Source organism: Peribacillus frigoritolerans (assembly GCF_001636405.1).
GTDB classification, from domain to species: Bacteria; Bacillota; Bacilli; order Bacillales; family DSM-1321; genus Peribacillus; species Peribacillus frigoritolerans.
The window spans coordinates 4,118,866-4,234,208 of record NZ_KV440950.1 but is presented as its reverse complement, the minus strand read 5'-3'; the positions used below and the strand labels follow the sequence as shown (position 1 = coordinate 4,234,208).

At 40.8% G+C, this 115,343-nt stretch carries 122 protein-coding genes, 2 pseudogenes and 2 other annotated features (1 of these 126 running past the window's edge); of the genes and pseudogenes, 85 read left to right on the top strand and 39 right to left on the bottom strand.

The genetic code is table 11. The features are described from left to right. Positions 1-31 precede the first annotated feature (31 nt). Positions 32-367, bottom strand: coding sequence for a DUF3905 domain-containing protein (locus A6755_RS19975; RefSeq protein WP_063591740.1), 336 nt, complete (start codon positions 365-367; stop codon positions 32-34). A 122-nt stretch (positions 368-489) separates the two neighbouring features. Here A6755_RS19975 and A6755_RS27230 point away from each other — a divergent pair, with 122 nt between their 5' ends. Both A6755_RS27230 and A6755_RS27225 read left to right on the top strand, forming a co-directional pair. Next, complete coding sequence (locus A6755_RS27230; RefSeq protein WP_057278994.1) at positions 490-654, top strand: hypothetical protein; 165 nt, start codon at positions 490-492, stop codon at positions 652-654. Further along, the gene (locus tag A6755_RS27225; RefSeq protein ID WP_164468810.1) at positions 647-793 is read left to right on the top strand and encodes a hypothetical protein; all 147 of its coding nucleotides are present in this window, start codon (positions 647-649) and stop codon (positions 791-793) included. Before A6755_RS27230 ends, A6755_RS27225 begins: the two co-directional genes overlap by 8 nt. Positions 794-829: 36 nt before the next feature. Here the strand turns inward: A6755_RS27225 and A6755_RS19970 are convergent, their stop codons facing one another. Together A6755_RS19970 and A6755_RS19965 are read right to left on the bottom strand one after the other, a co-directional pair. Further along, positions 830-2,590 carry a B12-binding domain-containing radical SAM protein gene (locus tag A6755_RS19970; RefSeq protein WP_063591739.1) on the bottom strand — a complete coding sequence of 587 codons (1,761 nt, stop codon included), beginning with the start codon at positions 2,588-2,590 and terminating at the stop codon, positions 830-832. 204 nt (positions 2,591-2,794) lie between these two features. After that, entirely contained in the window at positions 2,795-3,820 is a 1,026-nt protein-coding gene (locus tag A6755_RS19965; protein ID WP_063591738.1) for an acyltransferase family protein, read from the bottom strand. Positions 3,821-4,097: 277 nt separating this feature from the next. Between A6755_RS19965 and A6755_RS19960 the strand changes: the two genes are divergently transcribed. Together A6755_RS19960 and A6755_RS19955 are read left to right on the top strand one after the other, a co-directional pair. Beyond that, entirely contained in the window at positions 4,098-6,257 is a 2,160-nt protein-coding gene (locus A6755_RS19960; RefSeq protein WP_174878747.1) for a PAS domain S-box protein, read from the top strand. Positions 6,258-6,723: 466 nt separating this feature from the next. Further along, positions 6,724-6,966: an aspartyl-phosphate phosphatase Spo0E family protein gene (locus tag A6755_RS19955; protein ID WP_034314155.1), complete on the top strand. Its 243-nt coding sequence runs from the start codon at positions 6,724-6,726 to the stop codon at positions 6,964-6,966. Positions 6,967-7,260: 294 nt separating this feature from the next. Here the strand turns inward: A6755_RS19955 and A6755_RS19950 are convergent, their stop codons facing one another. The 3 genes from A6755_RS19950 to A6755_RS19940 all read right to left on the bottom strand — a co-directional run bounded on the left by A6755_RS19950 (position 7,261) and on the right by A6755_RS19940 (position 10,965). Continuing rightward, positions 7,261-7,992, bottom strand: a complete 732-nt coding sequence (locus A6755_RS19950; protein WP_063591736.1) for a ZIP family metal transporter — start codon at positions 7,990-7,992, stop codon at positions 7,261-7,263. A 113-nt stretch (positions 7,993-8,105) separates the two neighbouring features. Continuing rightward, entirely contained in the window at positions 8,106-9,329 is a 1,224-nt protein-coding gene (locus A6755_RS19945; RefSeq protein ID WP_063592622.1) for an MFS transporter, read from the bottom strand. Positions 9,330-9,462: 133 nt separating this feature from the next. Next, positions 9,463-10,965, bottom strand: a complete 1,503-nt coding sequence (locus A6755_RS19940) for a PAS domain-containing sensor histidine kinase (RefSeq protein ID WP_063591735.1) — start codon at positions 10,963-10,965, stop codon at positions 9,463-9,465. A gap of 156 nt (positions 10,966-11,121) precedes the next feature. On the opposite strand from A6755_RS19940, the gene A6755_RS19935 reads away from it, so the two are divergent. From A6755_RS19935 to A6755_RS19925, 3 genes are all read left to right on the top strand, one after another. Beyond that, positions 11,122-11,559 (top strand): MarR family winged helix-turn-helix transcriptional regulator, encoded by a 438-nt coding sequence (locus A6755_RS19935; protein ID WP_034314147.1) that lies wholly within the window; start codon positions 11,122-11,124, stop codon positions 11,557-11,559. A gap of 223 nt (positions 11,560-11,782) precedes the next feature. After that, positions 11,783-13,477 carry a M3 family oligoendopeptidase gene (locus A6755_RS19930; RefSeq protein ID WP_063591734.1) on the top strand — a complete coding sequence of 565 codons (1,695 nt, stop codon included), beginning with the start codon at positions 11,783-11,785 and terminating at the stop codon, positions 13,475-13,477. A 408-nt stretch (positions 13,478-13,885) separates the two neighbouring features. Then, a complete protein-coding gene (locus A6755_RS19925; protein ID WP_063591733.1) occupies positions 13,886-14,926 on the top strand; it encodes a YkvI family membrane protein in 1,041 nt (346 codons plus the stop codon). Between the two features lie 52 nt (positions 14,927-14,978). Here the strand turns inward: A6755_RS19925 and A6755_RS19920 are convergent, their stop codons facing one another. Both A6755_RS19920 and A6755_RS25730 read right to left on the bottom strand, forming a co-directional pair. Continuing rightward, positions 14,979-15,590 carry a hypothetical protein gene (locus tag A6755_RS19920; protein WP_063591732.1) on the bottom strand — a complete coding sequence of 204 codons (612 nt, stop codon included), beginning with the start codon at positions 15,588-15,590 and terminating at the stop codon, positions 14,979-14,981. A gap of 192 nt (positions 15,591-15,782) precedes the next feature. Continuing rightward, positions 15,783-15,959 carry a YkvS family protein gene (locus A6755_RS25730; RefSeq protein ID WP_064505160.1) on the bottom strand — a complete coding sequence of 59 codons (177 nt, stop codon included), beginning with the start codon at positions 15,957-15,959 and terminating at the stop codon, positions 15,783-15,785. Positions 15,960-16,411: 452 nt separating this feature from the next. Here A6755_RS25730 and A6755_RS19915 point away from each other — a divergent pair, with 452 nt between their 5' ends. Then, positions 16,412-16,606 (top strand): hypothetical protein, encoded by a 195-nt coding sequence (locus A6755_RS19915; protein WP_034314139.1) that lies wholly within the window; start codon positions 16,412-16,414, stop codon positions 16,604-16,606. Between the two features lie 47 nt (positions 16,607-16,653). Here the strand turns inward: A6755_RS19915 and A6755_RS19910 are convergent, their stop codons facing one another. Both A6755_RS19910 and A6755_RS19900 read right to left on the bottom strand, forming a co-directional pair. Continuing rightward, positions 16,654-17,148, bottom strand: coding sequence for a sigma-70 family RNA polymerase sigma factor (locus tag A6755_RS19910; RefSeq protein WP_034314136.1), 495 nt, complete (start codon positions 17,146-17,148; stop codon positions 16,654-16,656). 1,186 nt (positions 17,149-18,334) lie between these two features. Continuing rightward, entirely contained in the window at positions 18,335-19,153 is an 819-nt protein-coding gene (locus tag A6755_RS19900) for a thermonuclease family protein (protein ID WP_063591730.1), read from the bottom strand. A gap of 179 nt (positions 19,154-19,332) precedes the next feature. On the opposite strand from A6755_RS19900, the gene A6755_RS19895 reads away from it, so the two are divergent. The 7 genes and pseudogenes from A6755_RS19895 to A6755_RS19865 all read left to right on the top strand — a co-directional run bounded on the left by A6755_RS19895 (position 19,333) and on the right by A6755_RS19865 (position 25,368). Beyond that, the gene (locus A6755_RS19895) at positions 19,333-19,962 is read left to right on the top strand and encodes an ATP-binding cassette domain-containing protein (RefSeq protein WP_063592621.1); all 630 of its coding nucleotides are present in this window, start codon (positions 19,333-19,335) and stop codon (positions 19,960-19,962) included. Continuing rightward, a complete protein-coding gene (locus A6755_RS19890) occupies positions 19,962-20,747 on the top strand; it encodes an ABC transporter permease (protein WP_063591729.1) in 786 nt (261 codons plus the stop codon). Before A6755_RS19895 ends, A6755_RS19890 begins: the two co-directional genes overlap by 1 nt. 202 nt (positions 20,748-20,949) lie before the next feature. Then, a complete protein-coding gene (locus tag A6755_RS19885) occupies positions 20,950-21,216 on the top strand; it encodes a phosphocarrier protein HPr (RefSeq protein ID WP_034314127.1) in 267 nt (88 codons plus the stop codon). Then, positions 21,216-22,934 carry a phosphoenolpyruvate--protein phosphotransferase gene (ptsP, locus tag A6755_RS19880; protein ID WP_048678209.1) on the top strand — a complete coding sequence of 573 codons (1,719 nt, stop codon included), beginning with the start codon at positions 21,216-21,218 and terminating at the stop codon, positions 22,932-22,934. The genes A6755_RS19885 and ptsP overlap by 1 nt, the downstream gene beginning before the upstream one ends. Positions 22,935-23,241: 307 nt before the next feature. After that, positions 23,242-24,027 carry an SDR family oxidoreductase gene (locus A6755_RS19875; protein ID WP_063591728.1) on the top strand — a complete coding sequence of 262 codons (786 nt, stop codon included), beginning with the start codon at positions 23,242-23,244 and terminating at the stop codon, positions 24,025-24,027. Positions 24,028-24,049: 22 nt separating this feature from the next. After that, a pseudogene (locus A6755_RS19870) lies at positions 24,050-24,937 on the top strand (NAD(P)-dependent oxidoreductase); the annotation flags it as partial. A 65-nt stretch (positions 24,938-25,002) separates the two neighbouring features. Continuing rightward, the gene (locus A6755_RS19865) at positions 25,003-25,368 is read left to right on the top strand and encodes a hypothetical protein (protein WP_034314117.1); all 366 of its coding nucleotides are present in this window, start codon (positions 25,003-25,005) and stop codon (positions 25,366-25,368) included. Between the two features lie 100 nt (positions 25,369-25,468). Here A6755_RS19865 and A6755_RS19860 read toward each other — a convergent pair whose 3' ends face one another. Continuing rightward, positions 25,469-26,617: an aminotransferase A gene (locus tag A6755_RS19860; protein WP_063591727.1), complete on the bottom strand. Its 1,149-nt coding sequence runs from the start codon at positions 26,615-26,617 to the stop codon at positions 25,469-25,471. 148 nt (positions 26,618-26,765) lie between these two features. Here A6755_RS19860 and corA point away from each other — a divergent pair, with 148 nt between their 5' ends. Both corA and A6755_RS19850 read left to right on the top strand, forming a co-directional pair. Then, positions 26,766-27,749, top strand: coding sequence for a magnesium/cobalt transporter CorA (gene corA, locus A6755_RS19855; protein ID WP_174878746.1), 984 nt, complete (start codon positions 26,766-26,768; stop codon positions 27,747-27,749). 552 nt (positions 27,750-28,301) lie between these two features. Continuing rightward, positions 28,302-29,207, top strand: coding sequence for a chemotaxis protein (locus A6755_RS19850; protein WP_063591726.1), 906 nt, complete (start codon positions 28,302-28,304; stop codon positions 29,205-29,207). Positions 29,208-29,262: 55 nt separating this feature from the next. On the opposite strand, the gene A6755_RS19845 is transcribed toward A6755_RS19850, so the two are convergent. Both A6755_RS19845 and A6755_RS27390 read right to left on the bottom strand, forming a co-directional pair. Beyond that, positions 29,263-29,769, bottom strand: a complete 507-nt coding sequence (locus tag A6755_RS19845; RefSeq protein ID WP_052137475.1) for a YkyB family protein — start codon at positions 29,767-29,769, stop codon at positions 29,263-29,265. A gap of 291 nt (positions 29,770-30,060) precedes the next feature. Then, positions 30,061-30,372 carry a hypothetical protein gene (locus A6755_RS27390; protein ID WP_370028936.1) on the bottom strand — a complete coding sequence of 104 codons (312 nt, stop codon included), beginning with the start codon at positions 30,370-30,372 and terminating at the stop codon, positions 30,061-30,063. 162 nt (positions 30,373-30,534) lie between these two features. Here A6755_RS27390 and A6755_RS19835 point away from each other — a divergent pair, with 162 nt between their 5' ends. After that, positions 30,535-30,915: a fluoride efflux transporter FluC gene (locus tag A6755_RS19835; RefSeq protein WP_034314107.1), complete on the top strand. Its 381-nt coding sequence runs from the start codon at positions 30,535-30,537 to the stop codon at positions 30,913-30,915. Next, positions 30,912-31,274: a fluoride efflux transporter CrcB gene (crcB, locus tag A6755_RS19830; protein WP_084737991.1), complete on the top strand. Its 363-nt coding sequence runs from the start codon at positions 30,912-30,914 to the stop codon at positions 31,272-31,274. Before A6755_RS19835 ends, crcB begins: the two co-directional genes overlap by 4 nt. Before the next feature lie 171 nt (positions 31,275-31,445). Here crcB and A6755_RS19825 read toward each other — a convergent pair whose 3' ends face one another. Continuing rightward, positions 31,446-32,309: a metallophosphoesterase gene (locus tag A6755_RS19825; RefSeq protein WP_034314103.1), complete on the bottom strand. Its 864-nt coding sequence runs from the start codon at positions 32,307-32,309 to the stop codon at positions 31,446-31,448. A gap of 163 nt (positions 32,310-32,472) precedes the next feature. On the opposite strand from A6755_RS19825, the gene A6755_RS19820 reads away from it, so the two are divergent. Then, the gene (locus tag A6755_RS19820; protein WP_034314101.1) at positions 32,473-34,329 is read left to right on the top strand and encodes an SLC13 family permease; all 1,857 of its coding nucleotides are present in this window, start codon (positions 32,473-32,475) and stop codon (positions 34,327-34,329) included. Here A6755_RS19820 and A6755_RS28350 read toward each other — a convergent pair. Further along, positions 34,330-34,531, bottom strand: a pseudogene (locus A6755_RS28350) (transposase); the annotation flags it as partial. 444 nt (positions 34,532-34,975) lie between these two features. On the opposite strand from A6755_RS28350, the gene A6755_RS19815 reads away from it, so the two are divergent. The 3 genes from A6755_RS19815 to A6755_RS19805 all read left to right on the top strand — a co-directional run bounded on the left by A6755_RS19815 (position 34,976) and on the right by A6755_RS19805 (position 37,146). Then, entirely contained in the window at positions 34,976-36,181 is a 1,206-nt protein-coding gene (locus A6755_RS19815) for an EAL domain-containing protein (protein WP_063591725.1), read from the top strand. Between the two features lie 74 nt (positions 36,182-36,255). Next, positions 36,256-36,483 (top strand): hypothetical protein, encoded by a 228-nt coding sequence (locus A6755_RS19810; RefSeq protein WP_034314096.1) that lies wholly within the window; start codon positions 36,256-36,258, stop codon positions 36,481-36,483. A 183-nt stretch (positions 36,484-36,666) separates the two neighbouring features. Continuing rightward, on the top strand, positions 36,667-37,146 hold the full coding sequence (locus A6755_RS19805) for a DUF3993 domain-containing protein (RefSeq protein WP_063591724.1): 480 nt from the start codon (positions 36,667-36,669) through the stop codon (positions 37,144-37,146). 70 nt (positions 37,147-37,216) lie between these two features. Here A6755_RS19805 and A6755_RS19800 read toward each other — a convergent pair whose 3' ends face one another. Together A6755_RS19800 and A6755_RS19795 are read right to left on the bottom strand one after the other, a co-directional pair. Beyond that, a complete protein-coding gene (locus A6755_RS19800; RefSeq protein ID WP_034314090.1) occupies positions 37,217-37,450 on the bottom strand; it encodes a glutaredoxin family protein in 234 nt (77 codons plus the stop codon). Between the two features lie 89 nt (positions 37,451-37,539). Next, complete coding sequence (locus tag A6755_RS19795) at positions 37,540-38,499, bottom strand: MBL fold metallo-hydrolase (RefSeq protein ID WP_063591723.1); 960 nt, start codon at positions 38,497-38,499, stop codon at positions 37,540-37,542. Positions 38,500-38,682: 183 nt separating this feature from the next. On the opposite strand from A6755_RS19795, the gene A6755_RS19790 reads away from it, so the two are divergent. The 4 genes from A6755_RS19790 (at position 38,683) to A6755_RS19780 (ending at position 41,381) form a co-directional block, all read left to right on the top strand. Next, a complete protein-coding gene (locus A6755_RS19790; protein WP_034314086.1) occupies positions 38,683-38,922 on the top strand; it encodes a YkuJ family protein in 240 nt (79 codons plus the stop codon). A gap of 116 nt (positions 38,923-39,038) precedes the next feature. Beyond that, positions 39,039-39,185: a hypothetical protein gene (locus A6755_RS27220; protein ID WP_094246583.1), complete on the top strand. Its 147-nt coding sequence runs from the start codon at positions 39,039-39,041 to the stop codon at positions 39,183-39,185. Positions 39,186-39,305: 120 nt separating this feature from the next. Next, positions 39,306-39,746, top strand: coding sequence for a cyclic-di-AMP-binding protein CbpB (gene cbpB / locus A6755_RS19785; RefSeq protein WP_034314084.1), 441 nt, complete (start codon positions 39,306-39,308; stop codon positions 39,744-39,746). 120 nt (positions 39,747-39,866) lie between these two features. After that, positions 39,867-41,381 (top strand): MDR family MFS transporter, encoded by a 1,515-nt coding sequence (locus tag A6755_RS19780; protein WP_244889696.1) that lies wholly within the window; start codon positions 39,867-39,869, stop codon positions 41,379-41,381. A gap of 128 nt (positions 41,382-41,509) precedes the next feature. On the opposite strand, the gene A6755_RS19775 is transcribed toward A6755_RS19780, so the two are convergent. After that, a complete protein-coding gene (locus A6755_RS19775; protein WP_063591722.1) occupies positions 41,510-41,977 on the bottom strand; it encodes a TSUP family transporter in 468 nt (155 codons plus the stop codon). Between the two features lie 113 nt (positions 41,978-42,090). Between A6755_RS19775 and ccpC the strand changes: the two genes are divergently transcribed. The 4 genes from ccpC to A6755_RS19755 all read left to right on the top strand — a co-directional run bounded on the left by ccpC (position 42,091) and on the right by A6755_RS19755 (position 45,714). Then, positions 42,091-42,975 (top strand): transcriptional regulator CcpC, encoded by an 885-nt coding sequence (gene ccpC / locus A6755_RS19770; protein WP_034314080.1) that lies wholly within the window; start codon positions 42,091-42,093, stop codon positions 42,973-42,975. A 107-nt stretch (positions 42,976-43,082) separates the two neighbouring features. Beyond that, positions 43,083-43,793, top strand: coding sequence for a 2,3,4,5-tetrahydropyridine-2,6-dicarboxylate N-acetyltransferase (gene dapD, locus A6755_RS19765; RefSeq protein ID WP_034314078.1), 711 nt, complete (start codon positions 43,083-43,085; stop codon positions 43,791-43,793). Between the two features lie 75 nt (positions 43,794-43,868). Continuing rightward, the gene (locus tag A6755_RS19760; RefSeq protein ID WP_082201306.1) at positions 43,869-44,993 is read left to right on the top strand and encodes an N-acetyldiaminopimelate deacetylase; all 1,125 of its coding nucleotides are present in this window, start codon (positions 43,869-43,871) and stop codon (positions 44,991-44,993) included. A 61-nt stretch (positions 44,994-45,054) separates the two neighbouring features. After that, complete coding sequence (locus tag A6755_RS19755; RefSeq protein ID WP_034314073.1) at positions 45,055-45,714, top strand: potassium channel family protein; 660 nt, start codon at positions 45,055-45,057, stop codon at positions 45,712-45,714. 461 nt (positions 45,715-46,175) lie between these two features. Here A6755_RS19755 and rnjA read toward each other — a convergent pair whose 3' ends face one another. Both rnjA and A6755_RS19745 read right to left on the bottom strand, forming a co-directional pair. After that, positions 46,176-47,846: a ribonuclease J1 gene (gene rnjA, locus A6755_RS19750; protein WP_063591721.1), complete on the bottom strand. Its 1,671-nt coding sequence runs from the start codon at positions 47,844-47,846 to the stop codon at positions 46,176-46,178. 3 nt (positions 47,847-47,849) lie between these two features. Beyond that, positions 47,850-48,059: a DNA-dependent RNA polymerase subunit epsilon gene (locus tag A6755_RS19745; RefSeq protein WP_034314070.1), complete on the bottom strand. Its 210-nt coding sequence runs from the start codon at positions 48,057-48,059 to the stop codon at positions 47,850-47,852. 886 nt (positions 48,060-48,945) lie between these two features. Here A6755_RS19745 and A6755_RS19740 point away from each other — a divergent pair. Next, positions 48,946-49,713: a Cof-type HAD-IIB family hydrolase gene (locus tag A6755_RS19740; protein ID WP_134402164.1), complete on the top strand. Its 768-nt coding sequence runs from the start codon at positions 48,946-48,948 to the stop codon at positions 49,711-49,713. Between the two features lie 47 nt (positions 49,714-49,760). On the opposite strand, the gene def is transcribed toward A6755_RS19740, so the two are convergent. After that, positions 49,761-50,315: a peptide deformylase gene (def, locus tag A6755_RS19735; protein WP_034314067.1), complete on the bottom strand. Its 555-nt coding sequence runs from the start codon at positions 50,313-50,315 to the stop codon at positions 49,761-49,763. 238 nt (positions 50,316-50,553) lie between these two features. Then, the gene (locus A6755_RS27860) at positions 50,554-50,709 is read right to left on the bottom strand and encodes a YjcZ family sporulation protein (RefSeq protein WP_063576945.1); all 156 of its coding nucleotides are present in this window, start codon (positions 50,707-50,709) and stop codon (positions 50,554-50,556) included. Positions 50,710-50,919: 210 nt separating this feature from the next. On the opposite strand from A6755_RS27860, the gene A6755_RS19725 reads away from it, so the two are divergent. The 7 genes from A6755_RS19725 (at position 50,920) to A6755_RS19695 (ending at position 58,620) form a co-directional block, all read left to right on the top strand. Beyond that, a complete protein-coding gene (locus A6755_RS19725; protein ID WP_063591719.1) occupies positions 50,920-51,582 on the top strand; it encodes a YkyA family protein in 663 nt (220 codons plus the stop codon). 644 nt (positions 51,583-52,226) lie between these two features. Further along, positions 52,227-53,342, top strand: a complete 1,116-nt coding sequence (pdhA, locus tag A6755_RS19720; protein WP_034314064.1) for a pyruvate dehydrogenase (acetyl-transferring) E1 component subunit alpha — start codon at positions 52,227-52,229, stop codon at positions 53,340-53,342. Between the two features lie 3 nt (positions 53,343-53,345). Continuing rightward, positions 53,346-54,323 (top strand): alpha-ketoacid dehydrogenase subunit beta, encoded by a 978-nt coding sequence (locus A6755_RS19715; RefSeq protein ID WP_034314063.1) that lies wholly within the window; start codon positions 53,346-53,348, stop codon positions 54,321-54,323. 120 nt (positions 54,324-54,443) lie between these two features. Then, the gene (locus A6755_RS19710; protein WP_034314061.1) at positions 54,444-55,802 is read left to right on the top strand and encodes a dihydrolipoamide acetyltransferase family protein; all 1,359 of its coding nucleotides are present in this window, start codon (positions 54,444-54,446) and stop codon (positions 55,800-55,802) included. A gap of 3 nt (positions 55,803-55,805) precedes the next feature. Continuing rightward, a complete protein-coding gene (lpdA, locus tag A6755_RS19705) occupies positions 55,806-57,218 on the top strand; it encodes a dihydrolipoyl dehydrogenase (protein ID WP_053534295.1) in 1,413 nt (470 codons plus the stop codon). A 272-nt stretch (positions 57,219-57,490) separates the two neighbouring features. Further along, on the top strand, positions 57,491-57,748 hold the full coding sequence (locus A6755_RS19700) for a hypothetical protein (RefSeq protein WP_306804763.1): 258 nt from the start codon (positions 57,491-57,493) through the stop codon (positions 57,746-57,748). A gap of 44 nt (positions 57,749-57,792) precedes the next feature. Next, on the top strand, positions 57,793-58,620 hold the full coding sequence (locus A6755_RS19695; RefSeq protein WP_063591718.1) for a polysaccharide deacetylase family protein: 828 nt from the start codon (positions 57,793-57,795) through the stop codon (positions 58,618-58,620). 26 nt (positions 58,621-58,646) lie between these two features. Here the strand turns inward: A6755_RS19695 and A6755_RS19690 are convergent, their stop codons facing one another. Continuing rightward, positions 58,647-59,081, bottom strand: coding sequence for a DUF1885 family protein (locus tag A6755_RS19690; RefSeq protein WP_063591717.1), 435 nt, complete (start codon positions 59,079-59,081; stop codon positions 58,647-58,649). A gap of 589 nt (positions 59,082-59,670) precedes the next feature. Between A6755_RS19690 and A6755_RS26365 the strand changes: the two genes are divergently transcribed. Further along, on the top strand, positions 59,671-59,796 hold the full coding sequence (locus A6755_RS26365) for a GapA-binding peptide SR1P (RefSeq protein WP_081108747.1): 126 nt from the start codon (positions 59,671-59,673) through the stop codon (positions 59,794-59,796). 135 nt (positions 59,797-59,931) lie between these two features. Here the strand turns inward: A6755_RS26365 and A6755_RS19685 are convergent, their stop codons facing one another. Then, positions 59,932-61,389, bottom strand: coding sequence for an aminotransferase class I/II-fold pyridoxal phosphate-dependent enzyme (locus A6755_RS19685; protein ID WP_063591716.1), 1,458 nt, complete (start codon positions 61,387-61,389; stop codon positions 59,932-59,934). Between the two features lie 411 nt (positions 61,390-61,800). Between A6755_RS19685 and A6755_RS19680 the strand changes: the two genes are divergently transcribed. From A6755_RS19680 to trpA, 9 genes are all read left to right on the top strand, one after another. Next, the gene (locus A6755_RS19680; protein ID WP_063591715.1) at positions 61,801-62,760 is read left to right on the top strand and encodes an NAD(P)H-dependent flavin oxidoreductase; all 960 of its coding nucleotides are present in this window, start codon (positions 61,801-61,803) and stop codon (positions 62,758-62,760) included. A gap of 57 nt (positions 62,761-62,817) precedes the next feature. Beyond that, entirely contained in the window at positions 62,818-63,093 is a 276-nt protein-coding gene (locus A6755_RS19675; protein WP_063591714.1) for a UPF0223 family protein, read from the top strand. Between the two features lie 69 nt (positions 63,094-63,162). Next, positions 63,163-63,393: a binding site (T-box leader), on the top strand. Positions 63,394-63,430: 37 nt separating this feature from the next. Further along, positions 63,431-63,666, top strand: a binding site (T-box leader). A 163-nt stretch (positions 63,667-63,829) separates the two neighbouring features. After that, on the top strand, positions 63,830-65,224 hold the full coding sequence (gene trpE / locus A6755_RS19660; protein ID WP_063591711.1) for an anthranilate synthase component I: 1,395 nt from the start codon (positions 63,830-63,832) through the stop codon (positions 65,222-65,224). Continuing rightward, a complete protein-coding gene (locus A6755_RS27215; protein ID WP_063591710.1) occupies positions 65,221-65,826 on the top strand; it encodes an anthranilate synthase component II in 606 nt (201 codons plus the stop codon). Before trpE ends, A6755_RS27215 begins: the two co-directional genes overlap by 4 nt. Before the next feature lie 27 nt (positions 65,827-65,853). After that, positions 65,854-66,876 (top strand): anthranilate phosphoribosyltransferase, encoded by a 1,023-nt coding sequence (gene trpD, locus A6755_RS27210; protein ID WP_063591709.1) that lies wholly within the window; start codon positions 65,854-65,856, stop codon positions 66,874-66,876. Further along, positions 66,876-67,652 carry an indole-3-glycerol phosphate synthase TrpC gene (gene trpC / locus A6755_RS27205; RefSeq protein ID WP_063591708.1) on the top strand — a complete coding sequence of 259 codons (777 nt, stop codon included), beginning with the start codon at positions 66,876-66,878 and terminating at the stop codon, positions 67,650-67,652. Before trpD ends, trpC begins: the two co-directional genes overlap by 1 nt. Positions 67,653-67,662: 10 nt before the next feature. Then, positions 67,663-68,277 carry a phosphoribosylanthranilate isomerase gene (locus tag A6755_RS27200; RefSeq protein ID WP_034314026.1) on the top strand — a complete coding sequence of 205 codons (615 nt, stop codon included), beginning with the start codon at positions 67,663-67,665 and terminating at the stop codon, positions 68,275-68,277. 4 nt (positions 68,278-68,281) lie between these two features. Further along, on the top strand, positions 68,282-69,487 hold the full coding sequence (gene trpB / locus A6755_RS19635) for a tryptophan synthase subunit beta (protein ID WP_063591707.1): 1,206 nt from the start codon (positions 68,282-68,284) through the stop codon (positions 69,485-69,487). Next, positions 69,480-70,259 (top strand): tryptophan synthase subunit alpha, encoded by a 780-nt coding sequence (trpA, locus tag A6755_RS19630; protein WP_063591706.1) that lies wholly within the window; start codon positions 69,480-69,482, stop codon positions 70,257-70,259. Before trpB ends, trpA begins: the two co-directional genes overlap by 8 nt. A 315-nt stretch (positions 70,260-70,574) precedes the next feature. Here the strand turns inward: trpA and A6755_RS19625 are convergent, their stop codons facing one another. Next, positions 70,575-71,195: a YktB family protein gene (locus tag A6755_RS19625; RefSeq protein WP_063591705.1), complete on the bottom strand. Its 621-nt coding sequence runs from the start codon at positions 71,193-71,195 to the stop codon at positions 70,575-70,577. Positions 71,196-71,389: 194 nt separating this feature from the next. Between A6755_RS19625 and A6755_RS19620 the strand changes: the two genes are divergently transcribed. Further along, entirely contained in the window at positions 71,390-71,587 is a 198-nt protein-coding gene (locus A6755_RS19620) for a hypothetical protein (RefSeq protein ID WP_034314018.1), read from the top strand. A gap of 393 nt (positions 71,588-71,980) precedes the next feature. After that, a complete protein-coding gene (locus A6755_RS19615) occupies positions 71,981-72,784 on the top strand; it encodes an inositol monophosphatase family protein (protein WP_063591704.1) in 804 nt (267 codons plus the stop codon). Between the two features lie 89 nt (positions 72,785-72,873). On the opposite strand, the gene A6755_RS19610 is transcribed toward A6755_RS19615, so the two are convergent. Further along, complete coding sequence (locus tag A6755_RS19610) at positions 72,874-73,056, bottom strand: YlaF family protein (RefSeq protein ID WP_034314013.1); 183 nt, start codon at positions 73,054-73,056, stop codon at positions 72,874-72,876. Between the two features lie 124 nt (positions 73,057-73,180). Here A6755_RS19610 and typA point away from each other — a divergent pair, with 124 nt between their 5' ends. Genes typA through A6755_RS19595 form a run of 3 tightly spaced genes read left to right on the top strand, consistent with a single transcriptional unit; the run spans position 73,181 to position 75,648 of the window. Further along, positions 73,181-75,028, top strand: coding sequence for a translational GTPase TypA (typA, locus tag A6755_RS19605; protein WP_034314011.1), 1,848 nt, complete (start codon positions 73,181-73,183; stop codon positions 75,026-75,028). Between the two features lie 22 nt (positions 75,029-75,050). Then, entirely contained in the window at positions 75,051-75,359 is a 309-nt protein-coding gene (locus tag A6755_RS19600; RefSeq protein ID WP_034314008.1) for a YlaH-like family protein, read from the top strand. A gap of 4 nt (positions 75,360-75,363) precedes the next feature. Further along, complete coding sequence (locus A6755_RS19595; RefSeq protein WP_034315418.1) at positions 75,364-75,648, top strand: hypothetical protein; 285 nt, start codon at positions 75,364-75,366, stop codon at positions 75,646-75,648. A gap of 38 nt (positions 75,649-75,686) precedes the next feature. On the opposite strand, the gene A6755_RS19590 is transcribed toward A6755_RS19595, so the two are convergent. From A6755_RS19590 to A6755_RS19585, 3 genes are all read right to left on the bottom strand, one after another. Next, positions 75,687-76,118, bottom strand: a complete 432-nt coding sequence (locus tag A6755_RS19590) for a hypothetical protein (RefSeq protein WP_084737986.1) — start codon at positions 76,116-76,118, stop codon at positions 75,687-75,689. Next, positions 76,102-76,302: a YlaI family protein gene (locus A6755_RS26350; RefSeq protein ID WP_072272690.1), complete on the bottom strand. Its 201-nt coding sequence runs from the start codon at positions 76,300-76,302 to the stop codon at positions 76,102-76,104. The genes A6755_RS19590 and A6755_RS26350 overlap by 17 nt, the downstream gene beginning before the upstream one ends. 145 nt (positions 76,303-76,447) lie before the next feature. Continuing rightward, entirely contained in the window at positions 76,448-77,047 is a 600-nt protein-coding gene (locus A6755_RS19585) for a YhcN/YlaJ family sporulation lipoprotein (RefSeq protein WP_084737983.1), read from the bottom strand. Between the two features lie 261 nt (positions 77,048-77,308). Here A6755_RS19585 and A6755_RS19580 point away from each other — a divergent pair, with 261 nt between their 5' ends. Beyond that, positions 77,309-78,640 carry a PhoH family protein gene (locus A6755_RS19580; RefSeq protein WP_034314003.1) on the top strand — a complete coding sequence of 444 codons (1,332 nt, stop codon included), beginning with the start codon at positions 77,309-77,311 and terminating at the stop codon, positions 78,638-78,640. 62 nt (positions 78,641-78,702) lie between these two features. On the opposite strand, the gene A6755_RS19575 is transcribed toward A6755_RS19580, so the two are convergent. Further along, positions 78,703-79,206 (bottom strand): hypothetical protein, encoded by a 504-nt coding sequence (locus A6755_RS19575; protein ID WP_034313999.1) that lies wholly within the window; start codon positions 79,204-79,206, stop codon positions 78,703-78,705. 221 nt (positions 79,207-79,427) lie between these two features. Here A6755_RS19575 and A6755_RS19570 point away from each other — a divergent pair, with 221 nt between their 5' ends. Both A6755_RS19570 and pyc read left to right on the top strand, forming a co-directional pair. Beyond that, positions 79,428-79,709, top strand: a complete 282-nt coding sequence (locus A6755_RS19570; protein WP_034313996.1) for an Fpa/YlaN family protein — start codon at positions 79,428-79,430, stop codon at positions 79,707-79,709. Positions 79,710-80,313: 604 nt separating this feature from the next. Continuing rightward, complete coding sequence (gene pyc, locus A6755_RS19565; RefSeq protein WP_034313994.1) at positions 80,314-83,751, top strand: pyruvate carboxylase; 3,438 nt, start codon at positions 80,314-80,316, stop codon at positions 83,749-83,751. Between the two features lie 183 nt (positions 83,752-83,934). Here pyc and A6755_RS19560 read toward each other — a convergent pair whose 3' ends face one another. Continuing rightward, a complete protein-coding gene (locus A6755_RS19560; protein WP_063591703.1) occupies positions 83,935-84,921 on the bottom strand; it encodes a COX15/CtaA family protein in 987 nt (328 codons plus the stop codon). Positions 84,922-85,520: 599 nt separating this feature from the next. On the opposite strand from A6755_RS19560, the gene cyoE reads away from it, so the two are divergent. From cyoE to A6755_RS19525, 7 genes are all read left to right on the top strand, one after another. Then, positions 85,521-86,459: a heme o synthase gene (cyoE, locus tag A6755_RS19555; protein WP_034313989.1), complete on the top strand. Its 939-nt coding sequence runs from the start codon at positions 85,521-85,523 to the stop codon at positions 86,457-86,459. 253 nt (positions 86,460-86,712) lie between these two features. Further along, a complete protein-coding gene (coxB, locus tag A6755_RS19550) occupies positions 86,713-87,795 on the top strand; it encodes a cytochrome c oxidase subunit II (protein WP_034313987.1) in 1,083 nt (360 codons plus the stop codon). Between the two features lie 24 nt (positions 87,796-87,819). Next, entirely contained in the window at positions 87,820-89,691 is a 1,872-nt protein-coding gene (gene ctaD, locus A6755_RS19545; RefSeq protein WP_034313984.1) for a cytochrome c oxidase subunit I, read from the top strand. Continuing rightward, entirely contained in the window at positions 89,691-90,320 is a 630-nt protein-coding gene (locus A6755_RS19540; RefSeq protein WP_063591702.1) for a cytochrome (ubi)quinol oxidase subunit III, read from the top strand. Before ctaD ends, A6755_RS19540 begins: the two co-directional genes overlap by 1 nt. Positions 90,321-90,323: 3 nt before the next feature. After that, on the top strand, positions 90,324-90,659 hold the full coding sequence (gene ctaF, locus A6755_RS19535) for a cytochrome c oxidase subunit IVB (protein ID WP_063591701.1): 336 nt from the start codon (positions 90,324-90,326) through the stop codon (positions 90,657-90,659). 142 nt (positions 90,660-90,801) lie between these two features. Then, on the top strand, positions 90,802-91,704 hold the full coding sequence (gene ctaG / locus A6755_RS19530; RefSeq protein ID WP_063591700.1) for a cytochrome c oxidase assembly factor CtaG: 903 nt from the start codon (positions 90,802-90,804) through the stop codon (positions 91,702-91,704). Positions 91,705-91,911: 207 nt separating this feature from the next. Then, complete coding sequence (locus tag A6755_RS19525; RefSeq protein WP_034313975.1) at positions 91,912-92,373, top strand: DUF420 domain-containing protein; 462 nt, start codon at positions 91,912-91,914, stop codon at positions 92,371-92,373. 110 nt (positions 92,374-92,483) lie between these two features. Here A6755_RS19525 and A6755_RS19520 read toward each other — a convergent pair whose 3' ends face one another. Next, on the bottom strand, positions 92,484-92,846 hold the full coding sequence (locus A6755_RS19520; protein WP_034313973.1) for a YugN family protein: 363 nt from the start codon (positions 92,844-92,846) through the stop codon (positions 92,484-92,486). A 345-nt stretch (positions 92,847-93,191) separates the two neighbouring features. On the opposite strand from A6755_RS19520, the gene A6755_RS19515 reads away from it, so the two are divergent. Then, positions 93,192-94,226: a CAP domain-containing protein gene (locus A6755_RS19515; protein ID WP_244889695.1), complete on the top strand. Its 1,035-nt coding sequence runs from the start codon at positions 93,192-93,194 to the stop codon at positions 94,224-94,226. 131 nt (positions 94,227-94,357) lie between these two features. On the opposite strand, the gene A6755_RS28345 is transcribed toward A6755_RS19515, so the two are convergent. After that, a complete protein-coding gene (locus tag A6755_RS28345) occupies positions 94,358-94,807 on the bottom strand; it encodes a transposase (RefSeq protein ID WP_377307418.1) in 450 nt (149 codons plus the stop codon). Between the two features lie 158 nt (positions 94,808-94,965). Further along, positions 94,966-95,082, bottom strand: coding sequence for a hypothetical protein (locus A6755_RS28445; RefSeq protein ID WP_465264161.1), 117 nt, complete (start codon positions 95,080-95,082; stop codon positions 94,966-94,968). A 686-nt stretch (positions 95,083-95,768) separates the two neighbouring features. On the opposite strand from A6755_RS28445, the gene A6755_RS19505 reads away from it, so the two are divergent. The 4 genes from A6755_RS19505 to A6755_RS19490 are packed head-to-tail and all read left to right on the top strand — an operon-like array spanning position 95,769 to position 97,451. Further along, a complete protein-coding gene (locus A6755_RS19505; protein ID WP_034313961.1) occupies positions 95,769-96,200 on the top strand; it encodes a YlbD family protein in 432 nt (143 codons plus the stop codon). A 12-nt stretch (positions 96,201-96,212) separates the two neighbouring features. Then, positions 96,213-96,455 (top strand): YlbE-like family protein, encoded by a 243-nt coding sequence (locus A6755_RS19500; protein WP_034313959.1) that lies wholly within the window; start codon positions 96,213-96,215, stop codon positions 96,453-96,455. A 60-nt stretch (positions 96,456-96,515) separates the two neighbouring features. Further along, complete coding sequence (locus A6755_RS19495) at positions 96,516-96,941, top strand: hypothetical protein (protein WP_052137469.1); 426 nt, start codon at positions 96,516-96,518, stop codon at positions 96,939-96,941. 60 nt (positions 96,942-97,001) lie between these two features. Further along, positions 97,002-97,451: a YlbF/YmcA family competence regulator gene (locus tag A6755_RS19490; protein ID WP_034313957.1), complete on the top strand. Its 450-nt coding sequence runs from the start codon at positions 97,002-97,004 to the stop codon at positions 97,449-97,451. A gap of 175 nt (positions 97,452-97,626) precedes the next feature. Here A6755_RS19490 and A6755_RS19485 read toward each other — a convergent pair whose 3' ends face one another. Continuing rightward, positions 97,627-97,950, bottom strand: coding sequence for a hypothetical protein (locus A6755_RS19485; RefSeq protein ID WP_034313954.1), 324 nt, complete (start codon positions 97,948-97,950; stop codon positions 97,627-97,629). A gap of 137 nt (positions 97,951-98,087) precedes the next feature. Between A6755_RS19485 and A6755_RS19480 the strand changes: the two genes are divergently transcribed. After that, positions 98,088-98,363, top strand: a complete 276-nt coding sequence (locus A6755_RS19480; protein WP_034313951.1) for a YlbG family protein — start codon at positions 98,088-98,090, stop codon at positions 98,361-98,363. A gap of 54 nt (positions 98,364-98,417) precedes the next feature. Here the strand turns inward: A6755_RS19480 and A6755_RS19475 are convergent, their stop codons facing one another. Next, the gene (locus A6755_RS19475; RefSeq protein ID WP_034313948.1) at positions 98,418-98,807 is read right to left on the bottom strand and encodes a DUF7147 family protein; all 390 of its coding nucleotides are present in this window, start codon (positions 98,805-98,807) and stop codon (positions 98,418-98,420) included. Positions 98,808-99,278: 471 nt separating this feature from the next. On the opposite strand from A6755_RS19475, the gene rsmD reads away from it, so the two are divergent. Together rsmD and coaD are read left to right on the top strand one after the other, a co-directional pair. Next, positions 99,279-99,854 carry a 16S rRNA (guanine(966)-N(2))-methyltransferase RsmD gene (rsmD, locus tag A6755_RS19470; RefSeq protein WP_034313946.1) on the top strand — a complete coding sequence of 192 codons (576 nt, stop codon included), beginning with the start codon at positions 99,279-99,281 and terminating at the stop codon, positions 99,852-99,854. Continuing rightward, entirely contained in the window at positions 99,855-100,346 is a 492-nt protein-coding gene (coaD, locus tag A6755_RS19465; protein WP_034313942.1) for a pantetheine-phosphate adenylyltransferase, read from the top strand. A gap of 39 nt (positions 100,347-100,385) precedes the next feature. Here coaD and ylbJ read toward each other — a convergent pair whose 3' ends face one another. Then, positions 100,386-101,603: a sporulation integral membrane protein YlbJ gene (ylbJ, locus tag A6755_RS19460; RefSeq protein WP_063591699.1), complete on the bottom strand. Its 1,218-nt coding sequence runs from the start codon at positions 101,601-101,603 to the stop codon at positions 100,386-100,388. Between the two features lie 269 nt (positions 101,604-101,872). On the opposite strand from ylbJ, the gene A6755_RS19455 reads away from it, so the two are divergent. After that, positions 101,873-102,670: a patatin-like phospholipase family protein gene (locus A6755_RS19455; RefSeq protein ID WP_034313939.1), complete on the top strand. Its 798-nt coding sequence runs from the start codon at positions 101,873-101,875 to the stop codon at positions 102,668-102,670. Further along, positions 102,660-103,685: a SepM family pheromone-processing serine protease gene (locus tag A6755_RS19450; protein WP_063591698.1), complete on the top strand. Its 1,026-nt coding sequence runs from the start codon at positions 102,660-102,662 to the stop codon at positions 103,683-103,685. Before A6755_RS19455 ends, A6755_RS19450 begins: the two co-directional genes overlap by 11 nt. Before the next feature lie 91 nt (positions 103,686-103,776). Here A6755_RS19450 and A6755_RS19445 read toward each other — a convergent pair whose 3' ends face one another. Beyond that, positions 103,777-104,982, bottom strand: coding sequence for a nucleotidyltransferase (locus A6755_RS19445; RefSeq protein ID WP_063591697.1), 1,206 nt, complete (start codon positions 104,980-104,982; stop codon positions 103,777-103,779). Between the two features lie 219 nt (positions 104,983-105,201). Here A6755_RS19445 and A6755_RS19440 point away from each other — a divergent pair, with 219 nt between their 5' ends. The 4 genes from A6755_RS19440 (at position 105,202) to A6755_RS19425 (ending at position 107,575) form a co-directional block, all read left to right on the top strand. After that, positions 105,202-105,723, top strand: coding sequence for a YceD family protein (locus tag A6755_RS19440; protein WP_034313932.1), 522 nt, complete (start codon positions 105,202-105,204; stop codon positions 105,721-105,723). A gap of 65 nt (positions 105,724-105,788) precedes the next feature. Further along, the gene (rpmF, locus tag A6755_RS19435) at positions 105,789-105,962 is read left to right on the top strand and encodes a 50S ribosomal protein L32 (protein ID WP_034313929.1); all 174 of its coding nucleotides are present in this window, start codon (positions 105,789-105,791) and stop codon (positions 105,960-105,962) included. Positions 105,963-106,032: 70 nt separating this feature from the next. After that, on the top strand, positions 106,033-106,875 hold the full coding sequence (locus A6755_RS19430; RefSeq protein ID WP_347876803.1) for an enoyl-CoA hydratase/isomerase family protein: 843 nt from the start codon (positions 106,033-106,035) through the stop codon (positions 106,873-106,875). Positions 106,876-106,954: 79 nt separating this feature from the next. Then, positions 106,955-107,575 carry an RsfA family transcriptional regulator gene (locus A6755_RS19425; protein ID WP_034313926.1) on the top strand — a complete coding sequence of 207 codons (621 nt, stop codon included), beginning with the start codon at positions 106,955-106,957 and terminating at the stop codon, positions 107,573-107,575. A 44-nt stretch (positions 107,576-107,619) separates the two neighbouring features. Here A6755_RS19425 and A6755_RS19420 read toward each other — a convergent pair whose 3' ends face one another. Further along, positions 107,620-108,108 (bottom strand): N-acetyltransferase, encoded by a 489-nt coding sequence (locus A6755_RS19420; protein ID WP_034313924.1) that lies wholly within the window; start codon positions 108,106-108,108, stop codon positions 107,620-107,622. A gap of 471 nt (positions 108,109-108,579) precedes the next feature. Here A6755_RS19420 and A6755_RS19415 point away from each other — a divergent pair, with 471 nt between their 5' ends. From A6755_RS19415 to A6755_RS19385, 7 genes are all read left to right on the top strand, one after another. Next, a complete protein-coding gene (locus A6755_RS19415) occupies positions 108,580-109,464 on the top strand; it encodes a 2-dehydropantoate 2-reductase (protein ID WP_063591696.1) in 885 nt (294 codons plus the stop codon). Between the two features lie 4 nt (positions 109,465-109,468). Then, the gene (locus tag A6755_RS19410) at positions 109,469-109,861 is read left to right on the top strand and encodes a DUF3397 domain-containing protein (RefSeq protein ID WP_063591695.1); all 393 of its coding nucleotides are present in this window, start codon (positions 109,469-109,471) and stop codon (positions 109,859-109,861) included. Positions 109,862-109,970: 109 nt separating this feature from the next. Further along, positions 109,971-111,599, top strand: coding sequence for a bacillithiol biosynthesis cysteine-adding enzyme BshC (gene bshC, locus A6755_RS19405; RefSeq protein ID WP_063591694.1), 1,629 nt, complete (start codon positions 109,971-109,973; stop codon positions 111,597-111,599). Positions 111,600-111,941: 342 nt separating this feature from the next. Beyond that, positions 111,942-112,373 carry a division/cell wall cluster transcriptional repressor MraZ gene (gene mraZ / locus A6755_RS19400; RefSeq protein WP_034313914.1) on the top strand — a complete coding sequence of 144 codons (432 nt, stop codon included), beginning with the start codon at positions 111,942-111,944 and terminating at the stop codon, positions 112,371-112,373. Between the two features lie 52 nt (positions 112,374-112,425). Continuing rightward, positions 112,426-113,358 (top strand): 16S rRNA (cytosine(1402)-N(4))-methyltransferase RsmH, encoded by a 933-nt coding sequence (rsmH, locus tag A6755_RS19395; protein ID WP_063591693.1) that lies wholly within the window; start codon positions 112,426-112,428, stop codon positions 113,356-113,358. A 32-nt stretch (positions 113,359-113,390) separates the two neighbouring features. Further along, positions 113,391-113,747, top strand: coding sequence for a cell division protein FtsL (ftsL, locus tag A6755_RS19390; RefSeq protein WP_034313908.1), 357 nt, complete (start codon positions 113,391-113,393; stop codon positions 113,745-113,747). A 2-nt stretch (positions 113,748-113,749) separates the two neighbouring features. After that, positions 113,750-115,343 carry the 5' portion of a penicillin-binding protein gene (locus tag A6755_RS19385; RefSeq protein WP_063591692.1) on the top strand. 563 nt of this gene lie beyond the right edge of the window, so only the first 1,594 of its 2,157 coding nucleotides appear in the window; it begins with the start codon at positions 113,750-113,752; its stop codon lies off the right edge, out of view.

Below are 115,343 nucleotides of genomic sequence, written 5' to 3'. Positions count from 1 at the left end.
CTTGTTCCTTTGACCCTAAAGAAAGCACGCCTCAATCCGTATCAGTGCCAACATCTTTATCTGGATGCATGAAAGGCGGCTGAGGCGCTATTTTAGACTCTAATAGTTGGCGGTTTTCAGTTGAATTCCAGCCTATATCATTGGTGGGGTGTACCCATTCGTCTCCAGCCATGATTTCCGGGTCTGTATCCTCGTTCCAGTTTTCGAGTGGTGAGTTTTCAGAGGCATATTTACTGTCGCCAATGACGACTCCATAATCATTGACGAATGGAGCCTGAGGTTCTATGCCGGTCCCTTTAAAGCTTGGTGCGTTAATTTGGTGTGGTTGTGTATCGTTGACAATTGGTGAATCCAATTTCTTTTTCATGTAGTGTCTCCCTTTTCGTTTTACGGTTATTTTTCTCGTCTGTCCCTATATTATCCCTGAATAATTTCCGGCATTTTTACCCCATTCTAAAAGGTAAACTATATCAAAAAGGGTGGATGAAAATGAAACGGAAAGCCAATGTGGATGGAGCTGTCAAAGCAAGTAAAACGCCAAAAAGAAATCAAGCTGAAAATGAATTTTCCAATGAGTTCGCAATGGAGGAAAATGCAATGAAAGGTGCCAACCGCAATTCAAAGCAAGGCAGAAAAGGAAGAAGTAATGGATAAAGAAAAACGGAACAGCGGGGAAAAGATGGGTGAACATGTACGAACTGAATTTGGAATCGAATTCAGCGGCGATATGAACGCAACTAAAATTTATGAAATTTTGGCGAAAGAAAATAAAAAACGTGAAAGTGATAAGTAAAAAAGGACGGACCCAGCCTTGGGTCCGTCCTTATTATTAAAGCATGATGCTGCCGGATTTTGAAAGAGGGAAAATCGTTGATCCCTTACCACTCGGATCAAAATAGGCAAGCATGAATGAAGGTTTATCGACGATTGTTCCATCGGCTAAATACGTTTCCAAATCAAAGGGAAGTGCCTCGAGCAACGTGTGTTTGTGTATTTCTTTTTCATTCAGGGCCAAAGCGGTGAAAGAGGAACCAAGCTGTTCAGGCTTATTGAGAATATATTCATATATCTCTTTCCGACCACTTTTATCTAATGAAGCTTCCCACCAAGGTTTACGTGGTTTGTATTTTTGATTCATGAAATAATCCAATTTCATTAGTCCGATAATGTTTTTCAGTTCGGCAGATTCCCGGGAAGCCAAAAACTGCTGTAAACGTCTGAACAAGTCTTCAAGCTGATGGCCGATTCGTGACCACCCTTGTTCATCCCAATAGGTACCGAAATCTTGAAAGAAGTCGAACGGTGATTGAAATACCGTTTTGACAAGATATTCAGTAGTATGATCCATTCTATGATCGTTCCAGTATTTTTCAAGTACATCTTCAACTTGTTTAATACGGACAATGTCATCGAAGGATAAAACATTATTCCCCAATATTTCATAAGGAGCATGTTCGCTGTATATATATTGGTGTTCATCGGCTCGTATCCGTAAGCCGGTTCCACGAAGCATCTTTAAGAAACCAAGCTGCATCTCTTCGGGTCTAAGCTCGAAAACATCATTGAAGGTCTTTCGGAAAGAATGATAATCTTCTTCCGGTAAACCGGCAATAAGGTCTAAATGCTGATCAATTTTCTGACCATCTTTTACCATGGTTACGGTCCTGGTCAGTTTTTCGAAATTCTGTCTTCTCATTACTAGATCATTCGTATGATCATTCGTCGATTGTACCCCTATTTCAAAGCGGAACAGTCCTGCAGGGGCATTGTCGTTCAAGAACTGGATAACTTCCGGACGCATGATGTCCGCCGTGATCTCGAACTGGAAAACCACACCGGGAAGATGCTCATCGATTAAGAATTGAAACATCTCCATGGCATAGCTTCGGCTGATATTAAAGGTTCGGTCAACGAACTTAATCGTCTTTGCACCATTAGCCATAAGGTACCTGATATCTTCTTTGATCTTTTCACGATCAAAATACCTGACACCCACTTCAATCGATGAAAGGCAAAATTGGCAGCTGAACGGGCAACCTCGGCTAGTTTCGATATAGGTGACACGTTTAGATAGGTCGCCGCGGTCTTCCTCCAAACGATATGGAGAAGGGAGAGATTTTAAATCAACCTTGCCGTTCTGAGGCTGGATGATTTTTTTTCCATCCTGTCGGTACGCAATGCCGCCGATCTTCTTATAGTCATTCGAACCTTCAATTTCAGATAAAAGGGCCTTGAAGGTGACTTCACCTTCACCTATTACGATGAAATCTGCCCCGGGAATCTGATCAAGCCATTCCCCAACATCATAGGTGACTTCAGGTCCGCCGAGAATGATGACCAATTCCGGGTTGATTTTTTTTAGCATGGCTACGACTTTCATTGTTTCCTCGATGTTCCAAATATAGCAGCTGAACCCTATGACATCAGGTTTTTTGGAATGAAGGTCACCAACGATGTTCATAATTGGATCTTTTATCGTATATTCTGCCAGCTGGACATCATAATCAGGCTGGGCGTAAGCTTTTAAATATCGGATGGATAGCGATGTATGGATATATTTTGCGTTAAGAGTACTGATTATTATATTCATGTTAAAGGGCGTAAAAGAAACGCCTGGCTCCTTTCGTGTACATGTCTTTTTAAGCCAACAAGCACTAACGAGTAATTTTACCATAGCGTGCTCCATTTGAAAAATGAGTTATGGTATCGAAGGGGAATCTTTTCTGCTTGAAAGTCGGATAAGAAAACGAATTTGAAAAAACGGATAAAGCAGGAAATGCTTCATCCGTTTTATTTAAAAAGCTTGTTTAAAATAGTCTTTCGTTTTAGTCATGAATCGTTTTGTTTTGGTCGCCTTCAATTCGATGATTGGCTGTGCCATGGAAGCGATCATTTCACTTGATAATAACACCGTAATCAACAAAGAGAGTCCGGCGAGCATGATAAAGCTCTCTGTATTGCTGAAGTATTCCTGTATGGTGCTTTCGCGGAAGAAACGAATGAAGAAACCATGCAGCAGATACACATAAAGGGTTTGTTTACCCCAATTCGTAAAGAAATATTGTCTGCGTGGGATGAACGAAAGGAAGCTGAACACTGAAATGATACTCAATCCATAAAATCCCAGGCGTTTAAACATGGATACGATTGTCGCATCTTCAAGTTCGGCATATGGTTTCGAACCGAGCAGCCATTTATAATTAATATCGGTATTTAAATAAAAACCGATAAAAATCACTAACATGACAATAAGTGATGCCAAACGAACTTTGGGAGTGAATAGTTTTTTTAAATGTTCCTTGCTTAAATGGTACCCGATCAAAAACATCGGGAAAAAAACGAATGTCCTGGAGAGACTAAGGTAATTGGAAATATTGTCTATATAACCAATCAATAATGCGATTATTAAAGATAAACCTATGCCTACTGATGGCTTTAGCTTTGAGAAACCAAGCAGCATGATGTTCCAACAGAATAAACTGATCAAGAACCATAGCGACCATTGGGGGTCAAGCAGGTCTACAGTGATGGCAGAACGTTCATATAAGAAATAATAGTAAACAGTATATATCAATTGGAAAATGATGTAGGGTAAAATCAGCTTTTTAGTAATTTTACCTAAATACCCTTTTTGATAAAAACCTTTCGCAAAGAATCCTGAAACAAGGATAAAGGCAGGCATGTGAAAGGAATAAATGGTTTTATATAAAGCATATATCGTTTCACTGTCATGTATATACGTATTCAGCAAATGACCAAAGACGACAAATGCCATGAGAATGAACTTGGCGTTATCGAAGAAAAAATCACGTTGTTTCATTTATTGCCTCCATTTAATAAATTTTAAGGTAGCTAGAAAGCATTGTTATTTCTTATTCCCTAAATACCTTGTACTAAATCATTATTTATTAAATTTATTATAAAAACCTTAAATTAAGCTTAACGCTAAGTTTTACAGCATTCAATATACTATCATTTGATATATAGGTTAATTTTGGATAAAGGTGTTTGCGCTGATTTTCGAAAAATACCGAGGAAAATCAAGATGGATGTCGAATAAAGTTGGATAGGTATGGGTTTTGATGAGGGGGGTTAATATGAATATCGGTTATGAGAATGAAACGGAATATAAACAGGAAATTTTAAAATTGAATAAACAGATCGAAGGGTTTCTGAATATGTTCGATTCAATGTCAGAGCCTTATATCAGGGTTGATGAGGAACTGCTTCTCACTTATGCCAATGATGCCGCTTGTGCCCTGCTGGAAACACCTAAAGATCAACTGGAGTCCATGAGGATAACTGACTTTCTCGATGTCATCCCTTTAAATAACCAGGAAGTGTCGAGCACCCTAAAAACCTCGAATGAAAGTGAAAGGCAAATTATCCAGCTACATACCGGAGCCCTTAAGCAAATAGAGTTTATACGAATGGGATCACTTTCCGAAGGACAGCAGTTCTATCGTTTGGGGGATGTGACATTGGACGTTTCTTCGTCAAGGGAAACAGGGATGTCAAGACAGATGTTTTTGGACATTTTCGATACAGCCATAGAAAGCATCGTTCTATTCGACAGTTCAGGAATAATAATGGAAGTGAACCATGCCTTTATCCATGCCTTGGGCATTCCGAAAAAAGAGATTGTCGGTAAGAATATGAGGGACCTCATCTCCCCAGATTATCGGGGATATTGGGATGAGAGCATACAAAGAGCCTTTGATGAGTCGAACTATAAAGGGGAGGTAGAGATAAAGGTCGGGGATGAACTGCATCATTTTACTTTTTCGATAAGTTCAACGGTAGGAAATGAACTATATATGTCTGTGCTTCGAAGAATTACAGAATCAAATATAATAGAAAAAAAGTTAGAGACGAGCGAACGGATTTTTGCGGAATTATTCGACCAGTCCATGGATGCAATCATATTCTGGAATGATGACGGGATCATTTTTCGGGTCAATCATTCAGCGTGTAAAATATTCGAATCCAGCAGGGAGGATTTGATTGGCAGTTATATCTGGAAATACGTTTACAGTAACAATCACCATTTTAGTAAGATGATGGAAACGTTTGAAAGAGACACCCAGGTGCGGGGTGAGCTAATTTATAAAATGCCTAATAACCAAATTAAATTGCTAGAATTGACTGCAAAAAAACATGAAGGTGACGGATATAACGTAACGATCTTTCGAAATGTCAGTGAGCGCTGGCTGATTGAGAAGGAATTAAGGGATAGTGAGAAGAAGTTCAGGAAGATTTTTGAGGGGACATTAGACGGCCTGATTTTATGGAATCATGAAGGGTTCACGGATATTAATGAAGCGGGTCAGAAAATATTGGAGATTTCGAAGCGCAAACTGCTTTCTTTATCTGTTAAGGGGTTCATCGAAAAAATTCCTGAAAATGCTCCAGTCTTGAACTCTCACATTGAAAATGTTTATAAGCATGAGGTATACTCCTCCATCATTCCGATAACATTCGAAGATGGAAGAGTTAAGCATATTGAATTTTTGACGAGGAAAAATTTATATTCGAACCTGAATTTAAGCATTTTCCGTGATGTGAGTAAAAATCTCGAAATGCAGGAACAAATCCGAAAATCGGATACTTTGAATGTCGTTGGTGAATTGGCGGCAGGTATTGCTCACGAAATCAGGAATCCAATGACAGCTTTAAAAGGTTTTATCCAGTTGCTTGAGGATGGTGTTAAAGGGGAGTTTTCCACATATTTTCATGTGATTACATCCGAAATTAAGCGAATCGAAACCATTATCACGGAATTTTTGGTTCTGGCAAAGCCGCAGGCGCTAAAAGTTTTCAAACAGGACGTTCATACCATATTGAGAGAGACACTGGAATTACTGGCCGCTCAGGCACTGTTGGAAAATATTCAATTCGAGACATACTTTGAAGAAGATGAATGTAAGGTTTTATGTGAAGCAAACCAGTTAAAGCAAGTGTTCATTAATATCATCAAAAATGCATTGGAAGTCATGCCGGATGGCGGGTCTGTTCACATTAAAACAAGCCGATTTTCAGAGAAATACGTTTGCATTTCAATTACGGATAAAGGCATGGGGATTTCAACGGAAATGCTAAAAAAATTGGGTGAACCTTTTTATACGACGAAGGATAGGGGAACAGGGCTGGGGCTCATGGTCAGCTATAAAATCATTGAAGAACACAATGGCTATATAGAAGTGGAAAGCGAAGTGGGAAAAGGGACGAGCTTTCATATTTATTTGCCATTCGAGTAACGTAGAAGGGGATGCTCTATACCTTTCTTAAGTTAACGGAAAGCATGGTTATTTCCTTAGGGATCCTTTATCGGATTCCTTTTTTTGTTCCAGCATCATTATCCTGGGATTACATATGAGGGTTGTAAAAATGATAAATATTTTTGCTTCAATTAAGGGGCTGTCCTGCTTTTAAATCATTGAGAAATTATTTGCTCGAATTGAATAAGCGAAAACTATAATAGCATCCAAATAGGGGAATCCTTCAAAGCGATTTTCGGAGTGCCTTCATATGAAATCTTCCTGATCAATATATGATGCTTATGCTTAGGAATTTCCGTCATATCCTGTCTGCTGATGGACCAAGCCATATCGCAATTTAAGAAGTTTTGTCTTTTTTTGCGAATCTATTTACATATAAGGCATATTTTGTAATACTTCTTTATTATAATGTAACTTTAAAAGGGCAGGAGTAGTGAATGTAGTTATGAATTCTAGGTGTGCAACGGAAATTTGTTCTGAGATTCGAATGAAGCGTTGGGAAATGATGGAGTTGGCGAAAATGTATGGACTTGGCCATGAGTATACCCTTCGCCAAAGTGAGCAGCTTGACAAACTTATAAATGAGTATCTGATCCTTCAACATCATTCATCAGTGGAAGTGAGAAATAAGCGAGATGAAATGGTTGTTATTGTACAGCAGCCCTTTAATGAAGACATTTCCTTTTAGAAGGAACTGAATGCCCATGACTTTTTATATTAGCAGGCAAGAGATAATCAACTTTGTGTGATTTCTGGTGAAATGAATCATATCTGAAAACAAATAAAGAAAGACTTATATAAACAAGAATATATCTTTTGAATTTCCTTTGGATTTGGGGTATATATCGAGGGGAGGTCAACAGAAGGTGTCCTTCGTGCATCGGATTGGTTTAGAAGTCTTGATTTTTCTGAATGGATTACACTGATAAATAAAAAGTAAGAGCTGACTCACTTGATGGAGCCAGCCATGGAAGTACCGCAATTATAAAATTTCCAATAATATGACCATAAACAAAAGACCGATAATGAAGGAATAGGTGGATGTGCGTTCATTACCATCCCCATGGCTTTCGGGAATCAGTTCCTTATAAACGATGAAAAGCATGGCCCCGGCGGCGAAAGCTAGGCCGTATGGAACCAGGAACCCAATGTAAGAGGTTAAATAATAACCCAGTAAGCCTGTAATTATTTCGATGGTGCCGGTTAAGGTTGCAATCAGGAATGCTGTGAGTTTACCGATTTTTTGATTAATTAAAAACAAGGCGACCAGTAAGCCTTCCGGAGCATTTTGCAGGCCGATGGCAAAAGCGATCAAGTTACCTGTATCAGCTGTATCAGAGGCGTAACTGACCCCGACAGAAAGCCCCTCAGGAATATTATGGAGTGTAATGGCAGTGATGATGAGCAAGGCCTTTTCATCGAACTGAATACCACTTTTCGTATGGCTGAGATCGATATGAGGAATGTTTTGTTCCATGATCGTTAATGTCATTACCCCGAGAAAAACCCCAATTACCAGCTGAATATACCCCCCGGTGGCCAGAGACTCCGGGATCAGGCTCAATAACGAAGCAGCCACCATGATTCCAGCCGTAAATGCCAGTAGCGTGTCTCTGAATCGATGTGTGATTGAACCTTGAATGAACAAGATCGGTAACGCACCAAACCCTGTAGACATAGCAGATAGGATGCTTCCTAATAAAACTCCACTCATAAATTTCTCCTTTGTAAGGTACTTATCGTTACATCTTTGCGAATTTTTGGGTGAAACAATAATTCATTGTATTTAGACATAAAGAATATGTTCCTGGAAAAAACCATTTTGCATCAATCTTCTGCATACCATTTTTTCAATATTAGATCAGACGGTAGCAATATGCTGATGATCCCCAGTAATGGCAGGAATCCCACTAGTTTAATCATTGATTCAATTCCAATTATATCTGCAATGGCTCCCAATGAAACGGATCCAATGGCACCCATTCCGAAGGCTAAACCTACGGTCAAGCCTGCCATCGTACCGACTTTTCCCGGGACCAATTCCTGTGCGTATATTACCGTGACGGAAAAACTGCTCATTATAATGAATCCCGCTATCAATAATAAGATAAAAGCGGCTGTAGGAGGTACGAATGGCAAAAGTGCGGTAATTGGCATGCTGGCAGCGAAAGAAAAGAAAATGATGTTTTTACGCCCGAATCTATCAGCAAGCGGGCCTCCGAAAAAAGTACCGACAGCACCAGCTGCCAAAAAGGCAAATAGGAAAAATTGTGCGGCTTTTATCGTGAATGAATACTGTTCGATCAAATAAAAACTATAAAAGTTCGTCATGCACGATACATACCAGGAACGGGCAAAGATTATGAATAAAATCAATACCAGGGCTTTGGCCACTTTATGGGACCGCTCTTTATTGATTATTTTTGCAGCAAGCTTTTTAGGCTGGAAGTGAACTAATTTTTGGGTATACCATTTGGCAATATACAGCAATAGGATAACGGCCATTAAGGCAACCAGGGCAAACCAGAGTGCGCCCTTTTGACCAAATGGAACTAGTACGATGGCTGTGATGAGTGGGGCAAGTGCCTGCCCGCTATTCCCGCCGACCTGATAAATGGATTGTGCCAGGCCTCTCTTTGGTCCGCCTGCCATGTAGGCAACCCTGGAGCCTTCCGGATGGAATATGGCCGACCCTAAGCCCATCAGGATGACTGCACCAAGGATAATGGTATAGTTTGGGGCAATTGCGAGAATGATGACCCCGATTAAAGTACTGGTCAACCCAATGGGCAATGCATATGGAAAGGGTTTTTTATCCGTATAGAACCCAACTGCCGGTTGCAGGAGCGATGAGATGATATTCAGGCAGAATGCAATCATTCCAAGCTGTGTATACGAAAGCGACATTGATTTTTCGAGGATTGGGAACATGGCCGGTACGACGGCCTGAAGAGAATCATTCATTAAATGGCATATGCCTATAATGATCATGATTTTCAGAGTCATATCTTGTTTTTGCGGTTTTGTTTTAATGGCAGCGATACTTCCCATCTGTATATATCCTTCTTCCTGATTAAGATTTTTACCTATTCCATAAATAGATTCAAGAAGCATGCACCGTATGCATGACACCTTTAAATAAATCGGGATCGTTACTAGTCTTCATGAAAAAATCGAAAATTCTTCAAAGTACTAAGTGGTCTTTTATAAGCGGCAAGCTGATTGTAACGGTTGTACCGACCAGAGGTTTACTTGAAAACTCGATGGTGCCGTTAAAAGATTCAATGATTCGTTTACACACAAATAGCCCTAATCCCGTTCCTTCTTTTTTCGATGTATAGAAGGGATCGAACACTTTCCCTATATCTTTTTCATTCAGTCCTTGCCCGTTATCGGTGATCATGATTTTAGCCCAATCATTTTCATGGTGAATTCGAATCCTTAACTTTTTCCCAACTTCCATGGCCTCGAAACCGTTTTTGGCAATGTTGAGAATGACTTGTTTGAATTGGTCCTTTGTACAATGAACCAAGATTGGCTCCTTTATGATATTCCATTCCACTTCAATATTGAAGTGACGTGCTTCTGATTCTATTATTGGTCTCAATTCAGCAATGATACTGCGAATATCATATAAGGATAAAGTTTGTACCATTGGCTTTCCTAAAATCAAAAATTCGCTGACGATGCTATTGATCCGTTCAATTTCCTTCATGATGACAGAGTAATAGAACTGATCTTGCTCCTCAGGGTGTTTTTCTACCAGTAACTGCACTAGCCCTTTTATGCCGGTAAGTGGGTTTTTTATTTCATGTGCAGTACTTGCAGCCAATGTACCGACAAAATCTATTTTTTGGCTTTCGTTTAGTAATTTTTGGTTTTTGTCATGCCTGCGAACGATCACTTCCTCCATGATGATATAAATCATGTGAGTAATAAAGAAGGTGAAAAAGACAAGCATTAAAAAAACATTCATGTTATTTGTGTTAATCTTGTCGGGCATTTTGACGGACAGTGTCCAATCGACTTCGTTCAAAGGAACATCCACCCATGTTGAATGTCCATTGAATCCCTCGGCATTTATATCTAAAATTCGGGTTTTATGCTTTGTTTCCAATATAAAGGAATGACCAGGGCTGAGCATTTTTAATATTTTTTCCATATGATCCAGCCTGATATGTGCCAATAAAAACCCTTGCACTTTTTTATCTTGATCCAGTATGGGAGCAAAAATGGAAAAATAATTAAAATGAGCGTTATAAAGCTCCTTTGTTCCTGCAACAACTGCTTTTTCAGTTTTTACTGCACGTTCCATATCATTTTGTTCGATTAAATGGTAATGATGGAAATTCTTACTCGTACCCGAAATGGAAACACCGTCGCGATTTAGCCAATATACTCCGGCATACCTGGAATCTGTATCTTTGATCCAGTTCATAAGAAGTTCGGTTTTTTTGTCATCCATATAAAGCACGGAACTGCTAAGGCTAAGCAGCTCAAGGTTTTCCTTCGTTTCCCTTATAACTTGATCTATGTATTCTTGATAAACCGTTCCCGCCCATTCAGCTTGTTCCTGTCTTTCTTTTAGAAGGGAACGTTCTAAATGCATCCAATAAATGATAGAGAGAAAAATTAATGGTAAAATAACAATAAGTAGATATGTGGTGAATTTATGCCTCGTTTTCATGTTTGTCACTACTTTAGCTTTTTTTTCAAGTATATCAAAATGATTGATTAAACAATAGTGCATACTAACAGGGCAGATTGACAAAAAAGCCTTTATGTCATATAATAACTTTTAATTCAAGATATTTTAATTAAAAATTTTTAAGGTTGTGAAGTTATGGAGAATAATAACATCCAACAGTCTTTGAAACTGTTCATTGTGATGTCTAGAGCTCATCGATCCATTAATGATGTGGTTAATAAACATATAGCTGAAGAGGGATTGAATCCAACTGAGTTTGCAGTATTGGAATTGCTTTATCATAAAGGGGATCAGCCTCTTCAGCAAATAGGCGGAAAGATCCTGCTAGCCAGCGGCAGCATTACCTATGTCGTGGATAAACTTGAACAGAAGGAATATCTGCAGCGCATAGCATGTAAAGAGGATCGCCGTGTAACCTTTGCAAAGATAACCGATAAAGGAAAGGCCTTTATTGAAGGAGTATTTCCTGAGCATGAAAAAAGAATCGATGATATCATGAGTGTACTTACGCAAGATGAAAAGGCGACCGTGATCGAATTGCTTAAAAAGATTGGGTATTCCGCTCAAAATTAGCTAAAGAACCAGCACCGGATTTAACTTCAGGTGCTGGTTTTTGTGTCTGATAAAACATGAATTTGTTTTAGCGACATAAAAAGGTTTTTAATAACGCTGTGGCGAATTAAATTACATTACGATAACCGTGATAATGGTGAATTTTTCTTGGAAACGAATTCGATTGGATAAAGTCACTCTGTTATACAGAAAAAATGTTTTATATTCGAAAAGGAGCCTACATATGAAATTTAATGAGTATCAATATAAACGTCCTGAAATGGATGAAATTAAAACCCGGTTCATGAAAGCTTTGGAAAAGTTTACGGACGCTGCAAATGCCGATGCACAAATAAAAGCCATGGAAGAAATAAACGGAATTCGAAATTATGTAGGTACGATGTTTAATTTGGTCTATATCCGGCATTCCATAGATACCAATGATGTTTTTTATAAAGCGGAGAATGATTACTTAGATGACTTCTCCCCTGAAATGGAAGAATTGACCTCGAAATTTTACAATGAACTCGTTCGCTCGAAATTCCGTAAGGAACTTGAGGAGAAATGGGGAACTCAACTATTTGACCTGGCAGAGGCCCAACTCAAAACCTTTTCGCCCAAAATCATACCACAGCTGCAAAAAGAAAATAAATTATCAAGTGAGTATTCACAATTAATCGCCTCTGCAAAAATTCGCTTTGATGGGAAAGAATTAACGCTTGCGCAGCTTCAGCCTTTTATGGAATCCTCGGACCGTAAGTTAAGGAAGAATGCAAGTGAGGCATATTACGGTTTCTTTGAAGAAAAGCAGGAGGAATTGGATCGTATATTCGATGAACTTGTCAAGGTAAGGAATGGGATTTCGACAGCGCTGGGTTATGGGAATTTCGTGGAACTTGGGTATTATCGGATGACAAGGACTGATTATGATGCTGATATGGTTGCTGCATTCCGCAAGCAGGTGAAAGAGGAAGTGGTACCGCTTGTCACCCGGCTGAAGGAACGGCAGCGGGAACGTCTTGGATTGGAGAAGCTGAACTATTATGATGAGAATTTTCATTTCAGAACCGGTAATGCCATTCCAAAAGGCGATGCTGAGTGGATCATCGAAAATGGGAAAAGGATGTACCAGGAACTATCCCCTGAAACGAATCAGTTTTTCAACTATATGATTGATAATGACCTGATGGACCTTGTGGCGAAAAAAGGAAAAGAAAGCGGTGGCTACTGTACTTTTATAGAAGACTATAAAGCTCCATTCATCTTTTCCAATTTCAATGGTACTTCAGGGGATATTGATGTTTTGACACATGAGGCAGGTCATGCATTCCAAGTTTATCGCAGCCGTGATCTAGATATTCCTGAGTATTATTGGCCTACATATGAAGCATGTGAAATCCATTCGATGAGTATGGAATTTTTAACTTGGCCATGGATGGAGCTATTTTTCAAGGAAGATACGGAAAAATATAAGTTTTCCCATTTAAGCGGTGCCCTCATATTCCTCCCGTATGGGGTAGCTGTTGATGAATTTCAGCATTTTGTCTATGAAAATCCTAATGCATCCCCCGTTGAAAGAAAGCAGGCTTGGCGTAAGATCGAGATGGAATATTTGCCGCATCGCGATTATGAAGGAAATGAATTCTTGGAGCATGGCGGGTATTGGCAGCGGCAAAGCCACATTTATCAATCACCCTTTTATTATATCGACTATACATTGGCCCAGATTTGTGCTTTCCAATTCTGGAAAAGGTCGACTGAAAAAGATGAAACGGCTTGGGAGGATTATCTGAATCTGTGCCAACTTGGAGGCAGCAAGTCCTTCCTTGATCTCGTTGAATCTGCGAATCTGAAATCCCCGTTTGTTGACGGTACTGTACAGTCCGTTGTGAAGGTGATAGACGAATGGCTCTCCACTGTTGATGATAAGGCATTATGAAATGGTCTAACTCCGAACCATGATTATAAAAGAAGACTTGGTTATCCTTCATGAACCCTTTTTTATATAGAAAGAAACCTTATTGGATTGAAGAAATTTGTAACACTCCTGCCGAGGTGCTTGCAATGATGCGGCATGAAAGACAGTCGGCGGAAAGGGAGCGAATTTCTGGAAGCAACTGGTACGTATATTAATTAGTATACAGTCTGAACGCTTGGAGATTATTCCAAGCGTTTTTTTAAATCTTCATGCATTCGGAATGGTGCTTCAAAGTGAAATGCATAGGGGGTTTCAGACTGCACTAAGAAAGAATGAAACCGAGGAAAAAAACAGCTGGCGAAAGGAATATTGCCCGGCTTGTCTTAAATGTCCCTTCCTTACATATAAATGTAGGGAGGAGGGGAGAGTATGCTGTCAAGGTGGTCAGGGAGTTTTCAGATTGCAGCGGTTTATGTAGGCACAGTCGTCGGTGCAGGATTTGCAACTGGAAAAGAGATTGTCGAGTTTTTTACCCGTTATGGTTTTTATGGCTTTATCGGGATTTTAATAGCAGGTTATATTTTCATTTTCACCGGGACGAAAATCATGCTCATTTCTGCAAGGATCAGAGCATCTTCTTATGAGGAGTTCAATCAATTTCTTTTTGGCAAGAAAATAGCAGGAATCATCAACTTCTTTTTCCTTATCATGCTGTTAGGGGTGACGGCTGTCATGATTTCGGGTTCAGGAGCCGTTTTTGAAGAACAACTTGGCGTGCCTAAAAGTATTGGAAGTTGGTCTACGATCATACTGGCATCCTTGGTCCTGATGATGGGCATGCGCGGTGTTTTCACTGTGAACTCGTTTGTTGTACCAATCATGATCTGCTTTAGCGTGATTCTTTTTTTCTCGACTTTAGGTAATGGGGATTTCTTTAAGACCTTTACAAAAGTTCCGGATGAAGTGATCACCGTGAAAATGATTTTGTCCCCCTTTGCCTACACAGCCTTTAACCTTGCTTTGGCACAGGCTGTGCTGGTTCCGGTTGCGTATGAAGTTCGAGATGAGAAGGTCATTAAGCATGGAGCAATTCTAGGAGGGATATTCCTGACCATCATTTTATTGACGGGGCATTTTTCACTTATGACACTTCCTGACGTGAATCGTTATGAAATTCCTTCAGCAGTTATTATGAGAACTGCGGCCAGTCAGTTGTATTGGATGTTCATTTTGGTGATATACGGCGAGATATTCACTTCGGTCATCGGAAACATATATGGCTTACAGAGGCAAATCAGCAGTTATATTAAATTGCCAAGCATGCTGATCATAGCGGTGATCTTTTTAATAGCTTTAATCATTAGTGAATTCGGATATGGAAGGTTACTAGGATATATTTATCCGGTTTTTGGATACATAAGCCTCCTTTTTTTAGTGCTGGTCTGGAAGAGCAAGGCAGGCAAGGAGTAATGGAGAACGGAGGGCCTGCCCCTAGCCCTCCGGACCATGGGGAAATCAATGGTCACCCTTTCATCAGCGTCTTAGCCATCTCTAGAAAAGCATCCCGGTAATCTTTATCTTTTTTCGTGAACATAGTTAAGCGGAAGGGGGCTTTTTCATCCTTGAGCAAAATGGAAGTGGTGACATCATCCCCACTTTCCACTTCAAATCCTGTGCCGCTCTCGATATCGAGTGAAGGATCCCTAATCGTTTCTGATATGCTTTTCAGCTGGTCTTGAACATTTTCTTCCACCTCATCCCAACTGACATCGGCCTTCAACAATTCGATTCTCATATAAATGGAGTCATCTTCAATCAGGAACACAATATCTTTTCCTGGTTCTTCGGCACTTAACCTGAATTGTTGCATAACATAGAGGCTGAACGGTTGATTATCGCTTTTTTTTAGGAATGCTGTTTTTTCTTTTGCTTCCCCGTTCATTGTATACTGCAGGTTTTGCTCCATCAGTCTTATTTTATTACGATTGCCTCTTTGAGAAGTGTTGCCTTCGTTCTCCTCTTTTATTGAATCTTCCTGTGGCTCATCTGCATTTTCGTCTGTGGCCGTACCGCAGCCAGTCAGCAGAAAAGCGGCGAATGTGACACAGCCAATATAACGTGTCCAACAAGTCATGTGTTTCCCTCCTCTTTCTGATAGAAATTTCAAACTGGATATTCCTGCATCACATACAGGTGCTTTTCCCTTTAATGAATTAGACGGCATGAAGTGGAAATGGTTACAAAAAGCGGGGGAATTGAATGGGACGATTGCTAAAAAGTGAAAAACGGAACGGTCATCTAGAAACCATCCCGTTTGATAAATTGATTATCCTATGATTTTATAATTTTTATGGTTTACGACTGTTTTTTGTTCAAGCTCCAAATCACGATAATTTTCCATATACGTGACGTCCACGATTACTGAGTTCTCGTTCACTTTCTCGACGATTCCTTTTAAGCCTTCTCTAAATTCAATGATATTTCCAACTTCCGCTTTCTTCATGGTAATCATCCTTTCCCATTTTGTTTCCAATGATCAAAAAGTAACAATGGAGTAATTGGATTATTCGAACATCTTGCCGTTTAGATTTTGACGTGGGAAGTGCTAGTAAGAGAATTAGTTATCTCTTATGTCGGTACAGTAAGCTAAACTTTTAAAAGGAGGTACGATTCTTGTAATGGAGCGTTGTAAAGATGTGGCATAATTTGGTATATCTTGCAAACGCAGTTATGCGTACCAGTATGTAATTATATGTACAAAAAATGCCAATCATTTTACATTATGATATTTTAATATACAGTTTGCACTATTTTAAAGCATTCGTAAAGAATAATGTAGTAAGTGGGCAACAAAAAATTCTGATTTATATTAAGTGGCAAGTTTATGTTAAAATGAAATCGGAATTTCTCCTGTCTGAAAATGATGGAACATTCGATAATTAAGGAGGATAATATATGAATTCAGAGGAAGCAAAAGAAGTACTCGATAAATTGGCAAATCGGGAAATGGAAGAGTTCCGGATAACAAAAGAAGAATTTTTAGCTTTTCGTGAGGTTCTTGTTAAAAGGGATGACTTTAAACATTTTCGGGGGAATGCTCAACATAACGGAATGATAATTTATACGTATTTAGAAGAAGCGAGAAGTTGATGGATGTATAATTTGGGGTGGCTCATGATTGAGCCACCCCAAATTATTTATAATGGAAAAATCAATTGTTTCCTTAATTTATTTAAGGCGGACTTTCTCCATGATTTGACGGCTGCAGCAGTAACTTGATATATCTCAGCTATTTCAGTCACGGTTTTATTTTCAAGGTATGTCTGTAAAAGCCAGCGTTGCTGATTCAGTGTCAATCCTTCCGTATAGGTTAATATATTATCGATGGCAAAGGCCTCTTCATGCATTGAAAAAGGATCTTTAATCATCTCTAATAGGAAGGAATCAAAGGGTTCGGTACGGATTTCATATTTATGATGATGCTTTAATTCGTTCAGAATTTTGCCTTTGATTACCGTATAGGCATAGTTGGAGAATTGTCCGTATTCCTCATTGAAATTCCCTAATGACTCCCATAAAGCGATCAAGCCTACTTGAAAATATTCTTCCTTATTTTTATAGATGGAAAGTGAGCGGATAATATGATGGATCATCGGGGTGAATTCTTCCGTTAGCGCTGAGAAATCTTTCATTAAGCAAGTCACCTTTAGAAAGTGCACTTTCCTGTATTCCCGGGTGCTTATACCATAAATAAATCGATCGGATAAAGCCAAATGGCATAACCGAAAAATGGCGGTAATAACAAGTGGGTTTAAAAGGAGCTAAAGAGAACCTTTTTGGTAAGAAAAGGATAATTAAGGAGGTATTGAGTGTGTGGGAAATGAAAAAACACATCCTAAGATTGGGTGTGCCGAGATATCATGTTCCGTTTGTCGACAAGGGTAGTTTGGAATGGCCTCATTTAAAACAAGGATATATTTTATAGTTCAACTTTGATTTCCACTTCATCATCTGTGAGCCTCCTCGGCACGCCTGCGGGGGTCCCCCTTAGACCGCTTTTCCTGCAGGAGTCTCGAACACCCGCTCCAATCAACTTTGTTTTAAAACATAGAAATCCTTTTGACCGCAGATTTTTTGAGGCGGTGTAAAATTTAGATTTCCACTTCAGGCACTCGCTTTCCGCGGGCGGTCAGGGAGCCTCCTCGTCGCGCCTGCGGGGTCTCCCTTAGACGCGCTTTTCCCGCAGGAGTCTCGTCCTTCCGTTCCAATCAACTTTGTTTTAAAACATAGAAATCCTTTTGCCCGCGGTTTTTTTGAGGCGGTGTAAAATTTAGATTTCCACGGCAGGCACTCGCGTTCCGCGGGCGGTCAGGGAGCCTCCTCGTCGCGCCTGCGGGGTCTCCCTTAGACGCGCTTTTCCCGCAGGAGTCTCGTCCTTCCGTTCCAATCAACTTTGTTTTAAAACATAGAAATCCTTTTGTCCGCAGTTTTTTTTGAGGCGGTGTAAAATTTAGATTTCCACTTCAGGCACTCGCTTTCCGCGGGCGTTCTGGGAGCCTCCTCGGCGTGCCTGCGGGGTCTCCCTTAGACGCGCTTTTCCCGCAGGAGTCTCATCCTTCCGTTCCAATCAACTTTGTGTTTTAAAGAAAAAACAGCTGGCTCGTCTTATTCCGAACCCTATATAAGACTAGTATATCCTTCATGCTTTTTTCCCTGTACTAATTAATGGATGGAGAAATTTGCTACACTCCAGCCAAATAACTGGCTGGCCGAGACCCCGCAGGCGCTTATGCCGAGGAGGCTTGGCAGACAGTCGGCGGAAAGGGAGCGGATTTTTGAAATCAACTCGATCTTTTTTTAATAAAACCAATGTATTTGTTAACTTTGCGATTTTCTGAATCCAGCATCCTGTGCGTCTTTTTCAGTACAAAACATTTCTTCTGGTTTAGTTATTTCGTAATATTGGCCCGAAGGAATGTGATAAATTTTATTGCCTTTGGAATTTATATTCCCTTTAATTTGCGGGTTATTGCAAGACCCAATAGGCTTTTCCACGGATGCTTCTTTTGACTTCGAATCATCAAATCCTTTTGAAGTTGCATAGTTTTCGATTGACCAAATACCGATTTCGTTTTGTTGGGCTTGTTTTTGAATATTTTCCAATTCATCAAGGTATTTCGTGTTCGGTGCATAAACATAGGCTACCCTTGCCAGTCCTTTTTCCAGCAGGAGTTTATTCACCATTTTACCATCAACATAAAAATAGGCCAGCAGCCGGCCGTATTTATCTCTTTCACCTATGCCGGTTTCTACTTCCACTATAGAGCCAGAAGGCATGAGTTCCTTGGCGAACTTGCTTGCTTCAGGTCCAAAAGGCTGAACGGGCTTGGATGGGTGCACGGTTTCTGGAGTATCTATCAATAGTAGCCTGACCGTTTCTTGATTTCCATTAGTCATTTTGATTTTGACTGTATCTCCGTCAATAACTTTGATGATCTCGGCTGTGAATGTCTTGCCTTTTTCTTCATTTGAAGAGTCCGCACTGGATTGGGTGTCTTCGTTGGAGAGTGAATCTTCCTGTTTGGATTGATTGATCACGTTATCTGAAGCCGCCTGGCAACCAGACAACGTGATCAGGCAAAGCGCAGTAAGGAGAAAAACATTCAGGTAAGAATGTAAAAAGGAATTTCCGTTCATGATAAGTCCCTCCATTTATTAAGGTGTTTTCCACATCAGTCATGGATATATTCGGCAGGAATAATACTAACCTATAAAAATGCGAAAGAAAATGAAAATCTTTACATGCATCGCTACCCCAGATCAGGATAGTTTCTTATAATGATATGGTGGAGTAAGGGAGGCAGGCGGGTAAAATGATATTCAGGCTAGAAAATATTAAATATAAAGGGATTTTGAATATTGATGATTTGCAAATACCGGCGTATATGGTAACTTGTTTGACTGGGGAGAGCGGTGCAGGAAAAACCTCGCTGCTACGATTATTGAACAGGATGGATGACCCGGATAGCGGTTTAATTTATTATCAGGATCAGTTGCTGGATGAATTCAACCCGATAGAGCTCCGGCGTAAAGTCACAATGCTTTCTCAGGCACCATTCACTTTACCGGGTACGATTGAAGAAAATCTTCAGATTGGCCTGGAACTGACAGAACGGGAAAAAAAGGATAAAGAAGAATTGGTTAAAGCACTTGAAACCGTCCAGTTGCAGAAGTCCTTAGACGAGAGTGCGGAAAATCTTTCTGGCGGGGAGAAACAGCGACTGGCACTGGCGAGGTTACTTTTATTGAACTCCGAGGTGTATTTACTGGATGAGCCGACTTCAGCTCTTGATGAGGAAGCCGAGCTGAAGGTCATGGGCCGTTTTTTAGAAAAAGTGAAGCGGGAAAAAGGAACGGTCATCATGATAACCCATTCAAAACAGCTGGCGGACATGTGTGCTGAAGAGAGGATCGTTCTGAAAAAGGCGAAGGAGAGTGACTATTAATGGAGTCGAATGGGATAATAGATATTGAGTTCTGGCGTCTTTGTGCGGCCTACCTGTTTGTAGTGATTCTGCTCATAATCGTGAAATGGCGAGGGATTACACGGGAAAAGCAAATCATGCTCGCTACGGTGCGGATGACTGTCCAACTCATTCTCGCAGGATATGTTTTGACATATATCTTTGAAAATCCCCACCCGTTACTTTCTTTAGGATTTTTATGTGCGATGGCCCTGTTTTCCATCCATAATATTTTTAAGCAAGTGTCCCATACTCTTAATAAGAAAATCAAGAGGATGGTTATCTTAAGTATGTTGTCAGGTCCCATGGCTGCCTTGTTTTATTTTAATGTGGTCGTGATCCATTTCACGCCATGGTATGAGCCGAGGTACTTCATTCCAATTGCAGGGATGATTGTGGGGAATGCCATGACCGGAGTGACATTGGCGCTTAAAAACCTCCATGATGGGATTAGTGGTAATCGTGAAAAGGTAGAAGCGATGTTGATGCTTGGAGCGACTCCAGCGAAGGCTGTGAAGAAATATGTGGATGCTGCATTCGACTCGGCTGTGCTCCCGACTTTGAACAATATGCTCGGGATGGGGATTATCTTCCTTCCAGGAATGATGACAGGGCAAATCATGTCGGGGATAAGCCCGCTAATTGCTATTGAGTACCAGATTGCGATTCTGATTGGAATTCTCGGAAGTGTTTCAATAACGGTGGTCCTCTTCATTATGCTGAGTTTCAGGGCTTTTTTCACCAAAAATGCGCAGCTGTCCATTTAATCATTGAAGAATCTGAAAAGTAATAGTTGCAGTTCCATCTATATTTTTGTACTATTTTGTAGGTACCAATAGTTTTGGTTTGTTTGTTGGGAATGATAATGCTATCCTGATAAGGAAAAGGGCATTTCTTTTTTCATTTGGATAGAGAAAACCCCTTACATAACCTATTTTTGTTAATTTATCTTAAAGGAGATTGATCTATATGGTAGAAAAAACATTTACAGTAACTGCAGAAACAGGAATTCACGCTCGTCCGGCAACATTGCTTGTACAAGCTGCAGGAAAATTTGATTCAGAAATAAACCTTGCATATAAAGAGAAAAAAGTGAACCTTAAGTCCATTATGGGTGTAATGTCCCTAGGTATCGGCAAAGGGGCGGAAATTACGATTTCTGCTGAAGGAAGCGATGAAAACGATGCACTGAACACACTTGCTGAAACGTTGAACAGAGAAGGATTAGCAGAATAATGTCCACTTTGATTAGTGGAATAGCAGCTTCAAACGGAATAGCCATCGCTAAAGCCTATCGACTGACTGAGCCAGATTTATCGATTGTAAAAAGAAGCATAGAAGATGTCGGGGCTGAAATATCCCGTTTTAAGGAAGCTATTCAAAAGTCAACAAATGAATTGGAAATAATCAGGGATAAAGCCGAAAAGGATCTAGGGGCCGATAAAGCCGCAATCTTTGACGCGCACCTGCTTGTTTTGGCTGATCCGGAACTTATCACTCCAATTCAGGATAAAATACAATCAGAAAACGTCAACGCAGAGTTTTCTTTAAATGAAACCGCAAGCATGTTCATTACGATGTTTGAACAAATGGATAATGAATACATGAAGGAACGAGCAGCGGATATCCGTGACGTCACTAAACGGGTGCTGTCACATCTTTTAGGTGTTCATATTCCTAATCCGAGCATGATTGCTGAAGAAGTGATCATCATTGCGGAGGATTTGACTCCATCCGATACAGCACAGTTGAATCCGGCATATGTTAAAGGATTTACGACCGATATCGGTGGACGTACATCCCATTCAGCCATAATGGCCCGTTCATTGGAAATTCCAGCAGTCGTTGGAGCGAAGTCAGTGACCTCTTCCATTGAAAATGGTGACTTGGTCATAATTGACGGGTTAAAGGGTGAAGTCCACATCAATCCCACTCCTGAACTCGTGAAACGCTACGAAGAGGAGCAGGAAGCCTATGCCAGGCAAAAAGCTGAGTGGGCGAAACTTGTTCATGAAAAAACCGTTACGAATGATGGCCACCATGTGGAATTGGCAGCCAATATTGGCACGCCGAAAGATCTGGAGGGCGTACATCAAAATGGCGGTGAAGGCATCGGGTTATATCGTACGGAATTTCTTTATATGGGCAGAAATGACTTTCCAAGTGAAGAAGAACAGTTCGAGGCATATAAAGCTGTGCTGGAAGGAATGTCAGGGAAGCCTGTAGTCGTCAGAACGCTTGATATAGGCGGAGACAAGGAGTTGCCTTATTTAGAGCTTCCTAAGGAAATGAACCCTTTCCTTGGCTACCGTGCGATTCGCCTTTGCTTAAATGAGCAGGAGATTTTCAGGACCCAGCTCCGTGCCCTGCTTCGTGCAAGCATTTACGGGGATTTGAAGATCATGTTCCCGATGATTGCAACACTGGCTGAATTCCGCGAAGCTAAAGCCGTCTTGGCTGAAGTCAGGCAGGAATTGCTTGATAATGGTATTCAAGTTGCCGAAAAGATTGAAGTCGGAATCATGGTTGAAATCCCTTCAACTGCAGTGATGGCGGATATATTCGCTAAGGAAGTCGATTTCTTCAGCATAGGCACTAATGACTTGATTCAGTATACGATGGCCGCTGACCGAATGAATGAGAGAGTATCTTATTTATATCAACCATACAATCCAGCGATTTTACGCTTGGTTAAAATGGTCATAGATGCAGCTCATAAAGAAGGGAAATGGGCCGGAATGTGCGGGGAAATGGCTGGAGATGAAGTGGCCATCCCGATTTTAATCGGATTGGGCCTTGATGAATTCTCAATGAGTGCCACTTCGATTTTAAAAGCACGTTCTTTAATTAGCCAACTTTCGCTTGAAGAGATGAAAAAACTATCTCAGGAAGTTCTAGGGCTGGACACGAATGATAATGTGAAAGAAGCGGTTGTTAACGCTTTGAAGAAATAATTAAATCAGGAAAACAGCACCCCATCCATTAGAACCTTCGGATGGGGTGCTGTCCTGTAATTCTTGTTTAATTTAAAGAAAAAATGGTTTATTGCACCAAAATGGGGGTAAATAAAAAGCAAGCACAGTTGTTTAGCTCTTTTAGGGCAGCTGACATTCTCATTCCCCCTTTGAAGCCGGTTGGTTATCCAGCCGGCTATTTTTTTGCAAATAAAAAATCATAAGAATGATTATTCAGATTTTTCACTTTACGGTTATAACGATATAATGGAATTATATTTTTAAGAAGATGGAGGTTAGATATAATATGGAATTTCATTTGGAAAAGAAAAATGCCTTGATTTTAGCTTCAAGTCAAGGTTTGGGGATGGCTATGGCAGCCGAATTGGTTAAAGAAGGAGCAAATGTCATGCTAGCCAGCCGTGATGGAGAAAAGCTAGCCGCCGTACAAAGGGAATTATCACAGCTTGGGACGGGTAAAGTTTCTTATAAGGTAACGGATATAACAAAAGCTGAAGATATTAAAAGCCTGGTGGCGCAAACCGCTGAAGAATTCGGCGGTATCGATATTCTTATTAATAATGCAGGAGGTCCTCCAGGAGGTTCTTTTTCAGATTTCAATGATGTAGAATGGCAACAATCTTTTGAACTTAATTTACTAAGCTTCATAAGGACGATCCGTGAAAGCTTGCCACATTTAAAAAAACAAGGCGGAAAAATCGTTAATATTGCTTCTTCATCCATTAAGGAACCGATTCCAGGACTGATATTATCGAATACATTCCGGACGGCAATCGTTGGTTTGTCGAAGACGTTAGCTTCAGAATTAGCACCAGACAGGATTTTGATCAATACAGTCGGTCCAGGAAGAATCGCAACGGATCGTGTTCAGCACCTTGATAAGATGAATGCAGAGAAACAAGGCGTCACTCCTGAGGAGATGACTGAACAATCCATTAACAAAATCCCTCTTGGGCGTTATGGGGAACCCGAGGAATTTGCAAAGTTCGTTACTTTCCTTGTTTCAGGTGCTAATACATATATAACGGGGCAGTCCTATTTAGTTGACGGAGGAATGATAAAGTCCATTTAAGTTCTTTTTTAAACAAAATGATTGGGAGGAATCTGCATTGATGCAATCGAACAAAGTGATCGGCTTCATTGGATTAGGAGTTATGGGAAAAAGCATGGCCGCACATCTACTTAAGGCGGGGTTTGAGGTATTTGTTTATACAAGGACGAAAGATAAGTCAAGTGAACTGCTCTCACAGGGAGCGAAGTGGGCAGCTGCTCCAAAGGAAATTGCGCAAAAAGCTAATGTGATCATTTCCATGGTGGGATACCCTAGTGATGTGGAAGAAATCTATCTTGGGGAAAATGGGCTTATCGAGAACGGGAAACAAGGAACCTATTTAATCGATATGACGACCTCGACTCCAACTTTGGCAGTGAAGATAGCAGAGGAAGCGAAGAAAAAGGGCATGGAATCCTTGGATGCACCGGTTTCCGGAGGGGATATCGGTGCTCGTGATGCAAAGCTTACGATCATGGTCGGCGGGTCTAGTGAGGCATTTGAAGCGGTCCGGCCCATTTTTGATATCCTTGGCAGCAATGTTGTCCATCAAGGCCCTGCTGGTTCGGGACAGCATACGAAAATGTGCAATCAAATCGCCATTGCATCCAATATGATCGGAGTGACTGAAGCGATTTCCTATGCCCAAAAGGCGGGGTTGGATCCGGACCGGGTATTAAGAAGCATATCATCGGGGTCTGCCGGGAGCTGGTCATTGTCCAATCTCGTACCGCGGATGGTTGAAGGGGATTTTGAACCTGGTTTTTATATTAAGCATTTTATCAAGGATATGAAGATTGCACTTGATGAAGCGGAAAGAATGGGAATGGACGTTCCTGGGTTAAGCCTGAGCAAATCCCTGTATGAGGGGCTGGCAGAAGCTGGCGAAGAAAATAGCGGTACACAGGCATTATATAAACATTATAATTAAGTGCTAGCATTTCTTTATCATGAATAAGCTGATAGCGACAGCCTTTACAAAAAGGAGTGAAAGCTATGGGCGAATTCGATGATATCAATATGAAATTCCAAGAATTAGAAGATGGTCGATATATTGTAAGGATTGAAGGTTTTAAACGAGAAAAAACCATTCATCAAACAAAGCCCATTCGTTGGGATCTGAAATTAATGAATGAAAGTCCGCTAATCTTGCCGGTGAAATTCAGTCATATCGAAACGAATGCCGGTTTTCAGATATTGATGCGCGAATTGAAGAGCTTAGGCTTTTCAAAGCCGCGCTCCGCAAAGGAATTTGAAGAAGTGATGGCTGATTTACTTGGTTCCATCGTTGAAGTGAGCCTTACCACGACAAATAAGGAAGAAGGATATCGGGAAATTCGTTTTTTACGAAGATTGTATTAGTTGGCGGCAAGGTGAAAAACCTTAGGTAGCCTGACATCCTTGAAAATTGGAAAGTGGCCTTCAATTGTCCATTCAATTGAAGGCCACTATTTTTTTGCGATTACTTTTTAGCTAAAAAAGCTTCAATACGGTCCAAGGCCTTTTCCAGGGTCTCCATGGAATAGGCATAAGATATCCTGAAGTACCCTTCGCCAAGAGGAGAGAAGGCATCTCCAGGGACCACTGCCACTTTTTCCTGTTGAACAAGCTTAAGGCAAAAGTCAAGGGAAGAGGCATAGCCTTCAGGCAGCTTTATAAAGAAGTAAAAGGCACCATTTGGTTTGACTATTTCCAGTTTCATCGCTTGTAAGCGACTGTACACGTATTCCCGTCTTCGTGCATACTCGGTCTTCATGGGTATTGCATCATTTCTGCCTGCCGTCAATGCTTCCAAGGCAGCTCTCTGCGATATGGATGTGGCACATGTCACATTGTATTGGTGAACCTTCAGGAGATGCTGAGAGATGGCTGCAGGCGCAAACAGAAGGCCAATCCTCCACCCGGTCATGGAATGGGACTTGGACAATCCGTTCAAGACGATGGTTTGTTCTTTTAAGAAAGTGGCAATCGAAACATGCTCCTGATCGAATACCAGCTCACTGTATATCTCATCAGCCAATATGAAGATGTCCTTGCCCCTAACAAGTTCGGCAATGTCCAATAATTCTTCGGCAGTTAATGTAACCCCGGTCGGATTCGATGGATAGGGCAGAACGATGCACCGAGTGTTTTCAGTTATGTACTTTTCAAGTATATCTGCCGTCAAACGAAATCCATTTTTTGTTGTATCGGCATAAACAGGTGTTGCGCCGCACATCTTAATGATGGGTTCGTATCCCGGATATACCGGACCCGGTAATATTACTTCGTTCCCTGGGATGAGGATCGTCCGAAAGGCAATGTCTATGCCTTCGCTGGCACCAGAGGTCACGATCACTTCATTCGCGGGATCATAGTTAAGCTTGTATTTGTCTTTTACATAATTTGAAGCGGCTTCCCTTAATTCCAGATAGCCGGCATTGTGAGTATAAACGGTATAGTCATTATCGATGGCTTGTTTTGCCGCTTCTTTAATATGCGTTGGAGTTGGAAAATCAGGCTGTCCTATCGTTAAGGAAATGGTGCCTTCGATATCAGCGACCATATTGTAGAATTTGCGGATTCCTGATATTTGTACGTCTTTTACTAGAGGGTTTATTAAATGTTCCATCTATGAATATCCTCCCTTATCTACCTACATGAATTTATGTACTATGTTTGACTCATTCATCCTATTTTATCATTTAGTTTGGAGGGGGAGAAAACTTTTTGAGATTAATGAAATAAAGGTATAATGTATGATAAGAAAATTTTGAGGGTTGATACATTTGATAAGGACTTGCGCAATTACTTCTAATCAAGAAATCAGTTTTGATTTACCGCTAACGGAAATGAATAATCCGGATATCGAGTGGTACTGGGTGGATTTTTCCAATCCCACAAACAAGGAAATCGAACTTTTAACCAACCATTTTCACTTTCATCCGCTGGCAATTGAAGATTGCCTGGATGATTTTAATCAACGTCCCAAAATGGATTTTTATGAAGGCTACCAATTTCTTGTGATTCATGCTTTAAGGGAGAAGGTATTTAAAGCAGTTGAATTGGATATGTTTGTCGGTGAAAAATGGATAGTCAGTTTTCATAAGGAAGATATGCTTGAACTAGAAAAGGTATGGGAAGAAATTGCCGGTAATAAAATGTTGAAGCAAAGTCCCTTTTTCTTGATGCATAGGATAATTGACAGGATCGTCGATGAATTCTTCCCGCCTGTTTATAAAATTGAAAGCGAATTGGCTAGCATTGAGGAAAATACTGAAAATGACACGATTAACGAATTGATGGATCAGCTTTTCGATTTACGTACAGATATGTCCAGGCTCCGGCGGACCATATTGCCGATGCGTGATTTATTGTACAGAATGATTTCATCGGAGCGTCTGAATTACTTGAAAGATCAGCATCTATATTTTAATGATGTGTACGATCATCTTCTTAAATTGACTGAAATGCTTGAATCGTATCGAGATTTTTCGTCCGATATCCGTGATAGCTATTTGTCTGTGAACTCTAATAATATGAATTCAACGATGATGACATTGACTGTCATCACTACCATTTTCATGCCGCTGACCTTCATAGTGGGCGTATATGGGATGAATTTTGAATATATGCCGGAATTAAATTGGCATTATGGCTATTTCCTCATTCTTGGAACGATGGGCGGTATTGCCTTGATGATGTTTTTATTCTTTGTAAAAAAAGGTTGGCTCAATCCAAAGAAAAGGTCGCGAAATAGATAAGAATCAGTTGAGAAATTGGTGAGTATGCATTATTTTGTTTGCGCGGCGCAGGTTTATATCGAAGTGATAGGCTTACGAACGATATGGTGGCGGAATGAAAGTGGTGAAAATGAGCTTGGAATAAGGGGGACTCAGATGGGTCCCTTTTTTGTTTGTGCTTTAATAAAGGCTCTTTTCGTAAAGATTGATGTTTTTAAAACGAAACTATTTAAGGTTGATTGGAGCGGAAGTGCGAGACTCCTGCGGGAGCAGCGGGACAGGTGAGATCCCACAGGCGTTTACGTCAAGGAGGCTCACCGCCCGCCCCGCGGAAAGCGAGCATCTGGAGGGGAAATCAACCACAACTCACTACCTGGTAAATAGCAACAAAGTCTGTGAAAACAGCCTTAATAAATGATCACTTCTGGATTTTTTTTATCCATGTACTAAACAAAAGAAATATTTAACCGAATTATTAGGTATGAGTCCATTGATGAAACCATGATATTTTTCCTAGCGGTTTAATGATTTATGGAATTTTGAAATGAAAAAGCAGAAGGGCGGGATGAAACCGTGGAAGCAAATAAAGGAATATTACTGGAAAGTGGAACGAATGAGCTTGAGATAGTGGAATTCGGTCTCGGAAAGAATAAATTCGGCATTAACGTAATTAAGGTTAAGGAAATCATCAATCCTGTCCCCATCACGCTTGTCCCTCATTCCCATCCAAATGTGGAGGGGATCATAGAGCTTCGCAGAGAAGTACTGCCAGTTGTGAATGTCGCGGATGCTTTAGGGTTTCCGCCATCTGAATCTCCTGAGCAGGATAAATTCATAGTGGCTGAATTCAATCAGCAAAAAGTGGTTTTCCATGTCCATACCGTAACACAGATCCACCGTATTTCCTGGTCCCAAATTGAAAAGCCTTCGGATATGTATCAGGGCCTTGAAAGTCAGATTATCGGAGTAATAAAATTAAATAGTGAAATGTTACTGTTACTCGATTTTGAAAAAATAGTGGTCGAAATCAATCCAGAATCAGGAATAAACATCCAGCAGGTAAAAAAGCTTGGTATCCGGCAAAATTCTGACAAGAGAATCCTGATTGCTGAAGATTCACCATTACTGAGAAAGCTGCTGTTCGATACATTGTCAGAAGCAGGATTCAAGTACTTGGAGTTTTATGAGAATGGACTTGATGCAATTAATTATCTTGAGAATTTGATTGGATCAGGCAAATTGGTTGAAGATGAAGTGCAACTGGTGATCACCGATATTGAGATGCCTCAGATGGATGGGCATCATTTGACTAGAAGAATAAAGGAAAACGGGGAACTCGCTGGGCTGCCGGTGATTATTTTCTCTTCTTTGATTACTGACAGCCTGCGTCATAAAGGTCAAGTCGTAGGGGCTGACGCGCAAATCAGCAAGCCTGAAATTGCAGAGCTTATAAAGTTGATAGACAGATTGGTATTATGAATGTGAAAAAGGGCCGATGAGGCATTACCTCACGGCCCTTTTGATTTATCAATGATCAATACTTGGAACCTTTTCCTAAAAAGGAGGATGGGAATGGATTGTGAAAAGGTTGCTTGACCGACTTGCGCCCGTGAGCCCTTTTCTCGGTATTGGTTGTGTTCGGTTGTTTTTCACCTGCTTGTCCAACGTAAGATTGCAGGATCTGTTTGGCCTTTGATAATGACAAGGCGGCTTTAGGGTTCCGTATGGAGGCTGCCCGGCTGCCGAGGTGGGGTAGTTTTTTCAAATCTTCCTTAGTGGGAGGTAAATGAAAAACATATGATCCGCATTCGACAATGACGTCGGATTGTTGTGCTGCAAAGCGAGGGTTATCAGAGAAATGAAGTCCAATCTTCTTCGCTTTTCCTTCTTGCATAAGCTTGCTTAATGCGAGCCGTTTTAAATTATATAAATTCTTTGGCTCCAATGCAGTCTTTGCATGTTTATTGACAATAAACACGGCTTGGGCAAGGGAGTTTATCGAAAACTCATCCCTTTCAGAATGTCCTTTCGTTTGGTTCATTAGTGGAAACTCCTTTTCTTAATAAGGTTAGAAGGACGTTACATACAGACTTCCTTCAGGAAAAACCTGTTTTATATATTGGTTGAAATAGGGACGTATGTGCAACTAGGCAGAAAATAGTGAAAAAATTAAGCATGTACATCTCTAGGGTATGACCATCATTTCCCAACACTTTACCATCTATTCATTTTCATATTATACCACTTCAAAATATATAGGGAAGTAAAATTCAATCCGACTCCCTTTTGGTCCAAGAAAAAGAAGGCGTTTATGTCGCCTTCTGTCCAACTCTTATTGAGTGTAAATATTGATATTTTCAGATACCCCAGCCTGTGCGCCGAATTGTTGTTGCTGGTAACCCTGAAAGCCTTGATAGGGAGGGTACGCTGGATAAGCAGGGTAAGGAGGGTAGGCGGGCGGGTATGGAGGAGGATATGGAGGATAGACAGGTGGACGGTTATTGAATAGCAACGGTCCAATTGCCAATCCTGCAACAAAAGCTACAGGAGCCAATAGCGGAAAGAAAGGAAAGAAGCGCTCGTCATTCCAATATTCAGGTCCATATTCATTCCCATATGCATTTCTGTAATCGTTCTGCAGCATTATGGTCTGTGGATAGTGGTAATAAGGTAAATACTGTGTTTGCATAATTAGCCTCCTTTTCTCAAATTCTTTACATAGTATGGATTTTTTAAAGAAAAGAGCCTGTTTCATCTTAATCTGTTATAATGAAGCTACTTATGATAAAAATTTGGGGTGACCTGGATGGAACGGTTTAAAAGCATTTTTGCAGTCGGTTTTGGAGGAGCGGCTGGAGCGATATTGCGTTATTGCGTAATCTTGTCTGCCGGTCATTCTTTCTTCCCGCTTGGAACCCTCTTAATAAATATAGTAGGCAGCTTTTTACTTGGAATGATAAATGGGTATTTCGCCTCAAAAAAGAAATCGTTTGTTTTTTTTGCGCTGGGCAGCGGGTTTTGCGGCGGTTTTACCACGATGTCCACATTTTCTCAAGAAGTGGTGAATCTCCTGCAGACTTCTCTGCCATTGGCGGGAATGTATCTTGGAGCCACGCTTTTATTTGGTTTGGCCGCTGGTTTCCTTGGACTGGGCCTGTTTGAAAAACGGAGAGGTGAGACTCTTTGATTGAGGTTCTTTCAGTTTTTATAGGAGGCTTTTTTGGGGCAGCTTCTAGATATGTCTTCCAGATTATTTTTAATAGGCTATTGCCAGCCGTCTCGATACCCGTTAGCATTTTACTGATTAATCTTATAGGATCCTTTGGGCTGGGAATGGTGTTGCCACAGAAAGAAAGCTGGGCTTTATCATTGCAGGTTTTTCTGACGATAGGTTTCCTTGGCGCCTTTACGACCTTTTCAACATTCAGTATGGAAACACTTGAACTTATAAGAAAACACCGTTATATAGATTGCCTTATCTATATAACGGTGTCTGTTTTAGGTTGTATCGGCACTTTCCTATGTGGCTATTTAAGTATGGTATGACCTTTATGGCAATTACCATGGGTACTGGTAAAAAAAACCTGGTTTTCTCAGATATACATCTAATGCTATAATTCATAGGAGTCGATTACAAATGATTCATGGCTACAAGTTGTTTTATCCGCACAGGTTTTGTTAATAAGTGCGGCGGTTTTCCCCTGTGTTCTTTTTCTATCATCTTTCGGCTTGGAATTCGTAAACAGTTAACTCCGGACGTGAAAGAAAACGGTAGGGGAGACGGGTAGTGCCAAGGCCTCTATTAACATGTAACGTTAATGAATCGATTTCATACGTGCCTTCCCGGTACTTTTCAGCGTATGGGGGAGTTACCAGGGCACCGGCGAAGGGAATTTGCACTTGACCTCCATGACTGTGTCCGCTTATTTGATACTGGATGTCGTAAGTCCTTGATATGTCGGCAAGGTCAGGGGCATGTGAAAGCATGATGGTGAACACTTCCTTCGGGATGCCGAAAAGGGCCTTTTCAAAATCCGGCTTTCCTAGCATGGCATCATCAACACCGGCAATGATTATTTCTTCAGCCGTTAATAAGGTTATCTTAGCTGAGGTATTTTGCAACATGGTAAAATGGGATTTTTCCATGATATCGCTGTAAATTTCTGAGCCATATCCCCCATGATCATGGTTACCGTAGATGCTGAATTTTCCAAGCGGCGCTTTGAGCTGATTCAAAACGAGAGGGATTTTTTTGTGAGCCTTGTATTTATTAGGCTGGTCCATTAAATCTCCAGTAAATAAAATAACATCAGGGTCCAGTTCGTTAATCTTATTGACAATTGCTTGTAAATCCTTAAGCTGAAATTGAAAGCCTAAATGCGTATCGCTGAATTGGACCATTTTCATGCCATGAAAACCTTTTGGGATAAGCGGATTGCTGATGATTTTATGCTTGGTTTCCAACCATTTCGGTTCCAAATTATGGGCATAAAAGTTTCCGCCAATACCTAAACCGGTTAAGGTAGCCAAAGTACCAAGACTTTTCTTTAAGAATGTTCTTCTGGAAATGGGTTTATTCAAATTAATCAACCTATCTAATATAAAAATGTTACTTCCTCATACTAACAAACAATATACATAAATTGAAGAAAATATCTTCTATAAGCTTATGAAAAACATGTAAACTGGGGTTTGATGAAACCGTATCCGGTTTGAAATTGAACATCTATACGGAGGTAACATGATGACCGAACCAATGTTTATTACACTGATTATACTTCTATGCGCGATTGCGCTTTTTATACAAGGAAAATTTCGAGCAGATTTAATTGCACTTAGTGCGCTATCCATTCTTGGGTTACTGGGGATTCTATCATTGGATGAACTAGTGGCCGGTTTTGCGAATCAAGTGGTCATCATGCTGGCTGGGCTATTTATAGTCGGTGCCGGCCTGTTAAATACAGGAATCGTGGAAAAGGCAGGAAATAAGTTGTTGGGTTTATGTGGGGGCAGTGAATGGAAATCGCTGCTTATCGTCATGCTGACAGCAGGAATATTAAGTGCTTTTTTAAGCGGAACTGGAATTGTTTCCATACTGCTACCGCTCGTCATGAGCATGGCCTTACAACAAAAAACAAGTCCGACAAGGTATTTATTGCCCCTTGCCTATGCAAGCAGTATTGGAGGGCTATTAACACTTACGGGTACTCCCTCCAATATGATCGTCGCTGATGTATTACGGCAAAATGGAATAGGGAATTTATCATTTTTTGACTTTACACCTGTGGGCTTAGTCGCCTTTGCAGCAGGGTTATTCTTCATGTTGACACTCGGACGCCTGTTGCTTCCCGAGAAGACCATTGCAGCGAACAATAGTGTAAAGGGACTGTCGGCAGGGGAGCTTGCCGGCATGTACAAAGTATATGACCGATTGCATTATCTGCATATACCTGCTACTTCCGATATTGTTGGGGAAAGGCTGTCGGACCTCCAGCTCCCTATTCAGTATGAATTGACTTTAATTGAAATCCAGCGGAAGCCAAAGGATAAGCAACTGCCGCTGTTGCAAAGGCAGCAGACGATTTCAGCCAGGGCGGATGAGGTTCTTCACCCTGAAGATATCATTTTGGTGTTTGGAGAAGAAGAGGCAGTTGAGAGATTGGCACTTAACTTTGAACTGGAATTTAAACATTTCAATACCGAACAAATAAAGAAACATTTTCTTAGCAGTAGATTTGGATTGACGGAAATACTGATCGTCCCGAACTCGGATTATGAAAATCAAACTTTAATAGATGTCCATTTTCGTGAGAAATACCAATGTAATGTACTGGCAATCAATCGGAATGGCGAATATATTCAAGCGGATGTCGGAACGGAACGCCTGAAACCGGGGGATGCAATCCTGATACATGGAGAATGGGAGAACATTGAAAGGATTTCCTCGGATTTGCAGGATGTTATCGTTATTGGGAGTACATCGGAAGATGGCTCTCCGGTGAATTCCAAGGGCAAAGCGTGGATTGCCTTGGGAATCACTGCTTTGATGGTCATTCTTTTATCGATGGAATCCGTCCCTGCTGTACTGTCGGTATTGACGGCTGCATTGTTGATGGTGGTTACTGGCTGTGTCCGTTCGATGGAGGATGCTTACCAAAAGATTAACTGGGAACCTGTGCTATTGATAGCTGCCATGTTCGGAATTACGGCTGCATTGGATAATACGGGTGGAGTGAGAATGATAAGTGATTGGCTGGCCGTTTTATTCAGTAATATCGGAGCACACGGCATTTTAGCGGTCTTTTACCTCCTGACACTGATCCTGAGCCAATTCATCCCGTATGGAGCCGCGACGGTTATCATGACGCCCATCGCCCTGACATCTGCGGTTAATCAAGGAATCGATCCACTACCTGTGTTTCTATGCCTTGCCGTTGCTGGCAGTTTGGCGTTATCCACTCCAAGGGTTGCCACTACCAACGCGCTTGTCATGACGGCAGGTGATTACAAGCATAAAGATTTTATCATGATCGGGATATCCATACAGATTTTCATTGGCGTTATCATGGTGATCACGATACCATGGTTCTTCCCTTTCTGATCAGACCGAAGGCATTGTTCCATATATGGACAATGCCTTCGGTTTCTTTGAATTAATCGCAGCGAAAGTAAGCATCGCAGCAATCGACAATTTTTTAAGTCCCCTTAAAGTATTCAATGCATACCATGCTTTTCTTTTGCATCTGCGGATACAAGCTCAATCGTTTCTTTACGTTAGCATATATAGGTTTTATATCTTGATGATTACACAGATAAGCATCCTCATCACCTCAAGTTTTATTAATTCTATTTAAAACCATGAAGACTTTAGGCAAAGGGTTCTATCTAAAAGTTAAACAAAGTTGATTGGAACGGAAGGTACGAGACTCCTGCGGGAAAAGCGAGGCCGGGGAGACCCCGCAGGCGCAAAGACGCCGAGGAGGCTCCCGGACCGCCCGCGGAAAGCGAGTGCCTGGAGAGGAAATCAGCATTCATTGTACAAACCATAAAAAACGGTAGGCATTGCCCGTTTATGGGCAATGCCTTTTCAATGTGTTTCTTTTCAAATGGATAGGATGAATGGGGAATTTTAGTGTATTGAAAAAAGAGTTATGCAGTAGGAATTAAAATTATTTATTATCAATGCAAGAAACTAATGGTATAATTTTGGCATATTGGTGTTTTCGTAATTAGGGGGAAGATGCATCATGGATACAGAAAAGATATTAAAGAATTTAGACAGGGTGACACCATTCTTTCAACCGATTTTCAGTGCAGATCAACATCAGGTAATCGGGTATGAAATTCTAGGGCGCTATGAGGAACAATCTGAATATAAAAGCCTTGGCCCATTTTTTCACGATTCTGCAGTGCCGGAAGAGTATAGGGTGGAAGTGGATAATTACGTACTTGAAATTGCCTTGGAGAGAATAAAAGACTATGGTGAAGATTTTCTTATCTTTATCAACAGAGATCCTAATTTGCTTATGCTGGATCATGGCGAAGAATTCATGGAGATTTTACACCGTCATTTTCAACCGGAGGAAATGCACCGGATCGTGTTGGAATTATCAGACACGATCAGTCCGGAAAACTTAGATCCTCTGCAGCATGTGCTTGCTTACTTTAAAACATATGGGATTAAGATAGCTTTAGATCATTTAGGACAAGATACGCAACTCGACCGAATCGCACAGATTTCTCCGAATATTTTAAAAGTTAACCTGGACCAGCTTCGCATCTCAGGTGGGGATGCCTATCAGGTCATCCTGTTTTCTTTAAGCATGCTAGCACGTAAAATCGGCGCTAACTTACTATTTGAGAACATTGAGTCCGAATACCAGCTTCGCTTTGCATGGAAGAATGGGGGACGATATTATCAAGGATATTTCTTGGCGAAACCGGAAGGCGAATTCATTAATAAAGATTTACTTCGTGAAAAATTCCATCAAGAATGCCAGTCCTTCATTTCTTTAGAGACCAAGAAGCTTGAAGCCGTTTATCAAAAGACTTTGCAATTCAACGAGAATATGCAAAACTTCTTAAAACAGCATAAGCGGGCCGGCTCCCATGAAGAGTTTCTCGGAGTTTTGGCGAAAAAATTGGATTCAATATGTTTTCGTCTATATATATGTGATGAAGAGGGGTATCAAAAATCCCCCAATATCCTCTATAAGGACGGGCAATGGATGGTCCAACCGAGTTATATGAATAAAAATTGGAGCTGGAGACCTTATTTCCTCGAAAATATTGTAAAGATGCGTAACGAGAAAAAAGGAAGGTTATCCGATTTATACAGTGATATTGAAACGGGGGAAACCATTCGGACCTTTTCCTATCCACTGAATAATAAGGAATATATTTTCTGTGATCTTTCTTATAGTTATTTATATGAAAATGAAGCACTATTATAAAAAACGATTCATGAATATAATCGCTTTAAATGTGTAACGATAAGCAGAAATGATGCGCTTGGAGGAGACATATTTTGAGCACGTACATCTGGATTCTAATCATAATCGTTACAGTCATGGCGTTATATCTGCTCTTTTATACTTATTCTGTAGCAAGGGCTCAGAAAGTGAAAGCCAGTTATGATTCGACTATCGATGATTCAGTTAAGGAACATCCTTATTTAAAGAACCCGATATTCGTTTCTCTTTTTATTGGGACGATTTTGGTTGCCGGTTTTATTTTTTACTATGCTTTTCGATAGTTGTAAGAAGAAGATTTCAATTTCATGAAATCTTCTTTTTTATTTGTGAAAAATGGGCGATGGTTTCAAGGTCTAACGGAGAATGTGATTTTGTAGTTTGGCTTTGATCTGGACGGGTATTGAAAGACAAAGGCAAAAAATCCGAATCATTAGGAGAAATTCTATAACGAGGAGATGATTGTAATGAGTAAATATTTAGTTGCATGTCTTGCCAGCGTCCTTTTACTTTTAAGTGGGGGGGTCACTGCTTCAGCGGAGGGCTTACATAGAGAGGAAGTACTATCTTTAATACATGATGCCATGGAGAATCAGGTTTCGATCAGTGAGGAAGTACGTTCCAAGGAAGCGATTGAAGGGAAGTTGGAAAAACATTTCACTGGTGATTTCATCGAGAAGTTCGTCCAAGCGAATGTAGTGAAAGTCGATGGCGGTTATACCGCATTTGGTTCAGATTTCGCTCCGTATTATATCCCTTTCTTCAGTTACGATAAGAATACGGAAATTGTATATGGGAAAAAAGGTGATGTCATTTATGTTCAGGAAGAATTCCAGGACAATGGGGACGGACCTGTATCGATGGAAAAACATGTAGAAGCAGTTACTTTGAAAAAGGAAAATGGCGCTTGGAAGGTAAAGGATGTAAAGTATGAAAACAGAAAATAGAATTGGGGATTTTAAAGGAAGCTGAAATGAAAAAGTCTAGAGAAGGCCACAGCCTTCTCTAGACTTTTTATTATATATTCAATTCCTTTTTTATTTCGTCCAATTCAAAACCAATAATGGCTTTCCCATCGATGACGACCGTTGGTGTGGAATAAGCCCCATATTTATTGGTTAGTTCTTTACGTGCATGCCCATCTGCTTTAATATCTTTTTCTTTGTATACTATATTATTATCATCAAAGAACATTTTCATGATTTTGCAGGGAGGGCAATCAGGTTGGGTATAGAGTGTAACGTCTTTCATTTCATTCCTCCATATATGCTTTAGTAAGGTACTTTTTCATTATAGAGAATGCCAAGACATTTGAATAGGGATAAACCTCAAGGATCTTTTTACCGATCTTTCTCCTGTTTTACAAGATAGTCTATCAATCCCATGGAACAAACGTTCAAGTCCATGGCAATGATTTCAAAAACTGGATGATCAGCAGTGATTCCTTTTTCGCCTAAATGAACAGCGACTTCCGTGAAAATATTTTTACTGGCTGCTGCCACTTGATCCTCGAAGCTAGCATATTCCCTATATGCCGATTTGGCTGTCTCCACAAATTTAGGCAGCCAGTAATGAAGTTGTTTATATACTTCCTTAGGGTTTTCCGATACGCCGTAATGGCCAAAATATATACGTTCGACGCCAATGCTTTCATACAATTCCGCTGCAGCAAGCATCGCGTCGGGATTAAATTGGTTCGGCGATGTGGACGGTAAGTAAAATTCCAAACCTTCTTCATCGAGTTCACGATAAAAGATGCCTACGGTGTCACCTGAAAACATCCCTTTTGAAACCGAATCGTATATGCTTAAATGATGGTTCGCGTGTCCTGGCGTGTCATAAAAGGTCAACGTGGAAGTATCACTTGTTTTTAGGGATTCCCTATCTTGTTTAATCAGCATTTTTTCAAAAGGTATGGGTAATATCGGATCGAAAAGCTTGTTGAATTCTTCACCATAGACTGCTTTAGCCCCAGCGATCAAACGAGTTGAATCTTCTAGATGCCTTGCTCCTTTTGGGTGGACGATCACTTTGGCATTCGGACAATGCTGTAAAAAAAGTCCAGCTCCACCTGCATGGTCCAAATGAATATGGGTAAGAATGATATATGTAATATCTTCGAGGGCGATTCCCAAATGTTCGAGCCCCTTCATTAAGTGGGGGATGGAAGGGCTGGCGGAAGTTTCGACTAAGGTGATGTCCTCATCGGCAATTACATATGTTCCTGTACGATTTCTTCTATCCAAATCAAAACCATCAATTAATGAAATTCGAAAACCAAGCTCACTAATGTTTTGCAACAGAATCTACCCCCAGAAAATTTTTCATGTACAAAATCCATTCCTTATTTTATTCTGTTAATAGTGCCATGTAAAGAATGAAGTTTTAAATTATTCTGAATTTATTTCCGCGTGGCTACTGGATAGAAAAGTATGGTATAGTGAAACCTATCGAAAAGGTTTTATTCAGAAAGGAGAGGGAGTATGTCTCAATTACAGGGCATCCTTACCAGATTGAAAAGTCTTCAAGAGCAAGCGAAGGAATCTGAATCTGCTCAACGTTTTTTTGAAATAGATGGTGTGAAAAAGTGCCAGGTTACATATTTCAGCAAAACAGAAATGTTCGAGCTTGAAGTATACAGTGATAAAGGGAAATCATCAAAATATCAATTTGATAATATTGATATGATTACCATTGAAATCTTTGATCTTCTTCAATCTTAAAAAAACACAAAAAGCCGCCTTCCATTGGAAGCGGCTTTTTTATTGTGAAAAACCGGTCAATTTTTACTGAATGAAGTAGTTATTTTTACGACATCTTATTAGTTGGAGGGATGTAAATGAAAAATCCGATGGTAATATGCCCGGAATGCGGCGAGGAAAGGGAAATGGAAAATGTATTAACGGCGCAATCCAACCAAAATGTGATTTATCAATGCCCGGAATGCGGTTTTAAACAGGTAAACATCAAAACTAGTAAGGGCTAAGGGTCTCTCACGAATCCCGCCAATTGGGATTTTATTGGTCTAGGAATGAGCCTTTTCTGCTTACATATGTTAAACTATAGAAAGAGCTGTATATAAAAACATATGGTAAGGGGTTTTAACATGATCGGTACTCATGATGGGGATTTATTGGAATCCAGCGTTAAAGACTTAATGATTTCTTCTGAACGCGTGGCCCACGTGCAGGTAACCAATAATTTAGAACATGCACTATTGGTATTAACAAAGAGCGGTTATACGGCCATTCCTGTGTTAGATCCGATGTATAAACTGCATGGTTTAATTAGCACACCAGTCATTCTCGATTCAATCTTGGGACTGGAACGAATTGAATTTGATAATCTTGAGCATAAAAAAGTTTCCGAAATAATGAATATAGAAATACCTCGCCTGCATATTGAAGATACATTGACCAAGGGTGTGGAATTGTTGATTGATCATCCGTTTGTCTGTGTGGAGAATGACGAACATGTATTTGAAGGCATCTTAACAAGAAGGGCAATCTTGAAAAAAGTATTTAAACAAAATACACCTGATAAATAAGCAAGGCATAAAATGACGGTTAACCCCAAGACTCGCCAGTTGGCGAGTTTTCTTGTTTTTTTACATATTTGATCCAGTTAGTGGTGAAGGCTATTAACAGGTAGGATCTATTAGGAGAGGATGCAAAAATTGGGCCATGCAATGGATAGTGCAAACGTGCAGAATAAAAAATTGAAACGTCCCTTCATATTGGCTGCCATCATGTTAGCGATGTTTATGAATGCTATTGAAGGAACGATCGTTTCGACGGCAATGCCGGCCATTGTAAGTGATTTAGGTGGTTTTTCACTATACAGCTGGGTGTTTTCAGGCTATTTGTTAATGAACGCCGTAACAGTTTTAATCTACGGAAAGCTATCGGACATACTCGGGAGAAAACCCGTCTTATTATTTGGAATCGTTGTCTTTTTAATCGGCTCCCTTCTTTGCGGCTTTTCCAATTCAATGACGGAACTCATCATTTATCGCTTTGTACAAGGTTTTGGGGCGGGAGCTGTAGCGCCTGTAGCCTCGACAATTATTGGTGATATCTATAAAAATGAAGAGAGGGCACGCGTTCAAGGGTATCTTTCGAGCGTTTGGGGCATTTCAGCGGTAATGGGACCAGCATTGGGCGGCTTGCTCGTTGAATCCCTGACTTGGAAACTTGTCTTTTGGGTCAATATTCCTTTGGGCGTACTATCTTTTATTGGAATTTGGTTATTCCTTCATGAAAATATCGAAAAGAAAAAACGTGATATCGATTACCTAGGTGCAACGCTATTGACATTGTCCATATCAACTCTTATGGTGCTGCTCGTAGAAGGAGGGGTGAAATGGTCATGGACTTCAGCTCCGGTCATATCCTTGGCATTAGTGGCCATCATCACCTTTATCCTATTCATTCTTCAGGAAAAGAAAGCAGCCGAACCGATGATGCCATTTGAAATCTGGCAGGAGCGTTCCATTCTGATTGCGAACCTAGTATCCTTGACGACAGGGGTGATGATGATTGGATTATCAAGTTTCCTCCCCACATTCGTTCAGGGCGTGATGGAGCGCTCGCCTACGGTAGCTGGTTTTACATTAACAGCCATGTCAATTGGCTGGCCGATCGCATCTATGGTGTCAGGCAAGTTATTGTTGAAAATAGGATTTAAATCAACCTCCCTTCTTGGAGGGGGCTCATTGATCCTTGGGAGTCTGATCCTAGTATGGATGAATCCGGAAGCTGGGCCCATTATTGCCGCCATGGGATCCTTCTTTGTCGGTGTAGGCATGGGCTTGACTTCTACTTCATTCATTGTCGTCATTCAAAAAACCGTCAGCTGGGAACGAAGGGGCATTGCGACGGCTTCCAATATGTTCATGCGTAATTTAGGAAATACTGTAGGTGCTGCATTACTTGGAGGAATCATGAATATGAGACTTCACGCTTATCTGAATGAGCATGCGCCGGCCGGATCGGGAGTGACGATAGATACGGCAAATAAATTGTTGAACAGTGAAGAACGCACGTCGCTTCCTGAAAATGTGGTAAATGTTTTACAGGAAGGACTTACATTGTCTTTACAGACGATTTATCTCATTGTTCTAGTCTTCTCTGTAATCAGCTTCCTGTTTCTAACGAGACTAAGAAAGAATAAGGAAGAATAAGAAAGAATAAGAAGGCATAGGAAAAAGGCAGACTCGTTAATGTAGTTTGCCTTTTAATGAAATGCAACTCTGATGACCAATTGATTCAATAATGCGATCGTGACCGAATGTAAAATGAATCTCAACTGTCAAGTGGAGATTTTTTGAGCCACACGCAAGGTCAGCCGTGATCCGTTCAGGGAACCGAGCGTGTTATAAATGGCAATCCCCCATGCAATGTTACCGGACATGAAATAGGTAATGAAAGCAGCTGTACAGCTAATGAAAGTTTGGAATCTAGTAAAGGCCAGGGATTGAAGGTAGGTGGCGCCATTTCTTAAAAAGGTATACATGAGCATGGTCGCCTGTCCCGGTCCGAACATTCCGTCATAGACACTGATTCCGAATAGGGATGGATAAACTTTTTTTGGGGGATGCCAATCCGATTCATCGGAAAAAGAAGAAAACATATTGGGAAATTTGACTGATCCAATAACCTGGTGAATGGGTAGACCTAACAAAAGAAGGGACGGCATGCCGATGAGGCCGCCGCTCCCGGCCAATGTCCCGACAAAGGATGCTGCAAAACTGATGGCAAGCAATAAAATGATCGTCAAAGGATATTCACTCCGTTCCTTTTCTCTTGTATTATAAGCGGACTTTGTTGATAATAAAATTTAAATAAATTAAATCATCATGATAAGAATTAATTATCAAGAGGTTGGTGTGTATGTCATTTTCAGAATTTCATTTATTATCAGTGCTTGCTCAGGAAATGAATATGAGAAAAGCAGCTGAGCGGTTGTTCGTTTCCCAGCCGGCTTTATCCCAGCGTTTACAATCAATAGAAAAGGATTGGGGCTCGAAACTGTTTCTGCGTTCACAAAAAGGGCTGTCACTGACGCCTGCAGGTGAAGCGGTAATTCGTTTGGCCAATGAGGTTATAGAAAAAGAAGAGAAGGTCAGGGAAAGTATTCAAGCCATGGACCATGAAGTATATGGCACTTTGAAAATAGCCTGTGCCTCGATTGTCGGTCAAAATTGGCTTCCGCAAGTATTGAAAAAGTTCGTCCGAAAATATCCGTATGCAAAAATTTCCTTGATCACTGGCTGGAGCAGTGAGATTTTAAAGTCTTTGTATGAAGGGCAAGTGCATATTGGCATCATAAGGGGAGCACCGGATTGGAAAGGCGTAAAACAGCATTTATTCACGGATATGCTGTATTTGGTGGATACTGAAATGAAGGAACTGAATCAAGTGTTCGAAACGGACCGTCCATTCATTCAGTTTAAAAGCGATTCGAATTATTATCAGGAAATTCAAGATTGGTGGCATCGGCAATTTCAAACGACACCAAAAAACACCATAGTCGTTGATCAAATCGAAACATGCAAACAAATGGTGTTTAATGGTATTGGATATGCGATCCTGCCAGCCATCACTTTACATGATAAAGATACGAATGTATTTAAAATCCCTCTATTGGATGGGCATAACCACTCAATCGAACGTGATACATGGCTTTGCGGCTATGAATCTGCCTTCCAGTTAAAGCAAGTCCAGGCATTCACGGAAGTGGTTAAAGAGCATATTCGCGACCAAGGAATGTTATAGGTCCGCCGACGAAAATGTCAATAGGGCTGACATTCAACTTGTCTTGCCGGCTGTTGTCTGGTAAATTTAAAACGAGTAATGATACATATTTAGGAGGTTTTCCCGGAATGAATAAAATGGATGCAAACGAAATTATTTCTTTTATCTCGAATAGTAAAAAATCCACACCTGTAAAGGTATATGTCAAAGGCGATTTAGAAGGTCTGGATTTTGGTCCAGCTTCTAAAACTTTCATAACAGGAAATACAGGGGTTGTATTCGGTGAGTGGTCTGAAATCGAAGAAGCGATCAAGGCAGCAGGAACAAAAATCGAGGATTATGTAGTTGAAAATGATCGTCGTAACTCTGCCATTCCTTTATTGGATCTAAAAGGCATCAAAGCCCGTATCGAGCCAGGCGCAATAATCCGTGACCAAGTTTCCATTGGAGATAACGCGGTCATCATGATGGGTGCATCAATCAATATTGGATCTGTCATCGGTGAAGGTACAATGATCGACATGAACGCAATTCTGGGCGGACGTGCAACAGTGGGCAAAAACTGTCACGTAGGTGCTGGTGCCGTTTTAGCAGGTGTCATCGAGCCGCCTTCCGCACAGCCGGTCATATTGGAAGATGATGTATTGATCGGAGCCAATGCGGTCGTCCTGGAAGGTGTCAAAATCGGAGAAGGTTCCGTTGTCGCTGCTGGTGCCGTCGTAACGAAAGACGTTCCTCCATATTCCGTGGCTGCTGGTATCCCGGCGAGGGTCATTAAACAAATTGACGAAAAAACAAAATCAAAAACAGAAATCATGCAAGAACTTCGTCAACTTTAATTTCTTTAGTGAATATTGCCTGAAGCGTGGATAACTATATCCACGCTTTCTGTATAGGGAGGGAATAATGTGAAAATAAACCCTTTTGCCAAGATCCGGCGTGATCTGCATCAAATACCGGAGATAGGGTTCAAAGAATTCAAGACGCAGCAATACCTACTGAATTACATAACGAATCTGGCCCAGGAGCGAATGGAAATAGAAACATGGAGAACTGGGATATTCGTGAAAGTGAAGGGAATGAACCCGCGAAAAACCATTGGCTACAGGGCTGATATAGACGGTTTGCCGATAAAAGAGGAAACCGGATTGCCGTTTGCATCCAACCATGAGGAATATATGCATGCCTGCGGTCATGATTTTCATATGAGCATAGGTTTGGGATTATTGACATATTTCACGGAAAATCCGATCGATGATGACTTGCTATTCATCTTCCAGCCTGCAGAAGAGGGTCCTGGCGGAGCTGAACCAATGCTTAAATCGGAAACGATGAAAAAATGGAAGCCTGATATGATCCTTGCTTTACATATTGCTCCGGAGTATCCAGTTGGGACGATTGCCGTTAAAGAAGGGCTTCTATTTGCCAATACATCTGAATTATTCATCGATTTGAGGGGGAAAGGAGGACATGCAGCCTATCCGCACGAAACAAATGATATGGTCATTGCGGCCTGCTCGCTTGTAGGGCAACTTCAAACAATCGTTTCCAGGAATGTCAATCCGCTAGATTCAGCTGTCATTACAGTTGGGAAGATTACTGGAGGCACCGTTCAAAACATTATTGCGGAGACAGCGCGGTTAGAGGGCACAATACGCACTCTTAACCCCGAATCGATGGTAAAGGTCAAGTCTAGGATAAAAGCGCTTGTGGATGGTATACAAGTAGGATATGAGTGCTTGGCTGAAATCGACTATGGCGCGATGTATCATCAGGTATATAATGAAGAGCGGTTGACCCGGGAGTTCATGGATTTCACAGAGAAGTCAACTGCTGTTCATTTGCATGAATGTACTGAAGCAATGACTGGCGAAGATTTTGGTTATATGTTAAAGGAGATTCCAGGATTCATGTTCTGGCTGGGGGTTTCATCGGAATACGGATTGCATCACGCCAAGTTAAGCCCGGACGAAAAAGCCATTGAACTCGCGATCGATCACTTAACGGATTATATAACGTTTAAAGGAAGCGAAGCATAAAAATGATTTTCAGTGCAGAACATGCTCTAAAGAAAGAACGAATGACGTTGGAGGGCTTATTGTGAAAAAAGAATTTGCGGTGATTGGACTTGGCCGTTTTGGCGGCAGCATAGTCAAGACATTAGCTGAAGAAGGATTAGGGGTTCTGGCTATCGATGCCGACGAAGATCGAGTGAATGAATTTGCCAGAATAGCTTCACATGCCGTAGTAGGGGATACGACAGATGAAAATGTACTAAGGAATATAGGAATTCGAAATTTTGATCACGTCATTGTAGCGATTGGCGAGAATATTCAAGCCAGTATATTGACGACTCTCATGCTTAAGGAATTGGGTGTCGGAAATGTTACGGTTAAAGCGCAAAATGATTATCACGAGAAGGTTCTTCGTAAAATCGGGGCAGACTTTGTCGTGCACCCCGAGCGGGATATGGGGAGAAGGATTGCCCATAATATCGTCTCCAATAATATTCTCGATTATTTGGAGCTTTCTGATGAACACTCCATCGTCGAAATTGTTGCAAGCCAAAAGATGAATGGAAACTCGATAATTGACCTTGATATCCGTGCCCACTATGGACTGAATATAGTCGCAATCAAAAGAGGGAACGAAATTAATGTTTCCCCACAGGCGAGCGATTTAATACATAAAGGTGATATATTGATCGTCATCGGTGCGGATTCGGACATCAATCGCTTTGAAAAAAAAATTGTGGAATAAGTAAGCGTCCTGCTTAAATCGAGCAGCGCTTTTATCAAAGAAAAAACAAAAAGGTTTCGGAATGGCCTCATTCCGAAACCTTTTTGTTTTTGGATCTTAAGGAGTTATAGAGAATAGCCTGCATTGACAATTTCTCAATTCCTTTTTTATTTTTGCGTACATGATAAACTTGTGTTTCCAGCACTTCGACAGTGTGGAATCAACAAATACATGCTTCTTATCAGTTTCCTTTCGGAAGCTTTCCATTTTTAAAACAAGACCGTGACAAAAGGAGTTCTATTTAACTTTTAAAACAAAATTGATTGGAGCGGGATTCGAGATTCTGCGGGAGACGTGTAAGGGAGACTCCACAGGCTTCTAAGGCGTCGGGGAAAGTGAGTGCCTGGAGTGGAATTCAAGGTGGGGGATTTACAAACCTGAACAAAAAAAGCCCAGCCAAATGATGGCTGGGCTTCTATTATTTATTGCACTTCCATGATGATCGGCAGGATCATCGGACGGCGTTTCGTTTTTTCATATAGGAATGGAGATAGAGTGTCTGTAATTTCATTTTTGATTTCAGACCATTGAGTAGTTTTGCGATCCATCACCTTATTTAAATGCTTTGTGATCAAGGATTGAGCATCGCTGATAAGGTCTCCTGATTCTCTCATATAAACAAATCCGCGTGAGATGATGTCAGGGCCGGATGCAATTTTGAATTCCTTCATATTGATGCTGACAACAACAACGACAAGGCCTTCCTCGGAAAGAATCCGACGATCACGGAGAACGATATTACCGATATCCCCAATGCCGCTTCCATCGATATAAACCGAACCTGAAGGGATTTTACCAGCGATTTGAGCTGTGTTCTCACTTAAGGAAAGAACTTCACCATTATCCATGATAAAGCAATTTTCTTCCGGAACGCCGCAATCGACTGCATGGCGGGCATGCAGTTTTTGCATACGGTATTCACCGTGGATTGGCATGAAGAATTTTGGTTTTATCAAACGGAGCATAAGCTTTTGTTCCTGCTGTCCGCCATGTCCTGAAGTATGAATGTCATTCAGAGGACCTGAAATGACGTCTGCTCCTGCACGATATAATTGATTGATCGTTCTGGAAACACTGATTGTGTTACCTGGGATGGGTGAAGATGAAAATACTACCGTATCACCAGGGATGATTTGAATTTGACGGTGAGTGCCGTTCGCTATGCGCGACAGTGCTGCCATTGGTTCACCTTGGCTGCCTGTACAAAGGATGGTTACTTTATTCGCAGGCATACGATTCAATTGCTGTACATCAATAAATGTATCTTTAGGCGCAACGATATAACCAAGATCTTGTCCGATTGATATGGCTGAATCCATGCTTCGGCCAAATACGGCTATTTTACGTCCGTTGGCCACGGCTGCTTCCACAACTTGCTGAAGGCGATGGATGTTCGATGCAAACGTTGCAAAAATAATCCTGCCGTCAACCTTGCGGAAAATGTCTTGAATGGTATCACCGACACGGCTTTCGGACATAGTAAAGTTCTGCACTTCACTATTTGTGCTATCCGAGAGTAAGCACAATACACCTTCTTTACCGATTTCAGCCATCTTGGTCAGGTTTGCAGGCTCACCCACTGGGGTGAAGTCGAATTTAAAATCACCAGTATGGACAATTTGTCCAGGTGGGGTTTTTACGACGATTCCATATGAGTCAGGGATACTGTGAGTTGTACGGAAGAAAGAGACGGACGTTTTCCGGAACTTGATCACTTCATCTTCACTGATTTCAATCATGTTTGTCTGACGTAAAAGGCCGTGTTCTTCCAATTTATTACGAAGCAGTCCAAGTGCAAGCTTCCCGCCGTATACAGGGACATTCACTTTTCTAAGTAAATAAGGAATCCCGCCAATGTGATCTTCATGACCATGGGTAATGAAGACACCTTTGATTTTATCTACATTTTTCTCTAAATAGCTGTAATCTGGAATCACATAGTCAATACCGAGGAGTTCATCTTCAGGAAATTTAATTCCAGCATCAATGATGATGATTTCATCTTGAAACTGAACAGCATATGTGTTCTTACCGATTTCGCCTAAACCGCCCAGGGCGAATACAGCTGTTTGATCGTTTTTTACGAATTTCATAAATTATAGCTCCAATACTTTGTAATCTTCATTTTGTTTTTCATATTCTAAATATGCTCCGGTTACGGGTAGTACGATTTCTACGTTATAAGGTTCTTTTTTTAATTTTAAACGAACGTCACGAACGGATTCACCTTCGACAAACATTGTTTTAGTATTCTCCCTGATGGGAACCTCTGATATGGTTACTTGATAGTATACCTTAAAAACCATTTTAATCTCTCCTCACTTGTTTGCATTGCTTTTTTCATTATATATAAAAACAACAATTTTTTCATGTTTTTCAACATCATGTAAAAATAAACCCAGCTCCGCCATAAAAACGGAAGGGGTTTGATGAATTAAATATACCAATGTCTAAAAGTATATAAAAAAATAGATGGCCGAATCTGGTATCAATCCAATTGTAGCTTCCTCTATCTTATATCCTATCCGTTTTTGCCATGTGTAAAACTTAAATCATGGGATCTTTTTTTTCGTAAACGATTTCTTTCTAAATTAATACAGTACAACTGTGTGCAGCGTTTCATGAAAACACAGCGACTCATATTTTGATTGAAATATGTATTCACCAGACCATTTAAAAGCCAAGATAGAAAGAATGCCTAACAAGAACTTTACAACAAGGAAGAAGCCCTCCGCAAGTTTTTGAAGGGCTGTCCGAAAAAAATTCGCATATGGATGACGGCCAAGGCAGAAATGAGTGGCAAATCATGCGATAGATTTTTTTCTTAAAAGATCATTCCACTGTTTAACAAGCTTTTTACGAAGCTTTTTTAACATGGCGATCACGCTCCCTTAATTATTATTGTATAGGATTATTCAATAATGTAAATACGTCTTTACAGGTACATGGCCCATTTTTGAAAAAAAAGGCTCTTTCAAACAAGCAACTGGGATTTAAGAGGCAGAAGGATGGGAGAAGTGTAATCTGGAAAGCCTGAGTTGGTTTCTATTAAGAATAGTATATGCCCATTCCTGAATAAAAAACGTAACTTTGAGTTGGGTCCGGTAGAGTTACTTGACTTATCTTGATGACAATTATTAAATGGTTACATATTAAAAAGGAAAAAATGAATGAATTGGAAGTGAATCGCAAGTGAAAATCGTATTTTTTGATATTGACGGAACATTGCTTGATCATGAAAAAAAGTTACCTGCTTCAACAAAAGAAGCCATTAAGCAACTGCAGGATAGCGGGGTTTTTGTAGCGATTGCCACAGGAAGGGCTCCGTTCATGTTCGAGTCTTTAAGGGAAGAGCTTGGCATCGATACATTCGTAAGTTTCAATGGACAATACGTTGTTTTTGAAGGGAAAGTCGTTTATAAAAACCCTTTGAGCATACCTGAGATAAAACGCCTTCACGAACATGCTGAAAAAAATGAAATACCGATCGTGTTCATGAATGAGGAGACAATGAAATCGAGTGTTCCACATCATAGCAGAATTGAAGAAGCATTGAGCAGCCTTAAGTTTCCCCACCCTGAACATGTGGCGGATTTTTATGAGGACCATGATATATACCAAGCCTTATTATTCTGTTCGGAAGCTGAAGAAGGGAACTTTGTTGGGAGATATGATGATTTTCACTTCATTAGATGGCATGAGTATTCGACGGATGTACTTCCATTCGGGGGTTCAAAGGCTGAAGGCATTAAAATATTAATGGAAAAAGTCGGGTTTGCTCTTGAGGATGTTTACGCCTTTGGAGATGGCTTAAACGATATAGAGATGTTAAAAGTAGCGGGATATGGCGTGGCTATGGGGAATGCCGGTCAGCTTGTGAAGCAAGAGGCCGACTTTGTAACGAAGGATGTCGATGATGATGGCATACTTTTTGGTTTGAAGGAACTTGAACTGATATAAAAAGTAAAACCCCCGTCAACCAACAAACGGGGGTTTTGCTTATTACGTTACCTTTCCACCGCAATTGAATTTTCCGGGATGGCATAGGGGTCTTCGGCATTGATATGATCATAAAACATGATACCATTAAGGTGGTCGATTTCATGTTGAAAGCAAATGGCTGCGATGCCTTTCAGGCGGAGTTGAACCGGTTTTCCTTCCAGGTCCGTACCCGCAACCGTTATTCGGGCATAACGTGGCACATAGCCGGAAACGGGACGATTTACGGAAAGACAGCCTTCTCCGGATGTCAAGTATGCTTTTTCGACTGAATGGCTAACGAGTTTAGGGTTGAAAAGTGCATAGCTATAAAGTTGATCATCCTTTTCTTTTAAATGAACCGCAATCATCCTTTTTGAAACATTAACCTGTGGTGCAGCCAAGCCAATTCCTGCCCTTAACCCGTATAGAGCAGCAATATCAGGTTTCTGGCTGTTTTGGACATACTCCATCAAGCTGGCTAAAAGTTGCTTATCTTCATTTGATGCCGGAAGCGGAACCTCTACCGCGACTTGCCTTAAGATTGGATCGTCTTCATTAACAAAATCATCCATGGTAAGCATAATCTTTCACCCCATAAAAATTCTTATAATATGTATAGGGTTATTTTAACAAAAAAAAGGCTGAAAGTTAATGAATGGTTTAATGAAAGAAAAATGGAGGGGATGGAATCAAGTCGATGATTTCCTATCCCTGCCATTATTTTATTTGCATGTTGGTCTATTTAAAAAATATTATCATTTTTTGTGAATCAGGGTAAATCGTTAACATTTTCGGGTAAAGGTAATAGTAATTACCTGGTTAGCATAAGCACGCGCCGACGATGATTAACAGAATGAACAGGACAATGATCAGGGCAAAGCCGCTTCCAAAGCCGCAGCCTCCACCATCGCCATATCCATAGCTGGGTGCAGCGGAAACCGGATAACAACATTCTTGGTTGAAACCTCCATACATAATTTCATACCTCCGTTTTTGTATTTATTAAAATGCTGACCATTCAAATTTGAAACGGTCCCTACAGCCTATGCAGTATGGTTTAAAGGGTGTAGGCTAGCGCCCAGTAATGAAAAAAACCTGCTCGGAATATGATTGTAACAAATGTCTGCGGCTTAAGAATGAATTGAGGAACATAAATCTTCGAAGAACTATCAGAAGGAGTTGTCTATGTTGAAACGTTTTGGTCCACTTGTTATCTTACTTCTTTCTTTTGTGCCCTTGACTGGTTGTTTTAATGGTTCACCGGAAGAAAGAATCCACAAAATCCTGGAGAAAACTGCAGAAAAGGAAAGTGATTTCACCGAGAATCAAGAGCCGCTTAATGATTTGGAGAAAAAAGAAAAAGAAAAATATGAGAAAATAATTAAACTTGGATTGGATGATTATGAACAGATCGTCGAGCTTTCAGATGAAGCAACCAAGAATATCGACGAAAGGGAAAAAATAATTGAAAAGGAACAAAGCAGTATGCAATCCTCAAAAGAACAATTCAATCAAATAGATGAACAAATCGGGAAAATAGAGGATGAAAAGATAAAAAAAGAAGCGACTGAAATGAAAAAGATCATGAGTGAGCGCTATAGCACCTATGATGATTTATATGATGCCTATCAACAAAGTCTCGCTTATGATCGTGAATTATATGAGCTTTTCAAAAAAGAGGATTTGAAAATGGATGAATTACAAGTGCAAATCGAGAAAATAAATACCTCTTATACAAAAGTTTTGAAAGCGAATGAGGAATTTAATGCATTAACGGAAAAATCAAATCAAAAAAAAGAAAGTTTTTATGATAGTTCCGGCATAGAAATGGCGGATTCAACAAATTAATATAAATAATGATGGGCTGTGATCCTCACTCACAGCCCATATTTTTTTCAATCCAGTTCTTTTTGGGCTAAAAAATTTTAGAATGGTCTTTTTTTTGTGCAACCAGCCTGATGTGAAATTTTCATACCTGTACTAAAAAAAAACGATTATTAAAAATCTAACAGCAAACCTAGATGAAAGCGTTTGAATATTTTTTTGGTATATTATTTTACAGGCTCAAATGCCTTTAGTTAAAGCGGTTTTGGAATCGATGGGATATGCTGGGGAATTGAAATGTTATCCTTCGCCATCCTTAAATTGATAAATAAGGGAAATTTAATAGTACAGTTGTAAATTGAAAACTAATACAGAGAAGAAGTATGAGTATTGGAAATTCTATTAAATCAAAATTATAAGGAACTCCAAGTGATTGACTTGATGTTAATTCATCTTGTAAACTTAATCTATAAAAATTCTTGTATCATTTTCCTTGATTTTTTTTATGGTACAGAATAAGATTGAGACATATTAAGCATATCCACGTTTGAGGATTGGTCTTAAGGGAAAAATAAAAGAATGTATTGTTGCAGAAACTAAAAAGCAAACTATTTTTGCTTTATAGAATAATAATAGCAAACCTTTTTAATGAAAGGATGAGGTGCCAAATGGCTCAAAAAACTAAACAAGCTAAAATTAATGTTCAGGATCAGCTTAAGAAAGTAGAAGAACAATTTGAAACTTTTCAAATTTTAAATGAAGAGGGAGAAGTCGTGAATGAAGCGGCTATGCCTGATTTAAGTGATGAACAATTGCAAGAATTAATGCGCCGTATGGTTTATACACGCATCTTGGATCAACGTTCCATATCACTGAACCGTCAAGGCAGATTAGGTTTCTATGCACCGACTGCCGGTCAAGAAGCTTCTCAAATCGCTTCCCAGTATGCTTTGGAAAAAGAAGATTTCATTTTGCCTGGTTATCGTGATGTTCCGCAAATCGTTTGGCATGGCCTTCCGCTTTGGCAAGCATTCTTATTCTCCCGGGGTCATTTTAAGGGAAATCAAATTCCTGAAGACGTCAATGTAATTTCTCCTCAAATCATAATCGGCGCTCAATATATCCAAGCTGCCGGAGTTGCTCTTGGGTTGAAGAAACGCGGGAAAAAAGCTGTTGCCATTACATATACGGGTGACGGTGGAACCTCACAAGGTGACTTCTATGAGGGAATTAACTTTGCAGGTGCCTTTAAAGCGCCAGCTATCTTCATCGTGCAAAATAACCGTTTCGCAATCTCTACACCAGTTGATTTGCAGTCAGCATCTAAAACATTGGCCCAAAAGGGTGTGGCTGCAGGTATTCCTGGAATCCAGGTTGATGGTATGGATGCGTTGGCCGTATATACAGCCGTTAAAGAAGCTCGTGAACGTGCAATCAATGGTGAAGGCCCTACATTGATTGAAACATTAACTTACCGTTATGGACCACATACGATGGCTGGGGATGACCCGACACGTTACCGTACCTCCGAAATGGATAACGAGTGGGAACTGAAAGATCCATTGGTTCGTTTCCGCAAGTTCTTGGAAAGCAAAAAACTTTGGAATGAAGAATTAGAAAACGAAACGATAGAGAAAGCCAAAGACGATATTAAAGAAGCAATCAAATTGGCTGATGCAGAACCTAAACAAAAGGTTACAGACCTAATTGAAATCATGTATGAAGAAATGCCTTATAACTTAAAAGAACAATATGAAATTTATAAAGAGAAGGAGTCGAAGTAAGCCATGGCTCAATTGACGATGATTCAAGCAATTACAGAAGCATTACGTACAGAACTTAAAAATGACGAGAATGTACTCGTTTTTGGGGAAGATGTAGGTCTTAATGGAGGAGTTTTCCGTGCAACGGAAAATCTTCAAAAAGAATTCGGTGAAGATCGTGTATTCGATACACCTCTTGCTGAATCTGGAATCGGTGGATTAGCGGTCGGTCTTTCTTTACAAGGTTTCCGTCCTGTTCCTGAAATTCAATTCTTTGGGTTTGTATATGAAGTAATGGATTCCGTAAGCGGTCAGCTTGCTCGTATGCGCTACCGTTCAGGCGGACGTTACAGTGCACCGGTTACAATTCGCTCACCTTTTGGGGGCGGAGTCCATACTCCGGAAATGCATGCTGATAGCTTAGAAGGTTTAATGGCCCAGCAACCAGGGTTAAAGGTAGTTATCCCTTCCACTCCTTACGATGCAAAAGGCTTATTGATTTCAGCGATTCGTGATAATGACCCTGTCATTTTCCTTGAGCACATGAAATTGTACCGTTCTTTCCGTCAGGAAGTTCCTGAAGAAGAATACACAATTCCATTAGGAAAAGCGGATGTGAAAAGAGAAGGAACGGATTTATCCATTATTACTTATGGTGCGATGGTGCAGGAATCCATCAAGGCAGCTGAGGAATTGGCTAAGGATGGTCATTCCGTCGAAGTGGTCGACTTACGGACTGTATCACCATTGGATATCGATACAATCATTGCTTCTGTAGAAAAAACAGGACGCGCTATCGTTGTTCAAGAAGCACAAAAGCAAGCTGGTATAGCAGCGAATGTCGTAGCGGAAATTAACGAACGTGCCATTTTGAGCTTGGATGCTCCAGTACTGCGCGTGGCGGCAGCTGATACGGTATTCCCGTTTTCACAAGCTGAAACAGTATGGCTCCCTAATTATAAAGACATTATTGAAACGGCGACTAAAGTCTTGAAGTTTTAACAATCTTAAGTAATGGAATGAATGTCCTGCTCGGGAAAGTGATTTTGCATTAACGGTAATGCAAGATAAAGGACTTTATTCAAAGCACTAAGTATGATTTAATATAGGAGGTTGAACTCAGTGGCATTCCAATTTAGACTCCCTGATATCGGAGAAGGTATACACGAAGGTGAAATAGTGAAATGGTTTGTAAAACCAGGAGATAAGATACAAGAAGATGACGTGCTTTGCGAGGTTCAAAACGATAAGGCCGTTGTTGAAATACCATCACCGGTGGAAGGTACCGTTGAAGAAATCCTTGTTCAAGAAGGAACGGTTGCCGTTGTTGGCGATGTACTTGTAACTTTCGATGCTCCAGGTTATGAAAATCTTCAGTTTAAAGGGGATCATGGAGAAGAAGCGAAGGCAGAAGGCGAGAAGAATACGGAGGCCCAGGTTCAAGCAACTGCTGAAGCTGGACAGGAAGTCAAGAAAGAGGCTGCTCCGGTTCAAGAAAATAGCGGAGTAACGGGCGCGGGAGCACAACCACAGGTTGAGGCAGATCCTTCACGCCGTATTATCGCCATGCCTTCTGTCAGGAAATATGCACGCGAACAAGGGGTAAATATTCGTGAGATCACTGGTTCTGGGGATAACGGCCGCATCATGAAGGAAGACATTGATGCTTTCAAAAACGGCAAAACCGCTCCACAGCAACCAGCAGCTCAAAGTGAAGCTTCACAACAAAATGATACGGAAACAACCGAAAAACAAAAAGTTTCAATTCCAGAAGGGCAATATCCTGAAACTCGTGAGAAAATGAGCGGTATGAGAAAAGCGATCGCAAAAGCAATGGTTAAGTCCAAGCAGACAGCTCCGCATGTTACATTAATGGATGAAGTCGATGTGACGCTATTGGTTGCTCACCGTAAGAAATTCAAGGAAATTGCTGCACAAAAAGGAATCAAGCTTACATTCCTACCTTATGTTGTTAAAGCGTTAACAAGTGCATTGCGTGAATTCCCTATGCTTAACACATCATTTGATGATGAAGCTAGTGAGATTATCCATAAACACTATTACAATATCGGAATTGCGGCAGACACAGACAAAGGACTGCTCGTTCCAGTTGTAAAAGATGCAGATCGTAAATCAACTTTCGCTATTTCACAAGAAATTAACGAATTAGCGACGAAAGCCCGTGACGGCAAATTGGCTCCTAACGAAATGAAAGGTGCTTCTTGCTCCATTACGAATATCGGTTCCGCAGGCGGTCAATGGTTCACACCTGTTATCAATCATCCAGAAGTTGCCATTCTAGGGATTGGACGCATTGCCGAAAAAGCAATTGTACGCGACGGGGAAATTATCGCCGCTCCAGTTCTGGCATTATCACTGAGCTTTGATCACCGCATGATTGATGGAGCAACAGCTCAACATGCATTGAATCATATCAAAAAGTTATTGAACGACCCAGAATTATTGTTAATGGAGGCGTAAACAATGGTAGTAGGAGATTTTCCAATCGAAACAGATACTTTAGTAATCGGTTCAGGCCCAGGGGGATATGTTGCCGCAATTCGCGCAGCACAGCTTGGACAGAAAGTAACGGTCGTTGAAAAAGGAACAATCGGCGGAGTTTGTTTGAATGTAGGCTGTATTCCATCGAAAGCTTTAATTTCGGCTGGACACCGTTTCCATGAAGCTCAGCATTCAGAAGATATGGGTATCTTTGCAGAAAAAGTTACTGTTGATTTTTCTAAAGTACAAGCTTGGAAAGGTACTGTTGTAAAAAAATTAACTGGCGGTGTAAGCAGCCTGTTAAAAGGCAATAATGTTGATGTTGTAACTGGCGAAGCTTATTTCGTTGATGAAAACAGCATCCGTGTTATGAATGATGACTCAGCCCAAACATATACATTTAAAAACGCAATCATCGCTACTGGTTCATCGCCAATCGAGATTCCGTCATTTAAATATACGAAACGCGTACTTAATTCAACTGGCGCTCTTGCTTTGGAAGAAGTTCCAAGTTCGATCGTGGTAATCGGCGGAGGTTACATCGGAACTGAGCTTGGCGGAGCATTCGCTAGCTTTGGCACTAAAGTGACGATCCTTGAAGGTACAGAAGAAATCCTTTCTGCAGGCTTTGAAAAACAAATGGCAGCACTTGTTAAGCGTAACCTTAAAAACAAAGGTGCTGAAATTGTTACTAAAGCAAATGCTAAAGGCGTGGAAGAAACTGATACAGGTGTAACCGTTACTTATGAAGTAAAAGGCGAAGAGAAAAAAGTTGAAGCCGATTACGTTTTAGTAACAGTTGGACGTCGTCCAAACACTGCTGAAATCGGCCTGGAACAAGTCGGAATCAAAATGACTGACCGCGGTTTGATCGAAACGGATAAACAATGCCGTACTAGCGTGAAAAACATCTACGCAATCGGTGATATCGTTTCTGGACCTCAGTTAGCTCATAAAGCTTCTTATGAAGGTAAAATTGCAGCTGAAGCCATTGCTGGACATTCATCTGAAATCGACTATCTTGCTATTCCGGCTGTTGTTTTCTCTGAACCGGAACTTGCTTCTGTCGGTTATAATGAAAAAGAAGCGAAGGAAGCTGGAATCGAAGCGCTTGCTTCTAAATTCCCATTCGCTGCAAATGGACGTGCTCTTTCATTAAATAATACGGACGGATTTGTGAAGCTTATCACTCGCAAAGAAGACGGATTGGTTATTGGAGCACAAATTGCAGGACCAAACGCTTCTGATATGATTGCAGAACTAGGTTTGGCTATCGAAGCAGGAATGACTGCCGAAGATATTGCGATGACAATCCATGCACATCCAACTTTAGGGGAAATCACAATGGAAGCTGCTGAAGTTGCCCTTGGAACTCCTATCCACATCATTAAGTAATTGAGATATATAAAAGCGTACTGCTAAATGCAGTACGCTTTTTTTATTGGCCGGATTAAAAAAATGAAGGATTACTCCCCATTCATGAATTTCTTCTCACTAGTTAAATGAAATGGACAAAAAGGGCATAAGCTATAAAAAGGACTTCTTACTTTTTTCCTTGAAAGGGTTTGAAAAAAGCCATAGAGGATAAAAAATAAGATGAGCGATTTGTTAAAGAATATTTTTTGCCAATAAAAAGATCATGGCTGATATATTCATATTAAAATGGGGTGGATCACTTGAAAAATTATCTGGTAATCCTCTTTCAACTAATCGTTTGGAGCGGGTATACATTAGTTGAATGGCTGTCTGTTAACGATCGATTCGTTTTCAAAGTATTCATGTTTCTGGTCTTTTCTTATCTAGCCATTTACATTGGTAAAATGATTTTAAAATCCAATAGACGAACCATGCTTGTTACCGTGATAAGTCTATTATGTTACGGGATTTTGCAAATCCTTTTGGAAACACTGGTACCCGTATATTGAATTTTTACGTAAGCTTCGATGACATATAAAACCACGGAGGTATCATGTTTAACAAAGTAGTGGCATTATTTACATTAGTAACATTTTTATTGATGGCTTGTAATGACCCGAGTTCCGATCAAACTGAAAATGTGAGTGAAAAAAGTGTCGAAACGACGACAATGGTCCAAGATGAAAGTCAGCAAGAGAAAGATTTGGAAACAGAAACGTCACAAACGATTGGCGAAGGGGATGTAAAGGCAGAATATCGGGTGGATAAAGAGAATTGGTCATTTAAACCGATTGGGGATGCAAATCCGAAAGTTGTGTTGTTGACATTTGATGATGCACCTGATAAATATTCCCTGGCAATCGCCCAAACCCTGAAGCGACTTGAAGTACCTGCGATTTTTTTCGTGAACGGTCACTTTCTTGAAAATGATGAAAATAAAGCGATGCTGAAAGAAATTCATGAAATGGGTTTTTCCATAGGAAATCATACGTATTCCCATGTGAATTTAAAAGAGTTGAACGAAAAGGAACAAGAGCGGGAAATCGTAAAATTGAACAATTTGGTTGAGGGAATAATAGGGGTACGCCCTAAGTACTTCAGGGCGCCATTTGGTTCGAATACCGAGCATTCAAAAAAAGTCGCTGAGAATGAAAAAATGTTGGTCATGAATTGGACTTACGGCTATGACTGGGAAAAAGAGTATCAGGATAAAAAAGCTTTAACGGAAATCATGTTGAACAGCCCTTATTTGGGAAATGGGGCGAACTTACTGATGCATGACCGGAAATGGACGAGTGAAGCGATAGAGGATATCGTGAAAGGTTTTCAAAAGAAAGGCTATGAGTTCCTTGATCCAAAATTAATTGAAACGCCTGCATGAGCCAATTTCGGCATTCGCAGGTTTTTTTATTTCCTTGGATAATAATACATCACCCGTTTATTGAAGAGATGCAGCTGCGCCCGTAATTTCTTTGCAAGGAATTTGCACAATTCATTAGCTTTTCCCTTATCACCGAAAGTTGCTGTTTCAGGGAGCGTGAATTGGATATAGGATTGTATCCGATCTGATCCATCTTCATCCTTTACTACTTCTTGGTCAACTCCTATCAATATCATGTGATATCGATCTTCTTTGGCTTGGAGATATATGGCCTTATCCTTCATTCTTTCCGGTACTTTCATTTCATAAGGAAATGCTTTCTTATCATAGTCCCAATCCAATTGCTTTCCGGTTTTCGCTGTGATCATTTGATAATAGTTCAGCAATTCTTTCACGTCTTCGATGGTTACAGTTCCTTTCGCGGACTCGGGAACGAGTTTGATATAGGCATTTTCAGACATGTGGATCCCCCTTCAATCGATAAGATGTAAGAATATTTTAACATTTTATGGATGTATTATATACCTATCTATATGTAAATGAAAAGGCGAAATTCCTTTTTTACCCTGACATGCCAAAGCAAGGAGTGTGATGCACTGAGTCCAGGGCCCTTTGTTTATAAATAAATTCCTGTGTTTTAAAAAGGGATGTTTTCGCATACTTTGTTGCTATTTACCAAGTAGTCGGTGTGGTTGATTTCCCCTCCAGATGCTCGCTTTCCGCGGGGCGGGCGGTGAGCCTCCTCGGCGTAAACGCCTGTGGGGTCTCACCTGTCCCGCTGCTCCCGCAGGAGTCTCGCACTTCCGCTCCAATCAACCTTAAATAGTTTCGTTTTAAAAACAACAATCTTTATGAAAAGAACCTAAAAAAAGAATCAGTCTAACGAACGATTGGAATCCATTTCTTTCAACATGATCGTTCATTAAGTGGGAAAAAAGTATATATGTTATACTTTTTAGCTTGAAATATTAAATGTGTTATATTATAATTCATTTAAAGCGGTTACATTATATCAATGATGCATACAATATAGGGGAAGGGGTTGTAAAAATGGGAACTATCGTATGTCAAACTTGCAATAGCACGATTGAACATTTTGAAGATGAGAAAGTAAGTGTATTATACACACACAATCACAACTGCCAATGCTGTGATACAGCTGCCTCTGAAAAATAAATGGAAAAAAAGATTAATAGAATGTAAGGGTGTTTCAGGGTTGTAACCTGGAGCACCCTTTTTATAGAAGCCAGTGCTTAATAATAAAAGGTTAAAAAAACCAGAGCAGTACTCTGCTCTGGTTTGATGGGATAATCATTTTTTTATGATGCGTAAATGTTTTATCTCTGGGTCCTCAGGGCCTTGAACCGGAAGTCCGGCCTCGATGTTTTTCCGGATGTAATTGATATTATCTTCAGTAATCAATTCTCCTGGAATGAAGATCGGAATTCCAGGCGGGTAAACCATGATGAATTCAGCGCTGATTTTGCCGACAGATTCCTCAATGGGAACCACTTCGGTTTCTGCATAAAATGCCTCCCTGGGTGATAAAGCCAGCGGTGGTGTATCAGGAAGCAGGACTTCGATCTTTTCATGTTCAGCCGCCATTTCCTTAAACTCATCCGCTAAGTCTCTAAGGGCAGCGATCAGCAGGTCCGCTTCTGTTTTTGTGTCTCCAGGTGTTATCAGGCAAAGGATATTGTACAAGTCGGAAAGTTCCACTTCGATATTATGCTTTTCACGAAGCCATTTCTCAACGTCGTATCCGGTTATATTCAATTCCTTGATGGATATGATCAATTTTGTCGGATCATAACTAAAGGCTGCCTCGCTCTCGAGAATTTCGCTGCCGACACAGTAAAGATAAGGAATCTCATTAACGGCCTCACGGATATACCCTGCGAGATTGATCGCTTCATCGATCATTTCCCTGCCTACTGTCGCAAGTTGTCTTCTAGCCGTATCCAGGGAAGCCAGAAGGATATAGGAGGTTGAGGTGGTTGTGAGCATGCTCAATATGGCTTGAACACGATTTGCGGAAACCAATCCAGTCTTAACATTCAATATGGAACTTCCCGTTAGTGAACCGCCCAGTTTATGAACACTAGTAGCAGCCATATCCGCTCCAGCCTGCATGGCTGACATCGGCAAGTCTTCATGGAAGTGTATATGGACACCATGTGCTTCATCTACGAGTACTGGGATTTTGTGGGAATGGGCAACTTCCACTATTTTTTGCAAATCAGCCGAAATGCCGAAATAGGTGGGATTGATGACAAGCAATCCTTTTGCATCGCTATGTTCCCTTAAAGTTTTTTCAACGGCATCAACGGTGATTCCGTGCGAAATGCCCAAATCCTTATCTATTTCAGGATTGATGAAAATGGGAACAGCTCCGGAAAATACAATGGCAGACATTACGGATTTATGTACATTCCTTGGGACGATGATTTTGTCCCCAGGTCCGCAGACTGTCATGACCATCGTCATGATTGCTCCACTTGTTCCTTGAACGGAAAAGAATGTGTGATCTGCCTCAAAAGCTTCGGCGGCAAGATCCTGAGCTTGTTTGATGATCCCCTTTGGCTGATGGAGATCATCGAGTGGGGCGATATTGATTAAATCTATCGATAATGCATTTTCTCCAATGAAATTACGGAAATCAGCGTCCATTCCTTTTCCTTTTTTATGACCTGGAATATGAAATTGAACGGGATTTCTTTTTGCATGCTGCAATAAGGCAGTGTATAAGGGTGTTTCATTCTGTGACAATTCTTTGTGGCCCCTTTTCAGTAAAATAGGTACGAAATATGGGAGGTTTTACTCCCTTTCTATTAATGATCGTATGTTTCTCTGATTCCATTCGTATGGTTAGCAAGCTTGTGGATAGACATAAAACATATGAATTATAGCACGTCTTATAATAAATGCCTAGAGTGATTTAATGTCCTGACTTAAACAATTTATATATGTCTTTGTCTTTAAGGAGACCAATAAAATTATCAGCAGTTTATAACTATCCATTTTCCTAGTATTAACTTGATTTACTCAAGAATTCTTCTTTTTTTATATTGTATGTGTGAGTTAAAAATTGAACGGGTAAACAATATTTGCCATAATGAAGCTAATGATTTGGATTCAGCTAAATAAACAACCCAGCAAATGAAAAGGGAGATGAGGAGTTTGAAGTGGGAAACGCGTGTGACCGATTTGTTAGGTATTCAATACCCAATTGTACAGGGGGGATTGGCCCATTTAGCATATGCCGACCTAGCTGCGGCAGTGTCGAATGCAGGCGGGCTAGGGCAGGTGACGGCCATGTCCTTGGACACCCCGGAGCAGCTGATAGAAGAAATAAGAAAAACAAAATCATTGACGGATAAACCGTTTGGTGTGAACTTTGCGATCGGCCAGCATGGGAGGCCTTATGAACACATGCTTGAAGCAGCCTTGAAAGAGGGAATTGCAGCTGTTTCCGTAACCGGCGGCAACCCTGGCCCTTTTCTTGATTACGTTAAAGGCACTCAAGTGAAAAAACTGGTGCTTGTTGCTGCAAGAAGGCAGGCAATGAAGGCTGAACAGCTTGGTGCAGATGCAGTGATGGTAGTTGGTCAGGAGGGCGGAGGACATTTAGGGCGTGATGATATTGGAACCTCCGTGTTAATTCCTCAAGTTGTGGACTCCGTTAAAATTCCAGTCATCGCGTCTGGTGGTTTTGGCGATGGACGCGGTTTGATGGCAGCGTTGGCGCTTGGTGCCGAAGGAATCGAGATGGGAACACGTTTCATAGCTGTCAAGGAGTGTGTTCATGCACATGAATTATATAAAAATGCCTTGGTTTCCGGCACGGAAAATGATACCGTTATCATCAAGCGGTCCATTGGTGCACCAGCCAGGGTAATTGCAAACAGCTGGACCGATAAGATTCTTGATATTGAAAAAGAAAACGGCGGATATGAACAATTGAAGGAATACATAAGTGGAAAAGCGAATCAGCGTTATATTCATGACGGAGTCGAAGGTGAAGGCTTTGCCTGGGCTGGACAAGTGATGGGGCTGATTCATGATGTACCATCGACTGCTGAACTATTCAGTCGGATTATCGACCAGGCGGAAGCAATTCGGTCAAAATGGGCAGACTGAAGATGCATGGTCCGCCGGACAACATGAAAAACTATCTAGAAGGAGCGTGTTTAGGATATGGATTATCAATATCCAATGGATCTTGATTGGTCTACTGACGAAATCGTAGATGTGATTAAATTCTTTGAAGCAGTAGAAAAGGCTTATGAAAATAAGATACAAAAGGAAGAATTCATGAAGGCTTACCGAAGATTCAAGGAAATAGTCCCCGGTAAGGCGGATGAAAAAAAGTATACGGATGAGTTCGAGTCAGTCAGCAGCTATTCAGCCTATCTTGTCATTAAGAAGGCAAAAGGAATCGATGACGGGGAATGGATAAAAATGAAACATTAAAAATATAATTTTTCGAAAACTCCATTGACTTACTGAAAAGATTGTTTTAACATAATAATCAAGAAAAAGATAAAGGCAGTGACGAAGAAGAGTACCTTAATGATGTTCTGCAGAGAGCCAGTGGTTGCTGAAAACTGGTGAACGAAATTAAGCGAATGGACTTCCGAGCCCCAAACCGAAACGGATGAACGGAGTAGGCTTTGGCGATTATCTCATCGTTAATGGAGATAGGCATGTTAATGCCGTAAAGTGAGCTAATTTAGCTAATTAAGGTGGTACCACGGGTTCCTCGTCCTTTGGATGAGGGCCCTTTTTGCGTTTTTTTTTGAAAATGATAATTAAATCTATGAATGAGAGTAGTAATCTTTTTAGATGCGTCACAGAGAGCCGGAATAGGTGGAAACCGGTACGATATAAGAAGATGAATGGACTTATGAGTGGTTTCTTGAAAATAAGTAGGGAAACTCGGCTGCCACCGTTAAAGGGTAATCGCAAGAATTCAATTCTTGCTTGAGAGGGAAAAATGATGCATTTTTCCAACTTGAGGTGGCACCGCGGTATACCGTCCTCTGCAGACACATATTTGTGTTTGCAGGGGATTTTTTTATTGGAATTTCAATATATATACCTTTTAAAGAAAAATATCCAGAGGAAATGAAGACCTGGTCATTTGGCCAAAAGGGTTTTCCCTCCGGGGGAATAAAAGAGCTCATAAGAATCGGGAGGGAATCAAGAGATGAATAATTTGGATGAAAAAAAAATACTCCGTTTCAAAATGGATACAATTGAAGGGGATATCCATACACCCATTGCCATATTTCAGAAATTAGATGGTGACCAGAAGTTTTTATTGGAAAGTTCGAATTCGCATCATGACAACGGCCGCTACTCATATCTAGGTTCAAAACCTTATTTGGAGGTGACATCGCTTGCTGACCGAGTAAATGTGAAAGACATTGAAACAGGTGATCAAATCGTTAAGGACATCAATATCATCGAGTTTCTAAAAAAAGAATTATTAGTGGAAATAGAAGAGGTTCCCACACATCTTCCGCCATTTAACGGTGGCGCAATCGGATATATGGGCTATGATATCATTCGTCTTTATGAAAATATTGGTCCGGTTCCTCCTGATTCATTGCAAATGCCTGATGCTCACTTTCTTTTTTATAAAGAACTGTATATATTCGATCATGTTCTGCAGAAGATCCATCTTTTGACTGCTGAAGAGGATAGTGAAAAAAGTTTATTGGGAATGAAGGATAAAATAAATCAGGCAAGCAAGCCGTCAAAGGAAATATCGTCGGAATATTTGGAATTCAAATCGAATTTCAGTCAGGGTGAATTCGAGAAAATGGTCCTTGAAGCTAAATCGGCTATCATAGCTGGTGAAGTGTTCCAAGTCGTTTTATCACAAAGGTTTAAAGCGGACTTTGATGGGGAGCCTTTCGATGCTTATCGTCGTTTGCGATTAGCCAACCCCTCTCCTTATATGTTTTATATAGAATTTGGTGACTATACAATCATTGGGTCTTCTCCAGAAAGTTTAATCAGTGTTTCATCAGGAACGGTTCATGTTAATCCCATTGCCGGCACAAGGCCGAGAGGGAAAACGGATGAAGAAGATAAGGGCTTCGAAAAAAGCCTGCTGATGGATGAGAAGGAACTTGCCGAGCATAAGATGCTTGTTGATTTAGGTAGAAATGATCTTGGCAGGGTTTGCGAAATCGGTTCAATCCACCTTACCGAGGAAATGGAAATTCAAAGATATCAGCATGTCATGCATATTGCTTCGAAGGTTAGCGGAAAGCTTAGGGAAGGGTACACGAGTTTAGATGCACTGACGGTCTGCCTTCCTGCCGGAACAGTTTCAGGTGCTCCTAAAATCAGGGCAATGGAGCTGATCAATGAACTGGAAAATTGTAAACGAGGGATGTATTCGGGCTCGATAGGCTACATAGGTTTTGGAGGGGATCTTGATATGGCTTTAGCCATTCGGACGATGATCATTAAAGATGGCAAGGCCTATGTACAGGCAGGGGCAGGAATCGTATATGATTCAGATCCAAATACGGAATATGAAGAAACACAAAATAAAGCACGCGCTTTAATGGAGGTTCACACTAGATGATTTTATTAATTGATAACTATGACTCGTTCACTTACAACCTTTATCAATATTTAGGTGAAGTGGAAAAAGAAATCGTAGTAAAAAGGAATGACGAAATCACCCTTGCGGAAATTGAGGAACTGAATCCAATGGCAATCGTCATATCCCCGGGACCGGGCAGGCCCGAAGATGCTGGAATCAGTATGGAGATCATCCGCAATTTTTATGAGAAGGTTCCGCTATTAGGCATTTGTTTGGGGCACCAGGCCATTGGGGCGGTTTTTGGAGCGAATGTTGTTGGGGCGAAACAAATCATGCATGGGAAAACATCGGTAATCGAACACGATGGAACAGGTGTTTTTGCCAAACAGGACTTACAATTCCCGGTAATGCGCTACCATTCCCTTGTGGTTGAAAGGGCGAGTTTGCCAGAAGAACTGACTGTGACGGCAGTGGCACTGGATGATGGGGAAATCATGGCCCTTAAACATCAGGAATTCCCTCTCTACGGTTTACAGTTCCACCCTGAATCAATAGGGACGAAAATCGGCAAGGAATTATTACATCGATTTTATGAGATTGCCGGTACCTTTCAATCAGAGAAGGAACAATCCATTCTATAAAACAAAAAACGACTGGGGGAGTTAGCGGTGAAGGATTATTTAGCGAAGTTAGCAGAGCGTCAAACATTGACGGAAGAAGAGATGAGCAGAGCAGCCCAATCGTTATTTTCTAAAGATATCTCCGAAAGCGAGATGGCAGCATTCATCATTGCCTTAAAAGCCAAAGGGGAAACGGCAGGTGAAATAGCAAGCCTTGTCAGAGTCATGAGAAAAGAAGCAAGAAGTGTACAAACAAGCTCCCTTAATGTAATGGATAATTGCGGAACGGGAGGAGATGGGTCACAAAGCTTCAATATAAGCACAGCATCGGCCTTCGTGCTTGCTGGGGCCGGTGTCAAGGTTGCCAAACATGGAAATCGCAGCATTTCAAGCAAAACGGGAAGTGCGGATGTGTTGGAAGCATTAGGCGTTAATTTGTACTTGGAGCCTGACATGTTAAAGGAACTGTTGGAGGAAAATGGGATCACATTCTTATTTGCCCCATCTGTTCACCCTAATATTGCAAGGATAATGAAAGTGAGAAAAGAACTGAAAATCCCGACGATATTTAATCTTATCGGTCCTCTGACAAATCCAGTCCAACTCGACACGCAATTAATGGGAATCAATCGACGCGATATGCTCGAGCTTTTTGCGGAAGTCCTGCATAAATTGGGCAGGAAACGCGCAGTCGTGATAAATGGTGCCGGGTTTATGGATGAAGCGAGCCTGCAGGGTGAAAACTCACTCGTCCTTTTGGAGCAAGGTGATATTATCCGATTTACGCTTCATCCTGAAGAAGTGGATCTGCCTGTTTACGGAAATGATGCCATCCGTGGCGGTGACGCCAAACAAAATGCCGATATCATGCTTAGGCTTCTCAAAGGGGAAAAAGGTGCATATCGTGATACCGTTTTATTGAATGCCGGATTGGGATTATACGCACATGGTACGGCAGCAACGATCAAAAAAGGAATCTCCATGGCCAAAGAAAGCATTGATAGCGGATCGGCTCTTGCAAAGTTAGAAAATCTGATTGCTTATGGCAATAGAAATAAGGTGGTCATGTAATGGAAAATATCTTAACGAAAATCATCGAACAGAAAAAGGTGGAAGTCGCAAAATTAAAAGAAAGGGCCTTAGATGATTCGGTCATGAACAACATAGTCAGACCATCTTTGGTGGAAAATTTGAAAACGGCTAAATCGATGGCGGTCATCGCGGAAATAAAACGGGCTTCCCCTTCAAAGGGGGACATTAAAATCAATGTAAATCCGATCGAGCAGGCCCTTTCATATGAAAGTGGCGGAGCTGCAGCGATATCTGTATTGACGGATGAGGTTTTCTTTAAAGGATCCATTGCAGATTTGAGAAACGTAAGCGAGGCTATACAAATTCCCAGGTTGTGCAAAGATTTCATCATCGATGAAATCCAAATCGATCGGGCCCATAGAGCAGGTGCGACTATCATTCTATTGATTGTGGCAGCACTTTCTAAAGAACGCCTTCATGAATTATATCAATATGCAAAAAAGAAAGGACTTGAAGTATTGACGGAAGTCCATGATGAAGCCGAACTGGAACGTGCTCTAGAGCTGAATGCAGAGCTCATAGGGATTAACAATCGGAATTTAAAGACCTTCAAAGTGGATTTGGCTGTAACGGAACGACTGGCGAAGTTACTTGATCCCAAACGCCATATCATTATCAGTGAAAGTGGGATCAAAACAAAAGAAGACGTGATGCGTGTGAAGGATGCTGGCGCAAAAGCGGTTTTGGTCGGGGAGACACTCATGACTGCATCAAATCTTCCGCACAAGATGGCCGAACTGCAAATGAGTATATAAGGAGATTAATATGTTAGTGAAAATCTGTGGGATAAAGACTTTGGCAGCTGCTCAGACTGCTGTTAGTTCCGGGGCAGACTTCATTGGTTTCATTTTTGCCGAGAGCAGCAGGAAGGTTGAGCCGGAGATAGTAGGAGATTTCGGAGCGAATCTAGCTGGTCATGTTAAAAAGGTCGGAGTGTTTGCCAATCAAACTGAACAAGAAGTGATAAAAAGTGCTGAAATTGCGGGATTGGATTATATTCAGCTTCATGGTAACGAGTCTGCCAGCTTTGCCCGCAGAATGCCCCTGCCGGTGATCAAGGCCTTTGCCGTCCATTCAGAGAAAGACCTTGAAAACTTGCATGAATACCCAGCGGATTATCTATTGGTCGATCTTCCTAAGAGCGCATCGGGCAAGGGATTGACTTTGGATTGGGACATGATTCGAAAAGCGGAACTGCCACTCGAGAAGGTAATTCTGGCAGGTGGGCTGACTCCGGAAAATGTCGGAAAAGCGATTAATGCCGTTTCACCATTCGCAGTTGACGTAGCAAGCGGTGTTGAAACAAATGGATTAAAAGATGCTGTAAAAATGAAAGCATTTATCAATGAGGCAAAAAATACAGCCGGAAAAGAGGAATGAATAAATGAACACTTATACACAGCCTGATAAAACTGGACATTTTGGAGCATATGGAGGCCGCTTCGTTCCAGAAACTTTAATGGCGGCGATTACGGAGCTTGAAGAAGTATATGAACAATCTAAAAATGATCCAGAATTCCAAAGGCAGCTAAGTTATTACCTGAAACAATATATCGGTCGGGAAACACCTCTTTATTTTGCGGAGAACTTAACGAAACTGGCTGGCGGTGCAGATATTTATCTGAAGCGCGAAGACTTGAATCATACCGGAGCCCACAAAATAAATAATACGATCGGCCAGGCTTTGCTTACTCAGAAAATGGGCAAGAAAAAAGTGATTGCCGAAACGGGTGCAGGACAGCACGGGGTTGCAACGGCGACTGTGTGTGCTTTGCTGAAGTTGGAATGCATCATCTTTATGGGAGAAGAAGATATCAGGAGACAGAAATTGAATGTATTCAGGATGGAGCTTTTGGGAGCCAAAGTCATATCTGTTTCACAAGGAAGCGGGACACTGAAGGATGCAGTAAATGAAGCGTTACGATATTGGGTGGCTAATGTGGATGACACCCATTATATAATGGGATCAGTTCTTGGTCCTCACCCATTCCCCGTTATTGTCCGTGATTTTCAAAGCGTGATAGGGAATGAAACTAAACGTCAATATTCTGAGGCGGTTCATTCCCTACCGGATGCAGTAGTCGCATGCATAGGCGGAGGAAGTAATGCAATGGGGATGTTTTATCCCTTCATTGAGGATGAAACGGTAAAATTATTCGGAGTGGAAGCGGCAGGGCATGGACTTAATACACCGTTACATGCTTCAAGTTTGACGAAAGGGAAACCTGGGGTGCTCCACGGGGCATTCATGTATGTTTTGCAGAACGAGGACGGTCAGATCCAGGAGGCACATTCTATTTCGGCAGGGCTGGATTATCCAGGGGTAGGGCCTGAACATAGTTACTTAAAAGATACGAATCGGGTGAAATATACTTCAGTAACCGATGATGAAGCCTTGGAAGCCCTAGCGATGCTGTCAAGGGAGGAAGGGATCATCCCTGCTTTAGAAAGTTCACATGCCATTTCCTATGGTTTAAAGCTTGCTAAAGAAATGGAGAAAGGAACAGGACTGGTGATTTGCCTGTCCGGCCGTGGTGATAAAGATGTTGAAACGGTCCAATCATTGATGGGGGGTAGTGAACATGAATAAATTAACAAATGCGCTTGAAGAATGCCAAACAAAGCAGGAAAAAGCATTCATACCATATATCATGGCAGGTGATGGAGGTCTTGATCGGTTAAAGAGCCAGCTTCTTTTCCTTGAAAACAGCGGGGCAACTGCCGTTGAACTAGGAATACCTTTCTCTGACCCTGTCGCTGATGGACCCGTTATCCAACAAGCTGGAATCCGTTCTTTGAAAAATGGAACAACTTTAAAAGATGTCCTGAAAAAAGTAATGGAAATCAAAAATGATGTGAACATCCCCATTATTTTAATGGGATATACGAATTCAATCCTGGCATATGGACTTAAAGAGTTTACGACTGACTGTCTTCAAGCAGGAATTTCCGGGTGCATCATCCCCGATTTACCGCTTGAAGAAGAAGCCATCTTTTCATCAATCAAAACTGCAGGGATCGTTCTTATCCGACTTGTGACACTCACGTCTTCGCAAGAGCGCATCACTGAGATAACCGCAGGGGCGGAGGGCTTCATCTACGCAGTTACAGTCAAAGGCATCACAGGTGCCCGTGACGCCTTCGGAGAAGAACTTGGAGGCTATTTAAAGAAGGTGAAAGAGATAAGTCCGGTTCCCGTTCTTGCCGGGTTCGGCATATCGACTCCAGAGCATGTCCGTGATGCCATACAATACTGCGATGGAGTCATTGTCGGCAGCAAGATCATCGAATGCTTCGAGACAGGCAAGGAAGACCGAATTAGAGACTTGATTCAAGCAAGCAAAGGCTTAGTGCAAAAATAGGGATGGAGAGACTCCCAGGCTGCCCTTAGTTTATAGGCAAAAGGAGTTCTATCTTAAAACATAGTTGATTGGGGGCGGGTGTACGAGACTTTGGCGGAAAAGCGTGTATCAGTGGAGACCCCGCAGGTGCAAAAGCGCCGGATCGCTCGTGGAAAGCGAGTGCCTGGAGGCAACGGTCAACAAATTTTTAAAAACCTAAAAAAACTGTAGACAAACCCAATAGATGATCGAGTTTGTCTACAGTCTGAGGAGAGCTTTAAGGCTCTCCTTTTATATTATCCAGTTTTTGTTGGATCCGAATAGGAATCAATGTGTTTAATTTAATTGGTATAAGGGTAAAAGATGTTCAAACGCATCTTGAATGGTTTCAATGAAATCATCATCTTTTAACTTAATCGTGTCATCACGGGAAATTTTTATACCGCATAGGATTTCGGCTTTCTTTACCGTTTGCAAACGGGTGAACATTGAATTCAAATCATCTACTCCAAGACCATCATGAGGGATGACATCAGGTTTTGTATGGTCCATTGACCAAACATAATGGGAGGGAATGCTATTCACCAATCGGTCTGCCTGCTGCTCCAGATGCTTTCCGATTTCCATTTTATTAGGGGCTTCGTAAATGACGGCATACCAGATGAACATATGCGTTTCCCATAACCCGATTTGGAAATGCGGCATCATTTTATAACCTCTGCTATTGGCAGCAAAAGCAACCCATGTATCATTAGGGGGATTCACTGTCCGTCTAGCATGCTTTGCAACGTGAGGGTGCATTTCATCGCCGGTCATAACTGAGAGCTTTTGAGAAAAGTGCTCTCCTAGGGCTTGTAATTTAGGCTGGATCCGTTCTTTTAAAGCATCCATGCGCGGTTCCAATCCATCAATTTTAAAAACATCAAAATCATCTGCTGTAAAACTTGCTATATTCATTTTCATCTCTCCTACCGTAATATCTGCACATATTGTAGCATAAGTAAAAGTAAAATTTAAAAAATACGATTCGGGTTGGCAAAGTAAAATTCCTTATAGGTTATAGCACAAATTAGTTGCTATTTGAGGTAGGAAGTCATATGATAATATAAATTCAGAAAATTACGTTAATTAACGAAGGGAGAATGTTAATTATGAAACAAGTCATGAACCAAGCATTAAAAGCTAAAGAAGTTGAAAGACATAGAGCTGCAGTGTTAAGAATGGAAATGGACTATGAATTAGCAACCCTTTTTGAAGCAATCGGTGAAGAGAATGACCAAAAGAGGTCACAATGCAAGCAAAGACTAGAACGCATCCGCTTGGAATTGTTGAAACTGAAAGCCTTGTAAATGATTGGCTGCAGAGACCTTGAAGGAGAATGAATTAAGGAAATGAATCAATTTCAATACAAGGAATTTTATTATAGATAACGGACACTTTATTTTATTAAAAAATAATGTGTCCGTTTTTCATTAAATGTCCAATATATATAAGGTGGAATTTCATTTGGGCTCGAGTCCCTTTAATAAGGAAGGGGAACGTCAATTAAAGGAGAATATTCTTGCTGGCTAAATCATGATTACGATTAATGGATGGGCAGTCAAGGAAACTTCTTTCCTCATCAGTTAAAAAAATGGAAAATTTAAGATGTTAAAAGCTTGAAGGCAAGCTATATTTGCTTTAATCTTTAAAAGAGGATCATTTTAATGTAGTTTCTGATCATAAAGGACGGGGATATTATAATGGCATCGGTCAAGGAAATGGATACATATGCGAAGTTATGGATGAAAGAAGCAGGTAATAGGCTAAGGGCGTCCTTCAAAACCAAGTTGAATATTGAAATGAAAACGAATCCGAATGATTTGGTAACTAATATGGATAAGGGGATAGAAAAGTTTTTTTGCGAAAAAATCGGCGAAGCTTTTCCAGAACACCGCATTTTTGGTGAAGAGGGAATGGGCAATGATATTAAAGACCTAAAAGGTACGGTGTGGATCATCGATCCAATTGATGGAACTTTGAACTTCATTCATCAACAGAGGAATTTTGCGATTTCTCTTGGGGTTTATGTGGATGGCATCGGAAAGATTGGCATGGTTTATGATGTTTTTAGTGATGAATTATATCATGCGATTAAGGGAAAAGGAGCATTTCTGAATGATCAAAGGCTCCCATCTCTTGAAGAGGCATCGGTAAACAAAGCGATCATTTCCATTAATGCAAGCTGGGTAACGGAAAACCGGAGGATCGACCCTAGTCTTTTGGCCCCGCTGGTCCGGGATGCAAGAGGAACACGTTCTTATGGTTCGGCAGCGTTGGAGCTGGCATTCGTGGCCGCTGGAAGGATTGATGCATACATAACCATGAGACTCATGCCTTGGGACTTTGCCGGGGGAGTTTTGCTGGTCGAGGAAGTGGGCGGGGAAGTTAGTAATGTTAAAGGTGACAAATTGGATTTTTTAAAAGGCGACTCGCTTTTCGTATCAAAGCCAGGGCTACACAAAGAAGTATTTGACAAATACTTATCAGGAAACTCCAGCCGTTAGTATCAAGGACTGATTGCGGCCATGATAAAAGTCTCGGATAGAAATTATTAACAAAAAAAAACTCGCTGTCTGTCAGCGAGTTTTTTATATTATAACTTCCCGGCTTCACGTAATTTCTTCTTCTGGGTGAAACCGAACCCCATGATTCCGCAAAGAATAACGATTGCAGCTAATATTCCAATCAAGCTTTTTTCAGCAATGAAGATGCCAATGGAGCCAATGCTTGATGTTGCCAATACAGCTAATATTAAGAAATTCCATTTAATGTTCATTAATATCACCCCTAATATATCTATTGTACATAATTTCTGTATTTGTTTCTAGTATGTTTGTGATATAATATGTAAGTTAATACTAGTGATACGTTTTACACAAACTTTTTTAGGAGTGAATTTTTTGAAATTAAGAGAAAATATTCGTAATATAGCCATCATTGCTCACGTTGACCATGGTAAAACGACGTTAGTGGATCAGTTGCTAAAGCAATCTGGTACTTTCCGTGAAAATGAACATGTGGAAGAACGTGCGATGGATTCTAATGCGATTGAAAAAGAACGCGGAATTACGATTCTTGCGAAAAATACAGCAGTTCAATACCAAGATACAAGAATCAATATTTTGGATACACCTGGTCATGCCGACTTTGGTGGTGAAGTGGAACGGATCATGAAAATGGTCGATGGCGTTCTTCTTGTTGTTGATGCATATGAAGGCTGTATGCCGCAAACTCGCTTCGTGTTGAAAAAAGCATTGGAACAAAAGATCACGCCAATCGTTGTCGTGAACAAAATCGATAAAGATTCTGCACGTCCAAATGAAGTGGTCGATGAAGTAATTGACTTATTCATCGAACTAGGAGCTGAAGAAGAACAATTAGACTTCCCAGTTGTCTTCACTTCAGGTATCGCTGGTACTGCGAGCTTGGATTCAGATCCTGCTAAACAAGAAGAAGACATGACCCCACTTTTCGAAACAATCGTCGAAACGATCCCTGCACCAATTGATAACTCAGATGAACCGCTTCAATTCCAAGTGGCTTTACTTGACTATAATGATTATGTAGGACGTATTGGCGTTGGCCGTGTATTCCGCGGTAAAATGCATGTAGGTCAACAAGTTTCATTAATGAAACTTGATGGAAAGGTTAAACAATTCCGTGTAACGAAAATCTTTGGTTATATTGGTTTGAAGAAAGTTGAAATCCAAGAAGCCGTTGCCGGTGATTTAATTGCCGTTTCTGGTATGGAGGATATTAACGTAGGGGAAACGGTTTGTCCGACCGAGCACCCTGAAGCTCTACCTATCCTGCGTATTGACGAGCCAACATTACAAATGACTTTCCTTGTAAATAACAGCCCATTCGCAGGCCGTGAAGGTAAATTCGTTACAGCTCGTAAAATTGAAGAGCGTTTGAGAAACCAATTGCAGACTGATGTCAGCTTAAGAGTCGAAAATACTGATTCTCCGGATGTCTGGATTGTTTCAGGTCGTGGGGAGCTTCACCTTTCCATCCTGATCGAAAACATGAGACGTGAAGGTTATGAACTGCAAGTTTCTAAACCGGAAGTTATCGTTCGTTTGATTGATGGTGTCCGTTGTGAGCCGGTTGAACGTGTACAAATCGATGTACCCGAGGAGCACACTGGTTCGATCATGGAATCAATGGGAGCCCGTAAAGGTGAATTATTGGATATGATCAACAGCGGTAGCGGTCAAGTTCGTTTACTGTTCACGATCCCAGCTCGCGGACTTATTGGCTATTCAACTGAGTTCTTAACGATTACACGCGGATATGGTATCATGAACCATTCATTTGACAGCTATCAACCAATGGCACAAGGTCAAGTCGGCGGAAGACGCCAAGGTGTGCTTGTATCCATGGAATCAGGAAAAACTACACAATACGGTATTATGCAAGTAGAAGACCGCGGTGTTATTTTCGTTGAGCCAGGTACGGATATTTATGAAGGCATGATCGTCGGGGAACATAACCGTGATAGCGATTTGACTGTTAATATCGTTAAAGCGAAACAAATGACCAATATGCGTTCAGCAAATAAAGACCAAACTTCTTCCATGAAAAAACCAAGAATCATGTCCCTTGAAGAAGCTCTGGAATACTTGAACGATGACGAGTACTGTGAAGTAACTCCGGATTCAATCCGCCTTCGTAAAAAAATTCTAGATAAAAACGAGCGTGAAAGAGCAGCTAAAAGAAAAAAAGTTGCTATTGAAGAAAAATAAATAGCAAGAGGAGGAGAAAAGATTGGATATCCAAGAGCGATTATCATTTTTTGCAGCATTGTACAGAGTGGATGAAAATCCTGAAGCAGGAATGTGGTATTTATATTTGACGGTCTTTGGATTATGCATCCTTGTCTATCAGTTAGGTTTTGCCAAAAAGTTACCATTGCTAAAAAATGTGGTCATTTATGTGGTAATGGCACTTGGATGTACCCTTCTTTCTTTCTTTGCGGTGTTTCTCCCTATGGGGGAGGCATTAGTCATCGCTTCGCTTGTTCTGGGGATTTATAGGATCCGTCTTCATAATTCGAGAAAAGAAGAACAGGCTTAAGATGATGAAATCATTACAGGATGCTTTATACAATTGGTTGACGATCAAAGTTGTCTGTGATGCAAGGCCTGATGATTCAGCTGCACGCGATACAGAAATGTTTTTCATGCAGATGCTGAAAGACGATCATCAGGTGATAATCGATTCGGTTACAAAAACAGAACCTTTTTATTTCGTCGAGTACCTTTTGGGAGACGAAATGAAAAAGCAGCGTTATCCGATTGAATTGATTGATATCATGTTAGACCAAATTCAGTTAGAGCCAGAAAAGTATAAAAATATCGAGTAATGATAAAAAGAACCGTGCGATTTACGCACGGTTCTTTTTTATATTGCTTTAGGGAGGGAAAGTCCATAAAAAAGATGTAAGATTGTCCACAAAAAGAAAGCTGTCAAATCAGAAGGAAGGACAACTTCTGTTTTTGACAGCGCCGATAATGGGAAGTAAAGCATGATGGCGGGAATGATCGTGATAAAAGCAAGTGCGTATTTGTTCCATTTCCTGAAAATTTTCAAAGGATGTAGAATATAAACGTAACTATACGTAATTGCCAGTGAGAAAAGGAGGTGGAAAAAGAATAATGATTCCTCACTCCAGGAAACCGCTCCCATTAGGGGGAGGAATTCCACATTCAATAAAAGCTTATACACTTGTTTACCGGATAGCATTTCGACCCACTTCATTATCCATCCAAGCAGAAGTCCATTGATCAGGCCAATCAGAGTAACTTTATGAAATGTTCTACCACTCATCTTCATTTTTGATCGTCCGATAAAGACGGAAGTTACCGGTAGCAATCCGTTCGTTCGTACGCTCTTCTATGCGTTGGTTGCATGTATTGCACATATAGGTATGTATAGGACGGTTTCGAAGTTTCTTCGCTTCTGGGCTATCGTCAGGTATAGATTCAATTTGATCGCATATTACACATTTAACCTTCATATTAGTTGAACCTCACTTCAATTTGAATATGCTTTTAAGTATACCAATATTTTTATGGTAAAACGAGGATAAAGTGAAACTAACAGTTGAACGTTGATTGTTGGGTATGAAAAAGACCCGAAGATTCATTTCGGGTCGGGTAAATTCATTCTTTAAAATGATTGGATTGATCATTTTGCTCTTTATCGAGTTCTTTTCTTTCCGTATAATCATCAAGTTTATTTTTTTCCTTTTCGATGTTCTTAGATGGCGTTGGGGTTAAAATATCACCAGGAACCTCCGGGATGACTCTGCTTGTGATGTCAGCGAGTTCATTCAGTATCCCGGTTACCGGTTTGCCGTCTTTAATATCTTTGGCTACCTCCCTGATCCGCTCATTTAAATCCGGGTCAGCGACGATGATGGCATTAGCACCGTCAGGATCATGTTTTAAAGTTTCTCCGACTGAGTACTTTATCGTTCCAACCTGTGAACGCTCAATATCTTGGTCGATATCTATTCCGACGATGGCGAATTTGCCAAGTACGACTGCGGTGGCATCGTTCACCTCTGGAATGGACTTAGCCAAACCGGTGAGTCTTTCCGCAGTTTGCTGACCTGTATTCCTGTCTGCTTCCTTAATGGTCGTATTATTGACTTTCGTTATATTGTTTTGCGCATTATTTTCAGACACTTCATTTTTATTATCCGTTGCGCAACCTGACATCAACAGAACAGCCGCGAGCGACAATATGATTTTTTGCAATGTACAACCTCCTTAAATGTTCTTTGGTTCCAGCCTGTCCGCCACCGACCAAGTCTGTTGCCATTATTACATGCAGTGAAACATGGTGTAATCAATGTTGGGGATGGGATTCTTTGCTGGAAGTTTTCTTTATAGTCTGTAAATGTTCTTCTATCTTTATGCAAAGGAACATATATTTTATCAACAGTCTCGTCCGCTACATAACTGCTGAGTGTAGTAAATGGTAAGACATATCCTATAGAGCAGGCAGGAGGCGTCATATTGGGGAAAAAAATCTATGTTTTAGATACGAATGTCCTGTTGCAGGATCCGTATTCGATTTATTCATTCGAAGATAATGAAGTTGTCATTCCAGCAGTCGTATTAGAAGAATTGGATTCAAAAAAAAGGTATATGGATGAAATCGGAAGGAATGCCAGGCAAGTATCGAAATTGATCGATAGTTTTCGTGAAAAAGGAAAGCTGCATCAGAGCATTCCGCTTCATAATGGAGGCAGCATAAGGATTGAACTCAACCACCGTTCATTTCACAAACTTCAGGAAATTTTTGTTGAGAAAACGAATGATAACAGGATATTGGCAGTCGCGAAAAATTTATCTTTGGAAGAAGAGACGAAGGAAGATGGAAAAACGGTCATTCTGGTTAGCAAAGATACTCTCGTCAGGGTTAAAGCTGACGCCATCGGTCTAGAGGCAGAGGATTTTTTAAATGATCGCGTTGTAGAACTGGATCATATATACGCTGGGCACAAAGAAGTGTATGTATCGATTGATAACCTGAATAAGTTTTATGAAAAAAGTTTTCTTTCACTGGAAGAACTGACAAAAGATGCATATTACCCAAATCAATTCCTGTTGATGAAGGACACGCTGGGCAGTTCAGCTTCGGCGATTGGGATAGTGGATGAGAACTGCAGGCTAGTCAAGAAATTGATGTATGAAGGGGAGCATATTTGGGGAATTAAACCGAGAAATGTCCAGCAGACCATGGCCCTTGATTTGTTGCTTCGTTCGGATATCCAGCTTGTGACGCTCATTGGTAAGGCGGGGACAGGCAAGACTTTATTGGCATTGGCAACAGGATTGATGCAAACTGAAGATTTGTCACAATATAAGAAACTTTTGGTTGCCAGGCCAATTGTTCCGGTCGGTAAAGATATTGGTTATCTGCCTGGGGAAAAAGAAGAAAAATTAAGACCATGGATGCAGCCTATTTTTGATAATCTCCAATTTCTGTTCAATACGAAAAAACCTGGGGAATTGGATGCGATTTTAGCAGGAATGAGTTCGATCGAAGTTGAAGCCCTCACCTATATCAGGGGAAGGAGCATACCGGATCAGTTCATCATCATCGATGAAGCGCAGAACTTAACGAAACATGAGGTCAAGACAATCTTGACGAGGGTCGGGGAACGGAGCAAAATTGTCTTGATGGGGGACCCGGAGCAAATAGATCATCCTTATTTAGATGAATATAATAATGGTTTGACCTATGTTGTGGAAAAATTCAAGACCGAGCGTATAGCCGGCCATGTTAAATTGATAAAAGGGGAAAGATCGGGATTGGCACAATTGGCAGCTACACTTTTATAATGCAATCGGCAAGGGATTTCCCTTGCCGATTGCCAAAGTTTTTGGCAAGGATGAACGAAGTCTTATTTAACGGTGAAAGACCGTACATTTTTTATCGGATCATTGATGTTGGAAGCGTCTCCGAAATAAATTTCCAGGGGGCCGCCTTCGGATATTTTAAGCGGCTTTCCATCCTTGGAAAAGCCCAGGAAAAATTCAAGTGCCGTTGCCAACGGGAATGTAAGCTCCTCATCATCTGTTGTAACGATGACTTCGGTCACCCCATTTTCAGGTTCGGCGTTTTTTAAAAACGGTTCAAAAGGGATGCCGAAAGTCCCTTCCAGCAATCTTTGCTTCTCGAACTTTCGTTCCGTTTTTATTGTGGGTGGCATTATTGCGCCTTCCTGTATTTCTTTTTGCCAATGTTTCGAGGCGGCAATCGTATATTCTTCTAATTCATTGACTTGGACTCTTTCAGCGTGGAAATATGTATCGATTTCAACTTTACGGTCATCAAAAATCCATACTCCAGGATCTAGCGTAATAGGATATTTCACTTTTCCATTTATAAATACGATGGGTTCCAAATATCTCATTCCTTTCTGTTGCTCTTTAATGATTATAATCAATTATAATAGAAATGTCACATCTTCAAGATGGTGAACAAATTCCATGGCTGGGTATATCCATTTGAGAGGTGATCGTGATATCTCAATGGCAAAATGTTCGTCAATGTCCTTGCTTTTTCACAAAACTAAAGGTAGAATTTAGAGATAAGATTTAATCGCTCTGAGCGGGGGGATTTAACATGGCATCTGATATGCTTGTCAATCATCGAGAAAAAGCTTATGCTTTATTAAAAGCAGATGCTGACAAGATTCTAAAACTGATAAAAGTTCAAATGGAAAATCTCACTATGCCTCAATGTCCTTTATATGAAGAGGTACTTGATACGCAAATGTTCGGCCTATCACGAGAAATCGATTTTGCCGTACGCTTAGGTTTGGTAGAGGAGACCGAGGGTAAATCCCTTTTGGAAACCCTTGAACAGGAATTGTCAGTTTTGCATGAAGCATCGTTAAAAAAATAATAGATAAAACATACTAACTCAAACAAATCTCGATGATTGTTTGAGTTTTTTATTTATATATAAAATTAACGAATAATGTTATACTATATCTAATAGTGACATACTAATTAGTTCACGAAGCTCAATTTTAGTTTTCTCATTCTTTTGAATTTTTTCTAAGTTCAATGGTCATCTTCCGATTTTAAAAATATTCCCTGTGGGATTTTCCGGTCATATGGCTTTGATCAATAATGGATCGATAGTAGGGGAGGCAGATCTAATTCCCTGTTTTTTTATACGAATATATGTAATTTTTTATTTTTTTATTGTATTCAGTTAATTTTAGTATTATTGTTATATTAATTGAATGTTAAATCAAATTGATAATATATTATTATAGCTAAATTTTAATTTGTTGATGATATATGACTCTTTTTTTGTCTTTATCGGATGTGAAAAACGAAAATATAAAATATATCGAAATAATTACATCATCGATAAAATGAGCCTAAACAGATTGGACTCCTTAATTGGGAAATCAATTCATGAATAAAAAGTGGTGGAAATCTTTCACGCTTTTTTTCTATATATTCAATAAAAATACATATTGATTAGGGTGGTAGCAATGGGGAAACGTATAGAAAAAGTACTTGCGGCAAATCGCGGGGAAATAGCGATAAGGATTTTTCGAGCTTGTACGGAATTAGACATTCACACAGTTGCAATCTATTCAAAGGAAGATTATGGTTCTTATCACAGATATAAAGCGGATGAGGCATATTTGGTCGGGGAAGGCAAAAAGCCGATTGATGCATACCTCGATATTGAAGGCATAATTGCGATTGCCAAAATGAGTGGCGTCGATGCGATTCATCCCGGTTATGGTTTCCTTTCAGAAAATATTGAATTTGCGAAACGTTGTGAGGAAGAGGGCATAATCTTCATCGGACCAGAATCAAGACACCTAGATATGTTTGGTGACAAAGTAAAAGCTAGAACACAAGCTGAACTGGCGGATATTCCGGTTATCCCTGGTAGCGATGGACCGGTGACCAGTGTTGAAGAAGTCAAGGAATTTGGTGAACGATACGGTTTTCCAATTATTATAAAAGCCTCATTAGGCGGCGGCGGACGCGGAATGCGAATTGTCGGAAAAATCGAAGAAGTTGAAGAGGCTTATGATCGCGCAAAATCAGAAGCTAAAGCAGCTTTTGGTAATGATGAAGTCTATGTAGAGAGATTCATACAAAATCCGAAGCATATCGAAGTTCAGATTTTGGCTGATACTCATGGGAATATCGTCCATTTATATGAGCGTGACTGTTCCGTTCAGAGACGGCATCAAAAAGTTGTGGAAGTGGCACCTTCCGTCTCCCTTTCCGAAGATTTAAGGGAAAGGATTTGTGAAGCAGCCGTCAAGTTGGCTAAAAATATTGATTATGTAAACGCTGGTACGGTCGAGTTCCTTGTCGCAAATGGCGAGTTTTACTTTATTGAAGTCAATCCACGGGTACAGGTTGAGCATACGATCACTGAAATGATTACGGGCATTGATATCGTTCAATCTCAAATCATGGTAGCTGAAGGGCATGAGCTCCATGGCAAAAAGATCGGAATCCCCGAACAAGCAGGAATTAAAACTCATGGATATGCGATTCAATCAAGGGTGACGACCGAGGATCCATTGAATAATTTCATGCCTGATACCGGGAAAATGATGGTGTACCGTTCCGGTGGGGGATTCGGTGTCCGTCTGGACGCAGGGAATGGGTTCCAAGGTGCGGTCATCACACCATATTATGATTCCCTTCTCGTTAAACTTTCTACTCATGCGCTTTCATTTGAGCAGGCAGCTTCCAAAATGGTTCGTAACCTTAAGGAATTCAGGATTCGTGGTATTAAAACAAATATCCCCTTCCTTGAAAATGTTGTAAAACATGAAAAATTCATAAATGGGGAATATGATACATCATTCATTGATTCAACACCGGAATTATTTAGCTTCCCAATTAGAAAAGACCGTGGGACAAAAATGCTTTCATATATCGGAAATGTGACCGTGAATGGATTCCCGGGAGTCGAGAAAAAGAAAAAACCTGTTTTTGATCCAGCACCGATTCCTAATGTTGGTGGCCTGCCGCTTATCTCGGGTACAAAAAATATACTTGAAGAGCAAGGAGCAGAGGGACTGGTCAATTGGATCAAAGAACAGAAAGAGGTATTGATCACCGATACGACTTTCCGTGATGCACATCAATCTTTACTGGCGACGAGAATCAGGTCGAAAGATATCCTTGATATCGCAGAACCTACAGCAAAACTGCTTCCTGATTTATTTTCAATGGAAATGTGGGGCGGGGCAACTTTCGATGTCGCCTATCGTTTCTTGAAAGAAGATCCGTGGGACAGGCTGTTAAGTTTCAGGAAAAAAGCACCGAATGTCCTATTACAAATGCTTTTAAGGGCTTCAAATGCAGTTGGTTATAAAAATTATCCTGATAATGTCATTCGTGAATTCGTAGAGAAATCAGCGGATGCAGGCGTTGATGTTTTCCGTATCTTCGATAGTTTAAACTGGGTTAAAGGGATGGAATTGGCTATTGATGCAGTACGTCAATCCGGCAAAATTGCAGAAGCTGCCATTTGTTATACAGGGGACTTGAATGATCCATCACGCAGCAAGTATAATATCGACTATTATAAAAATATGGCGGTGGAATTGGAAAAAGCCGGTGCCCATATTTTAGCGATCAAGGATATGGCCGGGCTCTTGAAGCCTGATGCTGCTTACCGCCTTGTCTCGGAACTGAAAGAATCGACATCCCTTCCGATTCATCTGCATACTCATGATACAAGCGGAAATGGAATTTACATGTATTCTAAAGCGATTGAAGCTGGTGTGGATATCGTTGATACGGCGATTGGTTCTTTAGCTGGACTGACTTCGCAGCCAAGTGTACAAACACTTCATTATGCATTGGAGGGTTCAAGCAGACAGCCTAAGTTGGAAGTCGATTCACTAGAGCGTTTAGGAGAATACTGGGGTGAGGTCAGGAAATTCTATCATGACTTCGAAAGCGGAATGAATGCACCTCATACCGAGGTTTACAAACACGAAATGCCAGGCGGTCAATATAGTAATCTGCAGCAGCAAGCCAAAGCAGTTGGGCTAGGTGACCGCTGGCATGAAGTGAAAGAGATGTATCAGCGCGTCAATGTAATGTTCGGCGATATCGTTAAAGTGACTCCTTCATCCAAAGTTGTTGGGGACATGGCTTTATTCATGGTACAAAATAACCTGTCTGAAGAGGATGTTCTGACAAAAGGTAAATCCATCGATTTTCCTGATTCAGTCATAGAGTTATTCGAAGGCTATCTAGGTCAGCCAGTTGGGGGATTCCCTAAAGAGCTTCAGGAAGTTATCCTGAAAGGGAAGAAACCTATAACAGTAAGACCGGGTGAGTTATTGGAAGAAGTGGACTTTGCAGCACTTAAAGAAGAATTATTCAAGGAATTGGGACGGGCAGTCACTGATTTCGATGTGCTTGCATATGCCCTATATCCAAAAGTATTCCTGGACTACAATAAAACGATTGAGCTGTTTGGAGATGTTTCCAACCTCGATACCGCGACTTTCTTATATGGTATGAGGCTAGGGGAAGAAATCGAAGTTGAAATCGAAAAGGGTAAAACGCTTATCGTAAAATTGGTTTCAATCGGCCAGCCATTGGCTGATGGAACACGGGTTGTGTATTTTGAGTTGAATGGTCAATCACGTGAAGTGATCATCAAGGATGAAAACATTAAATCTTCCGTTGTATCAAAAGTAAAAGCTGATCCAAAAAATAAAGAACAAATCGGTGCGACAATGCCAGGTACGGTAATTCGTGTAGTGGTCGAGAAAGGAGATCAGGTCAAGCAGGGTGATCACCTGATCATTACGGAAGCGATGAAAATGGAAACCACCGTGCAAGCACCATTCTCCGGGACCATCAAAGATATTTATGTAAAAGATGGAGAAGCGATCAGTACTGGGGACTTATTGATTGAAATAACTAAGTAATATCGCTGACTGTGACCTTTTGAATGATTTAGGGTATATGGGGGTATGCTTGAGGTTTCAAGCTGCCCTACACCCTCTTTCAAGGCAATCCACGGTATCTTAAGACAAAACAAAAACCACCATTCCCTGGGGAATGGTGGTTTTTGTTTTGTCTTATTATATTATTGATTGAACAATCAGAAATTAACGGGCGGGTACTGTTGGTGTTATGTCCTTTTCATCCTGTCCTTTGACTGTGTGCGTGGAGTTTCTTTTTTGCTTGGCCAGTGCATTTTTTTTGCTTCTTGATGTCAATAGCATCAAATAGCTCATTACACCAAAAAAGCAGGCAATGAATAATGCGTGTGTCAATGCGATATATAAGTTTTGCCTTGAGAAAATGATGAAGGCTCCAGCGGTAACCTGTAAAAATACGAGAATGAATGCAGCCATCCAACCGCCATATAACACTTTTTGATTTTTGTAATGTTTTTTTGCGATATAAGCCACATACGATACCCAAATGAAAATGGCGCCTGCGATTGCACGGTGTCCCATCTGAACCCATTCATAAAGGTTAGAGGGGAGTGCAAGGCTGTCATTTACACATAAAGGCCAATCCTTACAGATAAGACTTGATTCTGTATGCCTTACAAGAGCACCTGTATATACGACTACGAGACAAAAAATCAATACGCCAATGATATGGAATTTCATTCGTTTGTCAACTATAAGTTTTTCGGCTTCGAACTTCTTGTCTACTTCAAAAATCAACAATGTCAGTAAAAAGACGGCAGCAAAGGAAATGAGCGATATGCCGAAATGAAGGGCAAGGACAAAATCGGATTGTGACCAAATGACGGCAGCTGCCCCGATTAACCCTTGTAGTAACAGAAAACCAAAAGAAAGGACGGATAAGAAACGTGCTTCACGGATATGGCCGATTTTTTTCCAAGACATATACGATAAAATTAAAACCAAGAATCCTCCAGCACCTGAAACGAGACGATGGGAAAGTTCAATGACCAATTCAATCGTGATTTTGTCCGGGATCAATTGGCCATTACACAATGGCCAGGACCTGCCGCATCCCATGCCGGAATCCGTCTTCGTGACTAAAGCGCCGCCAAGTAAGATGAAAAGCATTACAATCGTTGTTAAAACAGCAAACCATTTAAGAGACGATTTCACTAGTAGTCCCACCTTTTTCTCTGTAGCAAATTAGGATTGTTCCATAAAATTAATAATAGCATAAGATTTTTCATAATATTTGTCGAACTTCCTCGATATTACACAAAATAGAATGATTTTACAAGTTCAGTTAATATTATAACTATTAATTAAAATGCCTGAAATAGTTGAAAGTTACAAAAGACTTTGATAGAAATAAAGGGAGTGTAAACCTTCAAGTAGGAGCAAAATAGGGATAGAGCCTAGGGGATGATGATAATAGCATACTATTCATGTTCTTGATGAACATCTTACAAGAGCAGTAAATTATTGAGACACAAATTGGTCAAAAATATCCGAAAAATTTTCACAAAAGCTTCCAAAAATGTGTTTTAATATATTGAAGAAATGATTTTACTAAATTTTACTGTTATTAAGCATGATATTAAGAATGATAGCTCTCGATGGATTCCATTGACGACAGTCATTGGTAAATAATTTACTTTTTGTTTACGCTTCCTTGGTTACAAATATCAAAAAGTATGAAATAATGTTCTATAGCATATGTAAGTATTTTTTTGCATTTGCGTTGTGCTGAATGATTTAAAGGAGGAAAACAAATGTCAGAAACAAGGGGTTTGTCAGAAGCTGTCATGGAGGACAGTAAAGCCGCCCTTCAATCGGATATACCTGAAACAACAGCTTGGAAGGATTTTCTCGCACTTATAAAAGTGGGGATCGTCAATTCAAATATAATTACAGCTTTTACCGGCGTGTGGTTAGCTCTTCATTTTTCGGGGCTTAGCTTCTTAAGCAATCTAGATGTAGTGTTTTATACACTTGCAGGTTCGGCGCTCATAATGGCGGGATCTTGCAGTTTCAATAATTATTATGACCGTGATATCGATCATTTAATGGAAAGAACGAAAAACCGTCCAACGGTAACCGGGAAAGTACAGCCTTCAAAGGTATTGGCGTTAAGTTTCGGCTTAATTGCTGCAGGGCTGATTTTACTTGCATTGACTAATATGACAACTGCCATACTGGGAGCATTCGGCGTCTTCGCCTATGTTGTTTTATATACTATGGTTTTCAAACGTAGATTTGTCTCGAATACGATAATAGGCAGTATATCCGGAGCGGTGCCTCCGCTTATCGGGTGGGCTGCGGTCGACCCGGGCCTTGATAAGATCGCCTGGGTCCTGTTCGCGATCATGTTCTTATGGCAGCCTCCTCATTTTTATGCACTTGCAATGAGGCGTGTCGAAGAATATCGTGCAGCTGGAGTACCTATGCTCCCGGTCGTAAAAGGGTTCAAGGCTGCAAAAAGATCGATTATGCTATGGATCATCTGTTTAATGTTCATTCCTTTCTTTTTAACTCCATTAGGAACACCGCTAGTTATTCTTGCTGCATTATTGAGTACAGGTTGGCTTATTTTGGGAATTAAGGGGTATAAAAAGAAAGACGATGTTAAATGGGCAACATCCATGTTTGTATATTCTTTAAATTATATGACCATTTTATTTGTAGCGATGGTTATTGTCACACTGATCTAGTTTTGGTTTAAATAAACTGGCGGCCTGTTCTTTTACAGGCTCCAGTTTACTAATAAATAAAGCACTGACCGCCATTCATACATATTAACGGAACCAACAGGGGCATACATAAGAGCGGTTACATGAATCAACTTAGTAATTCCTTAAATTAGGGATTCTTTCTTTTTAGAAATTGACATAGAGAGAATATTCGCAATTGCGCCCATTTTTATTTTTGTGAGAAAATTTTGACGAAAGAGGGGTTTCTGAAGCTATGAAAAAAAGGCTGCACAAATGGCGCCTAATTGCTCTGCTGGGAATTGTAGGACTTGTCCTTTCGGGCTGCGGCGAACCATTTCTATCCGCGCTGAAGCCAGCTGGCGATGTTGCGCAATCTCAGTATGACTTACTGATATTGAGTACACTAATCATGGTACTGGTTATTATTGTTGTGATTATTTTGTTTGTTGTAGTTATACTACGCTTCCGTCGGAAGGAAGGCGACGAAACAATACCGAAACAAATTGAAGGAAGTCATAAACTCGAAATTATCTGGACTGTTATTCCTATCCTTCTTTTGATTGTTCTGGCTGTTCCAACCGTCGTCACGACTTTTGACTTAGCCGACACAAAGGCAATGGATAAGAAAGATAAGGATGGAAAGACGAAGGATGCACTTGTCGTGAATGTTAGGGCAAACCTTTATTGGTGGGAGTTTGAATATCCAGACCTTGGCGTCGTAACAAGTCAGGATTTGGTTGTGCCGACAGATCGAAAAGTGTACTTCAATCTAACTGCTTCAGATGTTAAGCACTCATTCTGGGTACCGTCTGTCGGAGGGAAGATGGATACAAATACAGAAGGGGTCAATCAGTTTTTCTTAGAATTCGACGGTGAAAAGGCAGAAGATTCGAACAACGTATTCTACGGAAAATGTGCTGAGCTTTGCGGTCCTTCACATGCTTTGATGGATTTTAAGGTCATAACGAAGTCTAAAAGTGATTTTGAAGCATGGACTAAAGATATGAAAGCCTCGAAGGAACCTGTCGTTGAAGGCGATCTGGCCAAACAGGGTGAAGATGTCTTTAATCAAAGTTGTATAGGCTGCCATGCGGTGACGCCGAATGACAGCAGGCCTGAAGCTGCTCGTCAGGCTCCGAATCTGGCTACATTCGGTGAGCGTGAAAAAGTTGCTGGCGTATTGGATCATACGGAAGAGAATGTGAAGAAATGGATCAAGGATCCTGAGAAGTATAAACCGGGCAACACGATGACCGGTACTTACGGTGAACTTTCGGATTCAGATATTAATGCACTGGCAGCTTATCTATTAGAGCTAAAGGTGGAAGACAAATAGAACATTGATTAAGGAGGTTAAATCGTGAGTACCTACGCTAATAAAAAAGGATTTGGCGCTACGCTTTGGGATTATCTGACGACGGTAGACCATAAGAAAATCGCCATTCTATATCTTATCTCTGGCGGGTTATTCTTTGTAATCGGCGGTTTGGAAGCGATGTTTATCCGTATCCAGCTTGCAATCCCAAATAATGACTTCGTTAGTGCCGGATTTTATAATGAAATTTTGACCATGCACGGTACGACAATGATATTCCTGGCGGCCATGCCATTGGTATTTGCTGTTATGAATGCGGTTGTGCCACTACAGATAGGGGCACGTGATGTTGCGTTCCCATTTTTGAACTCATTAGGTTTTTGGCTGTTTTTCTTTGGGGGAGTCTTTTTAAATCTTTCCTGGTTTTTAGGGGGGGCTCCCGATGCAGGCTGGACATCGTATGCATCACTTTCCCTTCACTCCGAAGGCCATGGCATTGATTTTTACGTCCTTGGACTACAAATATCAGGTTTTGGAACACTAATCGCAGGGATCAATTTCCTAGTAACCATCATTAATATGCGTGCGCCAGGTATGACATATATGCGTATGCCGCTGTTTACCTGGTCAACTTTCGTTGTTTCTGCATTGATATTATTCGCTTTTCCTCCGCTTACCGTGGGATTGGTGTTAATGATGTTCGATCGGATGTTTGGTGCGAATTTCTTTGATGTAGCGGCAGGGGGAAATACGATCATTTGGGAGCATTTATTCTGGATATTCGGTCATCCGGAAGTGTATATCCTGATTCTTCCAGCGTTCGGTATTTTTTCTGAAATTTTCGCTACCTTCTCCAGAAAAAGATTGTTTGGTTATTCATCGATGGTATTTGCAACCGTTTTAATCGGTTTCTTAGGTTTCATGGTTTGGGCGCACCATATGTTTACCACTGGTCTAGGTCCGATCGCAAATGCAATCTTTGCCGTGGCTACCATGGCTATCGCTGTACCGACAGGTATTAAGATATTCAACTGGATTTTTACGATGTGGGGAGGAAGCGTCAAGTTCACGGTTCCGATGCTTTATGCAGTTGCCTTTATTCCTACATTTACAATGGGCGGCGTGACTGGTATCATGCTCGCATCTGCACCTGCTGATTATCAATACCATGATAGTTATTTCGTTGTTGCCCATTTCCACTATGTAATCGTCGGTGGGGTTGTATTAGGTTTATTGGCAGGGATCAATTTCTATTGGCCGAAGATGTTTGGAACAATGTTAAGCGAAAAATTGGGGCAAATCACATTTTGGACGTTCTTGATCGGTTTCCATTTAACATTCTTCATTCAACATTTCTTAGGTTTGATGGGGATGCCTCGTCGCGTATTTACATTCTTGGACGATCAAGGCTTTAATACTGGTAATATGATTAGTACTGTGGGAGCCTTTTTGATGGCATTTGGTGTCTTGGTTATGGTCATCAATATCATCATTACATCTGTGAAGAATGAAAAGGTCGGCAATGATCCTTGGGGAGATGGCCGTACTCTAGAATGGGCCATTCCATCACCACCGCCTTTTTATAATTTTAAACAACTGCCGTTAGTCCGCGGATTAGATCCTTACTGGGTTGAAAAAATGGAAGGGAAAAAGGAAATGACTCCTGCAGAACCACTTGGGGATATCCATATGCCAAATTCATCTATTCTTCCATTAACGATTGCTTCAGGCTTATTTATCGCTGCATTCGGTGCTTTATACCATATGGATGATAAGACATGGACCCTGCCTATAATGATAGTAGGACTTTTGGTGACATTTGGTTCAATGTTTATCCGTTCAGTTAAAGACGATCATGGATACCATATTCATAAAGAAGACCTTATGGACGATAAAGACAAGGGAGGTAAGGCATAATGCAAACAGATGAAAGATTCACGGATGCCACTTGGCCTGCTTCTCCCGAGAAAGCGACTTTAGATGGTAAAAATAAGTATTTAGGTTTCTGGTTGTTTCTTGGTGGAGAGACTGTATTATTCGCCTCACTATTTGCAACTTACCTAGCATTGAAGGATAAAGTTCCAAATGGTGATGCAGCCTTAGCCAAAGATTTATTCGAATTACCACTTACTTTTGTTGCAACCATGCTGTTACTGACCAGTTCATTGACCAGTGTGTATGCAATGTACCATATGAAAAATAACCACTTTAAACAAATGCAAGCTTGGCTTGTGATTACGGTTGCACTTGGTTTTGGTTTTCTTGGACTCGAGATTTATGAATTTAATCACTATGTTCATGAATTCCATCATACCTTTACGAGCAGTGCCTTCGGCTCCGCGTTTTATACGTTAGTCGGTTTTCATGGAGGACACGTTGCTTTCGGTTTGGTTTGGATAATATCTCTTATGGTTCGTAATGCAGGAAGAGGCTTGAATTTGTATAACGCTCCTAAATTTTTTGTTGCGAGTCTATATTGGCATTTCATTGACGTAGTCTGGGTATTTATCTTTACTGTCGTATACTTAATGGGAATGGTGGGATAACTGATGGCGAATGAACAATCAAATTCAGCAAACCCGAATGTCGATTTAAAATATCGCCGTAAGAAAAATGCTGAAGAGATGAAACACCAAGTACTATCATTTACACTTATGATTTTCTTTACATTACTTGCTTTTGCTGCAGTAGGAATTGAGGGTTTTTCACATTGGTTCATTAAACCGGTCATTTTGCTGCTGGCAGTTGTACAAGTGATTTTCCAATTGTATTATTTCATGCACATGAAGCATAAAGGGCATGGCACCATTGCATTGTTCTTGTTTTCCGGCCTTGCAGTGGGCTTGATAACGGTCCTTGTGTTCCTTACGATTGTTTGGATATAAACCATAAAGAAAATCGGCTATTGAATGATAGCCGGTTTTTCTTTATGTGGTGATTATCATCCAAGTTTATCTATATTTGTTACAATGTTTCATTTTAGGTATAATGGATAGTAAGAAAAAGTTCATGAACGAGGTGATTTTTTTGTCTATTGATATTTTTGGATTTCGCGCTTTGTGGAGTCCTTATTATTTTGCCGCCCTCGTACTTATTACCGTTGGCTATTTTTGGCTGGTGACAAAAAAAAGGGGGAAGTTTCCGGGCAGCTCATCGCTTTCCGTCAAACAGGCAACTTATTTTTTAATAGCCATGTTCCTTCTTTATGTGGTAAAAGGATCGCCGCTGGATTTATTGAGCCATATCATGTTCAGTGCCCACATGTTTCAAATGGCACTGCTCTATCTCGTGATTCCGCCATTATTTATCATTGCGATTCCAGATTGGCTTATGAGAACACTCATAAATTCAAGGGGAGTGAAGCCGATATTTCAGTTTTTCACGAGACCTCTTATCGCCCTTTTATTATTTAACGTTCTTTTTTCGTTGTACCATATCCCGTTAGTATTCGACTTTATCAAAACGGGGATGTGGATTCATGCCGGATATACGGTCCTTTTATTTATGACCGCTGTTTTGATGTGGTTCCCGCTTGTCAATCAACTGCCCGAACGTGAAAGTCTATCAGGTGTGAAAAAAGTAGCTTATATATTCGGCAGTGGCATTCTAATGACTCCTGCCTGTGCTTTAATCATATTTGCTAATGATCCGATGTATGATACATTCACCAATGCGGAATCTTGGGCCAGTGCCATGGAACTTTGCGTTCCGGCTTCCGCACTATCCGGTTTAACGCTCAGTGGTCCGGAAATGTTCAATGGACTGCCATTGCTTGAGGATCAACAGCTTGGCGGGGTTCTGATGAAAGTGATTCAAGAAATCGTATTAGGCTATGTATTGGGTGTCATTTTCTTTGCTTGGTTCAAAAAGGAGAATGGCGGCCAAAATGATATTGATCCTATACCTTCGGATTTTCAGACTGCAGAATAATTGTACGATAAAAGACTTGTCTTGGGGCGGACAAGTCTTTTAACTGACTTTACCTGATTTTTGAATTAAAGCAAATAGCCAGTAATTTGACCTGGGTATTCTATAAAAGTGAGCATTCTGTTAATAATCCTTGATTTTATTGAATTTTATGATTGCCTCTTATAAAATGGTAGTTGATTAATAAATATAGAGAGGACTACATTTCATATGTCTTTACCAATCCTTCCAACGATAAGTACAGCCTTCATTGTATTAAGTGCCATCACTGTTGCAATAGGCTGGTATCAAATTAAACAGCGCAAAATCGAGACCCATAAAAAAACCATGATGGCAGCTGCGATTTTTGCGGTGATCTTTTTCACTATATATCTTTCTCGGACGGTCTTCATTGGTAGTACGTCGTTTGGCGGACCCGATGACATAAAAATTTATTATACGATTTTTTTGGTTTTCCATATAACGCTTGCAACAACTGGAGCTGTTTTGGGGATCATCATGCTTACCACTGGGTTTAAAGGTAAATTCGCCATTCATAAAAAAATCGGGCCGGCGACAAGCATCATTTGGTTTTTCACTGGGATTACTGGAGTAGCTGTTTACATCCTGCTTTATGTGATTTATCATGGCGGCGAAACAACATCTTTAATAAAGGCAATCCTAGGATTTTAAAATGACAAAAAAGCCTGGTGCAAAAAAAGCATCAGGCTTTTGTATTGGATACAAAAAAGAGAGCATCACACATGATCCTCTCTCTTTGTACCACTTTTCGCTGACGGCTTTTATAGGCCGTTGAATTGTGTAAGTTCTTCTTTGATTTGAGCGAGGATTTTTTCACTTTGTTTAACTAGTGATGCAGGAAAATCCTCTCCTTCACCATATTCAACTCCGTGTGGATAATAGTGTTTTCCTAATAGAGGAACCATTAATTTGATGACGGCCCTGTGAGCGCCAACATCGCCCTCTGTAGCATAGCCAAGTATTCTCAGGTAAAACGTGCCTTCTTTTAATTCGAACTTACGATCGTAACTTACTCTTTCGTAATCCCATTGTTCTGCTCGTATTAAACCATATTGCGGCATTAGGTCATCTAATCGGTTTAAGTCGGCTGTGATGTTTTCGATTCCAAAGCTTTCAAATTTCACGAGTAGTACCTCCCATGTTTACTATTGAGAATTAAAATGACATACCGGGAAAATATTATGTACATGAATATATTAAAAATCTCCAAGTATGTTTATAATATACCATTTTATCCTATATTTTATAATAGTACGAAATGGTGGAAGTTGCAATGAACTCAACCATGGTATTTTAATCATTCACAAAAGTTCCATTTTTAAAATAAATTTAATGAAGGGGCAGTCTAACGTAAATTAGAAAAATATGATTGAACAGTGATATAATCAGGAAAGAAAGGTTTTTGCATTGGATACATAAATTAGATAGAGAGAGGGAGTGTTCCTCTGCGCAGTTTAGGTAAGGTGTTGGTGTTAATCATTATTTTTTTCGTAATCGGTATTTATCTTAATATCGGCGATGAAGATGAAGGGAACCCCCTTATTGATGGTAACAAAGGTGTTAACCCCAATGGACATATAAATGAAAGAAGCACTTCCTCTGAAAAGGAAGGGGTTACTGAAGTGACAGAAGGTCTGGCAGTAACGATCGGGAAAAATGCAAAAGAGATAGAAAGGGAATACGGTAAGCCGGATCGAATTGATTTGTCTGCCTATGGATATGAATGGTGGGTTTATAAAAAGGACTATAATAATTATTTCCAATTAGCCGTTGAAAATGAAAAAGTGGTATCTGCTTATGGAATTGGTGATGAGGTCAATGTCGCTCCTTTTAAAATTGGACAATCGATTGATGCCATCTATTCCAGTTTATATGTGGAACCTACTGTTGACATTGAAGTTGGTCACAGTTCCTATCGTTTTGAATTGTCGGAGGAAGATATGAACATGAGGCCGTTAATTGATTTAGGGAATATTAATGTTCAGCTTTATTTGGATAAGTTCACTGGTACTATTTCAAGCATCCGATTCTTGAATGATTCCGCCCTATTGAAACAAAAGCCGTATGAGTTGACCTATCATGGTGAACTTGTGAAAGTTAAGGACCTTTCAGATGAGGACATGGCGAAAGTGGATGATGGAAATGAGCAGCAAATATTCGATATTACGAATATCATGCGCAGCAGATTTGATTTGAAGCCTTTAGAATGGGATGCCGCTACTGCGGAGGTTGCTTACCTTCATAGCCGGGAAATGAAGGATACCCCTGAAGGAACCCATGTTTCTGAAACAAAGGGGGATTTGGAAAATCGTCTTGATGCAGGTCATGTGAAATACAGGGCGGCCGGTGAAAATATAGCAGCCCATTATGTGGATGCTGCTGCTGTCATGGAAGGTTGGCTAAATAGCAAAGGACATCGGGATGCGATGCTGAACGAGGAATTTACAGGTCTGGGCGTCGGTGTATATAAAAATTATTACACCCAGAATTTCATAAAGAGATAAAAAAACGGACCCGGTTTGGGTCCGTTTCAGTTTGTTGACAAGGGGGTCGGAATTAAAAAATTCCGAACCTTTAATATTCCCTTTGAAATTTGACCAAAGGTTAAGAGATTTGAGCTCTTAGAACCACTATGTTATGCCATTTTAGGACCTTGCCATGTCCACGTGGCCATCTTCTTTAAATTAATGGCAGCGAAAGTAAGCATTGGCTTGCATCGACAATTTTTAAGTCCCCTTAAAGTAGTCCAACGCATAACATGCTTTTCTTTTGCATCTGAGAATATACGCTCAATCGTTTCTTTGCGTTTCGCGTATATAGGTTTTATACCTTGATGATGAAGCAATGATCTGCTTCTTCCACAAATGCTTGCCAGATATGTCGTGTCACTACCTTTTGATGGTCCTTGCTTTCTGTACCGTGATAAATATGAGTATGTTGTACAAATTTGTTTTGGCGATTTGTACTCGCGATAGACCTCTTTATTTGTTGTTGAGGACTTTAAAGTTTTGCACGAAGAGCAAAGGTAACAATCAAAGTGTTCATCGAAACATAAAGAATCCTTCTTTTGTTTGAGGAAGTGTATAGGGTAAAGCAGGTGTGATTACTTTGTTAAATAGGTAGCTTGTAATCGCTGGTGCTTTATAAGCTGCATCTGCGGCAACAGCTTCTCGTTTTCTAACTTTCTCAATCCTAGCTCAACAAGTAGCTTCAAAATATGACTGTCATGTGTATTAGCAGTTGTTACAATCGTTCCCAATACAAAACGTTGCCGTGTCTGCTGCCTGCCATAGTTGTTTCAGTTTCTTCAATCCCTTTACGCATGGAACGAATAACGAAGGTATATTGAATGAATGTCAGTTTAACTAAAATAACTGGATCAATACTGCGAGTCCTACCTCTGAATACATATCTTTCACCAAGTCATAAATGAAAGTGAAGTCAATGGAAGCCTCCATTTACGAACCAAATGGTTCGCCGGCACCAGTTGATCTAAAGTAATCATTTCAAGTTGTTCTCGTTGAATAGAATGATGTTTCGTAACCATCCTCATCACCTCAAGTTTTAATAAATCTATATTAAAACAAAAAAGACTGTAGGCAAAAGGAGTTCTATCCAAGTTTTTAAACCTAGTTGACTGGAGCGGGTGTGCGAGACTCCTGCGGGAATAGCGAGTCCAAGGGGAGACCCCACAGGCGCAAGTGGGCCGAGGGCGGATCGCCCGTGGAAAGCGAGTGCACTACGTTCCAATCAACGTCCAAATTTGTACAAGCAAAAAAAATGTAGACAAACTCGTTTTTCATCGAGTTTGACTACAGTCTGAAACGGACCCGGTTTGGGTCCGTTTTCTTGTTGTGGATCATATTTTAAAAGGTCCCAACCATTTGCAATCCCCTCGATGAGGATCGTTTGCCAATGGAGGTTTTTACATAACGAACTTGGATTCCGCAGTCACGCCCCATTACGTTAGTAAAGGAATTTATGCACTTTTTATCTACCTTTAGCATATGGTGCAATAGGCGATGTCTAAGTGTGAGGTGAGAGTAATGGCAAAAAGAAAGCGGCCCTCCGTGGATGGATTTCGGGAGTTTGTAAAGGAACATCCTCATTTAGTGAATGAAGTGAGAAGCAAACAAGCAACATGGCAGGAACTTTTTGAAGAGTGGTATTTACTCGGAGAAGATCATCCACGCTGGCAGGCTGACGGCAGTGTGGGTGAGCCTAAAGAGAATACAGGATCTCAATCACCGCCGGTTGAAAAGGGAGACCAAAGCACTGAGTTGATCGGTTCGTTAATGAATGCCGTTAAAAACATGGATATGGGGCAGATTCAACAATATATTACGAATGCCAATCAGGCCATCGGTGCAATCCAAGGAGTGCTATCTGCTTTCCAAGGGAATAAATCAGGTGATACCAGTCCTCCCCCAAAAGAAAAAGAGCAGAGAGCTAACCCTTTTTTATTCACCAAAGATTAAGGAGGGTTTTTCATGCGCCAGAATATATATGAATTCATTCAAACAAACGAAGATATGCGAAATTATTTGAGGGTTCAGCCTGCATGGTACAAAAGATTAATGCGTAATCCACATGAAGTGGATGTGTTTGAAACCGAAGCTAAATATTATTTTGAGAAGTCGATTCCACATCGGGTCTCTAAATTTTCGGAAAGCGTTCAGGTTGCCTCAATGATGCTTCATATGTTTCAAGCGATGAATGCTCCAAGTGAATGAAGAAAGTAAGAGTAAATTACTCCTTTTGGCGAACAATAAAGGCAAAAGGGGGACGATGGAATGAGAAAGTTGATATTGGCTCTAACAGTGTTGATGGCAGCGACGGGTTGTGGCAAGAAAATACCTGAACCTGAAAACTCAGGAGTAGCCATACAAGGTGTTTCTACACTAGAGGCTGCCACCACTGTATCGAGCATCCAAAACTCAGATGAGGACTTTCGGGTAAAAACATTTGTGAAAGGCAACTCCGTCTATGTTGAGTGCTACTTGAAAAACTATGGTTTTTCTGAATCAAATCCTGAACAATTGGCAACTGTGTCCGTATTTATTGATAATCAAAAGAAAGTCGATATGAAAACGGCAGCATTTATCGTAAAGGATGTCCCGAATGGCATGCATAAAATAAAGCTGGAGATTTTGAACGGTGCAGGTGAAAAAACAGGACTGCAAAAAGAGATTGAGGTACATATCACTTCCTCGATTTAATCAAACCATTAGCATCTAAAAGAGAGAAATGGTAAAATGGTTGTGGAGGTGAGCTTGTTAATGCTTGCTACTATGGAAATCATCGACATTTTACATCAGGCTGATGGATTAGCTGAAATGATCCTTCATTCTGAAATAGGAGAAGAATATCTCCTTAGTTTATATAAATTACAAAAAGACAAAGAGGCCCAGGGGATTATCTCCAAGTTTACTTCGCTCAAGGATCTATTTGAAGATGTTCAAAGGTTCGGTAAATATCACCCGGATTATAAACGCATCAATTTAGAAACGAGGCAAGCTAAACGAGACATGGATATGCATCCTGCCGTTGCAAGGTTTAAGCTTGCGGAGACAGAATTGCAATCCGTTCTTGATGAAATAAGCGGAAGAATTGGCCGAGCTGTTTCTGAACAGGTCAAAACCCCGGCTGGGAATCCATTTTTTGTTTCATCCGGCGGATGTTCGACGGGAAGTTGCGGAACCGGGGGAAGTTGCGGGTGCTCTGCTTAAGGTAATGGCCAGATTGGGACCATTCAGGGCCGGCCGGTATATAATGCAGCCATCGAAATTCGACATTACTATGGAGTTCGGTGGCTGTGTCATGTTTGGAACCTCGCCGGGACATGGTCATGAACCGATGCATGAACTATCATCTTACATATTTCGGTTACGTGGCAAAAAGCGATTAACTGCGATATAAAATACAATCCGGACAAAGGTTGCCGCAGCAAAACATCTTTTTCTGCGGCACATAAAAACGATGCCGGAATACATATAAATGTTCTTCCTGCCGTACGAAAATGGTTTCACAATGAAGCTGCTTGCCACGCATTGAAAGGCTTGCGGCTTTTTTTATTAAGAGAGAAAGCTTACCATCATCATTTGGTGCCGGATGATAATGGATATATATAAAGGGGATTCCTGTGAACTTTTTTATCGAAGCTTGGGTAATTTCATCATTATCTAATAGATGCACAATAAATTGATGCCAAATTTGGTTTAAATCCATCGTTTGTTTGGCTCCCTTCACAGTGTGTATATTCATAATAGTGAGAGAATTTTGTTTATAATCTTTTTTTCTTGGTTGAAAGTAAAGATTCTGCTATGCTACACTTAGTTAAAACCTTTTAAAAGGGAGTTATTGATATGCTTGGAGCGAGACAGGGAATCATCGTCTATTTACATACATTGAAACAAGCCAAAATGCTTAGGAAATTTGGAAATATCCATTATGTTTCAAAAAAGTTGAAATATGTCGTGCTTTATACGAATATGGATGAAGTGGAACCACTTGTGGAAAAACTGAATAATTATTCGTTCGTTAAAAAGGTGGACCTTTCTTACAAGCCTTTTTTGAAGGTGGAGTACGAAAACTCCAAACCGGATAAAGCGAAAGAATATGATTATAAAATGGGAATTTGAAAAAAGCTGACTCATGCGGAGTCAGCTTTTTCATTTTCAGGGCAGCAACATCTTTCAACCTAATGGCGGCAGATATCTATTCATTCGCAAAATGCCGATTAAGTGCTGGTAGTACAACTCGATTTCTGCAAAGAGCACCGAAGGTTTCACTTCGATTTCAATAATTGGCCTATCCAGTTCCTCAGCCAAGTTCTCAAAAAGCTCATAGCGTTTGTTTTTGGTGGCATGTGGGTTAGGGATACCTTCACGGCAAATGTAAAGCGGCTGGAATTTCCCGGGATCTGTGGGCTCCATGACGATGACCAATGACGTTACCTTTTTATCATTTATAGTAGTATGCATAGCCAATAGCCTTGCAACTCGATGTTTCTGATTGCGGCCTACTTCCAGCAACTCATATATATCGGAATATCCTTGTCCAATTTCAATAAAACGTTGAATCAATTAAACCTCTCCTAACTAACTTATTATTCATTACTTTATCATTATCCCTCATAAAAGAGAAGGACAACTTCATTGACGAATGATGACAAAGGAAATTTGGAATAAGTGGTTTATCAATAAAAAAAAGCCCTGCAAAAATATGCAGGGTCCTTCTATGTCTAACTAAGGACCAGAAGGCAAAGGGAGAGGAGAAACCGGAGGAAGAACTTATGGGGAAACGTAAGCCTTCTCCGCGGTTGGCAACAACACCTAAAAAGGAATGTTGTTATTCACATTATTGCCAAAAACCATTTTATTATTCATGATGTAAAAGATTTATAAAAAGAATGGATATCTTCTATCCATGGTACGAAATGATATGTTCTTTTAATCATGGAAATGAAGGCAAATGGGTTTAAATATTGGCTAGCTATTTCTAATATGTTAGGATAGGAAAGTAACAGAAATTTGTCATAAAATGTGGTGAGAATGATGAGGGTCGTTTCCGGAATTTGCAAAGGAAGACCACTTAAGGCTGTACCGGGTACAGGAACCCGGCCGACTACTGATAAAGTCAAGGAATCCATTTTTAACATGATTGGTCCTTATTTCGAAGGAGGGCTGGTCCTCGACTTGTTTGCCGGAAGCGGTGGACTGGGAATTGAAGCGTTAAGCAGAGGCATGGATAAAGCCATATTTGTCGACCGGGATTTTAAAGCGAATCAAACGGTTAAGGCTAATTTGGAACTATGCAAGTTTTCAGACCGTGCAGAAGTTTATAAAAATGATTCAGAACGTGCATTAAAGGCTTTGGTGAAAAGGGAAATGACTTTTGAATTGATTTTTCTTGATCCACCTTATAAGAAACAAAAGCTAGTCGAGATTCTTGAAGAAATACATAAATACCGATTGCTGAACGATATGGGATACATTGTTTGTGAGCATGGCCATGATGTTACTTTGCCAGAAAAAGTTGGTGACTTTACCGTTAAGAGAAAAGAAGTTTATGGCGTCATTGCCGTTACGATTTATCAATGGGGAAACGTACACGAACAGGGGGAACTATGAATGTCCAAAATAGCGATTTGTCCGGGGAGTTTTGATCCAATAACATTTGGTCATCTTGATATCATTCAAAGGGGAGCGAATGTTTTTGATGAGGTATATGTCGTCATCGTGAACAATTCAGCGAAAAATTCTCTTTTTACAGTGGAAGAGAGACTGGAACTGATTACTGAAGCGACTGCCCATATGCCGAATGTTAAAGTGGATTTCTATCAGGGATTGACGGTCGACTATGCTGAAAGCGTTTCCGCGAATGCCATCATCAGGGGATTGAGGGCGACTTCCGACTTTGAATATGAAATGCAGGGAACTTCGATGAACCGATTCCTTAACAATAAAATAGAGTCATTCTTTATCATGACGAAAAATCAATATTCTTTCTTGAGTTCAAGTATCGTGAAAGAGGTAGCGAAGTATGGTGGGGATATTTCTGAACTAGTGCCAAGTGTCGTCCAGAAAGCTCTGGCCAAAAAATACGAGGAACTGAAAGGATAGAAAAAAGAGCATTGCCAACGGGCAATGCTCTTTTTTGGTTTACGAAAGGCCTTTGAATAGCCTTTTGGTAAATATGATGATGTATAGGATCAAAAACACGAGTGTTAGAATGGGACCTATATCAAGCATGCTTTGATATAGGGAATTCGCGTGTTCACCGGATCCGCTGACCGGGAATGCGTTTATCGGGCTGCCGCTGTACATTTTGCCTTTATAGAATGGTTCCCAAAGCAGGATGGTGATAATGGATGCAAGAAGGCCATGTGCAATCCTGGCCAGAAAAAAGGGAGTGAAACGAATGTCCGTTGCTGCAATGATGCTGGCAACTTGCGCTTGGATGCTGAACCCGTTGAAAGCTAAGATGAAACTTGTCATCACGGTTTGCTGAAAGAGTGTCGCCTCTTCGACCGTGCTGGTTAATTTTGAACCTAGAGTCATTTCAAACATGCCTGATATGAAGGGAAGGCTTAAGGAGTCCGGGAAATTAAAAATATGTAGAATTCCTCCGACCCCAGATGCTAGCAATCCGGTGATGTTCATATGAAATAAAAGCTTGTTCACCACAGAAAAGAGAATGATGAACCCCCCGATCATCAATAGGGTTTGGATGGATGAGAGTACCGCATCTCCAAGTAAACTGCCAAATGGCCTTGTTTCTTTTATTCTGGTACGATGCATTTGACCAAAGGCTTGTCTTATGGAGGGGAGCTTGGTCAGTTCTTTTGCATGGGGTTTTTCTTCTTTCCAACGGTAAAAACGCATGATGATGCCTACACAAATATTTCCTAGGTAGTGGGAAAGGGCAAGGATGATCCCTAAATGAGGGTTGTGGAAAAAACCAACGGCAACGGCAACGAATAGGAACAATGGATTGGATGAATTAGTAAAACAAACGAGTCTTTCAGCTTCAATGCGGGTCAATTGTTCTTCTTGACGAAGCCTTACAGTGAATTTCGCCCCGGCTGGAAACCCTGATGCAAGTCCCATCGCCCAAACGAAACCTCCCACTCCTGGTACACGGAATAGGGGACGCATAAATGGTTCAAGCATGACACCAATGAACCTGACAACCCCAAAACTGATTAATAACTCCGAGAAAATCAAGAAAGGCAGAAGCGAAGGGAAAACAATTGTCCACCAAATATTCAGTCCGCCTTTGGAAGCTTCAAAGGATTCTTGGGGGAAGATGATCAAGCCAACTGCCATCATCGTGACGGAGGTAGCTAACAGTACTGTTTTAGATTTTGATTTTAGCAAAATTCAGCCTCCTCTTGAAGGTTACTAAATAAGGGCAGTTCGTTTCGTATATAATAAAATATGAACTTCTTTTTCTCGAAAAGTAAGCGCATGATGGAATAAGGATTGTACCGACATGTAAAGAGGGATGATCCGCTCAATGGAATATATCTGCCATGCTTGTTTCACTGTCAATATAAATAATATGCTTCTATAAATCCGTTTAAGACCATAACTTTGAATGAGTGTTATTTCAATATTTTGAACTAGTTAAAGCGGGAGGGATATCTTTGTCGAAACCAAAAGTCGGGCTTGCACTTGGGTCAGGAGGAGCTAGGGGGTTTGCACATATTGGCGTGATAAAGGTATTGCAGCAAGAAGGCATTCCGATAGATATGATTGCTGGAAGCAGCATGGGAGCAATGGTTGCAGCCTTTTATGGAGCGGGGTCGGATATCGAGAGGCTGTATAAGTTGTCCCGTGCATTTAAGCGGAAGTATTATTTGGACTTCACCATACCTAAGATGGGCTTCATTTCGGGTAAGCGGACAAAGGATTTAATCAGGGTATTTACATATGGCAAGAAATTTGAAGAACTTGATATTCCTGTGGCGGTGGTAGCCACTGATATAAAAACGGGGGAAAAGGTCATTTTTCAGGAAGGTCCCATCGCACCGGCAGTAAGGGCAAGCATCTCCATTCCAGGGATTTTCATTCCCGAAAGAATCGGAAACAGACTGCTTGTTGATGGCGGCGTAGTTGACAGGGTTCCTGTTTCAGTTGTGAAGGATATGGGAGCAGACATCATAATTGGTGTGGATGTAGCTCACGTGAAACAGGATATGGAGATAAACTCCATATATGACGTCATCATGCAAAGCCTCGATATCCTGCAAATGGAGCTGGTTAAAAGCAGGGAGTTTGCTTCAGACGTCATGATACGCCCCAGGGTTGAGAAATACAGCTCGAAATCATTTACAAACGTACAGGAAATAATTAGTATTGGAGAAGAAGCAGCAAGAGGTAAGATTGATCAAATTAAGCAGAGCATTGTTACTTGGAAGGAGTCCTTTGAAGATGAGCCGTAAAACGTATGTACGCACTTTCCTGGTGGTGGCTATACTTCTCATAGCATCAGCCCTTTATTCCCTACCTTTTTATGTATCGAAACCAGGAATGGCTAAAGAATTGGAGCCAATCATTGAGGTATCCGGGGGAGATGAAGCAAAAGGAAGCTTTATGTTAACCACTGTAAGGATGGGCCGGGCAAATATATATTCCTACATGATGGCGAAGTGGAGCAAATATCAGGAGCTTTATCCGGAAGCCTCCATCAGAAGCGAAGATGAAACAGATGAAGAATATAATATCAGGCAGCTCCACTTAATGGATGGTTCTAAAAATAATGCCATTAAGATCGCATATGAAAAAGCAGGGAAAGAAGTCGAATACGAGTACCTGGGTGTATATGTTTTGGACGTGCTAAAAGGAATGCCGGCAGCAAAAGAGCTGAAAGCGGGCGATCAAATCATTCAAGTTGATGATGTTAAATTCAAGTCTGCACAGGAATTCATGGATTATATTAACGAAAAGAAGGCCGGAGATGAAGTTAAAATAGTTTATAAGCGGGAAGAGACGGAGAAAACGACCGTTCTTTCATTGCAGCCTTTTAAAAATGATCCAAATAGGGTAGGAATCGGCATTTCGCTGGATGACAATCGAAGAGTGAACACAAAACCGGCGATTGCCATAGATTCAGAACATATAGGCGGTCCTTCGGCTGGTTTAATGTTTTCGTTGGAAATTTATAATCAATTAACGAAAGGCGATCTTACAAGTGGATATGACATAGCGGGTACGGGCACGATGTCTGATGATGGGACAGTCGGTCCAATTGGCGGAATCCAACAGAAAATTGTTGCAGCCGATAAGTCTGGAGCCGAAATATTCTTTGCCCCGAATGAAAACGGAGCAGCGGGTTCGAATTATGAAGATGCACTCATTGCAGCAAAGGATATTGACACTGACATGAAGATCGTGCCGGTTGACAACTTTGAAGATGCAGTAGCCTATTTAACGAAGCTAAATGGAAAAGGAAAATGAAAAAAAGCGCAGGCAGTAATCTACTGTCTGCGCTTTTTTCATGATTAGCTTTTTACACTTAAGGATGAAACGGCCAAGCTTGAATCCTTCTTCATTTGAAAATGATGGGAGATTCATATTCACGTTTCATCAATGCAGCTTGATGCGGCTCAGGCAAGCCCAGGGCATACACCTGTGCTGCTCGCAAGTCCGAATCGATGTCCTGCTTCCGATAGGAAGAAAGTTTAGAGATGAGAGGGAGGGGCAAGCCTTTTTTTACAGAACGAAGATATTCTTGCCCCCGGCCATTCATGCCAAGAAGTCTGATATAGGCCGGTTGGTCATTATGAATTACCTGTTCCTTGAATGTATGCGTCAATATATGGACACACATCCGCTGCAGCCGTGTCCATGTGTAGCGTTTTGTCTTCAGCGCTGCCATGAATCCAGAAAAGCTCGAAGATTGTTTGGCCATCTCCTTCATTCGGTGCTCTATGCCTTCCTCAACTTCGTATATTCCTGCCAATTCGGTTAAAGAGGAAGAAAGGATACGGTATTTCAACATGGACCAATACATTTCCCAGTCATGCAAGGCATGGTAGCGCGTTAAATATTGCTCAAGGCCACTCATCGTCGCTTGAGGAATATAACTGGAAACAGAATGTAATTCCTGGTGTTCATGGATGGCTTTACGTATCCCCGTTGCGCTGGCAATAGGGTCTTTGGACAACTTTGTTTCATGGTACCCTGCAGCGACCCTTTGAATCGTATAAGGGCGAATGGAGTAGCCGTTTGAAAGGGCAGCACTTACATATTCTTTTCCAAGGATATTATTCGGCTTCGTCAAATCCAATGCCGCATCACCATGGATGATCGAACGATAAGCCTGGGCAGCACTTGACGGATAACTATTACCGGCATCCATGGCCGATTTGATTGCGGCATCGAATGCAGCGGAATTTTCCGAAAGGATTCTGTGGGCGATGATGAATGGTTCAATTTTGCCATCCTCGCTTCCGAAGCAAAAAGAGTCACAGCCTAGCGATTCCAAAAGAGCAATAGATCCTTTTGCAAATATTTCAGCCTTCTGTGTCGCGAAAGCATATGGCAGCTCAATGACAAGATCAATGCCGCCATTCAAGGCCATTTCGGCGCGTGTCCACTTGCTGACGATAGCGGGCTCGCCACGCTGTAAGAAGGGCCCGCTCATAACAGCGACAACGACATCTGCCCCTGTTTTTTCTCTACTTTCTCTTGCATGTAAAACATGTCCATTGTGAAAAGGGTTATATTCGACTACTAAACCGCAAGCTTTCATTCGTTCACCTCAGAGAAAAACTTTGTATTTTATCAACTTAGTGCTAAAATAGTATTTCAAGTAAAATTACTATAAGTAATCGTCTGGATTTTTTGTTAGAAATGATTCATTAAACTTAGACAATCAGTTAGGATGACTACATTATAGTGTAAAGAAAAAATATTGACAAACTTATAATTGAAAGCTATAATTATTTTTGTTGCCTTGAGGTGATTTCATTTGAAATGGACGATTAGTCAACTTCAAAAAATTCGGGACAAAGATTTACGGTTTGATGAACTGGTGGATGTCTTGGACATTAGAGAAAGAGACCCGCAAATTCGCGATGTTTCTCCGATCAGAGTAGAAGGAAGAGCTGATATCAGCTCGACCGAGATTACTTTTCACTTGCATCTTTCAGGTGAATTAACATTACCTTGCTCCCGTACACTGGTAGACGTTAAATATCCGATTGATATTGATACAAAGGAAACCTTTCTTTTAAAGGCAGATGGCACAGATTTCTACGGAGATGATGTCACTGTTGTGGAAGGCGACGTTGTAGACCTAATACCGGTAATTAAAGAAAATTTATTGCTAGAAATTCCGATGCAGGTTTTTTGTGAGGATGTCGATTCGAATGAAGCTGCTCCTCAATCTGGGAAAGACTGGGCTGTTATTTCCGAAGAGGAAAATGAGCATAAGGTTGATCCGAGATTTGCAAAGCTTGCCGACTTTTTTGACAACAATAAAGAATCTTGATTGGAACGAAAAATCGTTAATCCGATTTTTCCAGCTTTTTTATATTTTTTAAGGAGGTGGGAATAATGGCTGTACCTTTTAGAAGAACGTCGAAAACTGTAAAAAGAAAACGTCGTACACACTTCAAGCTTCAAGTACCTGGTATGGTAGAATGCCCGAGCTGTGGTGGAATGACTCTTTCACATCACGTTTGTAAAGAATGTGGAACATATAAAGGAAAAGAAGTTGTCGCAAAATAATTTCTTGACCTACTTGAGAGTTTAGCTCTCTTGATGCAACACGCTAATCAAAGCGCAGGGATTTTTCTCTGTGCTTTTTTTACAAATGTATTTGGCAGAATATTTTGAATCATTCGCGTTTGCCGATGATTTTGGAGAAGGTGTTTACATGGATCAGGTGATTGAAGTTGAAAAGGGTAAACGCGGTTTCATGAAGCTCCTATTTAATAGGCCGGAGAAAAGGAATGCCGTGAATTATCAGCTGATGGACGACCTTGAGTCGATATTATCGGAAGCTGCATGCGATGATGAAGTTAAGTTGCTGGTCCTGACCGGGGCGGGCTCTGAGGCGTTCTGTTCAGGCGGGGATCTAAAGGAATTTCAGGATTTGCATACAGAAGAAGAGGCCTTTGCTATGTTATCTAAAATGGGTGAAATTCTGTATAAACTAGCAGTATTCCCAAAACCGACAATAGCGCTAATCAATGGAAGTGCTTTCGGCGGTGGATGCGAAATAGCGACAGCTTGTGATTTCAGGTTAGCAAAGAGGGAAGCTAGGCTAGGGTTTGTACAAGGTACCCTAGGAATAACGACTGGCTGGGGCGGAGCTTCGCTTTTACTTGAAAAAATACCAGAGCAAAAAGCTCTAAAGCTATTATTGGATGCAAAAATACATAAAGCTGAGGAAGCGAAGGAACTTGGCTTCGTAGATGAGATAGTCGGAGAAGGTACGGATGGATGGGAATGGTTTGCGGAAGATTTTCTTCGCCATGAGACAGGGGTATTGATGGCCTATAAACGATTGCTGGTGCATAAATGGCAGGATAGCGGGCTTAAAGGAAGAATGGATGCGGAAATCCGGGAATGTTCCAAACTGTGGGCGAGTGATGAGCATCATGCTGCAGTCGAGCGTTTTCTAAATAAGAAAAAATAAATATTACACGCTCTATATATCTTCTATCTTTCCTAGCATGTGCATATTATGAATTAAAACTTGCTAAGGAGGTAGAGAGATGACGATTGCGAGACAAGATGCATGGACTCATGATGAGGATCTGTTGTTGGCTGAAGTGGTACTGAGGCATATACGGGAAGGCAGTACACAATTAAAGGCGTTTGAAGAAGTGGGGAAACAGTTATCGAGGACATCTGCTGCTTGTGGGTTCCGTTGGAATTCATTTGTTAGGAAGCAATATAAATCAGGGATAGAGCTGGCGAAAAAACAAAGGAAAGAACAGGTAGTCAATAATCCTGAAGTGGAAAGGGATTCGATTGCAACGGTCGAAAATGTCACGATTGAAGAAATAACGCCCGAGCATGAAGATAAAGAATCTATTACCCTTCAGGAAGTTATATTATATTTAACCAAAATGGATGAATTCTTTCAGCTTGATAATAAGGAAAAAGAACGGATTTCTGAGCGTTCCCTATTTCTTGAACGGGAAAATGTCCGATTACTGGAAGAGAATGTCCTGCTTAAGGAAAACCTGAAAGCTGTTGAGGAAGATTATCGTGCGTTAATGCAGATCATGGAGCGCGCAAGAAAACTTAGTGTCCAGGAGGACGAAAAGGCGAATCCGAAGGTGAGTTTCCAAATGGATAAGAATGGTAATTTGGAAAGGGTCAATAAATAAAAAATGCGGGTGGGAAAATCCGCCCGCATTTTCTTGATGCTTCCTTATTCTTGTGTATCTATTTCTTTCTTATCTTGTACGTCAAATGGGCTCCAAATCAGCGGGTTTTCTCCGAGGTCCCTGTCCAAATCATAGGAAACAGCAGAAAAACCCATCTTTTTCCAAAAGTCTTGTGAATGGACTCTTGGGTTAGTTTTGATAGGCATGTTCAGGCTTTTGGCGAATTCGACCAAAGCTCTTCCATAACCTTTTTTCTGATAGTTAGGCAGGACTTCAAGTTTCCAAAGAACAAGGAAATCCCTGGAATTGTCAAAATACTGGTCAAATTTAGCGCTTCTTTTATAAAGGCTCATTCGAGCTACAAGTTTATCGCCATAAAAGATTCCGTAAAAAGGTGATTGGCTGTCATTTTCAATGATGTTACCTTCTAAATCATCTAGCATGGACAGTTCCTGTATCCCGTATTCTTTGAATTTTTTGAATTCCTCAAGCGTTTTAAAATTTACAAGTAATCGTTCAACCTTGTATTCCATAAAAAAGCTCCCCCTTAATTCTGATAAACCTCTTCCGATAGTACCCTTTGAAAGTCATCCCACTGATCTTTGCCATGTGGAATTTCAACTTAGGTTAAATCTAGTATGACATCATCGACTTATCCTAGCTTACTAAATGCTTATAGCCTTTTATTCCCCGCCCTTTTCCCTTCAATTTCTTTGGGGTGAGTTTGGAGTTATCTTTTGTTCCTGTAAAGTCTTCAAAATGGCTAAGCTTTTCGTATCTAATATACCATTAAATTAACACTTAAAGAAGAAAATATTATATCTTCAATGGCGTATTAATCATTCTTTCCATTGGTATTTTATGACGGGCCATCGTTAATGGAAGTTCCATCGTTTCATTCAATCGGATTGGCTGTGTTTTCCAACGATGGGAAAATTCATGCAGGCTAAAAAAGATAATGTGATAAAATAGTAAATATATTTCAAAAAGTAAGGAAGGTTATCATGAGAATTGGAATCATTGGCGGAGGGGCCATAGGGCTGTTGTTTGCGTCCCGTTTAAGTGAAAAGCATAATGTGACTCTCTATACCCATACTGCGGATCAGGCGTTCATCATCCAACGTGATGGAATCCGTCTTATTGCTGATGGCGAAAGCCGACTGCAGACGGGCATCATTTCCAAGGGGCTGGATGAAGGGATATCGGATGTGGATCTTCTTATAGTGGCCGTCAAGCAATATCACCTGCCGCAAATACTGCCTAGGATCAAAGATTTTCAGGTTCCATTGCTATTCTTGCAGAATGGTTATGGGCATATTTCTTATTTAAAGCAGCTTCAATCCCCGAACATATATGTGGGGGTAGTGGAGCATGGAGCATTGAAACATGACGGGAATACCGTGGAGCATACGGGACTCGGCATGACAAGGATCGCTTCCTTTAGCGGGGAACTTGAGCAACTATCGCTAGTGAATGAAAGGATCGATCATTTTCCTTTTACGAAGAGTGAAGATTTTCACTCGATGCTGATGGCTAAGCTTGTCGTCAATGCTGTGATAAATCCATTAACGGCGATACTTGGTGTGGAAAATGGCGGTTTAATCACTAACTCTTTTTACTACCAATTATTTCAAGATCTTTTTGAAGAAATCTCCGGTATTTTGGAAGTTCAAAATAAGGATGAGTCATTTGAACATGTGAAATCCGTTTGCATGGCAACTGCGGAAAATCGATCTTCCATGCTAAAAGATTTAGAAAATGGCCGTAAAACGGAAATTGATGCCATTTTGGGTCATATCCTCTCGGAGGCAAAGAGTAAAGGGAAAAGTGATTGCCTGACGTCTTCTCTATATAAGATGGTCAAAGGAAAAGAGTCTCAGGGGGGATGAGGATGTGCCGTACGTAGTTTCAAGCCTTGCCGCGATATTTATTACCTTGCCTTTCGTAGGGTATATACTTTTTTTTATAGGTGCCAAGCAATTCACTGGAAACCATCGGCGCTCCGTTCAATTTGCAATGGACATGAGTACGCTGCTGTTCGTATTATCCGTCCATTATTTGATCATTACGATCTGGGATATGCAAATTATTTGGGTGATCATGCTCATCATGATCATCAACGCATTCGTGGTGGTTCTTGTCCATTACAAGGTAAAAGAAGAAATCATTTTCCATAAGGTATTAAAGGGTTTTTGGAGAGTGAACTTCGCCTTTTTTTTCGTGGCTTACCTTCTATTGTTTTCCATTGGAATAATTACAAGTATTACGAAGATATTGACTACATAACATAGAACATCGCATCAATTTTCTGCTGCTGGGCAACTTCTTTTGTTTTCTTAAACCGGAATGTTATACTCTAAAAAGAATTGTAGTTGCAGAGAAAGGGAGAACAGAAATGGAGATGAAAGATCTCGCGTTACCATCTTTAAACCGTTTTGCATCGGACTATTTACAAAACCGTCTTGAAACGGAGGATTATTTTCACTATGACTTGTCTAAGCCTGACATTTATCACAATAGATATGAAGAATTGATGAACCGCTCTTTTTCACGTGATGAATTGTCGGATTACATACAACAATACATGTCTCGTCTTTCATTCAGTGAGGCAGTTAAGGGTAATATTGGAAGGTTGCGCAGGGATGATTCCGTTGTTGTGATTGGAGGACAGCAGGCAGGGTTATTATCAGGGCCGCTGTATACCATTCATAAAGTGATATCGATCATTAAGCTTGCGGAAGAACAGGAAAAAAAACTGGGGCAGCCAGTCATTCCGGTTTTTTGGATAGCTGGAGAAGATCATGATTTGGCTGAGGTCAATCATGTTTATGTTATGAAAAACGGAAAACCCGATAAAAAAACCTATCCTTCCTACCAGCCATATAAAACAATGGTTTCTGATGTGGAGCTGGAAACGGAAAAGGCAGAGAAGTGGCTTGAGGAAATCATTGAAACTTATGGAGAAACGGAATTTACGAACAAACTCCTGATTGATATGAAGGAAACCATTAAGAGATCGAATACCTTCGTCGATTTCTTCGCCGAGCTGATTCATGAATGGTTCAAAGAATATGGCCTTTTACTAGTCGATGCCGGAGATCCGGATTTAAGGCGAATTGAGAAGGCATACTTTGAATCGATGGTCAATGAAAGTGGACGGATTGCTGAAGTGGTCGAGGAACAGCAATCATTCATGCATGCGAAAGGGTATGCAAAAATGATTGAAATGGATAAACGCGCCGCTAATTTATTTTATTATGATCCAGAAAAAAAAGATCGATGTTTACTCGAACGCGTAGAAGGCGGTTTCAGCGGAAAAAACGGTGAGGTATCATTTACCGGGGATGAACTCTTGCAGATAGCCAGAAATCATCCAGAACGATTAAGCAACAATGTCATTACACGCCCGCTCATGCAGGAAATGCTTTTCCCTGTATTGGCATTCGTTTCTGGGCCAGGGGAAATAGCCTATTGGGCAGAATTAAAAAAAGTGTTTGAGTTGTTTTCCATGAAAATGCCGCCAATCATTCCTAGGTTGAATATCACGCTGGTGGAGCGGAGTATCCAAAGCGACCTTGAAGAAATGGAACTCAGTTTGGAAACTGTTCTGACTGAAGGAACCGCTAATGCTGTGGATAGTTACCTTGCTTCCGTTAAAGATGAAACGATTGACACCCTGTTCGGGACGCTGAAATCACAGCTTGAAGAGAACCATGAAAAGCTTTTTGTCCACGCTGTCTCTTTGGATAGGGGCCTCGAGCCGATGTTGAACAAGAACATTGAATTCATTCAAAAGCAATTGAATTTCATGTATGGCAAAATCGGTGACCGTACAAAGGAACGACATTCGGTCATCTTGAAAAAATATGATCGGATAGCAAATTCGCTGTACCCTCTCGAATCACCCCAGGAGAGGATTTGGAATGTGTTTTATTACTTGAATCAATATGGGCCAGAGCTCGTAAGGGATATGATGAAACTGGACTATCGCTTCAATAATCAGCATAAATTGATTTTCATTTAGAAAAACCATCCGTTTTGGGGGAAAGTGGCGGATAGATCATATTGAATACGGTTGCCACAAACCAATCCTGATGGAGGGATTGAAATGTGAAAAAAGACAGGTGCTAAAGCCTGTCTTTTTTTCTGTTTCCTGAGTACTTGTCAGGCGGGGCTTCGACAGTAATGGTGGGCCTGCGTCTTAGTTTGAGTGCATTCGAGGGAAATGCACGTTTCTTTGAATAATTTGGCTAAATAAACTTAATAAGAAAAGAAGGTAATTTTTACTTGGAAGGAGAAAGTAAAAACAAGTGGAGAAAGGTGGGGGAATGTGGTACATTGAGATTAGAATGTGGGGGTAGTGGGTATGTTCATGGGAGAGTACCATCATAACATCGATATAAAGGGCCGTTTGATAGTCCCGGTGAAATTCAGGGAAAATCTCGGGGAGCAATTTGTCCTTACCCGCGGACTTGATCAATGTTTATTTGGTTACCCTATGGAAGAGTGGAAGCTGCTAGAAGAAAAGCTGAAAGCCCTGCCTTTAACAAAAAAAGATGCCCGAGCCTTTACCCGTTTTTTCTTTTCTGCAGCTACAGAATGCGAAATTGATAAACAAGGGCGAATTAATATCCCCACGCCGCTTACTTCATATGGCCAATTGGAAAAAGAATGTGTAATTCTTGGTGTTACCAATCGTATTGAGATTTGGAGCAAATCCCTTTGGGAAAACTATTTTTCAGCTTCGGAGGATTCTTTCGCTGAGATAGCAGAAAATATGATTGGCTTTGATATTTAAGGCTGCCCTCAGAAATAGAGTCACTCAATAACCGATTGGAAGGATGTCTAGCATGTTTCAACATACAACAGTGTTATTAAAAGAGACGGTTGATGGATTGAACATCAAACCTGATGGAATTTATGTGGATTGTACTTTAGGAGGAGCCGGTCACAGCGAATACTTACTTTCACAGCTCTCTGACAAGGGCAGGCTTTATGCTTTTGATCAGGACGAAACGGCGATTCGGAATGCTAAGGAAAAATTGGAAAGCTATGGCGAACGTATTGTTCTTGTTCCTAATAATTTTAAATACTTAAAAAAAGAGTTGAATGCCCGGGGAATCGAGAAAGTGGACGGGATCCTTTATGATTTAGGTGTGTCATCCCCGCAATTGGATACACCGGAGCGTGGTTTCAGCTATAACCATGATGCACCATTGGATATGAGGATGGACCAAAGTGCAGCCATTTCTGCCTATGATGTCGTGAATACTTGGTCATTCCATGATTTACTGAGAATTTTCTTCCAATATGGAGAAGAAAAGTTTTCGAAACAAATTGCCAGGAAAATTGAAGCGGCACGTGAAATAAAACCGATTGAAACGACGTTCGAACTTGTGGAATTAATTAAGGATGGGATACCCGCCCCGGCAAGACGTAAAGGCGGACACCCTGCGAAACGAGTGTTCCAAGCAATAAGGATCGCTGTGAATGACGAACTTGGTGTCTTTGAAGATTCCCTGGAGCAGGCCATTTCGCTTTTGGATAAAGAGGGAAGAATATCTGTCATTACATTCCATTCGCTCGAAGATAGAATTTGTAAAACGGTATTTAAAAAGGCCAGTAGCATGCCGGATCTTCCGCCTGGACTTCCAGTTATCCCGGATGAATTCAAGCCAACTATGAAAATAATTACGAGAAAACCGATTTTACCTTCAGAAGAAGAATTGGAAGGGAATAATCGTTCCCGGTCGGCTAAGCTAAGAATCGCCGAAAAGCAATGATTACAGAAAAAAATCAGTGAGGGGGAACATGAATGAGTTCCATAGCCAAAAAAGTACAAGAACAGCAATATGAAGACCAACAACAGCAACAGACACAGCAAACAATGGTCATCCGTAAAGCGAAGATATCCATTGGTGAAGTTTTCTTACTATGTGCCCTTGCTATCATGGTTACCTTCATGGGAGTGAAAATAGTCTCTAATCAAGCGGCCATCTATGAAACGAATAAAGAGATCCAGCTAGTGGAAACGTCTATTGAAGAACAGGGTAAAGTGAATGATGATTTGAAAGTGCAGGTTGCTGAACTTAGTACATACGAGAGAATTTGGAAAAAAGCTGCAGCGCTAGGGTTCAAGTTAAATGAGAATAATGTGAAGGGTGTGCAGTGATAATGCAGAAACAAAAAAATATGAAGCATGGGGCAGCCGGATTATTCTTCTTATTCGGCCTGCTCTTTTTTGTTTTAGTCTGCCGCTTTTTGTATATTCAGGTGACGGGTACAGCTGGCGGGGAGGTACTGGCTTCGAAAATCGACAAGAAATATGAAAAAAAACAGGTCATAGAAGCAAAAAGGGGAAGCATACTCGATACAAAAGGTGAAGTCATCGCCGAAGATACTTCCTCCTATATCTTAAGGGCAGTACTTAGTGAAAAGGAGCCGGAGCATGTCAAGGATCCGGAGAAGACCGCGAATGAGCTTGCTAAATATATCGACATGGATGAACAGGACATCTATGAAAGACTTACGAAAGAAAAGGCATACCAAGTGGAGTTTGGCAGTGCCGGCAAGGATTTGACTCAGGTCGTCAAGCAGAAAATAGAAAAATTGGAACTGCCGGGAATTACATTCGGAAGGACGAATAAACGTTTTTATCCGAATGGGATTTTCGCCTCCCATCTGATTGGCTATGTAGAAAAGGATGAAGAAACGGGAGAAATGGCTGGTAAGTTCGGCATCGAAAGGTACCTCAATAAAGAATTGCAGGAAACGGATGGGAAGCTGACATATGACAGTGATTCATGGGGTTTCCTCTTACCGGATAAGAAGGAAAAGGTCGTTGCTCCTGATAATGGCAATGATGTCATGCTTACGATCGACAAGAAAATACAAACATTCTTGGAAGACTCGATGAGCAAAGTGCAGGAAAAATATGATCCCGAACAAATCATAGCGATTGTCTCCAATCCCAAAACGGGGGAGATTGTGGCGATGGGGCAAAGGCCCACCTTCCATCCGACAACGAAAGTCGGGCTAACGGATACATGGCGTAACCTGGCAATTGAAGAAACCTTCGAACCGGGTTCAACCATGAAAACATTCACCCTTGCCGCGGCTGTTGAGGAAGGGGTCTTTAATCCGAATGAAAGCTTTGTTGCAGGAACCTACAAAGCCGGATCGGGTAAAATCGGGGATCATAGCGGAATCGAAAGAGGAAAGAGCATGACCTTTCTGGAAGGGGTTCAACGTTCCTCGAACGTCGCTTTTGCCACACTTGCAATGGATAAAATAGGAGCCGATACGTTCCGTGAGTATTTGACTAAGTTCGGATTTGATAAAAAAACGGGAATTGACCTGCCAAACGAGATAACCGGTAAAATTCAATACAAGTATAAGCTTGAAAAAGTGACTACCTCCTTTGGACAGGGTTCGACCGTTACACCGATTCAACAAATCCAAGCTGCATCCGCAATAGCCAATGACGGAAAAATGGTGCGGCCGTACGTGATAAAAAGCATTTCCGATCAGGATACCGGAAAAATTTTGAAAACGACCAAGCCTAAAGTGACAGGGCAACCGATTTCGGCAGAAACTGCAAAACAAGTACGTGATTATTTGGAAACGGTAATTTCCGCGAAAAAAGGAACAGGGAAAAAATATGCCATTGATGGATATCAAGTAGCGGGGAAAACCGGTACTGCACAAATTGCGGGTCCGACAGGCAGATATTTAGAAGGGAAAAATAACTATGTGTTCTCCTTTTTAG

Coding starts and splice junctions, on each gene's coding strand:
- A6755_RS19975 (WP_063591740.1), bottom strand. CDS start 367: ATGAAAAAGAAATTGGATTCACCAATTGTCAACGATACACAACCACAC.
- A6755_RS27230 (WP_057278994.1), top strand. CDS start 490: ATGAAACGGAAAGCCAATGTGGATGGAGCTGTCAAAGCAAGTAAAACG.
- A6755_RS27225 (WP_164468810.1), top strand. CDS start 647: ATGGATAAAGAAAAACGGAACAGCGGGGAAAAGATGGGTGAACATGTA.
- A6755_RS19970 (WP_063591739.1), bottom strand. CDS start 2,590: ATGAATATAATAATCAGTACTCTTAACGCAAAATATATCCATACATCG.
- A6755_RS19965 (WP_063591738.1), bottom strand. CDS start 3,820: ATGAAACAACGTGATTTTTTCTTCGATAACGCCAAGTTCATTCTCATG.
- A6755_RS19960 (WP_174878747.1), top strand. CDS start 4,098: ATGAATATCGGTTATGAGAATGAAACGGAATATAAACAGGAAATTTTA.
- A6755_RS19955 (WP_034314155.1), top strand. CDS start 6,724: ATGAATTCTAGGTGTGCAACGGAAATTTGTTCTGAGATTCGAATGAAG.
- A6755_RS19950 (WP_063591736.1), bottom strand. CDS start 7,992: ATGAGTGGAGTTTTATTAGGAAGCATCCTATCTGCTATGTCTACAGGG.
- A6755_RS19945 (WP_063592622.1), bottom strand. CDS start 9,329: ATGGGAAGTATCGCTGCCATTAAAACAAAACCGCAAAAACAAGATATG.
- A6755_RS19940 (WP_063591735.1), bottom strand. CDS start 10,965: ATGAAAACGAGGCATAAATTCACCACATATCTACTTATTGTTATTTTA.
- A6755_RS19935 (WP_034314147.1), top strand. CDS start 11,122: ATGGAGAATAATAACATCCAACAGTCTTTGAAACTGTTCATTGTGATG.
- A6755_RS19930 (WP_063591734.1), top strand. CDS start 11,783: ATGAAATTTAATGAGTATCAATATAAACGTCCTGAAATGGATGAAATT.
- A6755_RS19925 (WP_063591733.1), top strand. CDS start 13,886: ATGCTGTCAAGGTGGTCAGGGAGTTTTCAGATTGCAGCGGTTTATGTA.
- A6755_RS19920 (WP_063591732.1), bottom strand. CDS start 15,590: ATGACTTGTTGGACACGTTATATTGGCTGTGTCACATTCGCCGCTTTT.
- A6755_RS25730 (WP_064505160.1), bottom strand. CDS start 15,959: ATGAAGAAAGCGGAAGTTGGAAATATCATTGAATTTAGAGAAGGCTTA.
- A6755_RS19915 (WP_034314139.1), top strand. CDS start 16,412: ATGAATTCAGAGGAAGCAAAAGAAGTACTCGATAAATTGGCAAATCGG.
- A6755_RS19910 (WP_034314136.1), bottom strand. CDS start 17,148: ATGAAAGATTTCTCAGCGCTAACGGAAGAATTCACCCCGATGATCCAT.
- A6755_RS19900 (WP_063591730.1), bottom strand. CDS start 19,153: ATGAACGGAAATTCCTTTTTACATTCTTACCTGAATGTTTTTCTCCTT.
- A6755_RS19890 (WP_063591729.1), top strand. CDS start 19,962: ATGGAGTCGAATGGGATAATAGATATTGAGTTCTGGCGTCTTTGTGCG.
- A6755_RS19885 (WP_034314127.1), top strand. CDS start 20,950: ATGGTAGAAAAAACATTTACAGTAACTGCAGAAACAGGAATTCACGCT.
- ptsP (WP_048678209.1), top strand. CDS start 21,216: ATGTCCACTTTGATTAGTGGAATAGCAGCTTCAAACGGAATAGCCATC.
- A6755_RS19875 (WP_063591728.1), top strand. CDS start 23,242: ATGGAATTTCATTTGGAAAAGAAAAATGCCTTGATTTTAGCTTCAAGT.
- A6755_RS19865 (WP_034314117.1), top strand. CDS start 25,003: ATGGGCGAATTCGATGATATCAATATGAAATTCCAAGAATTAGAAGAT.
- A6755_RS19860 (WP_063591727.1), bottom strand. CDS start 26,617: ATGGAACATTTAATAAACCCTCTAGTAAAAGACGTACAAATATCAGGA.
- A6755_RS19845 (WP_052137475.1), bottom strand. CDS start 29,769: ATGAACCAAACGAAAGGACATTCTGAAAGGGATGAGTTTTCGATAAAC.
- A6755_RS27390 (WP_370028936.1), bottom strand. CDS start 30,372: ATGCTGCAGAACGATTACAGAAATGCATATGGGAATGAATATGGACCT.
- A6755_RS19835 (WP_034314107.1), top strand. CDS start 30,535: ATGGAACGGTTTAAAAGCATTTTTGCAGTCGGTTTTGGAGGAGCGGCT.
- A6755_RS19820 (WP_034314101.1), top strand. CDS start 32,473: ATGACCGAACCAATGTTTATTACACTGATTATACTTCTATGCGCGATT.
- A6755_RS19815 (WP_063591725.1), top strand. CDS start 34,976: ATGGATACAGAAAAGATATTAAAGAATTTAGACAGGGTGACACCATTC.
- A6755_RS19805 (WP_063591724.1), top strand. CDS start 36,667: ATGAGTAAATATTTAGTTGCATGTCTTGCCAGCGTCCTTTTACTTTTA.
- A6755_RS19800 (WP_034314090.1), bottom strand. CDS start 37,450: ATGAAAGACGTTACACTCTATACCCAACCTGATTGCCCTCCCTGCAAA.
- A6755_RS19790 (WP_034314086.1), top strand. CDS start 38,683: ATGTCTCAATTACAGGGCATCCTTACCAGATTGAAAAGTCTTCAAGAG.
- A6755_RS27220 (WP_094246583.1), top strand. CDS start 39,039: ATGAAAAATCCGATGGTAATATGCCCGGAATGCGGCGAGGAAAGGGAA.
- cbpB (WP_034314084.1), top strand. CDS start 39,306: ATGATCGGTACTCATGATGGGGATTTATTGGAATCCAGCGTTAAAGAC.
- A6755_RS19780 (WP_244889696.1), top strand. CDS start 39,867: ATGCAAAAATTGGGCCATGCAATGGATAGTGCAAACGTGCAGAATAAA.
- ccpC (WP_034314080.1), top strand. CDS start 42,091: ATGTCATTTTCAGAATTTCATTTATTATCAGTGCTTGCTCAGGAAATG.
- dapD (WP_034314078.1), top strand. CDS start 43,083: ATGAATAAAATGGATGCAAACGAAATTATTTCTTTTATCTCGAATAGT.
- rnjA (WP_063591721.1), bottom strand. CDS start 47,846: ATGAAATTCGTAAAAAACGATCAAACAGCTGTATTCGCCCTGGGCGGT.
- A6755_RS19745 (WP_034314070.1), bottom strand. CDS start 48,059: ATGGTTTTTAAGGTATACTATCAAGTAACCATATCAGAGGTTCCCATC.
- def (WP_034314067.1), bottom strand. CDS start 50,315: ATGCTTACCATGGATGATTTTGTTAATGAAGACGATCCAATCTTAAGG.
- A6755_RS27860 (WP_063576945.1), bottom strand. CDS start 50,709: ATGTATGGAGGTTTCAACCAAGAATGTTGTTATCCGGTTTCCGCTGCA.
- A6755_RS19725 (WP_063591719.1), top strand. CDS start 50,920: ATGTTGAAACGTTTTGGTCCACTTGTTATCTTACTTCTTTCTTTTGTG.
- pdhA (WP_034314064.1), top strand. CDS start 52,227: ATGGCTCAAAAAACTAAACAAGCTAAAATTAATGTTCAGGATCAGCTT.
- A6755_RS19715 (WP_034314063.1), top strand. CDS start 53,346: ATGGCTCAATTGACGATGATTCAAGCAATTACAGAAGCATTACGTACA.
- lpdA (WP_053534295.1), top strand. CDS start 55,806: ATGGTAGTAGGAGATTTTCCAATCGAAACAGATACTTTAGTAATCGGT.
- A6755_RS19695 (WP_063591718.1), top strand. CDS start 57,793: ATGTTTAACAAAGTAGTGGCATTATTTACATTAGTAACATTTTTATTG.
- A6755_RS19690 (WP_063591717.1), bottom strand. CDS start 59,081: ATGTCTGAAAATGCCTATATCAAACTCGTTCCCGAGTCCGCGAAAGGA.
- A6755_RS26365 (WP_081108747.1), top strand. CDS start 59,671: ATGGGAACTATCGTATGTCAAACTTGCAATAGCACGATTGAACATTTT.
- A6755_RS19675 (WP_063591714.1), top strand. CDS start 62,818: ATGGATTATCAATATCCAATGGATCTTGATTGGTCTACTGACGAAATC.
- trpE (WP_063591711.1), top strand. CDS start 63,830: ATGAATAATTTGGATGAAAAAAAAATACTCCGTTTCAAAATGGATACA.
- A6755_RS27215 (WP_063591710.1), top strand. CDS start 65,221: ATGATTTTATTAATTGATAACTATGACTCGTTCACTTACAACCTTTAT.
- trpC (WP_063591708.1), top strand. CDS start 66,876: ATGGAAAATATCTTAACGAAAATCATCGAACAGAAAAAGGTGGAAGTC.
- A6755_RS27200 (WP_034314026.1), top strand. CDS start 67,663: ATGTTAGTGAAAATCTGTGGGATAAAGACTTTGGCAGCTGCTCAGACT.
- trpB (WP_063591707.1), top strand. CDS start 68,282: ATGAACACTTATACACAGCCTGATAAAACTGGACATTTTGGAGCATAT.
- trpA (WP_063591706.1), top strand. CDS start 69,480: ATGAATAAATTAACAAATGCGCTTGAAGAATGCCAAACAAAGCAGGAA.
- A6755_RS19625 (WP_063591705.1), bottom strand. CDS start 71,195: ATGAATATAGCAAGTTTTACAGCAGATGATTTTGATGTTTTTAAAATT.
- A6755_RS19620 (WP_034314018.1), top strand. CDS start 71,390: ATGAAACAAGTCATGAACCAAGCATTAAAAGCTAAAGAAGTTGAAAGA.
- A6755_RS19615 (WP_063591704.1), top strand. CDS start 71,981: ATGGCATCGGTCAAGGAAATGGATACATATGCGAAGTTATGGATGAAA.
- A6755_RS19610 (WP_034314013.1), bottom strand. CDS start 73,056: ATGAACATTAAATGGAATTTCTTAATATTAGCTGTATTGGCAACATCA.
- A6755_RS19595 (WP_034315418.1), top strand. CDS start 75,364: ATGAAATCATTACAGGATGCTTTATACAATTGGTTGACGATCAAAGTT.
- A6755_RS19590 (WP_084737986.1), bottom strand. CDS start 76,118: ATGAAGATGAGTGGTAGAACATTTCATAAAGTTACTCTGATTGGCCTG.
- A6755_RS26350 (WP_072272690.1), bottom strand. CDS start 76,302: ATGAAGGTTAAATGTGTAATATGCGATCAAATTGAATCTATACCTGAC.
- A6755_RS19570 (WP_034313996.1), top strand. CDS start 79,428: ATGGCATCTGATATGCTTGTCAATCATCGAGAAAAAGCTTATGCTTTA.
- pyc (WP_034313994.1), top strand. CDS start 80,314: ATGGGGAAACGTATAGAAAAAGTACTTGCGGCAAATCGCGGGGAAATA.
- cyoE (WP_034313989.1), top strand. CDS start 85,521: ATGTCAGAAACAAGGGGTTTGTCAGAAGCTGTCATGGAGGACAGTAAA.
- coxB (WP_034313987.1), top strand. CDS start 86,713: ATGAAAAAAAGGCTGCACAAATGGCGCCTAATTGCTCTGCTGGGAATT.
- A6755_RS19540 (WP_063591702.1), top strand. CDS start 89,691: ATGCAAACAGATGAAAGATTCACGGATGCCACTTGGCCTGCTTCTCCC.
- ctaF (WP_063591701.1), top strand. CDS start 90,324: ATGGCGAATGAACAATCAAATTCAGCAAACCCGAATGTCGATTTAAAA.
- A6755_RS19525 (WP_034313975.1), top strand. CDS start 91,912: ATGTCTTTACCAATCCTTCCAACGATAAGTACAGCCTTCATTGTATTA.
- A6755_RS19505 (WP_034313961.1), top strand. CDS start 95,769: ATGGCAAAAAGAAAGCGGCCCTCCGTGGATGGATTTCGGGAGTTTGTA.
- A6755_RS19500 (WP_034313959.1), top strand. CDS start 96,213: ATGCGCCAGAATATATATGAATTCATTCAAACAAACGAAGATATGCGA.
- A6755_RS19495 (WP_052137469.1), top strand. CDS start 96,516: ATGAGAAAGTTGATATTGGCTCTAACAGTGTTGATGGCAGCGACGGGT.
- A6755_RS19490 (WP_034313957.1), top strand. CDS start 97,002: ATGCTTGCTACTATGGAAATCATCGACATTTTACATCAGGCTGATGGA.
- A6755_RS19485 (WP_034313954.1), bottom strand. CDS start 97,950: ATGGATTTAAACCAAATTTGGCATCAATTTATTGTGCATCTATTAGAT.
- A6755_RS19480 (WP_034313951.1), top strand. CDS start 98,088: ATGCTTGGAGCGAGACAGGGAATCATCGTCTATTTACATACATTGAAA.
- rsmD (WP_034313946.1), top strand. CDS start 99,279: ATGAGGGTCGTTTCCGGAATTTGCAAAGGAAGACCACTTAAGGCTGTA.
- coaD (WP_034313942.1), top strand. CDS start 99,855: ATGTCCAAAATAGCGATTTGTCCGGGGAGTTTTGATCCAATAACATTT.
- A6755_RS19450 (WP_063591698.1), top strand. CDS start 102,660: ATGAGCCGTAAAACGTATGTACGCACTTTCCTGGTGGTGGCTATACTT.
- A6755_RS19445 (WP_063591697.1), bottom strand. CDS start 104,982: ATGAAAGCTTGCGGTTTAGTAGTCGAATATAACCCTTTTCACAATGGA.
- rpmF (WP_034313929.1), top strand. CDS start 105,789: ATGGCTGTACCTTTTAGAAGAACGTCGAAAACTGTAAAAAGAAAACGT.
- A6755_RS19425 (WP_034313926.1), top strand. CDS start 106,955: ATGACGATTGCGAGACAAGATGCATGGACTCATGATGAGGATCTGTTG.
- A6755_RS19420 (WP_034313924.1), bottom strand. CDS start 108,108: ATGGAATACAAGGTTGAACGATTACTTGTAAATTTTAAAACGCTTGAG.
- A6755_RS19415 (WP_063591696.1), top strand. CDS start 108,580: ATGAGAATTGGAATCATTGGCGGAGGGGCCATAGGGCTGTTGTTTGCG.
- bshC (WP_063591694.1), top strand. CDS start 109,971: ATGGAGATGAAAGATCTCGCGTTACCATCTTTAAACCGTTTTGCATCG.
- mraZ (WP_034313914.1), top strand. CDS start 111,942: ATGTTCATGGGAGAGTACCATCATAACATCGATATAAAGGGCCGTTTG.
- rsmH (WP_063591693.1), top strand. CDS start 112,426: ATGTTTCAACATACAACAGTGTTATTAAAAGAGACGGTTGATGGATTG.
- ftsL (WP_034313908.1), top strand. CDS start 113,391: ATGAGTTCCATAGCCAAAAAAGTACAAGAACAGCAATATGAAGACCAA.